Genomic DNA, 115,343 nt, shown 5'->3' with positions numbered 1-115,343 from the left:
GAATTTTACCCGTGAGACCTATGATCGAGCGATCGATTGCATGGATGCCGTCAATTTCGAGATTCAGGGCCTGATTCACAAGGCATGGGGAAGGTCATGATGTTGTTGACTGCCGTCAACACGCCCGAAAAGCGATGGTTGTTCAGTAAGATAGAGATATCGGGAGGCTTGATTCATGGCTCGTAAGAACCCGTTTGAAAACGTCATGAGCGAGGGACCGGCTGAAACCACCAGAAACGTCCTCGATTACGCAATGAGAGGCGCATCGAAATCGATTCTGAGCTCGATAGGCGAGATGGCTGATCGGGCAGATCGTCTGTTGGAAGGTGAGACGGTTGTTGACCTCGATCCGGAACTGATCGAAGTCTCGTTTATCCGAGACCGCCTGGAAGACGACAACGCTGAGTTTGATGAACTCCTGAACGCGATCCGTGATCGTGGCCAGGACAGCCCGATCCTGGTCCGGCCACACCCGAAGACCTCCGGACGCTACATGGTCGTTTTCGGTCATCGCCGTCTCAGGGTCGCCAAGGCGCTAGGCCGCAAGATCCGGGCTGTCGTCAAAGAGGTCAGCGACGTCGATCACGTCGTCGCGCAAGGCCAGGAGAATTCCGCGCGCTCGAACCTCTCCTTCCTGGAGAAGGCGATGTTCGCGAACGAGATCGCCCGCCGTCACTTCGACAACGACTACGCCGTGGTCATGTCAGCGCTTTCGCTGGATAAGGCGACTTTGTCCAAGATGCTTTCCGTCGCCAGCCTTCCGCCCGCGATCATCAATGCCATGGGAGCAGCCAAGGGAATTGGCCGCGATCGCTGGTATGAGCTGAAGACGCTTCTGGAGAAGCCGGCAAAGCTCGATGCTGCGGTCGAATTCGTTCAATCGCAGGCGTTCTCGCAGCTTGCCACCGGTGAGCGATTCAATGTGCTCGTCGGTAATATCAAGGCTGCTGGACGTCCCGAAAAGCAGAGGTCGCTTCACACCAGCAAATGGTCGTCCGACGACAAGCAAGTCGTTGCCGATGCCAAGAGCGACGGCCGCACCTTTACCCTGGCGCTAAAGGCGAAAGATGCCATCGGATTCGGGGAGTTTCTTTCCGAGAGTTTGGCTGATCTCTACAGCGCGTACAGAAACCGAAAGGTCGATCACGGAGAATAACCCGCAAAAGAAAAAGGCCCCCTTAACGTTGCCGTCGCGGAAGCCTTCCTCAGATTTCTAGCAAGATCGAGAATCGCATTTCCACGAATCACAGTCAAGCGTCTTTGGCACCGTTTCGGTGAGCAATTTTCTTTTGCCTCTATGTAGGTGAAGAAAAATGGATAGCGCATACGTAACGACGCCTTTCGGGCGGCGACCGATGACGCTTGGCATGTTGGCAAATCAACATCAGGCCGAGACAAGCGTAGCCGGTGTGACCCGTAATAAATGGAAACTCTTCCGCTCTGTGTGCGAAGCTCGAACGACGCTTGGCGTGACAGATCGCGCCCTGACGGTTCTCGACGCCTTGCTTTCCTTCTATCCCAAGGATGAGCTGTCATCCGGGGCAGGCCTTGTCGTGTTTCCATCAAACAACCAGCTTTCGCTCCGGGCGAGGGGGATGACACCATCCACCCTACGACGCCATCTGGCCATGCTGATCGAGGCCGGTCTGATCCTGCGAAAGGACAGCCCGAACGGAAAGCGCTACGCCCGCCGCGACCGCGAAGGCGAGATCGATCAAGCCTACGGTTTCAGCCTAGCGCCACTGCTTGCAAAAGCCCAGCAGATCGAGGCCACGGCTGCGCATGTTGCACACGAGCGCTACATGTTGCGCGCAAGCAAGGAGAGGCTCACGGTTTGCCGCCGTGACGTCGCGAAGCTGATTACGACGGCTCTCAATGAGAAGCTTCCGGGCGACTGGGAGACTCTGCAAACCCGGTTTGACGCCATTGTCGGCCAAATCCCACGTGTCGCCACGGCCAACCGTCTGGACGCCATTCTCGTCGCGATGACCGATCTGCGGAATGCTGTGGTCAACCAATTGGAAACGCACGTAAATGCACAAGATATGCGCGCCAATGAGTCTCAAAATGAGCGCCACATACAGGATTCATATCCTGAATCCCATTTTGAAATTGAACGTAGCTTAGAGAACATCCGCGAGGTTGAAAGCCACGGTCCGTCCAGCGGATCATCGCCCCAAACGTCTGATCTAACCTCGTTCACTCGATCCCCTGCGAAGACAGCAACGGTAGAACCGCCGCTTTCTGTCAAATCACTTGCCCTGAGCCAGGTTCTGCAGGCTTGCCCACAGATCGCGTCATACGGGCCAGGGGGCATGATCAGGAACTGGAAAGACCTCGTGTCCGCAACCAGCGTTGTTCGTACGATGCTTGGTATCAGTCCTTCTGCCGGGAACGATGCCTGTAACGCCATGGGGCCACAGAACGTTGCCATTGTCGTCGCCTGCCTCCTTGAGAAAGCAGAGACCATAAATTCGCCTGGAGGATATCTCCGTGATCTGACGAAGCGCGCGCAGCTGGGAAAATTCTCGGTTGGGCCGATGCTGATGGCTCTCCTGCGGACAGGCTCGCTGGCCACACACGAGGAGAGGGCAGACCTGTCCCAGCGTGTCTCATGAGAGAGGGTGGATGCGCCCGCTATTAGCAAGGAAACAGACCACGAGCATGAAAAGCGATATGCTACGCCAAGGTATCCTGTTTTCGCCAGTCGTGAGCAATGCCATCGGAGTTCGGGTAACCCGTCGACCTCATCCGAGGTTGAGGAAGTAATATGGAGCTTAGTTTCCGTATGGGAAATTCACCGTTAATTTTCAGTGAATTGGAGATCGGCTATTTTGGGCCGTCGAAGCTGCGAATCAAAGTATGTCAAGGAGTGCAGCTGACTGATTCTTAGCATTTCGGCCGGATTTTCGCCAGATCACGCGATGCAGCTATCCGCATACGGCAGCGTCGATAGCGAAGGAGAGCAGGTTCACCTCGTCGCTGAAGATATCAAGCATCCGAAGCATGTCGCGCCGTGCGTCCTCGATCATGTTGGCATTGCGCGGATGACGACCGAAGCTGCCGAGCGCGCGCAGGAGATTGTTCATTGCGACGCAGAGACCCGGAAGGCACTCGACGACATAAACACATGGCAGAAGTGGATCCAGCGTCTCGGTGACCAGGCCGTACATCGTCCGTGGCAGCGTGCCCGCCGTTTTCACGTCACATGTTTTGATTTGTCCACGAAGATCGGACAGCTTGTGAAGCACAGCGTTCATGGTCGTACTTTCTTAGATGGATGGGGAGGGACGATTGCCCGGCATCGTTGACGGCAACGCCGGGCAATCACCGTTTCCGCGAGGGGGCACGGAAACGGCAGCCACCTTCAGCCACGAAGGACTGGTGGTGAGATAGAGGCGTGTAGTGCGGGCAGCTCGAGCGCATCCACGAACAGTCCTCTGGACGCCGAGCGGTTCTTATCCGGCGAGGCAAGGTTCTGTGCCAACCCGGGCGTAGTCGCGAGGCTGAATGACATCGACACCGCCATCGCCAGCATTCTCGTTCCAAGCATCGAAGCTCCCTTCCGGATGGATGGAATCGGTCTAGGCACGAAGCGTGATCATCCCGTGGCCGCTGTGTTTCAAAAGATTTCTGTCTCGCAAGAAATTGTAATCGTGGCTCCAGGGTCGGGAATTCTCAGTCGCGCGCCAATGCCGCGACCGGATCAAGCCTCGAGGCGTTGCGAGCGGGCAGAAAGCCGAATGTCAGACCGATGAGGCATGAGCAGAGCACAGCGAGAGCAATAGTTGTCGTCGAGTAGACGAGCGAAAAGCCAGAAGCTAAATTGTTGAAGACTACTCCGAAGCCCAGCGCCGTCAGCACACCCGCAATCCCGCCCAGCAGACAAACGAGAACCGCTTCGATCAGGAACTGGCGCAGAATGTCTTGCCTCCTTGCGCCGACCGCCATGCGAACGCCAATCTCCGAGATCCGCTCGGACACCGAGACGAGCATGATGTTCATGACCCCGATCCCTCCGACAACCAATGAAATCACGGCGATCGCCGAAACCAGCAGCGTCAGCGTTCCCGCCGTACTCGTGATCGTCTTGCGGATGTCATCGGTGTTGAGGATAAGGAAGTCCTTCTTGCCGTGGCGCTGCTGGAGGAAATCGGACACGGCCGTTTCGGCGAGCGCGCTCTCAGTGCTGTCGGCAACTCGAACCGTAATGCTGCGCAACGACAGGTCGCCGAGGAAGCGTGTCTGCACGCTAGTGTAGGGCAAAAAGAACGACAGATTGTCGCTTCCGCCGAACCCACCCTGTTGAGCACTGATCACACCTATGATGCGGACAGGAACCGCGTTGACCAGAACCACCTTTCCGACCGCCAGCATGGGGTCATCGAAAAGCGCGTTTGCCGCGTTCGTGTCGATGACCGCATCCTGGGTCATGTTACGCACACTGGCCTCATCGAAGAAACGGCCGGAAATCAGCTTCGAGCCCTTGGCCGAGAAATACTGTGCGCCCACGCCATTGATCAGTGCATTGGCCTCGGTCGCCGCAAACCGGGCCGTGCCTGAGGTCGATACGGTAGGGGTAACGGCAGCGACGTAGGACAATTGGGAAAGCGCTTGGGCATCTGCCACCCGAAGTTTTGACGCGGCCGGATCTCGTGTCGCCGAAACCGCTGCCCGGAAACACCTCAAGCGTGTTGGTCCCCAAGCTGCTGATGTTCTCGAGCACGCGACGTTGTGATCCTTCTCCGAGGGCGACAACGCAGATCACCGAGGCGATGCCGATGATGATGCCGAGCATCGTCAGGAAGGTCCGCAATTGATGGGCGGCCAGCGAGCGAAGTGCCATCGTTGTCGCCTCGAGAAACTGATCGACGACGACGCGTAGCCCGGCCGCATTCGCCAGTTTCTTCGCCGGGGCCTTTTGTGCCTCATGGTCTCGCGTCCGTCGATCGGCAACGATCCGACCGTCGGCAATCTCGATTATCCTGTCGGCGTGGGATGCGACGGACATATCGTGGGTGACGATCACGACCGTACGTCCCTCATCGTGGAGCTCCGCGAGTATGCGCAGCACCTCTTCGCCGCTGTCGCGATCGAGCGCGCCCGTCGGTTCGTCCGCGAGAATGATATCGCCGCCATTGATCAGAGCGCGGGCGATAGAGACGCGCTGCTGCTGGCCGCCGGATAGCTGTCCTGGACGATGGCTAAGGCGCGCGCCCATGCCGAGCCGCTGCAGCAGAGACGCCGCTCGATCACGGCGCGCAGCCGGCGAATGGCCGGCGTAGATCGCCGGCATCTCGACGTTGGCAAGCGCACTGAGATCACCGAGGATTTGGTAGCGCTGGAAGATGAAGCCGAGATGTTCGCGCCGCAGTCTTGACCGTGCGTCGTTGTCGAGAAACGAAACGACTTCGCCGTCAATTGCGTAGCTGCCCGTTGTCGGTCGGTCGAGGAGGCCGAGGATGTTCATCAGCGTCGACTTACCCGAACCCGAAGGGCCGACGATCGCAACCATCTCGCCACGTTCGATCGTCAGGTCGATATCTTTGAGAACGGTGAGGCTTTCGTCTCCGGAGAGATAAATCCGGGTGACGCCACGAAGTTCGATCAATGGCGTCATTTCTTAAAGCCCCATCGGCGGTGGCGGCCCACCGGCACTGCTCGATGCCTTCTCGCCACTGCTCGCCTGGCCGATGACGACGGTACTGCCTTCCGTGAGGCCGGAGACAACCTCCACATTGACGTTATCGCCGAGCCCGACCTCGATTTCGCTTGTCGAGACCTTACCGTCGGACGTGACGGTTTCCACGCTGTGCCCGCCCTTGGAATCTGTCTTGATAGCCGCTGCCGGAATGGTGACGACATCGCGCCTTGAGGCCAGGACGATGTGAACCTCCGCGGACATGTATGTCCGGAAGTGACCATCTGCGTTGGGAACGTCGAAGATTCCGTTGTAGTAGATCGCGGACGAACTCGACGACGATGAAGAAGAACTGCTCGAGCTGCTCGTTGACGAGGTCACGCTGCTGTCGCTGGTGATGCTTTCAGGCGCGGGTTCGATCGCACGCAGCGTTGCGCACACCCGGCTCGCCCATGATCGAGAAATAGACCTGCTGCCCCGGCGCCACCTTCACGATATCGGCTTCTGAGATCTCCGCTCGCACCGTCATCGTGGAAAGCTGGCCGAGAACGATGATGGTCGGTGCCGTCTGCGTCGCGTTTACCGTCTGCCCTTGCTGATTGACGATTGCGAGAACCGTCCCATCAATCGGTGCGGTAATACGGGTGTAGCCGAGATTTGCCTTGGCAGTCTCGACGGCGACCTCGGCTTCGACGATCTGTGCATCGAACGCGGCGATCTGCGCACGCGCCTTGTTGACTGACGTCTCGGCACTATCGAGGTCGGCTTTTGCACCTGCCTGGTTGGCGTAGATGTTCTTTTGTCGAGCCAGCGTTATTTCCGCGTTGGCTAGTTCCGCTTCCGTTTCCTGCCGCTGGGCTTTCACGTTGGCAAGAGACGCTTCGGCAGTCTTCAGCTCGTTCTTCTGCGTCGTCGAATCGATTTCCGCGACCAGCGATCCCTGCGTGATCTCTTCACCAAGCCGGACGGCGAGGTGGGTAATGCGACCGGAAACCTGCGCGCCGACCGCCACAAGCTTGGAAGGCTTGAATGTTCCAGTGGCAAGCACCGTTTGCTCGATGTCTCCACGAGTGGCCACCGCGGTCAGCAGCCCCTGTGTTTGCGCAGGAGCGCGTTGCCACGCGAAGGTTGCTATTGCCAGAGCGGCGCAGGTTGTGAGGACGGCGCCCAACCTCTTTATCTTCAGTTTCATGGTTCTGTCTCTCAGGCACCGTTCGGCTTCGTCGTGTCAAGATGTGGTCCTTCGCGGCGATCGGTTACCGCCGGCGTATCGACATCGACAGCTGCATCCCAACCGCCACCCAACGCCTTGTTCAAGGCGATGTAGTAGGTGGCGACGTCAGATTTGCTCTCGATGAAGTTTTCTTCCGCCGAGTAAAGCGAACGCTCGGAGTCGAGCACGTTGAGGAAGTTCGTGGCGCCGGTCTCGTTCAGGGACCTCGACAGTCTCGCAGCCGTTCGATAGCCCTCGACGGAAACCGAGAGCTTTGTCTTCTTCAGTCGCGATTGGTTGAGGGCGACGATTGCATTCTCGATATCTTCCATCGCCGAGAGGACGGCGGACTGGTAGGCGACGAAATACTGGTCGCGTTCCGCCTTTGCCGCATCCACCGCAGCTTTGAGCTGGCCACCCTGGAATAGGGGAATGTTGACGGTCGGGCCGAATGACCACCCGATCGTCGAGGCCTTTGCCAGGCTCGATAGACTCGTTGCCGAGCTGGAAATGCTGCCCGTCAGACTGATGGAGGGATACCGATTGGCTTCGCTCTGGCCAATCTTGGCGGTGTACTGGGCAAGCCGGCGCTCAGCCAGACGAACATCCGGCCGGTTGATGAGAATGTCGGCCGGTATCCCGACCGCTGCCGGTCCGCGCGGAGAGGGGATCGCGGCTTTCTTGGAAAGACGGGCTTCGACGGCATCCGGCGACTTGCCGAGAAGCACGCCAAGCCGGTGCACCATCTGCGCATACGAGATCCTGTATGCCGGTACATCGGCTTCGGTCGATGCGGCCTGTGCATCGGCCTTTGCTGCATCCATGCCTGTTGCCTCTCCAGCCTCGAACTGTCGACGGGTCAAGGCCGCTGTCTGGCGTTGGGATTTGGCCGAGCGCTCGGCAAGATCAATCAGCGCCTGATACTCTCTCGCCTGAACGTAGTACGACGAGACATCGCCGATCAGCGTGACGAGCGTGTCGCGCAGGTCCTCTCTTGCTGCGTCCTCGCTGTAGCGAGCCGCTTCAAGCGCGCGCCGGTTGCCGCCGAACAAGTCAAGTTCCCAACTCGCGTCGAAACCGGCCGCGTACTGCCAGGACGTTGTCGCGACGTCATTGGATGTTGAGCGACTGCGGGTCGTCGAGGTCGAACCGGACGCTGTCGGCAGAAACGCACCCGCCTGCTCTCTGGTTTCCGCGCGGGCCTGACGCAGCTTTGCCTTTGCTGTTGCAACGTCGAGATTGCTTGCGACAGCTTCCGCAACGAGATCATCCAGCAAGGGATCGTTGAGATTCTTCCACCAGCTGATCAGTTCCGGCGGCCGTTTCTGATCGGCTTTCTTCGTCTTGCTGAAGGAGGAGGGAACGACGAGTTGCGGTCCCTGGTAATCCGGTCCGACCACGCATCCGGTCAGGGCCGACGTCAACACGAGTGCGCCGCAGAGCTGGAGCGTCCGAGACCGAGTGGCACCGCGCAAAGGATCGTTTCGAAACCTGTTCATTATTCATTCCATATTATCGGTAAGCCGGAGAGCCGCGATGCCGTGCATTGCGCAAGATGCTCGGGAGGCGTAGCAGCCGAGGTGGGCGTGTTCATGAGAACCGCTCTAGCCGGGGAGTTTGTCCGGGCTTGCGCCTGAATGTTTCCAAAGGCGTCTGGCGAACGGAAATTTGTAAACGAATGTTGCTGTCGGCCCGACGGCAATGAAATGTTACAAAACTGTTTGGCACGACGTCGACAGGAGCGTTATTCGCAAGGTCGAAGAGGCTAGGACGATGAATACGGCGGAACACATACTGATCGTTGATGATGACCGCGAGATCCGCACCCTGCTGTCCCGTTACCTGGAGGGGCAGGGGTTGCGCGTCTCCGTTGCCGCCGATCGGCGCGAATGCGAGGCGGTGCTGGCAAGCACGAAGCCCGATCTCATCGTGCTCGATGTCATGCTTCCGGATGGATCGGGTCTCGATATCTGCCGCGACCTCCGCGACAGAAGACCGCCGGTCGCCGTCATTCTTCTCACCGCCTTGAAGGAAGATGTCGACCGCATCATAGGGCTGGAGCTTGGCGCTGACGACTATCTCAGCAAGCCATTCAACCCGCGTGAATTGCTGGCGCGCATCAAGGCCGTGTTGAGACGGATGGGATCGCCGGAGCCGCTTAGCCCGCAAGCGAAGATTTACAATTTTGCGGAATTTGAAGTGGACACTGATCTTCGCCGCGTTCTTCGGGACGATGGGCAAGAGGTGGAGTTGACGGGGGCGGAGTTCGATCTGCTGAAAGTGTTTCTCGAGCGCCCCGGACGCCTTCTGTCTCGTGATCAGCTTCTGGACGTAACGCAGGGGCGGAGTAGGGATCCTCTCGACCGGTCGATCGATGTGCTGGTCAGCCGGCTTCGGCGGAAATTGGGCGACAGCATGTCAGGCCCACTATTCAAGACCGTTCGAAATGGCGGATACCAGCTGTCTGTCCCCGTAAGATTGACGACGTCAGATCGATGAAATCACTTCGAAACCGAATTGTTGGTCTCCTCATCCTGGCGATCGTCACCGTTGTGGCTCTTGCGACCTTCGTTGCAAGTCGCGTCCTTCAGCCGCCCAGCGCCGAAATGACGGTCGCCGCGACCGTCGCCCAACTCCGCATTTCTAGAGAACTCGTCAGTTATAGCCGCGACGATGCGGTGCGTGCGGGCGTCGTGTTGAAGAACATTCCCCCGACCGGGATGCGAGACGATCGCTTGTCCGATGCACTAGATCGCGCCCTCGAGAAGGACGGGATCGATGCGGAAGGGCTCGTCACCATGCCGTCAGGAAATGAAGACGGATCGATGGCGGCGATCAAGCTGGCTGATGGCGAATGGTTGTTTGCGGTCCTGCCAAACCACGGCCCGCCGCCGGATGGCTGGTTCGTTCTCGCCGGCTGGATGATCCTCATCGTGCTCGGAAGTACGGCCGTCTCGATCTTTGCGGCCTCGAAGATTATCGGTCCGCTGGAATTGTTGCAAAGTGCGGCCGGCCGAATAGGAACGGACGGCGTCCTGCCACACATACCCGAGACCGGAGCCGGCGAGGTTCGAGCAACGGCGCAAGCACTCAACCGCCTGTCAGCGCGGCTGCGATCTGCGATGGAAAGCCGGATGCGCCTCGTCGCCGCTGCCGGCCACGACCTGAGGACGCCGATGACACGGATGCGGCTTCGTGCGGAATTTGTCGCTGACGATGACGAGCGCGAGAAGTGGCTCTCGGACCTCGAGGAACTGGATGCAATCGCCGACAGCGCGATCCGTCTCGTCCGCGAGGAGGTGGCTTCTCCGGGGGTGACCGAGACAGTTCACTTGCATGAACTGGTCGCGGATATTGTCACGGAGTTGCAGCAACTGGGCTTCAAGGCGAAGCCGACAGGGCTTGAAGAGACGGTTGCACGGGGGGCGCCTCTCGCGCTCAAGAGAGCCGTCCGAAATCTCGTCATCAACGCGGCGACGCACGGCGGTGGGGCTAGCGTCAGCGTTCGGCAAAACGACGGCAAGGCGGTGATCGTCATCTCGGACAACGGTCCGGGAATTCCGCCCGATCGTCTGGGCCAGATTTTTGAGCCATTCTTCCGGGTCGACAGTGCCAGACGGAAGACGCTGCCGGGAGCCGGCCTCGGGTTGGCTATCGCCAAGGAGATCGTCGAACGCTTTGGCGGCACGATCGAGGTCGCAAACCGGAATCCATCGGGTCTTGTTCAGACGGTCAAGCTCGACCTTCACTAAGGATCGCTGCCGCAGAAGGCACGGTTATTTAACGTACTGTTAACCATGGTATTGTCTATTTCAGCCTCGCAATATGATGTTGCGGGGTGATTTGACTTATGAATTCCGTTCGATGCGCGGCTCTGCGCCTTGCGCGCTTTCGCAGGCAATGTCACTCGACGTGAGCTACACCGGCGCTCTCGGCGGATCGGACAGCAGTCAAATGGTCAGAGGAGTGTTGAAAGCGCGCTTCTGAGGTTCGGATCCTGCGGGGATAGCCGGAGGCTTATTCGTCTTCCCCAGGCATCAGGCCATCGAAGACCTCAAGCATAGCCTCGGCAATTGCAACGCCAAGCGCATTTCCCGCCTCGGCGATTGCGCTCTCGTCCATGTCACGGGCGGCGATTGCCAGATTGCCGCCCTGCTCGGCGACGATTGCCTGCGCTCGTTCGATCGCCCACTGGGCGAAGTCGTTGCGGTTCTCAATGGTGACGGTTTCCGTGTCCATATAACTATTCCTTGTTCACGAATTCTTCAGGAGTCGGCGGCAGTATCATTTTCGCGCGGTAAGTTGTGCGTACGCGCTACCTCTCCTACCAAAAGTAGTTAACCTGCAGAGCAGGATCCGACAGGGCACACGCGCTCCGGCAGCGCCGCGAGCGGACCGGTCTCGAATTTCACAAACATAGTCGCTTCGCAAGCATCAAGTGGAAATGTCGCCACCATTTGAATGTGGAGGCTTGCGATGCGGAGAGCGCGTTTGGGCGCTTAGGGTAACTGTCGACCACCTATTTCTTGGTGCTTGTCAGCAAGCTTGCGTGGGTTCTATATGCTGGCATTGCAGCAATGCTGCATTTACCAGCGTAGGGAGGGCGTTGGTTAGATCTCAATCCCCCAGGGTGCCGAGATACGTCGGACCTTCAGCCGACGCGGCGCTCATTCGACCGAATGAAGAGGACCCGCGCCGTGCACATCGCATTGATCTCCAGCGTGTTCAAATTTTCCAGCTGTCTCGGTCAGAAACCAGAACGGAGTTGGAAGCATCCATGACCAATCCAAATCAACCCCTGTCATTTCTTTCGAAGGCCTGGCTAAGCCTCCTCGGCGCAATCCTCATCCTCGCTGGTCTTTTCCTCGCCATCGGCGGCGCCAAGCTCGTCACGCTGGGCGGCAGCCTGTACTTCCTGTTGAGCGGAACCGCGATCGTTGTTTCGGGACTACTGATTGTGATGCGCAGGCCCGCAGGCGCGCTTCTCTTTGGGCTTGTGATCCTGCTGACGGCCGCATGGGCGATATGGGACGCGGGCCTTGAGTTCTGGCCGCTGATCTCGCGGCTGCTTGCGTTCGGTGTCGGTGGCGTGGTCATCGCTATCTCGAACCCGCTTCTTCGCAAGGCGCGCGGTCTTGCCCCGGCTTACCTGTCCTCGTTTGCCATCGCCGCGGTTCTGGCAATTGTCTCCGGCGTCGCCTTCGTCGGCATGTTCATGCCGCATCCAACGGTCGCCCTTTCGAATACGCCGTCACCACTGGTGCCAGTCGACGCGGCAAAGGAGCAGAAGAACTGGGAAGCCTATGGCAACACGCCGGGCGGCAGTCGGTTCGTCGCTCTCGACGAGATAACCCGCGACAATATCAGTGGCCTGAAGGTCGCCTGGACATACCAAACCGGCGATACGCCGCTTAGCCCTGATGGCAACGGCGCGGAAGATCAGGATACACCGCTGCAGGTTGGTGATCGGGTCTTCCTTTGCACCCCGCACAACAATGTCATCGCGATCGATGCCGACACCGGCAAGGAAATCTGGAAGAACGAGATCAACGCGAAGTCTTCCGTATGGATGCGTTGCCGCGGTCTCGCTTATTTCGATGCAACCCGTGCGCTCGAACAGCCGACCCTTCCGGACTCGACACCTGTCACATCCGTGGCCGTGGCACACGGCGCACTGTGCCAGCGCCGCATTCTGATGAACACGATCACCGCAGAGCTGATCGCACTCGACGCGGACACGGGGGCATTTTGCCCTGACTTCGGCAACAATGGCCGCGTCAGCCTCAAGATCGGTCTCGGAGATGCGCTGGACCCGCAATATGTACTGACCTCGGCGCCGACGCTTGCCGGCACGACGGTGGTGGTTGGCGGTCGCATTGCCGACAACGTCCAGGTCGACATGCCTGGTGGCGTCATGCGCGGTTTCGATGTCGTCACCGGCGAGCTGCGCTGGGCTTTCGACCCAGGCAATCCGGACATCACGAAGTTGCCGCCGGAAGGTAAGACCTATACCCGGTCGACTCCGAATGTGTGGGCCTCGATGTCCTATGATGCAGCCTCGAACACAGTCTTTATGCCCGTCGGCAGCCCGTCCGTCGACCTTTACGGTGTGACGCGCACGGCGCTCGACCACAAGTATGGTGCCTCCATGCTTGCTCTCGATGCGACGACCGGCCGGGAGAAGTGGGTCTATCAGACCGTCCACAATGATCTTTGGGACTTCGATGTCCCGATGCAGCCGAGCCTCATCGATTTCTCGAATGAAGATGGGACGACGACGCCCGCTCTGGTTTTTGGCACAAAGGCCGGACAGCTCTACGTTCTCGACCGCGCCACGGGCAAGCCGCTGACAAAGGTCGAAGATGTCGCCGTCAGGCCGGGCAAGGTTGCAAACGAGCCTTATGCACCGACGCAACCGAAATCCGTCGGCATGCCGCAGATCGGTGCGGAAACGCTGACCGAATCCGACATGTGGGGCGCAACGCCCTTCGATCAGCTGCTGTGCCGTATCGCTTTCAAGGGAATGCGCTATGACGGGCTCTATACGGTGCCGGACACCGATTTGTCCCTGAGCTTCCCCGGCTCGCTCGGTGGAATGAACTGGGGTGGCTTGTCCACGGATCCGACGACCGGAACGATCTTCGCCAACGATATGCGGCTCGGTCTGTGGATCCAGATGGTCGAAGCTGCACCGACCGATGCGGTCAGCAGCGGCGGCGAAGCCGTCAACACCGGCATGGGCGTCGTGCCGATGAAGGGCACGCCGTATGCGGTCAACAAGAACCGCTTCCTGTCAGCTCTTGGAATCCCCTGCCAGAAGCCGCCGTTCGGCAGCCTCACGGCAATCGATATGAAGACGCGCCAGATCAAGTGGCAGGTTCCTGTCGGCACGGTGCAGGACACCGGGCCCTTCGGTATCAAGATGGGACTGCCGATCCCGATCGGCATGCCGACGCTCGGCGGTACGCTGGCAACGCAGGGCGGTCTAGTCTTCATCGCCGGCACGCAGGACTATTATCTGCGCGCGTTTGACAGCTCGACCGGCAAGGAGGTCTGGAAAGCAAGGCTCCCGGTCGGCAGCCAGGGCGGCCCGATCTCGTACAAGTCGCCCAAGAAAGGCAAGCAGTATGTCGTGATATCCGCCGGTGGAGCGCGTCAGTCGCCCGACCGCGGCGATTATGTCATCGCCTATGCGCTGCCCTGAATCAAAAGACCGGTCCCATAACGGGGCCGGTCTGCCGCTTTACTGAGCGGGATGAGGCTGACCGACAAGGTAGAAGTAAGCCCACGCCGCAATGAAAAAGGCGATAATTGCCAGCGCCACCAGCAGCTTCGTTGGACGCGGCTTGCGAGGGGGTTTCTGCTTTCGAAATGGAATAATGTTTTCGTTCATGGCGCCTGCTGTGCCCTCGTCACCAGATGATTCTGATTTGAAGATGTTGCACAGACGAAAAAGGCGCTCAACCCTTTCGGGGAGCGCCTTTTCTTTCCCGGACAGCAAACGCCGCAACCTTGAGGGTTACACTGCAGGCCGTCGATACGGGTGGTGAGCGCTAAATGGCACCGTCATCCGTGAAAATCAAGAGCGGCAAGCAAAAAAGCGGTGGGGAGGGATTTGCCTTTCGCTGCCAAGCTCTTCCGGCCTAGTGAGGGCGGTTGTGTCCCCAGTTGCAGATGTCCTCTTCGGTGATCCAGATATCGCCATCGAAGGCGAGCTCACCCCGTTCGAACTTCAGGCTTGCAACCTTCTCGAAAACCGTCATCTGTGCGGCCGGAAATGTTGCCGAGCGCGTGTCCACGCCGTCCATTGCGTCTTCGGTTATATGAACAGCCTTATGAGCGTTGCCAGCGTCCATGACGATAATGGCTTGCCGCCCGATCACTTTGATTTTTCCAGGTATGGCCACGAGTGGCATCTTCGTCTCCTCGGAAACGTCTGCCAGTTCATCATCGCGCGACGTGCTGGCAACCTTCTGATTCTACAACGCCGGCGCGGAATTTCGCAGCGGCGTCTCCTTGGGAAAAAGCGTTATCGAGGCTAGGCCGTCATAGTTAACGGGAAGTTAACACCCCTATCCGAAAGGGTAATTCCTCGACCGACAGGTGTAGGAAATGAAGAGCTGCAAGCTCTCCGCAAAAAGGCCGGTCAATTTGAATGACCGGCCCAAGTAGAGCTGTGGCGGCTGGTGAAGTCTGTGCTCTCAGGCGGCCTTTGCGTTGCCTTTCAGAGGAATTTCGACGTCGATCTCAAGGATCGACATATGTTCGTCGCGATCGATCTTGACGTGAACCCGGTCGTTATCGAGCTCGACGTGCTTTGCGATGACGGCGAGAATTTCCTCGCGCAGTATGGAGACCAGATCGGAGCTGGCCGAGATACGCTCGTGAGCCAGCAGGACTTGCAGGCGCTCTCGCGCTGCCGGCGCCGTTCGCTGTTTGTTGAAAAGCTTGAAGATGCTCATGCTGCTGCCCTCCGACCAAAGATCTTGCCGAAGATGCCGCGCTTTTCGCCCGGTATCGTAACGGGCAGATCTTCGCCTTTGAGCCTGCGAGCAGCCTCGAAATAGGCGAGTGCCGGAGCGCTGCGGGCGTCGGCGAGTGTTACGGGCGCGCCGATGTTGGAAGCGCGCAAGACGTCGGTGCTCTCGGGCACGATGCCGAGCAGCGGAATCGACAGGATCTCGAGGACATCATCCACCTTGAGCATGTCGCCGCGCTCCGCGCGCGTCGTGTCGTATCGCGTGAGAAGCAGGTGCTTCTCCATCCGCTCTCCGCGTTCCGCCTTGACCGTCTTGGAATCGAGCAGACCGATAATGCGGTCGGAATCGCGAACAGAGGAGACTTCAGGATTGGTAACGACCACGGCGACGTCGGCATGGCGCATGGCGAGCGTGGCGCCGCGTTCGATGCCGGCCGGGCTGTCGCAGATGATCCAGTCGAAATGGCGCTTCAGATCGCTGATGACCCGCTCGACACCCTCAGGCGTCAGGTTGTCCTTGTCGCGCGTCTGGGAGGCGGGCAGAAGGAACAGCGTTTCCAATCGCTTGTCGCGGATCAGCGCCTGCGACAGCTTGGCGTCGCCCTGGATCACGTTGACCAGGTCGTAGACCACGCGGCGCTCGGCTCCCATGACGAGGTCGAGGTTCCGGAGGCCGACGTCGAAATCCACGACAACGACCTTCTGGTTCTGCTGAGCCAGAGCTGCCCCGAGCGCGGCGGTGGAGGTTGTCTTGCCCACTCCGCCTTTACCCGAGGTGACGACGATGACTTTCCCCATCTTACTCTCCTGTTTTCCGGCCGGGCCTCGGCTCAGATAAGTTTCTCTGCTCTGATCGCATCGCCCTCGAGCCAAAGCTGAACAGATTGTCCGTGCAGCTCGGGAGCCATGTCTTCGGCTGTTTTGTAGATTCCGTCGATGGCCACCAGCTCGGCCTCGAGTTTGCGGCAAAAGATACGCGCCGATGCATTTCCAAGCGAACCGGCCATGACGCGGCCACGCAGCGTTCCATAGATATGAACCGAACCACCGGCGACGATCTCGGAGCCGGATGCGACCGATCCGATGATCGTCACATCCCCTTCCGGGAAGATGACCGATTGGCCGGATCGTACCGGCTCGCGGATGACGATCGACTGCAAGGTTGGCCGGCTCTCGGCTTGAACGGAGGCGGCTTCGGGTGCTGCCGCGGCCTCTTGCTTCGGCAGATCGAAGTCGGAAACCGGTTTGCCGCCCTTGAGCGCCGGTGGCATGCCAGGGCCGAGGACCGACGGCCTCCCACCCTCGATTCCCATGATCGAGACGTTGCGGGCCGCCAGCTCGGAAATCAGTTCCTTCAACTGTTTCCGATCGATCGGCAGGTCCGTCACATCGAGAACGACGGGTCTTCCGAGGAAGAAGCCGGCGGATCGGGCGGCCAGATCGTCCAGGCGAACCAACCAATCATCGAAGGGAAGGTCGGGCGACAGCATGACCGCCAGGAAAGAGCGGCCCTTGATACGGATCGAGCGAGCGTCTGTTAGCACTTTGGTCATCTAGGTTAAGAAATCGTTGATCCGATTTAGTGCCGATTTGGTTAACAAAAGGTAAACGCCGGTCGCGCGCAGCCTCAAATTTGCAAGATTGTTAACCATTCAGATCGAGCGGGGAGATCGGGGAACAATGCGCAATGCCATGGGTTTTCTCAACGTTACCAAAGCAAAATGAGGAGAAAACGCTATGCGTCGTTACATCCTGTTGGCATCCGCGCTAACCCTTGGTCTTGCCGGTTCGGCCTATGCTCAGTCCAACATGGACGCAGGCCCGACAAACAGCGGCTCAGTGAGCCCCAGCTTTTCGTCAGATTACACGAGCGGCGATAACGGCACACATCCGATCGTTGTTTCGCCGGGTGTGGATCCGACGACCACCCAAAGTATTGTAACCGAGCCTAAGACACTCAATTGTCCGGGCATGCCGCAGCAGGGCATGGGCGTTGATACGCGCGGTGGCGAAAGCGGCGCATCCATTAGCGACGCCTGCAGAGAATACGACAACTGATCTGATTCCATTGACTGGCGCTGCGCCGGTGGCGCCAGTCCTCTAACCGGTCTGTTTCCCGAACATTATAAGCTTAGCTGCTCTGCCTCTGCAGAAGGGTAAACCTCGTATCGATGACCGAGGAAGCTGCCCTGCCGGATTCGTGTATCCGATCGAGAATAAGGCGTGCTGCCTCTGTGCCGATAAGGTCGCCGGGTGGCCTTATCGTCGTCAGGGCGGGATTGCATGCGGCACTGAAGCTGAGGTCGCCGAAACCTATCACCGACAAGCGCTCTGGAATCTGCACGCCGATCCGCTGGCATTCAAAGATGACGCCGAGCGCGATGTGGTCATTCGAGCAGGCGACCGCATCTATGTCAGGATACTTTCTGATCGCCTCCGCGAGCAGCATGGCACCGATCGCGGCATTGGCGGGAGCCGGGTGCTGGACGATCTCGGCGCTGACGCCTTCCGTCTCCCGAGCTGTCTTCAGGAAACCATCGGCGCGCAATGTCGCCCTTCTGTCCTCCTGCAGTCGCGCTCCGAGGAAAAGCAGACGCTTTCTGCCTCGCTGGACAAGATGTGTTGCGGCAGTGCTACCGACCTGTTCATGGTAAAAGCCGACCGCCATATCGATCGGCTCGCGTCCCAGCTCCCATAATTCGAGCACCGGCACATTGCCGTCCTTCAAGAGCCTGCGCGTCGTTGCGCTATGCGATAGGCCGGTCAAGACGACAGCCGCGGGTTTCCATGACAGCGCCATTTTGACGAGGTTCTCCTCCTCGCGCTCGCTATATTCCGAATGTCCCAGCATGACCTGCAGGCGCTCCTTGCCGAGCTCGGCCTGCATGGTCGCGACCGTTTCCGCGAAAAACGCATTGCGAACGGACGGGACGATAACGCTGACAGCGCGAGAGGATGCAGCGGCCAGTCCCCCGGCCATGAGGTTGGGGACATATCTGAGCGCGTCGATCGCCTCCGCGATGGCGCGGCTTGCCGTGGCCGAAACGGCGTCGGGCTTGCGCAGATAGAGCGAAACCGTTGACGGCGATACCTGCGCGCGCTCGGCCACATCCATCATCGTCACGCTCTGCATCTTGCGGCGGTGCCGCTTTGTCGCTTCCATGGCTTGCCTCAATTTCGCAGCGCTGCAAAGTTCGATGATGATAGGCGGTGAACAGCGAAAATGCAAGGCGGGTATTCTCGTCAATTCAACTAAACTATTGAAAATAAGCAATTTGATCCGCTTTCAGGATCGATAAGCGTTCTGCCGATTGCTTCTGAAACAAGCGCAAAACATCGGGTCTTGATCTTCTTAAATCGTAGCGCTATGATAAGCCCACCTTGATACAGCGATGAGCGACAGACTGCATCGCGCTTTGGGAGGAAATCGTGGCCTCGGTAAGTTTGAGAAAGCTCGACAAGAGCTATGGCGCACTGCGCATTGTTAAGGGCATCGATCTGGAGATCCACGACGGCGAGTTCGTCGTGTTCGTCGGTCCGTCCGGCTGTGGAAAGTCCACGACCCTTCGAATGGTCGCAGGATTGGAATCCATCACGGACGGTGAAGTCCGGATCGGCGACCGGGTCGTTAACAAGCTGGCACCGCGCGAACGCGACATCGCGATGGTGTTTCAGGACTACGCGCTCTATCCGCACAAGACCGTCCGCGAGAACATGGGCTTCAGCCTCAAGGTTCGCGGCATGAGCAAGGCCGAAACCGACAAGCGTATCGGCCAGGCGGCGGATATGCTCGGAATTGCCCATCTGCTTGACCGCCGTCCAGGCCAGTTGTCTGGTGGTCAGCGTCAGCGTGTCGCCATGGGGCGCGCGATCGTCCGCCGCCCGCAGGTGTTCCTCTTCGATGAGCCGCTTTCGAACCTCGATGCAAAGCTGCGCGGCCAGGTGCGCACAGAGATCAAGCGGCTGCACCAGACCATTGGCACGACGATCATCTACGTGACCCACGATCAGGTCGAGGCCATGACGCTTGCCGATCGTATCGTCATTCTCAAGGGCGGCGATATCGAGCAGGTTGGCACGCCGGATGAGGTCTACAACCGTCCGGCCAGCGTTTTCGTCGGCGGCTTCGTCGGCTCGCCGGCGATGAATTTCACCAAGGCGAAGGCGCAGGGCTCCAACCTGCATCTGCCGAATGGCGATCTGCTTCCGCTTTCGGCAATAGCGGGCAATGGCCTGTCTGCCGTCGATGGCCGTGAATTCATCGTTGGTATCCGGCCGGAGCATTTCGTTCCGACACAGTCTGGCGGTGCAAGCCTCAACTGTCGTGTGCAGGTCGTTGAGCCGCTGGGCTCCGATACTCTCGTTCACTTTGCCATGGGCGACGCCACCTTGACAGCGCGCATGCCGCCCGAGGTTCGCCCGACGGTTGGCGAGACTCTCACGGTCGGCATCGATCCATCGAAGATTCATCTCTTCGACGCCGCCAGCGAGCGCGCCATCCACTAACGTCCAGGCGCTTGCGCGCCCGACCCTTATGAACTTTCAATGGGAGGAAAGCATGAACCGCAACATTAGAGCCGCCGCGCTCGCCTGTGCCACCATCTTCAGTTTCGCCGCACCGGCGCTCGCCGATACCGAGCTCAAGATCTACATCTCGAGCCAGCACCAGCCGAACGTATGGCGCAAGGCGCTCGATCAGTACGAAGCCAAGACGCCGGGCGTCAAGGTAACGATCGAGACGGGCGGCAACACGTCCGAAGCGCAGGCGCAGTACCTGAACACCGTGATGTCGGCCAAGGATCCGTCCTTGGACGTGCTGATCCTTGATGTCATCCGTCCTGCTCAGTTTGCTGCTGCCGGCTGGACCAGCGATGTCGAAGGCAAGGATCTTTCTTCCTACCTGCCGGCATACGCTGAAGCCAACACCGTGGGTGGCAAGACCGTTGCGCTGCCGGCTTTCGCTGATGCGCAGTTCCTCTACTACCGCAAGGATCTGCTCGACAAGTATGGCATCCAGCCGCCGAAGAGCTGGGACGAGCTGAAGACCGCCGCAAAGACCATCACCGACGGCGAGAAGAATCCCAATCTTCAGGGCTTGTCGTTCCAGGGCAAGGCAATCGAAGGCGCTGTCTGCACCTTCCTGCTGCCGTACTGGAGCCAGGGCAAGGCTCTGACGAACAACGGTCGTCTGTCCTTCGATCATGATGCGGCCGTCAAGTCGCTCGCGCTGTGGAAGAGCTTTGCCGATGACGGCACGGCCAAGAAGAATATTGCCGAAGTGGCAACCGATGACACCCGCAAGGAATTCCAGGCCGGCAACGTCGTCTTCGCAGTGAACTGGTCCTATGCATGGGCACAGTCGCAGGGAGCGGAATCGGCTGTTGCGGGCAAGGTTGGCGTTGCTCGCCTGCCGGCAATGGCGGGCGGTGAATCCGCCACGTGCCTCGGCGGTTGGGAATGGGGCGTTTCGGCCTTCTCCGCTCATCAGGATGAAGCCAAGAAGCTTGTTTCCTACCTATCGAGCTCCGAGGTTTCGAAGTTCATGGCGATCAACGCATCGCTGCTGCCGACCTATGCCGATCTCTACAAGGATGGCGACGTGACGAAGTCCGCTCCCTGGTTTGCCGATGCGCTGCAGGTTGTCGAGACCGCCAAGCCACGCCCGGTTACCCCTCGCTATAACGAGGTGAGCGAAACGATCCGCACCACCGTGAACGCGGTTCTTGCCGGCGTCTCGACGCCGGAAGAGGGCGCAACCCAGATCGAGTCTCGGCTGAAGCGCATCCTTCGCTGATCAATCGTAGAGGGCGGCCTCCGGTCGCCCTTCTAAACCACCCGATGGACCGGAACACTTGCCATGGCGACCACAACCTCCCTCAAGATCAGCGCCGATGACGAGCCGCGCCAGGCTGCATGGGTGCGGTGGCTGGACCTCAGTGATAGATCGCTGGCCATCCTCCTGCTTGCTCCGGCGGCCCTCCTGCTTGCCTTGATCATCGTCTACCCTGTCTGTCGGCTCGCCTATACGAGCTTCTTCAGCCTGTCGCTAACGTCGGGCCTGCCGGCCGAGTTCGTCGGCTTCGAAAACTACCAGCTGATGATCGACGATCCGGTCTTCTGGGAAACCACCTGGAACACCGTGCTCATCACCCTGATTACCGTTCCGGGCGCACTCATTGTCGGGCTTGGGCTAGCGCTGATGGCAAACCTGCCGTTTCGCACCCAGTGGCCTGTTCGCCTGTCGCTTCTGATCCCCTGGGCTCTTCCGCTTTCCTTTGCCGGCCTGATCTTCGCGTGGTTCTTCCATTCCGAGTACGGCGTCGTCAACGATGTCCTGAACCGCCTCGGTCTGCCCGGCGTCATCTGGTTCAATTCGCCGAACTGGGCATTTGCCGCAATCTGCCTGACGATCATCTGGAAGACCTCGTCCTTCATGGCGCTGATCATCCTGGCCGGTCTGCAGACCATCCCGCGTTCGCTCTATGAAGCAGCCGATGTCGACGGTGCCGGTCGTTTCCGCCAGTTCTTCGAGATCACGCTGCCGCTGTTGAAGCCTTCGATCGTCGTTGCCCTGATCTTCCGTACGATCACGTCGCTGCAGACCTTCGATATCCCTTACATGATGACGGGTGGTGGTCCCGGTACGTCCACGGCGACACTTGCCATGTACATCCACCAGAACACCGTCTCCTTCCTCGATCTCGGTTACGGCTCCGCGCTTGCCGTCGTGATGTTCGCGCTCTCCATGTGCGTCACCGCCGTCTACCTGCGCATGATCCGCACCAAGGAGTAACGCAATGACCACCACCACTGCATCGGGGTCTGGCAGCCTTCTTTCCGGCAAGCCGCTTCGCGCGATCGCCGCCATCATCCTGCTCGTCAACGGTATGTTTCCAGCGATGTGGATCCTGTTCACCTCGCTGAAAACGGAAGGCGAGCTGACAGCCAAGCCGATCACCTGGTTTCCGCACGCGCCGACGCTGCAGAATTACATGCAGGCCTTTTCGGACCAGCCGCTTCACCTGTTTCTGTTCAACAGTCTCATGGTGGCGCTCCTCTCGACCGTGCTGACGCTGCTTATCTCGGTGCTCGCAGCCTACGCTCTCGCACGCCTGAACCTGAAGCGTCGCGGGCTCATTCTTGCAGCCATCATCGCTGTCTCGACGTTCCCGCTGGTAACGTTGCTCGTCCCGCTCTTCGAAATCATGCGGACGCTGAACCTCCTCAACAGCTGGACGGCACTGGTCTTGCCATACACTGTGCTCAGCCTGCCGGTATGCACGCTGATGCTGGTGTCGTTCTTCGAGGGAATTCCGCGCGATCTCGAGAACGCCGCGATGATCGATGGCTGCACGCGGCTTGGTGCGCTGTTCAAGGTGGTGGTGCCGCTCTGTGCACCTGGCGTCTTCACCGCCGGCATCCTCGCCTTCGTCAATGCCTGGGACGAATTCCTCCTCGCCCTGTCGTTCAATTCCAATCCGCAGCTTCGCACGCTTCCTGTCGGCATCCAGCTCTATCAAGGCGAGTTTGCCTTCCCGTGGCCGGTGATTTCAGCCGCACTCGTGGTCGGTATCGTGCCGGTCGCCGTCCTGATCGTTATCTTCCAGGAGCGCGTCGTATCCGGTCTGACAGCAGGCGGTATCAAGGGATGACCGGCGTGAAAGCAAAACGTGATCTTGCCGACCTTCGCAGCCAGCGCTGGTTTGCCTCCGACGACATGCGTGGCTTCGCGCATCGCCAGCGTACCCAGCAGATGGGCATGCGCCGCGACGAGTTCGTGGGACGGCCGGTCATCGGCATCATCAACACCTGGAGCGAAATGAGCCCCTGCCACGCCCACCTGCGCGATCGCGCCGAGGCGGTCAAGCGTGGCGTCTGGCAGGCCGGCGGCTACCCGGTCGAGATGCCGGCCCTCTCGGTCGGTGAGGTCATGGTCAAGCCGACCACCATGCTCTATCGCAACTTCCTGGCGATGGAATGCGAGGAACTGCTCAGATCGCATCCGATCGACGGTGCTGTTCTGCTTGGCGGCTGCGACAAATCCACGCCGGCGCTTCTGATGGGCGCGATCTCGATGGACATTCCCGTTATCTTCTGTCCGGCCGGTCCGATGTCGAACGGACAATGGCGCGGTACGAAGACCGGTGCGGGAACCCATACCAAGAAGTACTGGGACGAACTGCGGGCCGGAAATATCACCCAGTCGGATTGGGTTGATCTCGAAAGCCGCATGACCCGCTCGGCCGGCACCTGCAACACCATCGGCACGGCCTCGACAATGACTTCGATCGTCGACGCCATGGGCCTGACGCTGCCGGGCGCCTCCTCGATCCCGGCAGTCGATTCCGGACATCCGCGCATGGCGTCTGCCTGCGGCGTGCGGATCGTCGAGATGGTCTGGGAGGATCTGAAGCCCTCCAACATCCTCAATCGCGCAAGCTTCTTCAATGGACTTGTCGCTTATATGGCGCTTGGTGGCTCGACCAATGCCGCCGTCCACCTCGTCGCCATGGCCAAGCGTGCCGGCGTTTCACTCACGCTCGACGACATGGCGGCGATGGCCGCAAAGGTCCCCGTCGCAGCCAATGTGTTCCCTTCGGGCGAGTTCCTGATGGAGGATTTCTATTTTGCGGGCGGATTGCTGGCACTCCTGAAGAAGTTCTCGCATCGGCTGGAGCTTGACTGCCTGACCGTGAACGGACGCACGCTCGGCGACAACATTTCCGATGCCGAATGCTGGAATGACGACGTCATCCGCGGCGAAGACAATCCCGTAGTGCCGCTGTCGCGCGGCAAGACGCTCGAGGTATTGCGCGGAAACCTCGCTCCGAATGGCGCGGTCATGAAATCGTCGGCCGCCAATCCGAAGTTCCTGAAGCATGTCGGTCCCGCAATTGTCTTCGACAATCCCGCGGTCATGAACAAGACCCTCGATGATCCCGATCTCGACATCACCGAAGATACCGTCATCGTCCTTCGTAATGCCGGTCCCGTCGGGGCGCCCGGAATGCCGGAATGGGGCAATCTGCCGATCCCGAAAAAACTCCTCAAGCAGGGTGTGCGCGACATGGTGCGCATCTGCGACGGACGCATGAGCGGCACGCACTACGGCACCTGCATTCTGCATGTCTCTCCAGAGGCCGCAATCGGCGGCCCGCTTGCTCTGCTAAAGACCGGCGATCTGGTGGAACTCGACGTTGCTGCCGGCTCCATCAACATGAAGGTCGACGAGGCCGAACTCGAACGGCGCCGTCGTGAGTGGAAGCCTACGGCACCCGTCTATCAGCGCTCCTTTGCCGCTCTCTACCAGCAGCATGTCAGCCAGGCGGACCAGGGTTGCGATTTCGATTTCCTGAGCGGAACGGCCGTCGTGCCGGATCCGGTCATTTTCTAAGGACACGAGCATGAGCCTCACCAACAATTTCAAGAGCTGGATTGAAGCTGGCGAACGCACTCCCCTTGGTACGTGGCTGATGGCCGCAGCGCCGTCGACGGCAGAGGCCCTTGGCTACGTAGGTTTCGATTTCCTCGTGGTCGACATGGAGCATGTGCCGATCGAGGTCTCCGACCTCGCCCAGATCCTACGGGCCGTTGGCTGCACGCCGGCTGAACCCGTCGTTCGCCTTGCCTGGAATGATCAGGTGCTGGTCAAGCGCGTCCTCGATGCCGGCGCACGTACAGTCATGCTGCCTTTCGTCCAGACAGCGGAGGAAGCAAAAGCTGCTGCGTCGTATACGCGCTATCCGCCACTCGGTGTTCGCGGTGTCGCTGCCGTTCACCGCGGCTCGAAGTTCGGCACGATCCCCGACTATCTGAAGCGTGCCAATGATCAGATCTGCACGATCGTGCAGCTCGAAACGCCCGAAGCGATCGAGCGACTGCCTGACATCGCCGCTGTCGAGGGTATCGACGGTGTATTCGTCGGCCCGGGTGATCTGTCGGCGGCGATGGGACACATCGGCAATATCGCTCACCCCGAGGTTCAGGCACTGATCGAGAAGGCCGCGAAGGACGCGCGTTCCGCCGGCAAGCCGATCGGCATCGTCGGGCCCAACCCCGAGATGGTTCAGAGGTTTATCGGATACGGCTACAGCTTTGCGGCGATCGCTTCCGACCTTGCGATGATGACCGGCCGCGCCAATGAATGGCTTGGCGTCTTGAATGGCGGCGCGGCCAAGCCGGCATTGCCGGCCGCCGCTTACTGAGGTGGCGACGGTGAGCACCGGCTTCACATCCGTTCTTGAGGCGAACACCCTTCTTGGCGAGTGCCCGCTGTGGTCAGTCACCGAGCAGGTGCTCTATTTCGTCGACATCAAGGCCTGCCGAATCCACCGCTTCGATCCGCTGTCGCAGCAATTGATGGCCCTGAAGCTGCCCGAGGAAGTCGGATGCATCGGGCTTGCAAAGGGTGGTGGGTTCATTGCGGGTCTCCGCTCCGGCCTATGGCTTCTCGACGAAAAAGGCGCGCTCCTGCGCAAGCTTGCCGACAATCCCGAGGACCAGGCGATCAGTCGCTTCAATGACGGCATGGTCGATCCGGCGGGACGCTTTGTCGCGGGTACTGTCGACGAGACGCGGGAACGGGGGATCGCCAGCCTTTACCGGTTCGATCGCGACGGGCTTGCCTCGCTCGCTTCCGGCCTGCTGACCTCGAACGGGGTTGCATTCTCGCCGGATGGAAAGCGGCTTTATCACTCCGATACGCTTCGCTACACGCTCTACACCTTCGATTATGAGCCGACGCGCGGCACGGCCAGCAATCGGCAGGTCTTCGCCAAGTTCGGGAACGATACCGACAAAGGCCGGCCGGACGGCGGCGCAGTCGACGTTGAGGGCTGCTATTGGACGGCGCTTTTCGAAGGCGGACGGGTCCAGCGTTATGATCCGGACGGCAATATGCTGGCGGAATACCAGGTCCCGGCTCTCTGCCCGACCATGGTGACGTTCGGCGGACCAGATATGAAAACGCTCTATTGCACCAGCGCGCGCGTCGGGCGCTCCGACGCCGAGCTTGCCAAATACCCGCTGTCGGGAGCGCTGTTTTCGATGCGCACCGAGGTCGCCGGTCTTCCCAAAACTCTGTTTGATCCCGAAGTGTGAGATCCTCTCATGTCGTCGACTTACGATTCCGTCCGCTACGCCTCGCTCAATGGCCGCAATGTGCTGATCACCGGCGGTGCGTCGGGCATTGGCGAAGAAATGGTGAAAGCCTTTGCCGAGCAAGGCGCAAAGGTGTCGTTCATCGACATTGATGCCGAGGGCGGCGCGCGCACTGCGGCGGCGACGGGGGCCGAATTCCACGCCGGCGACATTACGGATATCGAACGGCTCCGGAGCGCGGTCGGCACCGTCGAAGACAGGCACGGCGCCATCGACGTGCTGATCAATAACGCCGGCAAGGACGATCGCCACGCGATCGGCGACGTCGAGCCGGACTATTGGCGCCGCGCGCTTGCGCTCAATCTCGATCATCAGTTTTTTGTAACCCAGGCAGCCAGCCGCCTCATGGCCGAGCAGGCCCGTGGCTCGGTCATCATGCTCGGGTCGATTTCCTGGATGCGCGGTCGCCCGGGCATGGTCGGCTATACGACGGCGAAGGCCGCTATCAACGGCATGACCAAGACGCTGGCACGCGAGCTTGGGCCATCGGGAATCCGCGTTAACTGCATCGTGCCGGGCGCGATCGTCACAGAGCGCCAGCTGAAGCTCTGGACCTCACCCGAACAAAACCAGCAGTTTATCGATCTGCAGGCACTGAAATTCCGCCTCGACGCAACACACGTCGCTCGCATGGCGCTCTTCCTTGGTTCTGACGAGAGCGCCGGCTGCACGGGCGCGAACTTCGTCGTCGACGCTGGCCTCACACAAAACTGAGCATGACGGACATGAAACTCGAAACAACACCCACCGGCTTTACCATTTCGCTGAACGGCCACGCCGTCCTGCGCCACAGCGCCTCGACGCCTGCATTCTATGTTGGTCACGGCGATGAGCGCATGGACATGTATCGCGGCAACTTCGACATCGAGGACTACGTGATCGAACGCAGCGCGCTGCGTTATGCGGTCGTCGATGGTGACACGGTGACGCTGTGCGAGCGCGAAGGGCAGCCCGCCCGTCTTGTGATCAGGCTTAAGGGCACGGCGTTGGAGTTCGCGGCCGAGGATTCGTCGATCAATCGGTTCTGGATGCGCGTCGTTGCCGATCATGACGAGCATGTCTGGGGCGGTGGCGAGCAGATGTCCTATTTCGACATGCGCGGGCGCCGCTTCCCGCTGTGGACATCCGAACCCGGCGTCGGCCGCGACAAGGCGAGCGAGATAACCTTCAAGTCGAATGTCGAAGGCAAGGCGGGCGGAGACTACTACAACACCAATTACCCGCAGCCGACCTACATCTCGTCCAACCGATATGCCCTGCACGTCGAGACGAGCGCCTATTCGGTGTTCGATTTCAGGCGCATGACATTTCACGAGATCGAGGCTTGGGCGGTGCCCGAGCGTATCGAGCTCTACGGAGCAGCGACGTTCGTCGAACTCGTGGAAATTCTCTCCGCGCGCTTTGGCAGACAGCCGCAGTTGCCTGAGTGGGTCTACAACGGCGCAATCATCGGCCTGAAGGACGGCACGAACTCGTTCACTCGCCTGGAGAAGATGAAGGAGGCCGGGGTCAAGGTTTCCGGCCTCTGGTGTGAGGATTGGGTTGGGCTTCGTCACACATCCTTCGGCGCCCGACTGTTCTGGGACTGGCAGGCGAATGAAGAGCGCTACCCCGGTCTTCGCCAGCGCATTGACAAGCTCCACGAAGAGGGCGTTCGTTTCCTGGGTTACGTCAACCCTTATCTCTGCGTCGACGGGCCGCTGTTCGAGGAAGCCGAGAAGGCCGGCTACTTCGCGAAGGACGAGTTTGGCCGCACCGCCCTCGTGGACTTTGGCGAGTTTGACTGCGGTGTCGTCGACTTCACCAATCCGGCGGCCGCCGATTGGTTTGCCGATTCCGTGATCGGCGGCAAAATGCTCGACTACGGCCTGTCAGGCTGGATGGCGGATTTCGGTGAATATCTGCCGATCGACGTCGAGCTGGCAAATGGCGTCGACGCGAAGATCATGCACAATCAATGGCCGACGCTGTGGGCCGAGGTGAATGCCAAGGCTGTGGCAAGCCGCGGCAAGACTGGCGAGGCATTGTTCTTCATGCGTGCCGGCTTTACTGGCGTGCAGAAGCACTGCCCGCTTCTGTGGGGCGGCGACCAGTCGGTCGATTTCTCTCGCCATGATGGCCTAGTGACTGTCATCTGCGCGGCCCTGTCAGCCGGCCTGCTGGGCAACGCCTATCACCATTCCGATATCGGCGGATATACCAGCCTCTTCGGCAACGTCCGCACCCCCGAGCTTCTGATGCGCTGGGCCGAGATGGCAGCCTTCACGTCCGTCATGCGCAGCCATGAAGGCAATCGGCCCCGCGACAACGTGCAGATCGATCAAGACCCGGAGGTGCTTGCGCACTTTGCCCGGATGACCGGTATCTACGTGCATATGGCGCCGTACCTGAAAACGCTCTCGGCCGAAGCCGCGGCAAAGGGGCTGCCGGTGCAGCGTCCACTGTTCCTGCACTATGAACACGACCGCAACACCTACGGAATCCAGGATAGCTACCTCTATGGCTCCGACGTGCTGGTCGCGCCGATCTGGCAGGCTGCCCAAAGCGAGCGCACCGTGTACCTGCCGGAAGGCTCCAGCTGGACGCACGCCTGGAGCGGCGAGCAATACAGTGGCGGTAAGGAGATAACTGTCGCTTCGCCGCTCGGCGAACCGCCGGTCTTCTATCGCTCGGATTCTCCTTTCGCTGGCCGATTTGCCGAGCTGCGGACGCTCTAGCGATGGATCCGCATGGCCTGGGCATTTTGCTTTTACTTTCAGCGGTCGCTGCGTACCTGCAGACGCTGACAGGATTTGCATTCGGCCTCATCATGATGGGTGGGGTCGGGCTCACCGGCGTTATTGCCGTGCCTGACGCAGCTGTCCTTGTCAGCTGCCTAACGTTCGTCAATGCCGCCCAGGTGCTGGCCAAAGGCTGGCGTGACATTGCCGTGCGCGAGTTCGTGCCGATCATTGTCGCAAGCATTCTCATGCTTTTCGTCGGCTATTGGCTGCTCGGTCTTATGGCGGCCGCTTCGATCGACTGGCTGAAAGTCGTGCTCGGGGCGGTGATCGTCATCTCAAGCATCCAGTTGGCGATGAAGCCGACACCGCTTGCCAGTCTGTCGTCGGCCGGATCCTTCGCATTCTTCGGCGCCGTTGCCGGATTGATGGGAGGGCTCTTCTCCACCGCCGGACCGCCGCTCGTCTATCATCTCTATCGTCAGCCGCTACCGCAGCCGACGATCCGGGAAACGCTTGTCGCGGTGTTTGCGATGAACGCCGTCATTCGCCTTGCCGTGGTGGCATTAGCGGGTGACATGCCGCAAACCGGCTTCTGGTGGGGCTTGCTGGCGATCCCCGTTGTCATTCTCGTAACGTTCGCGGCGAAGCGCTGGCCGCCGCCGATTTCGAACCTGTCGCTGCGCCGCGTGGCCTTTGGCCTTCTTCTCCTGTCGGGCCTGTCGCTCGCCTTACCCGCTCTCTTCAAGATCATCGGAGGTCTGTCATGACTGCATCCACACTTTCGCTCAAAGACCAATCTCTTCTGACCGATAAGGCATTCGTTGCCGGCGAATGGATTTCATCGCCAACCGGCAAGACGTTTGCCGTGACCGACCCTTTCGACGGCTCTGTGATCGCAAACGTACCGGATCTCGATCGCTCCGTTGTCCAGAAGGCAATCGATGCCGCTGAAACTGCACAAAAGCTATGGGCGCGGAAAACGGCGAAGGAACGCGCTCAGGTTCTGAAGCGCTGGTATGACCTCATTGTCGCAAATGCCGACGACCTGGCTCTCATCCTGACGACAGAGCAGGGCAAGCCGCTCGCAGAAGCCAAGGGCGAAGTCGTCTCGAACGCCGCCTATCTCGAATGGTTTGCCGAAGAGGCAAAGCGCATCGATGGCGACATCATTCCGGGTGCCACTCCCGGCCAACGCATCATGGTTCTGAAGCAGCCCGTCGGCGTCTGCGCCGCGATCACGCCATGGAATTTTCCGAACGGCATGATCACCCGCAAAGCTGGGCCTGCACTTGCCGCCGGCTGCAGCATGATCCTGAAGCCGGCGTCACAGACGCCGCTGTCGGCATTGGCGCTTGCCGTGCTGGCAGAGCGCGCAGGCGTGCCAAAGGGCGTCTTCTCGGTTGTCACAGGTGAAGCGAAGCCGATCGGCCTTGAGTTTTGCCACAATCCGAAAGTTGCCAAGATCACGTTTACGGGCTCGACCGGCGTTGGCCGCTGGCTGATGAAGGAAGCCGCCGACGGCATCAAGCGCTTGTCTCTCGAACTCGGCGGCAATGCGCCGTTCATCGTCTTCGATGATGCAGATATCGATGCGGCAGTCGCCGGCGCGATGATTTCCAAGTTCCGCAACGCCGGTCAGACGTGCGTTTGCGCCAACCGCATCTATGTGCAGGAGAGCGTCGTCGAGGCCTTCACGGAAAAGCTGCTCGCAAAGGTTTCCGAGCTGAGGCTTGGCCGCGGCACCGAGGACGGTGTCAGCCAGGGGCCTCTGATCGACGAGCGTGCGGTGGCCAAAATGGAAGAGCATGTTGCCGACGCACTTGCCAATGGCGGCAGGCTTCTTACCGGCGGCAGCAGGAGCGACCTTGGCGGCAACTTCTATCAGCCGACCGTGATCGCAGGCGTGACGCAGGCGATGAAGGTTGCCAAGGAAGAGACGTTTGCGCCACTCGCTCCTATTATCTCCTTCAAGAACGAGGAGGACGTCATCGCGATGGCTAACGACAGCGAGTTCGGGCTTGCATCCTATTTCTACGCCCGCGACATGGCGCGTGTCTGGCGGGTTTCGGAAGCGCTTGAGGCGGGAATGGTCGGCGTCAACACCGGCATGATCGCCAACGAGATGGCGCCGTTCGGCGGGATCAAGCAGTCGGGGATGGGCCGCGAAGGCTCGAAGTACGGCATCGAAGGCTTCCTCGAGCTGAAGTACGTCTGCGTCGCGGGCATCTGATCCGCCATCCACCTTACTCAAGTGACAAAAGGCAGCCGGCAAATGTCGGCTGCCTAGAAGACGATGCTGGTAAGGCGCTGGCCGCCGGGGGCTCAAGCTTTGCGTCGTCTCTTTAACGCCCGAACGGAATTGGAAAATGAAGAACGGCTTTATCCTGGCAGTTGACCAAGGCACGACGTCCACGCGGTCCATCGTGTTCTCCTCCGATTTCAGTGCGAAAGGTATCGATCAACAGGAATTTCCGCAGCAGTTTCCGCGGTCCGGTTGGGTGGAGCACAATCCGGAAGACTTGTGGCGCACAACCGTCGAGACGGCGCGCGGCGCAATTGCCAATGCCGGCCTGACGGCAGCCGAGATTGCCGCACTTGGCATTACCAACCAGCGCGAAACAACGGTTGTATGGGATCGGCGAACAGGCAAGGCGATCCACAATGCCATCGTATGGCAGGACCGTCGAACGGCTGAAGCCTGCGATCGTCTTCGTCGCGAAGGGGCGGCTGAGCTCATTAGCACACGCTCCGGTCTTCTTATCGATGCCTATTTCTCGGCCAGCAAGATCGCATGGATCCTCGACAATGTCGCGGGTGCCCGCGCTGCTGCCGATGCCGGCCACCTCGCTTTCGGAACAGTCGACAGCTGGCTCGTCTATCGCCTGACGGGAGGACGAAAGCATGTCACGGATATCACCAATGCTTGTAGGACGATGCTATGCGACATCGCAACCGGCCAGTGGGACGAGGATCTGTTGCAGTGCTTCAACATCCCTCGGTCCCTTCTGCCTGAGATTCTCGACAACGTTGACACCTTCGGGGTTACCGAGCGCAGCATCCTCGGTGCCGAGATTCCCATCCGGGGTGTTGCCGGCGACCAGCATGCATCGCTGATCGGGCAGGCGTGCTTCGAGCCTGGAATGATGAAGGCAACCTACGGCACGGGTTGCTTTGCGCTGCTGAATACCGGCACCGAGCGGATCACATCCAAGAACCGACTTTTGACGACGATTGGCTACAAGATCGGACCGGAGATCACCTATGCGCTGGAGGGCTCGATCTTCGTCGCCGGTGCGGCCATCCAGTGGCTGCGCGATGGTCTCGGCATTATTTCCGACGCCGGCCAGAGCGCCGATCTAGCTGCAAAGGCAGACGCTCAGCAACAGATCTATCTCGTTCCGGCCTTCACCGGTCTCGGAGCGCCCTGGTGGGATCCGTCGGCACGCGCTTCGCTGTTCGGCATGACACGAAATTCCGGTCCGGCCGAACTGGCGCGCGCGGCCCTCGACTCCATTTGCCTGCAAACCTACGACCTGATGCACGCGATGAAGGGCGACTGGCCGGAGGCGTCCTTGTCCCTATTGCGGGTCGATGGTGGCGTATCGAAGAATGATTGGGCAATGCAGCGGCTTGCCAATATCGTCGGCGTTGGTGTGCAGCGGGCGCAGTCGGCGGAAAGCACCGCACTCGGAGCGGCATGGTTGGCCGGCTATGGGGCGGGTTGCTGGCCCGAACCGAGTCGCTTTGCCGCGGAATGGGTGGCGGGCGAAAGCTTTTCGCCATCCACCGATACGGAATGGAACCGTGCGCTGGTCAAGGGATGGGAAGCTGCCGTGCGTGCGACGATTCAATTTGCCGCGCACGCATAACGATGTCCGGGCGCTGCCCGGACTCGTTCGCAACGATGGCCGGCTTTCGGCTCAGGCGAAAGGTTCGGCCGGGCTCGTCGCCGGCTGGGTGAACCACTTGGCACCTTCGGACGTCATGTGGATATGATCCTCCAGTCGAATGCCAAACAATTCAGGCAGAACGATCATAGGCTCGTTGGAGAAGCACATGCCTTCTTCGAGAGGCGTGGTGTTGCCGCGAACGATGTAGGGCTCCTCGTGGATCTCAAGCCCGAGGCCATGCCCGGCGCGATGAGGCAGACCCGGAAGGCGGTAATCGGGGCCGAGCCCGTGCCGGACGAGAACGGCACGCGCCGCGTCATCAAGAGTGTGGCAGGGGGCACCGATATAGGCGGCGTCGAAAACGGCTTGCTGCGCTTCACGTTCGATCGACCAGATCCGGGCGAACTCCGCGTCGGGTTCGTCGATCATGTAGGTGCGCGTCAGGTCGGAATGATAGCCGTCGATGCGCGTTCCGGTATCCACGAGGATCGCCTGGCCGGACTCCAGAACCTGGTCGCCATCGGCGCCATGCGGCAACGCGCTGGCCGCGCCGAAGGAGACGATGCAGAATGTCGAGCCAATCGTCGCGCCGAGGGCTCGATGCTGCTCGTCGATGTATCGCACTACGTCGGATGCGCGGACGCCGGGCCGCATGATCGAATGCGCGCGCTTGTGAACCTCGAGCGTCAGGTTCATGGCGTATTGGATCAAGGCGATCTCGGAGGCCGACTTCCGCGCGCGTTGATCGCGAATGATGCGTGTGCCATCCACGAGGCGTTCGGCGCCGAGGCTCGCTGCCAGTGCGTGATAGATAAATAGCGGCAGACTATCGTCAAGCGCCACCTTTCCCTTTGAACCGGCCAACGAGGCAACCAGATCGGCCGGACTCTGCTCCTCTTCCCAGGTGGCGAGATCGCCCGGAAGATGCGGCAGCATCTCAACGCGGCTGAGTTCAAAGCCGGGAACGACGTATGTCAGGGCGTTTGACGTGATAAGGGCGCCAAGCAGCCGTTCGCTCTGATGCCAGACAAGACCGGTGAAATAGCGCAGGCTTTCTGATGAGCCCAGCAACACTGCCGATACGCCGGCTGCGCTCATGGTCTCGCGCAGCCGCTGCAGTCGCGCCAGCCGTTCGGTGTAGTCGATAAACGGCGGAAGCGCGGGCAAAGACATGTCGACTCCTTGATAGAAAAACGGGATCACCATTGGGCGATGTCGGTCTTTTTATATTTTACACGTACACAACTTGTCGACAAGAAAACATCTGCGGCGGAAGCACGCTTCCGGAAGATACTCTTTGGCGGCTCTTCCGAACAATGAGGCCCCCCGGTTCGGCTGCAAAAGTCGACAACCGCAGGTGTGTTTGGCGAGTGGTGGGCATGCAACTCCGGACAGGTGACGGTTTAAGGGGCATCGTTGTTGCCTCGGACCACGCCGGAACGGTGTAATTTGCGATGAGCCTCCGGCCAGCCTTCCACGGGACCGGCCGCCCAATTTACGATAAAATGCTGAGCGCAACGATGGTCACCATGTCGTGCGAGGCGACTTGCGTTTGTTGTTTGCCGTTTTCCGGGATGTGCGGGGTGGTATAAAAGGCAGCGATGGTTAGAAGAAGAGATCGTGCGAATTTGCAGGAGTCGTTCCTTGCGTATCCATCCTCTTTTCTTCCTGGCTTTTCTTATGCTGCCGATGAGCAATTCCGCCTTGGCGGCGAACTTCGTGACCGTCGAGCAGTTCCAGGCTCTGTGCAAGAGCGACCAGCAAGGCGCAACAAACTATATGGCCGGCTTGCTGGACAGCCGGGCATATCTCGAACGCAGGTTCTATGAGAGCATCCGTTCGCAGCCGACCCGCGCGGCGTCATGGGAACGCCTGAGAGAACGGCTTCTACCGGAATACTGCATACCGACATCGAGTGCCGCGCAGGTTGCCCAAGAGCTGTGCCATTGGCTCGATACCCACGAGTTGAAGGGCACGACCTCGATGAGTTCGGCCGTCAATCGGGCATTCCCGAAGAAATTTCCCTGCCCTGAAGAATAGGAGGATCGCTCGATCCTTGTCACTAGGAGCTCAGCCAAGCTTTGCGAGCGAACGCAAATGTTCCGCTGTCGTCGTCGGAAAGCCGAAGAATTCGAGATAGGCGGGAATTTGCTCAAACAGCATGTCTGTTCCAACCTGATAATCGCATCCAAGCGCCTTGGCAGCCTGCAGAAGCGGCGTCATCTGCTCCTTCATCACGACCTCGCCGACGAAGGTCGAGGAAGAAAGGCGGGCGACGTCGAAGGGTAGCGGGTCATTCTTCTGCATGCCAAGCGGCGTCGCGTTGACGACAATGTCGAAGCCATCGGGGTTGTTTGAGCCAGTCGTGACGTGAACGTTGGGGTAATGCGTTCGAAGCCGCTCGCCCAAGCTCATCATCGATGCATCCTCAGGATCAAAAAGCGCGATCCTGCCGACACCGGCATTTGCGAGCGAGGCCGCGATCGCGGAGCCGACGCCGCCGGCGCCGGCAATAAGGACGCTGGCCCCAGTGACCTGCCGGCCCTTTCGCAGAAGTCCGCGTACGAAGCCTTCGCCATCGAACATGTCGCCGATCAGTTCTCCCTCCGGTCCGAGGCGAACCGCGTTGCAAGCCCCCGCAACCTTGGCATTGGTAGACGTCCGATCGAGCAGCCGCATCGTCGTGACCTTGTGCGGCATGGTAATCAGCGCACCGTGAATATTGGAAAGGCGGAAAACAAGCTTCAGAAACGAAGGGTAGTCGGCTGGCTTGCATCCCATCGGCACGACGACGGCATCGATACCTGCCTGTTGGAAATAGGGATTGTATATCAGCGGGGCTTTGAACGCCTCCGTGGGGTAGCCAAGGTGCGCGATGAGTTTCGTTGTGCCGGTAATCATGTCATTGAACTCTTGGATGGACCCGATCGTCTGGGCCGGGCCGACGCGGCAATGGGTTCGATCTAGTTGCGCAGGATCTCTCCGAGGAACTTGCGCGTCCGCTCGTGTCTGGGGTTGGTGAAGAATTCGGCTGGTGGCGCCTCCTCCACGACGGCGCCGCTCGCCATGAAGATCACCCTGTCGGCCACCTGGCGAGCAAAGCCCATCTCATGAGTGACGCAGATCATCGTCATGCCCTCATCGGCGAGGCTGATCATGGTGTCGAGCACTTCCTTGACCATCTCCGGATCGAGCGCGGACGTCGGCTCGTCGAACAGCATTATCTTCGGCCGCATGCAGAGGGCTCGAGCTATGGCCACGCGCTGTTGCTGGCCGCCGGAAAGCTGCAACGGATACTTGTTGGCCTGTTCGAGGATTTTGACCCGACCGAGCAGCGAGCGTGCGCGCTCTTCAGCCTCCGCCTTGCCAAGGCCAAGCGCCCGCATCGGCGCCAGCATGCAATTCTGAAGCACAGTCAGGTGCGGGAAGAGATTGAACTGCTGGAAAACCATGCCCACCTCGCGGCGAATGGCGTCGATTGCCTTCGACTGGTTGCCCAACAGAATGCCGCCGACCCGGATTTCCCCCTTCTGGTAGGTTTCGAGATGGTTGATGCAGCGAATGAGCGTGGATTTTCCACTGCCGGAAGGCCCGCACAAAACAATCTTCTCGCCCTTGTGGACGGACATGTTGATGTCGTGGAGCGCATGAAACGCGCCATACCACTTCTCCACGTTGTTCATCGTGATCATCGTATGACCTGTCGAAGCCAGATCGGACGTATTCATCGTTCAAGTCTCCAAAAATCGCCGGGACGGCCGTGATCCGATCAGCGCGCCGAGGCTGCGAATTTGCGTTCCAGTCGCGCGCCGAAGATCGTCAGCGGGCAGCACATCAGGAAGTACAGCGCACCGACGACGCCGAAGACCGTCAGCGGCTGAAAGATCTGGTTGGAAATGATGTTCCCTGCCCGCGTCAGTTCGGTAAAGCCGACGATCGAGGCGAGGGAAGTGCCCTTGATGAGCTGGACGAGAAATCCGATCGTTGCGGGCAGCGAGATGCGCAGCGCCTGCGGCAGTACGATGTCCTTCATGCGCGAGACGTATTTGAGACTGAGAGCCTTGGCGGCCTCCGTCTGTCCTCGCGGAACCGCATCGATCGCGCCTCTCCAGATTTCGCCGAGATACGCGCTTGCATGAAGCGTCAAGCCGATGGCCACGGCGACCCACGCGTCAAGCTTCATGCCGATGAGGGCCAGACCGTAGTAGACGACGAAGAGCTGCATGAGCAGCGGTGTGCCTTGGAAGATCGCGATGTAGCCCGCGGTCACGCGCTCCAACAGCGGGATCTGGCATGTGCGCGCCAGGGCCACGCCCAGCCCCGCAATGCATCCGCAGACAAAGCCGACGGCGGACAACAGCACCGTCCATTTGAGACCGATCAGCAGGAAAACGAACTCTTCGCGACCCATGGCTGTCGCTCCTCTACTTGACCGGATAGGTGAAATAACGCGCCGAGAAGAAGGCAAACAGGCGCATCATGACCCAGGAAATCACGAGGTAGAACAGCGTGACGGTGAAATAGACCTCGAAGCTCCGAAAGCTCTCGGACTCGATCCGTTGTGAAACCGAGGTCAGTTCGTAAGCCGAGATCGCCGAGGCGATGCTTGTCGAAAGGGTCAGCAAAACAAACTGGCTGGTCAACGATGGATAGATCGCGCGCAGCGCCGGTTTGAGAATGATCAGTCGGAACACCTGTGCCTTGTGAAGGCCAAGGGCAAGGCCTGCCTCCATCTGTCCTTTCGGGATCGACTGGACGCCGCCGCGGATAATCTCGATCGCATAGGCTCCGCCGTTGATGCCGAGCGCGATGATGGCCGTTGGCGTCGGATCAAGCCGAATGCCGGCGAGCGGCAGGGCGAAATAGAGAAAGAATATCTGGACCAGGAACGGCGTGTTGCGGATCAGTTCCACGAAGGCGATCACCAGCCAGCGCACCGGTTTCAAGGCGCTGTCGCGCAACGCCACGCCGCCGACGCCGATGACGATTGCCAGGATCATGCCGCAGATGGCGAGGAAGAATGTGCCGAGACAGCCAAGAAGGAGAGTTGGGAGCCCGTCGATGACAGGCGAGAAGTCGAGCGTGTAGTTCATCGCAGTCCCTCAGCCCCGTCGAACCATTCCGGCCATGGCCTGCACGGCCAGCTCATAACCATCCGCTCCGAACCCGATCAGGATCGCCGTCGCGATCCGGGAGATCAGCGATTTGTGGTAAATCTCTTCCCGCGCGTGGACATTGGAAATATGCAGCTCGATCTTCGGTGGTTCGAACGTCTTCAGGGCATCGAGTAGTGCGATTGACGTGAATGTATAGGCCGCGGGGTTGATGATGATGCCGCAGGCTTGGTTGCGTGCCTGATGAACGCTTTCAACGAGTTCGCCTTCAAAATTGGTCTGGCGGAAATCGATCGCGAAACCAAGGGTTTCCGCCTTGCTGATGCATTTCGCCTTGATGTCGTCGAGTGTTGTCGTTCCATAGATCGCAGGCTCGCGCTGGCCGAGCAGGTTCAAATTCGGTCCATTGAGAACGAAAATCGTTCTGGTCATGATCTCGCTCCATGGCGCAAGGCAGTCTGGCGGTGTGAGGTGCAAGCCGGTTGGGCATCAAAGCCAATGCCCAACCGCATCGTTCTCTTGCTGAGGTGCGAAAGCGTCAGTTCGCGGTGAACGGAATGCCTTCGAGCGTCGCCGGGAACTCCGGAACGGGAACCTTCATCCACTTGTCGTAGACGGCCTTCAACTCACCGTTACCCTTGATCTTGTCGATAAAGGTGTTGAGAGCGGCGTTGATTTCCTTCTCGCCGAGGCGTGTGCATGCGCCGTTGTAGAGTTTCTGGAACTCAAGCTTGTTCTCGAACTCGCCGGGGCGAGCCTTCTCGACGCGGTCCATGTAGAAAATGTTGCCACCGAGAGCCTGCACCTGTCCGGACGCAAGTGCCTGAACGCTGGCGGCATCGCCGTCGAAGCGCCGGATCGTCGCGGTTTGCGGCGCGTTTTTCGTGACCTGCGTATCCTGAGCCGCGCCCTTGGCGACGCCGATTGTCAGGCGCGCCATGTCCTCGTTGCTTTTGATCGACATCGACTTCGGTCCGATCAGCACGATTGCGTTGGCGACATAGGGTTTACTGAACTGCACGGCCTTGGCGCGATCAGGCAGCATCGCCATCGTCGCAAACAGCAAGTCGACCCGTCCGGTGGTCAGGGCGGGAATGCGGTTGTTGACCTCAAGCGGAACGAATTCGACCGGAACCCCGAGTTCCTTGCCGAACAGGGTTGCTATGTCAGCATCAAGGCCGTCCTGCTTGCCAGCGCTGGTGACAAAACCCCATGGTGGGTTGTCTCCCTGGATTCCGACGATCAGCTTGCCTCGCGCCTTGATTTCATCCGGCGTGATTGCTGCTGCCGGTCGGGAAAGTCCGACCGCTGTCATGAGAGCTACGGCGCCCAGCATTGCGTTGCGGCGCGTCAGCATCGATTTGAACATTGTTTCCTCCTCCGTTTGACGGTCGCGTGGCTTGGCGGGCCTGCGCTCCTCTGACCGTAGGCTCGTATTGTTGTCAGAGGAGGCGGCCGAAGGCAACATAGTTTTTATAAATCGTATGAGATTTTCTATTTAACCAACTGAATTGAAATCCTCACGATATTCGACATAATGTCTTCAGGCGGTGGCAGCGGATCTCTGCTCTTGGCCGCCCACACAAATTTCCGGCGAGAAAGGCTTGGCTATGAAGACCTCAATTGCGACGGTAACGCTCAGTGGAGAGCTTCCCGAGAAGCTGGAAGCGATCGCCCGAGCCGGCTTTGACGGTGTCGAGATATTCGAGAACGACTTCCTTGCGTTCGACGGCAGTCCCGCCGACGTCGGCAGGATGGTGCGCGATCTCGGAATGCAGATCACGCTGTTCCAGCCCTTCCGCGATTTTGAAGCCATGCCGGAGCCGCTGCGCTCGCGAACCTTCGATCGCGCCGAGCGCAAGTTTGATGTCATGCAAGAGCTTGGGACGGACCTCGTCCTAGTCTGCTCGAATGTCTCGCCAGCAGCACTCGGTGGTATCGAGCGCGCGGCCGCGGACTTCCACGAGTTGGGTGAACGTGCGGCAAAGCGGGGGTTGAGGGTGGGCTACGAAGCCTTGGCGTGGGGACGCTACATCAACGACCACCGCGATGCCTGGGAAATCGTTCGTCGCGCCAACCATCCGAATGTCGGGCTCATTCTCGACAGCTTTCATTCGCTGTCTCGCAAGATCGACGTCGATTCCATCCGCTCCATACCGAAGGACAAGATCTTCATCGTCCAGCTGGCGGATGCACCGCTGATCGACATGGATCTGCTCTACTGGAGCCGCCATTTCCGCAATATGCCCGGCGAGGGCGATCTACCCGTTACCGCCTTCACCGAGGCGGTCGCGTCCACCGGATACGACGGCTACTTCTCTCTCGAGATATTCAACGATCAGTTTCGAGGCGGCTCCACGCGCGCGGTCGCCGCCGACGGCCATCGCTCGCTGATCTATCTCGCCGACCAGGTGCGGGCGAAGACGCATACGCAGATCGGAGCGGCAATGCCCAAACGCGCGGTCGTCACCAGCGTCGGCTTCGTGGAATTCGCGACGGATGAGGATGAAGCAGGTGATCTGATCGCTCTGCTCAAAACGCTCGGCTTCCGGCTTGCCGGCAGACACCGTTCCAAGAAGGTCAGCCTATTCCAGCAAGGAGACATCAAGATCCTCGTCAACGTCGAGCCGACGGGCTTTGCAAATGCCGCCTATGCCGTCCACGGCACATTCGCCTACGCTCTGGCGCTTGTCGTCGAAGATGCAGCCGCCGCCTATCAGCGTGCGCTTGCGCTCGATGCAGAGCCGTTTTCTCAGCCGGTTGCCGAGGGTGAGCTTGAGTTGCCTGCAATCCGCGGCGTGGGCGGCGGCGTGATCTACCTCATCGACGACAAGAGCGCGCTCGGGCGCTTTTCCGAGATCGATTTTGCGCCGGTTACGGATAGCGATAACGCTGGCGAGGCTGGCCTGCTACACGTCGACCACGTAGCCCAGACGGTCGCGTTCGACGAGATGCTGACCTGGCTTTTGTTTTACACTTCTATCTTCGAAGCGGCGAAGACGCCGATGGTCGATATCATCGATCCGGGTGGCGTCGTGCGCAGTCAGGTCGTGGAGAGCGACAGCGGCGCCCTGCGCATCACCATGAACGGTGCCGAAAATCGGCGCACACTTGCGGGCCATTTTATCGCCGAGAAATTCGGTTCCGGGATTCAGCACCTTGCTTTCGCGACGGACGATATTTTCGCGACCGCCCGGTCGCTGCGCGCCCAGGGCTTCAAGTCTCTGCACATATCGCCGAACTACTTCGACGACATCGAGGCGCGGTTTGGCTTGGATCCGGATCTGACGGAACGGCTCAGAGCGGAGAACATTCTCTATGACCGGGATGACGGCGGCGAGTATTTTCAGCTCTACAGCGGAACCTACGGCGAAGGCTTCTTCTTCGAAGTTGTCGAGCGTCGTGGCTACCGCGGCTACGGAGCTCCGAACGCGATTTTCCGTATTGCCGCCTTGAAAAAACAGATGCGTCCGGATGGCGTGCCGAAGGATGCTGGATAGCCAGGAGTTTAGGGCGTGGCAGGGCCCAATGGGCTGGTGCTGCACGAGCCTACGAAAAGCCTCCGGCAGATGAAGTCGAGCGGCTCTTCGCGGCGATACGGCCACTGAAAGAATGAGGCGTGGCGATCTCTTGACATCGCGTGTTATCGATACACGGTCAGGTGAAATAGACTTGTCGAGATATGGAAAGGCGGGAATGTGTCGCTGGAATTATTCGATCTGACCGCTCGACGCGCCCTCATCACGGGATCGTCTCAGGGCATTGGTTTGGCACTCGCGCAGGGACTGGCGCGGGCAGGGGCGAACGTCGTTCTGAATGGGCGAGATAGGGAAAAGCTGGAAGCGGCAGCCGCGACGATCGCCGGTGCATACACATTGCAGTTCGATGTTACGAACCACGCGGCTGCTCGGCAAGCGATCGATGAGTTCGAGGAGAAGAGCGGTCCCATCGACATTCTCGTGAACAATGCAGGCATGCAGCACCGGGCGCCGCTTGAGGACTTTCCCGCTGATGCTTTCGAGCGGTTGCTGCAGACGAATATCTCGTCGGTCTTCAACGTCGGGCAGGCGGTTGCTCGCCACATGATCGCCCGGGGCGCAGGCAAGATCATTAATATCGCGAGCGTGCAGACCGCGCTGGCGCGCCCAGGCATTGCTCCATACACCGCCACGAAGGGCGCCGTCGGAAACCTGACCAAGGGGATGGCGACCGACTGGGCAAAGTACGGGCTGCAATGCAATGCCATCGCACCCGGCTATTTCGATACTCCGCTGAACGCCGCGCTTGTTGCCGACGGGGCCTTCTCTGCCTGGCTTGAGAAACGGACGCCGGCTGGCCGCTGGGGACAGGTCGATGAACTTGTCGGCGCCTGCGTCTTCCTCGCTTCGGCAGCGTCCTCATTCGTGAACGGGCACATTCTCTATGTCGATGGTGGCATCACGGCTTCGCTCTAAACGCGTCTCGCGCATCGTTCTGATGGGTATTTTCGGTGCGGGAGAACGACCGTCGGGGTCGCCCCCGGCGCACGGCTCGGAATGACGTATCTCGATAGAGACGATTTCCATCCGCCTGAAACAATAGTGAAGATGAGCAGTCCCGAACCCCTCGATGACTAGGATCGCTGGCCGTGGCTCGCACGGGTCGGCGATGTTCTCGGCCCCTGCAATGGGAGAGCAATCGTTGGATGCTCGGCGCTGAAGCATGTCTATCGCGAACGGATAAGGCGTGAGGTTGGAGCGCCTGTTACATTCGTCCACCTTGCCGCGTCTCGCGACCTCATCGGCCGGCGGAAACGTCGGGCCGCGAGACGACGCGATAGCGCGCACGGCGTTGTCGCCAAGTGTCGTTTTATCCCCGCCAGACAACCTACCCTGTCGGCATTTTATCGAACGTCGGCAGAGCCGGGTCGATGTGATCCCAGGGATGTCCGGCGGCTGTCCAGGATACCAGCTGCGGCTTGTAGCGCGCGGGGTCGTCAAGGCTTGCCGGCGTGACGATGAATACATCGGGCATCGCCGGAAATGTCAGGTAGACGGACGAGCCGCAGACCGGGCAGAAGGCGCGCTGCTTCACGGTTCCTCCGTCACCCACGGTCTGCCAATGCGTTGCCTCGCCTTCGACCTTGACCTCGGCCGCGACGAATGTCAGGTGGGATTGATGGCCGGTTCCGCTGTCGCGTTGACACTGCCGGCACTGGCAATCAAGCATGATGGCCGGATCGCCTGAGATTTCGTATCGGATCGCGCCACAAGCGCAACCACCAGCATAAGACGTGCTCATGTCGTTCTCCCGTCGTTCAATGCAATGTTGTCGATGACGCCTCTTCGGCGATCACCGTGTCGAGCTTCTTGACGACCTTTTTCCAGCCCTCGCTCATGTTCTGATAGGCGGTGTCGTTCGTCGGACGGTGGAAACCGGAGTGGATAAGACGCAGACGCGTCCCTGCCTCCAGGCTGGAAAGAATGAAGGTGACCACCGTTTCCAGCTTTGAACCGTACCCCTGATTTCCCGCGTGGCCGCCCCTCCATGCGTATGAAAGTCGCTCGTTTTCCACCACCTCGAGCACCTCGCAATGAATTGTGCCGTCCCATTCGCCCGCGGGTCTGGTTTGAAACGTGAATTGGCTGCCAACCACGGGCTTAAAGCCGTTTGGTGCCATCAACCAACGACCGATCAGATCGCCGTTTGTCAGGGCCTTCCAGACGACGGCAGGAGAATGCGGAAAGACCTCATCGACGACAATTGCTTGTGTGTCCTGTCTTGAGGTGTCGTTCATGGATCGATTTCCTTCAGCAGGTTTCTCAGGTCGGCGAAACGATCACGCCAGAAGACCTCATACTGCGACATCCAGTCAGCCAACGGTGCGAGCCCACCTGGTTGAGCGCGATAGTAGACATTGCGACCTTCAGGGCGTTCGCTGACGAGCCCCGCCTTTTTCAGAGACTTCAGGTGCTGCGAAATGGCGCCCTGGGTCACGTTGCTGCCGCGGGTCAATTCAACGACGGTAATTTCGTCGGCATTGGCGATGCGCTCGAATACAGCCCGCCGGGTCGGATCGGCGAGGGCGCGCATGACAGTCGTTAGGTCTTCAGGTCCAATCATGCAGAAACGATAGTCGTCACTAATCAATTAGTCAATGCTATTTGATTTTTGCTGCGCGCGTGTTGAGCCGCGCCGAACTTCGGTGGAGCAAACGCTGCCGTCATTGTGACAATGTGAAGCTCGCGTGATCGGCAATAGGCATCACCTGCGACCTTGCGACGGGGAGGCAATTTCGTTTACTGCCTTAGCACCATCACCGGACAAGCAGCGACGTCGAGGGCCCCATGTCAAAACGGAAGACAACGATTGCCATCAACGGTTTTGGCCGGATTGGCCGATCCATTCTGCGAATCCTGCTGAGCGGTCAACGCGACCTCGACCTGGTGCTGATCAATGACGTCGCGCCGTTGGAGAGCTGCGCCTACCTTTTTCAGTATGACAGCGTGTTCGGCGCTTGGCCGGATGACGTTGTGGCGGACAATGGCGCCTTGCAGGTCGGGTCGCATCGCATTCCATTTCACGGTGCACGCGATATTCGCGATCTGAACCTTGAAGGCGTCGACGTGTTTCTCGAGTGCACCGGTCAGCCGTACACACGCGAATTCGTGTCGCGGGCGATCGAGGCTGGGGCGAAGCGGGTTCTGATCTCCGGACCCGCGGAAGCCGCCGATGTAACGGTCGTATTGGGCGCGAACGAGGGTGTTCTCGATGCGCAGACGATCATCTCGAATGCCTCATGCACGACCAACGCGCTGGCACCAATCCTCAAGGTGATCGATGAAGCCTATGGCGTTGTCGGTGGACAGATGACCACCGTTCACTGTTACACGGGAAGCCAGCCCACCGTCGATCAACCGCGCGATGATTTCGCGAGAAGCCGCGCTGCCGCGCTGTCGATGGTTCCGACCAGTACCAGCGCGCACAAGCTGCTTGGCAAGGTGCTACCCGGCCTTGCCGGCAAGATCGAGGCGCGCGCGATCCGCGTTCCGACGGCGAGCGTATCCGCCATCGACCTGACCGTGTCGCTCGATCGTGCTCCGACACTGAGTGAAGCGCGAGAACACCTGCGCGATGCTGCAAAGCAATCGACAGTGCTCGGATGGATTGAGAAGCCGCTGGTCTCCGTCGACCTGCGTGCTCGGTCCGAATCCCTCGTTATCTCCGGGCCTGAGGTTTCGGTATCTCCCGGCGGGCTTCTGCGCGTATTCGGATGGTACGACAACGAGTGGGGCTTTGCGAACAGGATGCTTGATATGGCTATGCTTTTGGGCGCGAAGATTCCGCCGCGCTAGCCTCCGAGCGCCACCGCGATTGCGACCAACACCAATCCGAGGCAGGTCATCGTGATGCCTGCGTGAAACGGCCGACCGCCAGAGGAGTTCGCCCACGCATAGCCGGTGATGAACAGCAGGATTATCAGAAAGAGGTTGCTGACCCTCAATGCCAGATCCGAATTGCCGATGAAAAGGAAAGGGATCACCGCCGGCACGGCAGTGGCGGTGACCAGACAGAAGATAATCAGCGCGGCCAGCAGATCCGCTTTTGACAGCGGGACGGCCGAAGGGTCGGCTCGCTTCGCCAGCATGAGAAGCGATCGATAGAGCGCATCGGTATCGCCGGCCTTCGGAGACAGCGGCATTTCATCGACTGGAAACTCGTTTGCGATCACGGCTAGAGCCGCGGTTTCGTTTTTCGCGGCCTTGATCTGCCGAAAGAGGCGAACGCGCCGGCTTCTGTAGAAGGTGGTGCCGAGAATGAAGAGTATGGCATCGATGATGCCCCAGGCGAGGTTGCAGCCGATCGTTGCGATGACCAGTTCGTGAACATTCAAGCCTTCCTGTTTAAAAACGAGCCTGGAGCCGACGGTCCAGGTCAGCGCCATGATCAATCCAAAGAGAACCTCGCCAAGCGCGTCTCCGGGATCGATGATTTCGGAAATGCGATCGAGCAACGTTGGTTTCATCTAAAAATCCCAAAGCCGATACCAGGTTCGAAACAACTCGGCTCGATCGTGCGCCAACTCCGCGGATTGGTCATTGATCCTACGCGGGGAGTGCACCCGCCCTGATTGCCAGAACGGTCGGCGGCAGAGCACACAGATTTCTATCCGGAAGGTCCCATGATATAGTTCGGATAATGGCGATGTCCGCCGTTGGGTTATGTGCACAGGGGCTTGTCTGATGAGCGAAGTGGACGTGCTTTTCGCCACCCTGCGCCAGGCGGCAGACCCGCATACGGTTGACTGTATCGAGAGCGTGGTCACGTCCGGCGCGGATCGCGATCTCAACCGCATCAATGCGCTCGCCTTCGCGGATGCGCACCAGCTCGATCAGGAAAAAACCATTGCAGCGCTTCTGCATGCGGCGCGCATAGGGGCCTTCGAGATGACCTGGAACGTTCTATGTCCGGGATGCGGTGGCGTCCTCGACACCGGGACGACCCTCAAGGGCGTTGATCGCGAGACCTACCATTGCGCGCTTTGCGCGGCCGGATACGAGCCCACTCTGGACGAGATGGTCGAGGTCACGTTCACGGTCAGCCCGAGAGTGCGCAGGATCGAGGCTCACGACCCCGATCGCCTTTCCCCGATCGAATACTATCGCCAGATCTTCTTCAGCTCCGGAGTCGATCTGCCGGAAGATTTCGAAGCGAAATTTTCGCGAAGCCTTCTGGAGTTGATCGAACTGGCTCCGGGAGAAAAGGCGTTCCTTTCGCTGCAGCTGCCGGAGCAGTTTGTCATTATCTTCGACGCAGTGACGCACTCGGCGCGGTTCCTCGATGTGAAGGGGGAGGCTACGAGCGAGCGCCAGAACCTTTCGATGGTCATCAGTCAGGGGCATGCACTGAATGAGACGCTTGTGTTGCGTCCAGGCCAGTTACGGCTGACGCTCGAGAACCACACCGACCGCAGGGTAGTGCCAAACGTCTGCGTCGCGGGAGATGACCTGCATGACATACTGGGCTCCAGGAGACCCTTCCTGACAGCCAAACGCCTGCTCACCAATCAGAGCTTCCGCGATATCTATCGTACCGACACGCTCGACGTCGATCAGCGGCTCAAGATCACGAGCCTGACTTTCCTTTTCACCGACCTGAGGGGCTCGACCGCTCTTTATGAGCGCGTGGGAGATCTCGCTGCATTTGATCTCGTACGAGCGCATTTCAGGGTTATTCATGAGATTGTCGCCGCCGAGGCGGGAGCGGTCGTCAAGACTATAGGCGACGCCGTGATGGCGACCTTCCCAACGCCGGATCGCGCGGGGGCGGCCGCGCTCAGAATGCGCGAAGCGATGCTTCGGCTGAATACCGAACACGGCAGCGACGATCTCCTTCTGAAGATCGGCATTCACGAGGGACCCTGCCTCGCGGTCAATCTGAACGATCGACAGGATTATTTCGGGCAGACGGTCAACATCGCTTCCCGCGTGCAAGGCCTTGCCGATCCCAATGTGATCATGACCACGGAGGCGATCGTCGGAGACGCCCACGTTTCAGAGATCCTGCGGGAGAGCGGCATCGCGTCGGTATCCCGCATGGAGGAGCTTCAGGGCATAGCGCGGGAAGTCAGAATCTTCGCCCTGTCGTGAAGCGGCCTGCCGGGGCATCTCTGCAGGCGACCTCTCAGTTCAAAGAGGCATGCCTTTTCGCGCAGATCCAGACGGCGGGATCATTCCTTCACTGACATTTTGGCGTCATCTGCGAAGCGGTATCGGTTCCGGTTGTCGTGGAACTTGACCCTGGCGTTACCGCCGTCGTCGACTGCGTGCTGTTGCTTGTCATGCCGTTGCAATCGGGCGTTCCTCTGCCCATGCCATTGCCGGTACCGGACAGGCCCCGCGTGGCGGGATTGGTGGCCTTGGGGTCGAAGGGAGTGCTCGCCCCGCTATTCGTCCCGTTGGGCGATAGCGTGTTACCAGTGCCGGCATCTGTTCCGGTTCCAACGCCACCGGACGCTCCGGCGCCCATCGTGCCGCCTCCAGAACTACCGGCACCAACGCCGCCGCCGCCCGCTCCGCTGGATGATTGTGCCATTGCAGCCGTGGCGAGGCCGATGGATAGGATAGATGTCGCGATGAGTTTCAAGAGCATGGGAATCTCCATAATGCTTTGTTAGTCATCGAGCACAACCTGAGCATTTCGACCAAGTTCCCCTCATCGCAGATATGTGATCACCGACGCCCTCATTCCCCTGCACTTTCCGCAGCGTTCTGAGCACTCCGGAGCGGCTCAAATCTCAAGGTGCAGGTCGCCGCCGTCAGCGGGCACCGCGCTACAGATCAGCACCTCACCATCTTCCACTGGATAGCTTGGCTCCGAAGGGTAGCTGACGCTTCCTTTGGTAATGGCTACGCGGCAGTCACCGCAATTTCCGGCGCGGCAGCCGTATGATGGTGAAAGTCCGCGTGCCTCTGCAAGCTCCAGCAGCGAGCCACCACCCGGCTTCCAGCTCGCCTCCTTAGCTGACTGGGTAAAGATGACCCGCGTCGGCGCGGACGCCGCAGGCTTTGCTCCGTCACGCGGTGTCGTCGCCACCTGGCCATCTCTTTTGAAGGTCGATGGGCCGAATGCCTCGGCGTGAATGCGCTCCTCCGAGACATCAAGCCCTCTCAGCCCATCATGGATTCCCTGCATGAACAATGATGGTCCGCACAGGTAGAAGTCATAGTCGCCGAAGGGCAAATATTGCTTCAGCAGTTCCACGTCGATGCGCCCGGCGACATCGTAGCTTCCTTCGTCGCCCGCGGCCGGTGCACTAAGCACGCGTATATCGTGCACGGTGCTCTGGCTCCGTTCGACCAGTTCCCCGATCTCGCGGTCGAACGGCCGCTCGGCCGCGCTGCGCGACGACCTGAATAGCCAGATCGGGCGACGATGGCGGGTCCTGTCGCCCTCGTGCACGACATGGCGAAGCATCGACAGCAGCGGTGTTATGCCAATGCCGGCGGCAAGCAGGACGGCGGGCCGCTTCCGCTCCATTGCTTCGATCGTGAAGTTGCCGGCTGGCGCAAGTACTTCGATTTCGTCGCCCGGCCGCAGGCTGTGCAGCAGCTGCGAGCCTCTTCCCTCCCTCTTGATGCTCAGCCGATATTGGTGATCGGCCGGCGCGCTGGAAATGGTGTAACTACGCCTAATGTGGCCTGCGCCATCGACCATCCTGATAGGAAGATGCTGCCCCGCTCGATGCGGAACGAGGGCTTCTCCATCCGTTGGCGCGAGATGAAGAGAACGGACTGTCGCGCTTTCGTCGACGATCCGCTCGACACGAAAACGCCTCCAGGTCTTGGCCGTCGTAATTGCCTTCAGGCGGCGCTGGGCTTCTTCCCAGCTACCGGTCATTAGGCTGCTCGGTGAAAATCCGTTCTCCGCGAACGTCCACCGCAGCGGCAGTGCATCCGGTCTCAGGACAACCCTGTCAGGCATTACCCGCCACAGACGCTCGGCGCCTTCGAAGGCCGCGATCTCGGGGGAATCGAAGATAAGCTCCACCCGACCGGTTAACTGAAGTATGTCCCCCGTTTCATCATCGATGAACAGCAGCCCTGCGCGCGGATTGACCGCGAAGTTGCCAAGCGTGCTGAAGAACAGATTGCCGTTGAAGTCCGGTATGGTCAGCCCGCCGTCGGCGTCGACACGAACGAAGCCCGGCTTGCCGCCACGGTGCGATACATCGACCTGCCGTCCGTCGTCATCGCGGTCTGCATAGGATGCAACAAAGAACGTATCCGACGCCGCGATGATCCGGCGTGCATCATCCGTCAAACGGTCCGTTAGCACGGGTGTCGAGGTCGGCTGTCCTGCCGGATCGCGCACAAAGGCAAAGTGGCGGTTCTGGATGTAGCGCGGGCAGTTGCCGAAGCTCTGGCTGACAACGACGCTGAAGCTATTGTCGCTATCGCGCCTGATTGTGCCATTCAGCCGATTGCGTCGGCGGGTGACAAGGTCGACGCCAACGAGGCCGATCGGATCGCGATCTTCCATCCCCCGATCAGCCGGATCGGCCGGATCGCGGCCAGCTTCGATGACCAATGTCTGGGGATCAGGCGAATGAAGGAAGCCCGGCTGGCCGGCCCGTATCGTTGCCCAGGGTGCACCATCGGGATCAACAGCTCCGATGATGATGAAGGGCAACAGGGGATAGAATTCGCGATGCTGGTCGAGCAGGAAATTGCGCAACACCTTGCGCCCGACAGGATCCATCTGGTCGGCCACGCCAAGTCGCCGCTGCAGCTCCAGTTCACCTTCATGCCACGGTGAAGAGGTGGATTTGACGCCATCAAGCATTAACGCCTCCTGTGGAAAAGCAAGGCGGCCGGAAGCACCGGCCGCATCAACGTCGTTAGGCTGTGAGCCCGGCAGGCGTGCTGGTAAACGCGACGAAGCCGGGCAAAGCTTCGATACGCGCCAGCCAATGGCGCACCTCGGGATAAGGCTTCAGATCCACATTCCCTTCGGGCGCATTGGCGATGTAGCTGTAGAGCGCGACGTCGGCGATGGTCGGCCGGTTGCCAACGATGAAGCCGTGCTCTGTGAGCTCGCTTTCGATCAGTTTGAGAATGCGGTGAGCGCGTGCGATCACCTCGTCTGCGCGAAAATCGGCACCGAAAACGGTAATGAGGCGCGCGGCGCAGGGGCCGTAGGCAATCTCACCGGCGGCGACCGAAAGCCACTTTTGAACCTTTGCGATGCTCGGCAGATCATCGGGCAGCCAGTCCTTGCGATTGAGTTTCGTGGCCACGTAAACCAGGATCGCATTGGAATCATTCACCACCACACCCTCGTCGTCGAGGACCGGAACCTGGCCGAATGGATTGAGTTTCAGGTAGTCGGGCGCCTTGTGACCGCCGTTTGGAATATCGACCTCCACGAGGTCTGCTTTCACGCCAAGCAGCGACAGGAAGAGGACGGCACGGTGCGCGTGGCCCGATAGCGGATAGTGATAGAGTTTCATCGCGGATTCCCTTTTGCGGCGATTGAGACCATCGGCCCGGAGACCTGCTCGCAAAGTAGTGATTTCCAGTTTTCTGTAGTAGACTGCTATTTCGGTAGGCTTCCTCTCAATTTATGGAATGAATACATGGATCGTCTCGACGCTATGAGCGTCTTTCTGGCGGTGGTGGACAACGGCAGCCTGTCTGCCGCCGCGCGGACATTGCGGTCACCGCTTCCGACGGTGAGCCGCAAGATTGCCGAGCTCGAGGCCCACATCGGCGTCCGATTGATAACGCGGACCAGCCGAAGGATTCTGCTGACGGAAGCGGGGGAAGGTTATGTCGGCGCTGCACGCGAGATATTGGGCCGCGTTGAGGAGGCGGAGCGCCGCGCTTCGGGCGAGTATCTGGCGCCGAAGGGCGACCTGACGATGACGGCGCCGATCGTCTTCGGCCGCCTGCACGTCCTGCCGGTGATCACCGAATTCCTGAAGGCCTTTCCTGAGATCAACATGCGGCTCACCATGAGTGACCGGTCAGTCAGCCTTGCAGACGAGCATATCGATGTCGCACTCCGCATCAGCGATCTCTCGGAAAACAACCTGATCGCCACTAGGCTCGGCTCCATTCGGCGTATTGTCTATGCCAGCCCCGATTATCTGAAACGCCATCCGCGACCGCTTCATCCGCATGATCTTGCAAGCCACGACTGCGTGGCTTTCGAGGGCATATTGTCGGCTCAGTACTGGACCTTCAGGGAAGAGAAAAAGGACGTTTCCGTGTCTGTGCGCCCTCGGTTGTCGGTGAATACGGCCGAGGCGGCCGTCGACGCCGCCGTCGCGGGATTGGGCGTTACCAGGGTGATGTCGTATCAAGCCAAGCGCGCGGTGGAAGATGGCCTCCTCGTTCCCCTGCTGGAGGAATTCGAACAGTCCCCGTCGCCAGTCCATCTTGTGCATATTTCGAAAGGAGTTCTGCCGCTGAAACTCAGAGCCTTCCTCGATTTTGCAGCCCCTCGTCTGCGCACTGTTCTACGATAAAAGGTCGACCGGTCACTTCAGATTTCCTCCCTACGACACCATTTGAGCGTCGTTACTAAGGAAGCCGCCCGCTTCCAAGCACGTGCTCGACGCCGCTCTGGACGTGCCTGTGGACGACCGCTCGCGCTCCGTCGATATCGCGCTTGAGCGCAAGTTCGAACAGCAGCTTGTGATCGTCGACGACGGCTTGTCCGCGAAAGCTGCGGGCGAGCATGTGGTAGCGAAGGAAGCGGTCGAAGACCGACGAGAGGGTCGCCATCAAGGTCGCGGAATTGCAGGCTGAGACGATTGCCTGGTGAAATTCCCAGTCGTATCGAACCCAATCCATGGTGCGAGACGCATCACCCGCCAGCAGGTTTCTCTCCGCGGCAGTGAGCTTGTGGTAGGCGGCGACGATCCGGCCCTCCCATTCGAGATTGCCGGCGACGAAGGACAGGCCGATCGCGTGAGACTCAAGGACTGTTCTCAGATCGGCCAGTTCCGCAAGCTCCTGTCGTGACGCCGGACTCACCTCGAAGCCGCGTTGTCCTTCGGCAACGACCAAGTTCTCGGTCGTCAGCCGGCTCAGTATCTCCCGCAATGATGAGATGCCGATCGAATAGCGCTCTTTTGCCTGTTCGAGCTTGATCTTGGCGCCGGGGGCGAGGACCCCTGCGATGATATCCTGCCTGATCTGTCGGAAACCGACATCACTCACAGTCTCGGCAGGTGCGCTCAACGGCTTCAGCATGACATTTCCCGATCCCTGTAAAGGTGAAGCACCATTCTCCTCAGGGGAGCGGTCCCTTGGCCAGTGCGTGCTCCACTCCGCCCTGGATATGCGCGACCAATGTCTTCTTCGCGGTCTCTCCATCGCGCTTTAGCGCCGCGTCGAGCAGATGCTGGTGTTCCTGTGCGGCGACTGCGCCACGATAGGAGAGTGCGACCATCTGGTAGCGCAGGTATTTGTCGAAAACGGCAGCGTGTGCCTCCATCAGCAGCTTTGAGCCGCAGGCCGAAATCAACGCCTGATGAAATTCCCAGTCATACCGCTTCCATTCTTCCGCGTGGCTGATGTCACCCGACGCCATCGCTTGCTCCATGCGTGCCAGCTTGTAGTGCGCGGACACCAGCCGTGCCTCCCACTCCATCTCGCCGCGGCCAAACGACTGCTCGAGCGCATGAATCTCCAGAAGCAGGCGCAGCTCGGCTATCTCCTTCAGATCCGCGACGGACATGGGGGAGACCTCGAAACCGCGCTGGCCTTCGGCGACGACAAGGCCTTCCGATGACAGCCGGTTGAGGATCTCCCGCAGAGTGCTGATACTCGTGTCGTATGCCGTCTTCAGGTTATCGAGTTTCAGTTTCTGGCCTGGCGGCAGGCGGCCAAAAAGGATGTCCGCCCGAATTCTGCGATAGCTGCTTTCCGCGATGGTTTCGGTCGATGTTTCCTGGGGCAACGAGATTCTCTTTGAGATTTGGCTTTTTATCATATGCTGCCATTGATCTTCGCACGCAAGCCTTGATCTATAGTCGGTGGCGCCAGCGGCTTGTTGTCGGCTGTTGGCTGTCGGGAGAAGGCGAGAGATGGACTGGAAAGATAGGCGGGTTCTCGTTACCGGGGCGGGCAAGGGCATTGGCAGGGCAACAGTCCCGCTATTGGCGGAACACGGCGCAACCGTCGTCGCGCTCAGCCGTGATCAGCGGGACCTCGATCTCCTTGCCAGTGAGGTCTGCTGCGAGACAATCTGCACCGATCTTGCCGATCTCGATGTCATCGAGACGTCGGTCGCCGGCGCCCTTCCCATCGATCTGCTGGTCAACTGTGCCGGCACGACCACGCTCCAATCATTCGTTTCGACTGAGATTGCCGAATTCAATCGGGTGATGAACGTCAATGCGGTCGCGCCGATGATCCTCTCCCAAATCGTCGCGCGTGACTGGCTCCGTCGCGGTGTGGCCGGAGCGATTGTCAATGTCTCCAGCGACGCTGCCCGTCGTGGCGTGGAAAACCACACGGCCTATTGCGCCTCGAAGGCCGCTCTCGACGCGATGACCCGCGTGATGGCTGCCGAGCTGGGCCCGGGTGGCATCCGCGTCAACAGCGTCAACCCGACAGTCACGCTCACGCCGATGGGAAAGCTTGCCTGGAGCGATCCCGAAAAGGCCGATCCTGTGAAGGCGCGCATTCCGCTCGGCCGGTTCCTGGAGCCGAAAGAGGTCGCCGAGGCGATCCTGTTTCTGTTGAGCGACGAAGCCGCCATGGTCAACGGCGTCTGCCTGCCTGTCGACGGCGGTTTATCCATTACCTGACTTCCCGGCGCCTGTTGAGGCGCTAGGACGCGGATCGAGCGGTGAGGCGAGCCTGCAAGATCACGACGACAAGCAGGAAGGCGCCGCGGATCACCGACTGCCAGTAGGCAGACAGCGAAATCCATCCAAGCCCGTTCTCGAAATTCAGAACGTTGAAGACCATCCCGAGAAGGAGTGCGCCGGCGAGCGTCGCGCCGACCGAACCCGATCCTCCGGTCAGGAGCGTGCCGCCGACAACCACCGAAGCGATCGCGAACAGTTCCCAACCGATGCCTTCGGTCGGCTGACCTGCACCGAACTGCGCGGCAAGGAGCACACCAGCGAGACCGGCTAGGAGGCCGGACATGGCGTAGACCGCGAGCAGCGTTCGCTCGACCTTCAGGCCCATCAACGAGGCCGTGTGTTCTCCGTCGCCGATTGCCAGCACATGGCGGCCAAAAGGCCGGCGGTCGAGGATGACCCAGCCTGCGACATAGGCGCCAATGGCGATCCATCTCGGGATCGGGAAGCCCAGCCAATCCTCCTGTCCGATCGACACAAAGGCCGTATCGTAGGATACGGACACCGATTGATTGTCCGCCAGCAACAGCGCGCTTCCATAGGCGGCCAGCATGGCAGCCAGGGTGGCAATGAATGGCTGGATGCGTAGCTTGGTGATGACGATCCCGTTGAAGAGGCCGGCAACAAGGCCCGTCAGGATACCCGCCGCAAGCCCCGGCAGCCAGCCATACGGCGATGCCAACGCCGAAACGACACTGGCAAGTGCCGCGACGCCGCCAACCGACAGGTCGATACCGCCGCTCATGATGACAAAGGCCATGCCGAGTGCGATCAAGGCGAACATCGAGTTGTAGCGAAGGAACGTCAGGATGTTGAACGGCGACAGGAAGTTGTCGTAACGCAGGGCGCCGAAGGCGATAAGCGCCAACAAGGCAATCAGAACGCCGAGCCGCGCAAGATCGCCGGAAGATTTCGGTGCAAAGGATTTCATGGTGGTGAGAAACATCTCAGCTCCTGTCGGCGCGCTGCTGGATGAAGACTGCGACAATGATGAGCCCGGCCTTGACGACAAGCGCGGCGGCATCCGGCACGCCATTCGCAAGCAGGGTGTAGCGCACAAGCTGGATGACGAAGGCTCCGAGCAGCGTGCCAAAGATGTTCGCTCTTCCGCCTGTCAGCAATGAACCGCCGACGGCAACCGCTGCGATGGCATCAAGCTCCATCCCCATACCGACGAGGTTCGCGTCGCTGGCCGAGTTGCGGGCGACGACGACAAGCCCGGGGATGCCGGACAACGCTCCGCTGATCACGTAGACCAGCGTCTTTATGCGCCTCACGGGAATGCCGGTTAGTCGTGCCGCTTTCTCGTTTCCGCCGACCGCAATGATCTGCCGGCCGATCGTGGTGAAACGTATCAGGCAGTAGGCCAGTATCGTTATCGCTATCATCAGCACGACCTGAGCCGGTATCCCGGCGATATGCCCCATTGCGATGAACTGAAAGGCGGGATTCTTGAAGACCTGCAGATTGCCGTTGGTCATCACCTGTGCAATGCCGCGTCCGGCAATGAAGAGAACGAGCGTGGCGACGATCGGCTGGATCGCAAAACGCGTCACGAGGATCCCGTTGAACCAGCCGAACAGCATCGCGACGATGACCGGGATCAGAAACGCAAGCCCTACCGCCAGAGCGGTGTTGTCTATCGGAATGATCGTGCCGAGGAAGATCATCGGCGCAATCGCACCGGCGATTGCCATCAGCGAGCCGACGGAAAGATCGATGCCGCCGGTGGCGATCACCAACGTCATGCCGGTCGCGACGATGACGATGGTGGCGACCTGGGTCAGATTGACGTTGAGTGTCTGCCAGGAAAGGAAATTCGGGGTGATCGCGATGTTGACGACGATCAGCAGCAGAAGGGCAACAGCCGTACCGTAGCGGCTCGCAAGCTGCAGAACGGACGTCCTCGGAGGGACGGATGGTTTTGTCGATGTGTCTGTAATCGTCATTTTCAATCGACCTGATGCGCCATGGCGGCAAGCAATGTCTGTTCGGAAAGCTTCTGCCGCGCAACCACGGCGACGGAGGAGCCGTCACTGAGCACCGTCACGTGATCGGCGGCGGCAAGCAGTTCCTCGAGTTCGGAGGAAATCATCAGGACGCTTAATCCCTCATCGGCCAGCTTCCTCAGCAGACGGAGGATCTCGGTCTTTGCGCCGATATCGATGCCGCGTGTCGGCTCGTCGACGATGAGAACCTGGGGCTCGGTGCAGAGCCAGCGCGCCAGCAACACCTTTTGCTGATTGCCGCCGGAGAGCTCCTTGATCGGTTGGTCCGGTGAGGCGCATTTGACGCCGAGCGCCTTGATGAAGCGTTCCACGATCTCGCTCTGGCGCGCGCGATCGACGATCCCTGCCCTGCTGAGCTTTGGAAGCAGCCAGGGTCATGTTCTCCCGGATGCTCATGTCGGGCACGATGCCGTCGACCTTTCGATCTTCGGACACCAGACCGATGCCGTCTGCAATCGCCGCGGCCGGTTCGGAGTAGCTGCGGAGCTTTCCGTCAAAACGCATTGTGCCGCGTTCCAGCCTGTCGAGGCCAAAGATGATGCGGGCGGTTTCCGTTCGGCCGGAACCAAGGAGGCCGGCGAGGCCGGAGATTTCGCCTTCACGAATGGACAGGTCGACGTTGCGCACGCGAAGGCCCGAACCTGCGCCTTCAAGCGCGAGGCGGATCGGTCGCTCGGCATTGGCATCCGTATCTCTGCTCAAGGCCTCGAAGGCAGCGAGTTCGCGCCCAAGCATATGGCGCACCAGCTCCATCTTCGGCGTGTCCCGCATGGCGCCGACCGCGACGGTCTGGCCGTCGCGCATGATCGTCACGCGGTCACAAATGGCGTAGAGCTCGTCGAGGCGATGGCCGATGAAGACGACAGCCACGCCGTTCTGTTTCAACGTTCGGATAGTTTCGAAGAGAACCGCAACTTCGCGCTCGTCGAGAGAAGATGTCGGCTCATCCATGATCAGGAGCCGGGCATTCTGGGTGACCGCGCGGGCGATCGATACCATCTGCCGCGTCGCGGCATTGAAATGCGCGACCGGCAAATCGACGTCGATCTCGAGCTTGAAGGTTTTCAGCACCGCCTTTGCGCCCTCGCGCATGGCTCGCCGGTCTAGGAAACCGTAGCGTCGCGGCTCGCGTGACAGGTAAATGTTCTCCGCAACCGAACGTTGGGGCGCGAGATTGATTTCCTGATAGATCGTGGCGATCCCGACGGCCTGGCTCTCCGAGGGCGAGGCGAAGTCGATGTCACGTCCATCGAAGTGGATCGCTCCTTCATCGCGTTGATAGACCCCGGTCAGGATCTTGATCAGTGTCGATTTCCCGGCGCCATTCTGGCCGACCAGCGCCATGACTTCGCCTGCGGCTATCTCCAGTGAAGCCGTGCGCAGCGCAGGAACGCCGCCGAAGGACTTCGAAATTCCCTGCATGGATAGCAACATGCCGATCCACCCCATCTTGTCTCAATGAATATCCGGCCGGCACGGCAAGCCGCACCGACCGGTTCAGGTCCGCCCAGGAGGTTAGTAGGCGTCAGCGATTTCCGCCTTGGCGTTGGTGCCGTCGTAGAACTTGTCGTTGTTGATGACCCACGGCTCGATCTTCTCGCCCTTGGCGTAGCGCGCCATGGTCTCGAAAGCCTTTGGTCCAAAGCGTGGGTTGCACTCGACGACGGCGCCGATCTTTCCGTCAACGACCGCCCGCACGGCTTCCTTGCGCCTGGAACTTTGCCGGCGGCTTCAATCGCCGAGATTGCGCCTATCGCCATTTCATCGTTGTGCGCATAGATGATGTCGGCGTCCGGATGAGCCTGGAGCAGAGCTTCGGCAACCTGGCGGCCCTTGTCGCGGGCAAAATCGCCCGACTGCGACGCGACGATCTCGAACCCGCCAGCGGCCTTGATTGCGTCATCGAAGCCTTCTTGCGATCATTCGCCGGCGACGAGCCCGTGGTTCCCTCGAGTTCGATGATCTTCTTCTTGCCGTTGGCGTTCTTAGCGAGCCATTCGGCAACGCGCTGGCCTTCCTTGATGAAGTCCGAGCCGATGAACGTCAGATAGTCGGTACCCGCCTTGGCAAGCTTCGGGTCGACGCTGCGATCAAGCAGGATGACCGGAATGCCGGCCTTCTTGGCAGCCATGACGGCCGGGATCAGCGGCTTCTCTTCACGAGGCGCCAGGAAAATGACGTCAACGCCCTGCGCGATCATCGAGTTGACGTCGGCGACCTGCTTTGCAGCGGAGCCGGCTGCGTCGGTGTAGACGAGCTGATATCCGAGTTTGGCGGCTTCGGCCTTCATGCTTTCCGTCTGCGCGATGCGCCACGGGTTGTTGGATTCCGTCTGCGCGAACCCGACCTTGTACTTGTCTTTCTGCTTGAGCGCGGGGACTTCCGCAATTGCGGCAGTGCCGGCAACGGCGATCGCGCCGAGCGCGGTAGCCGCGAACAAGAATGTACGACGTTAGAATGTAGACATCTCAGGTTTCTCCTCCCAGATTTTCCGGTATCCTCTTACCGGCAGTGAGCAATAATCGCTTCACATGCGATGATATTGTCGCTAATAATATTAGCAGTCAAGTGTCATTTTATTAGCATTTGCAATAATCGCTTTGCATCGCAGCATGCCGGCGGAGGAGATTTTAATGGCAAGGAATAATGGTCGCGACGACGAGGTCGGGCGTCGTGGGGGCAGCACGCGGCCAACAATGACGGATATTGCCAGAATTGCCGGTGTTTCGCAATCGAGCGTCTCGCTTGTTCTCAATGAGATGTCCGGCTCGCGCATCTCCGCGGAAACGCAGATGAAGGTGCGGGAGGCTGCTCATAAAATTGGTTATAAATTACCTGGTGTCCGTCATGATCGCCCGGAAGAGGCCGCAGTCGAAAAGGACACGATCGCTTTCATCGTCGATGAAATCTCAACCAGCCCGCATCCGGTCGTCAGCCTTGACGGTGCGCGCGACCATGCCTTCGAACAGGGCTTCCTGGTTTCAGCGCATGCGACACGCTCGAATCCCGATCTCGAGGATGCTGTGCTGCGCTCCGTTCTGCGGGATCCGTCGATCATCGGCGTGATCTACGCAACGATCTTTACGCGAAAGGTGCAGGTTCCCGACGCGCTCCGGGATATCCCGACCGTATTGTTGAACTGCTATGCGGAGCCGCGCCAGCATATGGCCATCGTGCCCGGCGAAGTGGCGGGCGGGTTTGCCGCCACGGCGCATCTGACCTCGCTTGGGCATCGGCGCATCGGGTTCATCAACGGTGAACCCTGGATGGACGCGGCGATCGATCGCCTGAAGGGTTACAAGCAGGCGCTCGCCACGGTGGATGTCGCATTCGATCCGCAGCTTGTGCGGGATGGCGATTGGCTGCCGTTGCGAGGCTATGAAGAAGGCTTGGAACTGTTGTCGATGGCCAATCGGCCGACGGCGATTTTCTGCGGCAACGACCTCATGGCGATCGGTGTCATGGAGGCAGCCGCCGAGAAGGGCCTGCGGGTGCCCGAGGATGTTTCCGTCATGGGATATGACGACCAGGAACTGGCGCGCTATACGCACCCGCCGCTTTCGACGCTCGTGCTTCCCAATTATGAAATGGGACAGAAAGCGGCCGAAGCGCTGATCGACATGGCGGTGCATCGCAAGAAGCTGCGGCCAATGACCATCAAGGTCGACGGGCCGTTGGTCGTGAGGACATCGACATCGGCTCCGTTGAAGAACGGCTAGGCTGTCTCTAGCTGATCGGTTGTTTTCGTGCGCGCTTCTTGCTGACCTCGAAGACAGCATCGACGAAGCTCTTGCTCATTTCAAAATGCAACTTTATCGCCGGAAGACTTTCCCGCTGCGGCAGAGCCTCTTCCGCTGTCGGGTGCTGGAGATCGCCGGACGGCCGTGCGCCACGATCAAGGTCGCCCCAGCTGTGTCGATGTGCGGTCATATGCTCCCCTTCAAGTCTCATCGAAGCGTCGCAGAATCTAAGCGACATTCGAAATAAAGTACCATGCGGTACGATTATTTAGAATACCTTAGATCTAGTAGGGAACTTGTCGGTCAGAGGCAATGAATCCGCCGCGGCTTCGCGATCAACCGCGTGCGGCCCAGGAAAGTCCGCGTTGCAGGATGCGCCGCATGTGGGGGTGCTCGAACTCGGCGGCGACATGCCCGAGTGCCGAGTAGAACACGCGACCGGTGCCAAACTGACGTTTGAACGCGACCGGCATCGTCACGTTGCGGCACGCGGGGTCATGCTCTCCGCTGAAGAGCGTCGTCGCCAGGATGTCGATCGAAGGATCAAAGTGAAGGTAATATTGCTCGGACCGGTAATCGAAATCCGGGATATCAGCCATCACAGGGTCGTGGGGCTTGGTCACGTTGACGCGGAAATCAATGATGTTGCCGGGATGGGAAACCCAAGTGACGCCGCAGAGGTAGCGAAACGGTGCGCTTTCCTTGAAGGACGTGGCGAGTGAGCCGTGGTGGCCACCCAATCCCAGCCCGTTTCGCACGGACTCGACAAGTGCGTCCGCATGGGGCTTTTCAAGCTTCTCCCCCGTGATGATAGGGACGAGAAGATCTGCTTCGCTGACAAACTGCGAGCCAAAGATCGCGAGATCATCCGTCACCTGGACTTCGAAATCCTCCTCGCGCAGCAACGCGGAAACTGCGCGCGCGCATTCCTCGGGCTCATGGCCCTGCCATCCGCCCCAAATGATGATCGCTTTTCGCAAAACTGCCTCCCGCTATTCCTCGGTCATGTCCTATACAATAGGGCAGCAAAGCTCCAGATCGGCATTCCTGCTGCGACGGCTGCACCGGAAATATGGGCGGTCACTCAGATGACCGCCCGATAGTTCGCGCTTCAGGGCCGGGCGTGGATGGGTTCCGCGCGGTGCCAGTTTTCGAGGGTCCGACCATCCGTGTGGCTCTGCTTGGCCCAGCGGATACCGTTCGAGATGACCTTGTGCACGGTTGCGTCGTGGTAGATCGGATAGGTCTCGTGGCCGGGGCTGAAGAAGAAGATGCGACCGCGACCGCGCTGCCATGTGCAGCCGCTGCGAAACACCTCGCCGCCCGAATACCACGAGATGAAAACGAGCTCGTCGGGCTGCGGAATGTCGAAGGGCTCGCCGTACATTTCCGAGGCGTTCACTTCGAAAAATGGTGGCAATCCCTCGGCGATCGGGTGCGCCGGGTTGACCACCCACACGCGCTCAAGATCGCCCTGCGGCGTTTCGCGCCAGGAGAGATTGGCATTCGTGCCCATCAGTCGCCGAAACAGCTTGGAGTGATGCCCGGAATGCAGAACGATAAGGCCCATACCCTTGAGCACGCGCTGCTGTATCCGATCGATAAGCCCGTCGCTTACTTCTTCATGGGCCATGTGCCCCCACCACAGCAGGACATCGGTATCATTGAGCAGGGAGTCGGGAAGCCCCTCGTGCGGATCGTCGAGCGTGCCTCGGCGGACTTCGAAGTCGGGGTTGGCGATACCGGCTGCGATCGCACCGTCTATGCGATCGGGATAGATCTCCTGGACTTCCTTGTGCAGCTGCTCGTGACGGCCTTCGTTCCAGATGGTGACCTTGATTGTCATGGTATCCTCGATGTTATGAAGCTTGAGCCGAGCGGATGACCCGCCCCGCGGAATCGAACAGGTGGCAAGCGGATGTATCCGCCGTCAGCGAAACGCGGTCGCCGGGCCTGATCGCAATGTCGCCTTCGGCACGAACGACGATCGGCTGTTCCTGCGAGCCGACGGTCATGTAGGTCTCGACCCCGAGACGCTCGACGATCATGACCTCTGCCGACAGATCACCCTGGCCTTCCGATGTAATTTTCAGGTGCTCAGGGCGGATGCCGAGCGTGGCCTGGCCCTGCGGAACGATCCCGCCGGCGTCAGGCAGCTCAAGGTTCAAGCCAAGCAGGCTTTGCGCGTGGAGCCTGCCAGCGGCCGGTTTGGTGATCGACACCGGAATGGTGTTCATCTTCGGAGAACCGATGAAGGTGGCGACGAATTCGTTATCCGGCTGATGATAAAGCGCCATCGGCGCCCCCTGCTGTGCAACCACTCCCTTGTTGAGGACGACGATGCGGTCAGCCATGGTCATGGCCTCGACCTGGTCATGCGTGACGTAGACGACCGTTGCCTTCAGTTCGCGGTGCAGGCGCTGCAATTCGGCGCGCATCTGCACGCGAAGGGCGGAATCGAGATTGGAGAGCGGTTCGTCGAAAAGGATGAGCGACGGCTTTTTGATGATCGCGCGACCGATGGCGACGCGCTGCCGCTGCCCGCCTGATAAGGCGGCGGGGCGACGGTCGAGATAATCGGTCAGTTGCAGGGTCTCGGCAACCGCTTCCACCTGCCGGCGGATTTCCCCTTCGGGTAACTTCTTCAGGCTGAGCGAGAAGCCGATATTCTCAGCGACCGTCATATGCGGATAGAGCGCATAAGATTGGAACACCATGGCGATACCGCGCTTGTCGGGCGGGACGTCGTTGATCCGTTTTCCGTTGAGAATGAGATCGCCGTCGTCGATGCCCTCAAGCCCTGCGATCATCCGCAGCAGCGTGGACTTTCCGCAGCCGGACGGCCCGACAAACACCGCGAACTCGCCGTCTTCCACAGTGATGTCGACGCCCTTGATGACCTCCAATGCACCGTAGAATTTGCGAACGTTCCTGAGATTGATCATCGTGAAACTCTTTCTGGTGTCAGCCTTTGACGCCGCCGGCAAATGTCTGCACGAGGAAGCGACGCGCAAAGCCGAAGGCGACGACTGCCGGCAGGAGATAGATAAAGGCGAGGGCGGCAAGCAGGCCGTAGTCGATCTCGTTGATGCGAAGGAATGCGCGGAACAGGCCAAGCGGCAGGGTCTGCAGTTCCGGCGAGGAGAGGAAGATCAGCGGCAGCAGGAAGTCGCCCCAGGCGGACATGAAGGCGAACAGGCCTGCAGCCGCGAGGCCCGGCAGGGCAAGCGGAATGAGAACGCGACGGATGCGTTGCATCAGCGTTGCGCCATCCATGAGTGCGGCTTCTTCATAGTCGCGCGGCAGTCCATCGAAGAAGGTCTTCATGATCCAAAGCGCCAAAGGCAACTGCATCGTCGCGAGCACGAGGATCAGGCCGAGACAGCCATCGATGAAGCCGGTCCAGCGCATGATCGGCCGGGCATATTCTCCGAAAATCGGCCGCAGGATGGCGCCTTCGGCATTGTTCAACGTCAGTAGAAACTTGTAGAGCGGCACCACCAGCGCTGTCGGCGGCAGGACGCGGATCAAGAGGATCGCGTAAAGGAACGGCAGTTTCCACCAGGCCCGGGTCCGCGATAGTGCATAGCCGCCAAGACCGGCCAGGACCATAACCAGAACAGTAGCGCCACCCACGACGAAGAGCGAGTTGAACAGCCATTTCGCGCCATCTTCCTTTGTAAAGACACGGAGATAGTTGGCGAACGTCCATTGCTCGGGCCAGCGAAGGAACAGTTGTGCGTTTCCATCGAGGGAGGCGAGAAGCACCCAGAAGAAGGGAACCGCGCAAAAGATCGAGATCAGCGACAGCGTTGCATAGGCAAGCAGGTCCGATCGCGCCTTGTTGGCGTTTTCGCTCGGAGAGATCGCCGTCATCTCAGACCTCCACTTTCATGGCGCGGACATAGCCGATCCCGAGCACAAGCGAGATCAACAGCGCGACCACCGCCACCGCGGCGCCGTAGCCAAGCTGGAAAGCGGTAAAGGATTGATTGTAAATGTAGATGCTCACGAGTTCCGTCGCGCCGCCCGGTCCGCCGCGGGTGAGGGCATAGACGAGGCCGAAGACCGCGATGGTCGAGACCGCCGAGATCAGCATGTAGAGCAGGATGGTTGGCATCATCAGCGGCAGGGTGATCCGGCGAAACATCTGCGACGGCGTTGCGCCATCCATACGGGCGGCCTCATAGATTTCGGTGGGAATGGTGCTGAGCCCCGCGGTCAACAGGATCATGGCCGTCGCGATACCCCGCCACGTGTTGACGATGATGATCATCGACAGCGGAAACACCTGCAGCCAGTCGGCGGGTGTCACGCCAAAGAAGCTGACGATCCGGCTGAGCGTCGCCTGCTCTCCCCCGGCCAGCATCGAAATCCACATGAAGCCTGCAACCACCTCGGGTGCGGCGTTGGGAAGAAGGATGATCGAGGAGAAGAGGCGCCGAAAATGAATCCGGCGGCGAAGCGCCATCGCCGAGACGAGGCCGAGCGCAAACTGCCCGATGACAGCCGATCCGACGACAAACAGAAATGTGACGAGCAGAGCGTTCCAGAATTTCGCGTCGTTCAGGAGCCGCACATAGTTGCGAATTCCGACGAAGCGCGGCCGCAACGCGGCAGCCCCCGTCAGCGCCTCGTTGGTGAAGCTCAGATAGACCGAGTAAAGCGCGGGATAGATCACGAAGGCCAGAAGTAGCGCAAGTGAGGGCAACAGGATCAAAAGAAGCTGTCGCTCAACGCGCCTTTCGTGGACGTTTAGGGCCATGGAAAGCTCTGTGACTCTTTCGAACGGGAATTCGGAGACGCGGACAGAGCCGCGTCTCTCTGGCGGTGGGTCGGAGGACGTTTATTTCACGACGTCGTCGCCGAGGGTTTCCTTGACGTAGTCGACAAGGATCTTCTGTGCGCCTGCAGCGTCGGTTTCCTTGCGCAGCAGCGCTTCGGTGGCGCGGGCGACACCTTCAGCAACGGTGCCGAAACCGGACGCCTGCTTGAGGAATGTGCCGTTCCCGGCCGCAGCATGGATCGGAACAAGTTCCGTCAGCTTCTGGAAGTCGGCGTTCTTTGCCGCATCCTTGCTCGCCGGGATATTGCCGATGCGGGCTGCATAGGAAACCTGCGTTTCGACGGAACCGATCTCCATCAAGGCCTTCTTGGCGAGCTCGACGTTGGTCGACTTGGCGTTGACCGCCCACGGGGCTGCAAGGTTGGCAAGAACGTACTGGCCGCCGTCTTGGCCAGGAACGGTCCAGGTGCCGACAACCTTCGTCACTTCAGGAATTGGGTTCTTGCTCTCGCGGCCCCAGTCGAAGATGTAGCACCACGATCCGCAGGTGGTCGCGGCGAGCTTGCCTGAAGGGAACATCTGATACTTCGGCACGACCCATGGCTCCGGCCCGAGCAGCGGCTGTGTCGGCATCAGGTCATTGTCGATCAGTTGCTTGTAGACGTCGAAGACATCCTTCACGCCCTCGCCATTGAGGTCGAGCTTGCCGTCGGCATCGACGAGCTGCGGTGTCTTGGAGCCGACGATCAGGTGCTGGAAGCCTTCGTCGAAAGCGCCGCTACCCCAGGAAACGCCGGCCGGGAAAAGCAGGCCATAGGCGCCGGTCTTCTTCTTGATTTCAGCCGCGCGCTCGAGAAGTTCCTTCCAGCTCTTCGGCTGTTCCGTCGAGATGCCGGCCTTGTCGAGAACATCCTTGCGGTAGTAGATTTCCTGGATGCCGAGCATGAACGGCATCACATAGGTTTCGCCGTCGGGGCTGACCGCCAGCTGCTTGGCGACGTCATAGAAATTGGCATAGCCGTCCCAGGCCTTGATTTCCTTGGTGACAGGCGTGAGGTAGCCGGCCTCGACCATATCGGCGACCGCCGCGGTCGTGGGAATTGAGAAGAGATCCGGCGCATTGCCGGCGCCAAGTTCGGTCAAAAGTTTCGTCAGATAATCTTTGTCCGGCGCGGGATATTCGATGACCTCGACGGTCACGCCGTATTTCTTCTCGATCTGCTCGACTGTCGCCTTCATGGCGTCGATGCCGGCCTGACCGTGATTGGCAATTCGGATTGTTTCAGCATGCGCCAGCGTCGAAACGGCGCTGAGCAGAATGGCGCACAGGCCACCAATGACCGTCTTCTTCAACGGAAGTCCTCCCTTTTGGTTTCCGGCGCCCTCCAGCACCACAACAAAAATGTACACGTATTCTAATTACAGACAAGTCTGTTTTCAAAGTGGATTACGTACGAAGCTAATACATTGATTTTATGAAATTTAATAAATCTTGTCTTCGCCATCAGGTTTGTGTAACCGTTTGCACACTGCATTTCGGGAGGATTCTTTATGGCAGGGAAATTGCGGCTTGGCGTCATCGGCGCGGGCTTGAAGGCGGCTGAGTATGCGGCAAGCTGGGCGCTCATGCCTGAGATCGAATTTGTCGCGCTCGCCGACACGATCCCTTCCTCTCGCCAGCGCCTTATCGATGTGTGCGTGGCGGCCGGAGCGTCGGCACCGCGGAGCTTCGATGATTACCGGGAGATGCTGGCGACCTGCCGTGATGATCTGGACATCGTCTATGTCTCCACCCCGCATGCCTTTCACGGCGAGCAGGCGACTGCGGTGGCGGAAGCTGGCCTCGACCTCTTCCTTGAAAAGCCCATGGTGACGACGGTTGCCGAGGCGGAGCGGCTGATTGAAGCGCAGAAGAAGAGCGGCGTGACTGTCGTAACCGCATTCCAGGGCGGTCTTTCCCCCCTGGTGATCGATACCCGCAAACGTGCACTTGCCGGCGAGTTCGGCGACCTGATCGCGATCTCGGGGATGATCTGGGAAAGCTGGTCCAGTAGTTATGACGGTCACTGGAAGCAGCTGCCGGAGATTTCGGGCGGCGGGTTCATGTTCGACACCGGCGCGCACATGATGAACACCGTCTGCCTGCTCGCAAACTCGGATTTCGAGAGCGTATCCGCCTACATGAACAATCTTGGCAAGAAGGTCGACATCGCGACCGCCGTTTCCGCCCGCCTCAAGAACGGCGCGCTGGCGACGCTGACGGCTGCCGGTGAAGGTCCTCCCGGCTGCGCTTCCTACATCACCTTTTTCTATTCCAGGGCAATCGTCCGCATCGATGCCTGGGGCGGTTGGCGGGAAATCAGCGTCGGCGGCAACGCTGAACCGCGCGAAGAGGCGGAAATTCTCGGAAATCCGATGAAAAACTTCCTCGCCATTCGCGCCGGGGCGATGGAAAACACCGGCTCCGTTGAAATGGGCCTGCGATTCGCTAGGCTCTGGGACGCGATCAAGGAATCGGCTGCGGCAGACGGCGTACCCGTCAGGATAGCCGCGCCATAAGCGTGGAATGCGGGAAATGAACAAGCGACGGATCACCTCGAAGGAACTGGCAAAGCTCGCCGGGGTGTCGTCGGCTACGATCTCGCGGGCTTTCTCGCCCGACTCGAGGATCGGAAGCGCGACGCGGGACCGCATCCTGGCCGTTGCTCGCGAGTATGGCTACCAGCCGAACGCAATCGCGCGCTCGCTGAACAATCAGCGCTCGCGGCTTGTGGCGCTCGTCGTCAACGCAATCGGCAATCCGTGCGAAGCGGAGGAGCAGCAGCTTCTGGTTCACCGGCTGCAGGAAAGGCAGCTTTTGCCGATCATTCTGTGCTGCGCCGATCACGATGATCGGCTGCAGTTGATGCGGCTTGCTTCGACCTACCAGGTCGATCATGTCGTCGTGTTCTCCGACATGGTGTCGATGCAGGACGCCGTCGACATCTTTCATACGACGAAGCCGATCATCGTTTCCTTCGAACCGCTCGACAACGAAAAGGTCTCCAGCATCCGAATAGATGGGTCAGCGGCGGCCGACGAGATCATCGACAAGATCGTCGGCGACGGAAAGAAGCGCTTCGCTTACCTGTCGGGGACCAAGTCGAGCTGGATCGACAAGCTCAGGCGCAAGTGGTTTGTCGATGCTCTCGCAAAGCGCGACCTAGCCCTGCAGGCGGAAGCTTTCGGCGACTACGGCTACGATTCAGGTTTCAAGGAGGCGGTGTTGCTGCTCCATCGCGCGAAGGTGGATGCCATCATCTGCGGCAACGACGTTATGGCGATCGGTGCGCGGGATGCAGCCCGGCGCGTGCTTGGCAAGAATACGCCTGATGATATCGCCATCGTCGGCCAGGATGGGATTGCCATGGCGGCATGGGACTGCAACGACCTGACGACGCTCAGCCTCGACCACGTCGCTTTCATCGATGCGGTCGTGGAACTGATCGAGCGCCATGATGCCGAGCTCGAAGGTCCCCACAACATCACGCTGACCTGCACGGCGCGATGGGGTTCCACGGCGTAGAAGCTCCCTTCCTATTTCCGCAGCGAAGCGAGCCGGGTCGATTCGGGCGCAGGCATTGCGGCGAGATCCGATATCCCGCCGCGGTGGCCGTGCTAGTTCGGTCGCGCGCCAAGTGCGTGAAGGATGCCGCGAAGCTCCGCCAAGCCGCGGAGGCGGCCGATCGCCGGATAGCCCGGCGTGACGGTCTTGCTGAGATCATCGAGCATCCGATGGCCGTGATCGGAGCGGAACACGATGGTCTGGTCCGCCGTACGCCGGCTATCTTCGGCGACGAGTTCCTTCAGAACGGCGACCATATCGACGTCGCCCTCGAGGTGCGCGCTTTCATGGAAACTACGTCCATCACCCTCGCGCTTGGTGGCCCGCAAATGCGCGAAATGAATACGCGATGCGAAGCGGCGGGCGATCGCCGGGAGGTCGTTGTCGGCGCGAACTCCAAGGCTGCCGGTGCAATAGCACATGCCGTTTGCTTCGGAGGGGACGGCCTCGAAGAGTGCCGCATAGTCATCGGCGGTCGATGCGATGCGCGGAAGACCGAAGAGCGAGCGCGGCGGATCGTCCGGATGCAGCGTCAGCTTCACGCCCCGAGCTTCCGCGACAGGTGTCACGGCCTGCAGGAACTCGATGAGATGTTGTCGCAGTTTCGCGGCGTCGATGCCCTCGTAAGCCGCGAGCTTTTCGCGGAACTGCGGGATCGTCAGCGGCTCGGTCGTCGAACCGGGCAGGGCGGAGGTGATGTTTCGGGTGATGTCGGCGATCTCGTCCTCGCCCATCGCCTTGAATACCTCGGCGGCACGCAGCCGGTCTGCCTCGGAGTACTGTTGTTCGGCCCCTGCGCGCTGGAGCACGAAAAGATCGAAGGCGGCGAATTTCTCGTGATCGAAACGCATGGCGGTCGAGCCGGTGTCGATGATGTAGTCGAGCTCCGTGCGCGTCCAGTCGACGACGGGCATGAAGTTGTAGCAGACGATCGGGATCCCGCAGGTGGCAACAGCTTCGAGGCTGGCGATCCAGCTCTCGATTTCCGCCTTCGCGCGTCCGCCATTGCGCTTCACCGCGTCGGGAATGGGGATGCTCTCGACAACCGACCAGGTCAGGCTTGAGCGGCCGGGTGGCGTCGTTTCGATCAGTGCCTGGCGTTCGCGGACTTCGGCCTCCGTCCAGGCTCGCCCGATCGGCACCTGGTGCAGCGACGAAACGATGTTGGTCGCTCCAGTCTGGCGCACCTCGTCAAGCGTGACGGGCGCTTGCGGCCCGAACCATCTCCAACCTTGGCGCATCTGTTCCTCCTTGGTGTCTTGTCGTTGCTGCCGATAGTTCAGCAGAAATAGTCTGGATACTGGGTGCGAAGCTCCGCGACATCCGGGATGACGGCGCTGAGGTGGTGCATCATCGCCTTGCGGGCAGCGTCGGTATTGTGAGCTGCGATCGCGTCGCGAATGAGCCCGTGCTCGTGCACCACATTGTCCATGCGGCCGAGAACCGGCAACGTCAGGCGCCGCGCTCTGTCGATCTGTACCTTTACCGTCCGGAGGATCGTCCAGATGCCAGGATATCCGGCAATGCCCGATATCGCTTCGTGGAAGGCCTCGTCCTCTTCGTGAAATGCCGAGGTGTCGCCCAGGGCGGCAAGCGATCGCTGCCGTGAAATGATCGCATCCAGACGCTCGATGTCGGCTAGTGTGGCAACCGCGGCAGCGCGCTCGACGGTGGTGCCCTCCAGCGACTTGCGAACTACCACAGCCTCCGGGATCGCGGAGACCGGCACGCGCGACACCACCGTTCCTGATTGTGGGTAGATATCGACAAGCCCGCCTTCGGACAGGCGCAGCAGCGCTTCGCGGACGGGCGTGCGGCTGACATTGAACTCTTCGGCGATCCGCTTTTCCTGGAGCGGCATGCCGGGCGGCATCCGCAGCGCCAGGATATCCGCGTAGAGCCGATCGAAAATGGCATCTGCCGTTGTCACGCGGCGCAGCTTCGCCGGCCTTTCGGCTTCGGAAGCCATGGCGACCGGAACGGAAACAACTGCTGCCTGCATAGTGGGCCCTGACGTTGACTTGATCGTGCATACTAGTATATCAATTTATTGCGACTGCCAAGACGCACCGAAGAGGAGCGGTGTTTTTGGCAATCATTTCAGGAGGTTTCACACATTTAAGGCGAGGTTCCGGTCCCGCCATGACCGGCCCGGGAAGCCCGGATTTCTGTATCTGGAGCGTCCGGCAACAAGAGGAGGAGAAACAGAATGAAAGTCACTCGCAGAACATTTGTTGGCACCGCAGCCGGCGCGGCCGTTGCTACCATGCTGCCGCTCAAGGTCTTCGCGCAGGCCAAGAAGCCCGCAAGCCCAGTTACCATCACGATCGCCGATGTCGCCGGCAACCTGGCGCTGACGCAGGGCATGTTCGAAGCCTATGCCGCGGAAAAGGCGGATTGGGTTTCGAGCTTCGCGTTCACGAAGGCGCCGGCACCGGAACTGCCCGGCAAGATCAAGGCGCAGCAGGCGGCCGGCAAGGTCGACATCGATCTCGTTCTGACAGGCACGGATGCTCTTTCCGCTGGTCTCGATCAGGGCTTGTGGATCGATCTGGCTGCACACAAGTCAGAGCTCCCGAACCTCGAGCAGGTGCTGCAGCCGCAGGCCTTCAAGATGCAGGCACTGGCGAAGGACCAAGGCGTTGTCATCACCTATTACCCTTCCGGGCCCCTCATCGAATACATGCCCGACAAGGTGCCGACGCCGCCGAAATCCGCTCAGGAATTGCTGGAATGGGCTAAGGCGAACAAGAACCGCTTCATCTATGCCCGGCCGGCGAATTCCGGCCCTGGCCGCACCTTCCTCATGGGTCTTCCTTACCTCCTCGGAGACAGCGATCCGCGCGATCCTGCCAAGGGCTGGGCAAAGACCTGGGACTACCTCGCGGCGCTTGGCGAACATGTCGAATATTACCCGACCGGCACCGGCCAGGTGATGAAGGAACTCGGCGAAGGCACACGCGATATCGTTGTCTCTACGACGGGCTGGGATATCAACCCGCGTGCTCTCGGCATCGTTCCGGCAGAAGCGAAGGTGCAGAAGCTCGACGGCTTCCATTGGGTGACCGACGCTCATTATGCGGTGATTCCGAAGGGCGTCTCGGATGAGAAGATCGGCGTGCTGATCGACGTTCTGAACTACAGCCTGCAGCCCAAGCAGCAGGCGATCGCCTACGACGCGGGCTATTTCTATCCGGGGCCGGCGGTCAAGGACGTTACCCTCGAGATGGCGCCGCAGGAAAGCCAGGACACGATCAAGGAATTCGGCCGGCCGGAATATGCCGACTGGATCGCCAACAATCCTCTGGAGGTGCCGTTGGAGCCGAAGCAGTTGGTCGAAGCCTTCCGCATCTGGGACGAGAAGATCGGCGCCAAGAAGGGCTGATCGAAAGAAGCAAGCCGTCCCGGGATGTCGTCCCGGGTCGGCCCCCTCATGCTGCAGATGGAGATTGGTTTGACCTCGGTTTCGAATGCCACCGCACCGATGCGCAAGAGCGCGCGCCTCGAACTCGACGGGATGCGTCGCGCGTTCGGCGCGTTCAACGCCCTGAACGGTATCGATCTGGCGATCGAGCCGGGAGAGTTCGTGGCGCTGCTTGGTCCGTCGGGCTGCGGCAAGTCCACCGCGCTGAACTGCATCGCTGGTTTGCTGGGGCTGACGGGTGGCGAAATTCGCCTCGGCGGAACGCGCATCGATCAGCTTGAGCCGGAGCGTCGTGGATTCGGCATGGTCTTCCAGAGCTATGCGCTGTTTCCGCATATGAGCGTTCGCAAGAATGTTGGTTTCGGCCTTGCCATGCAGGGCATCAAGGGTTCGGAGGCCGATCAGCGCATCCGGGACGCCTTGGCGCTGGTGCGTCTGGAAAGCCAGGCGGACAAGCTGCCCGGTCAGCTCTCCGGCGGCCAGCAACAACGCGTGGCGATCGCGCGCGCCATCGTCATCAAGCCTCCGATCGTGTTGATGGACGAACCGCTCTCCAACCTCGACGCCAAATTGCGACTTGAGATGCGCGCCGAAATTCGCGGCATCCACGACCAGATCGGCTCCACCACCATTTACGTCACCCATGACCAGGATGAGGCGCTGTCGCTTGCCGATCGTATCGTGGTGATGAGCCAGGGACACATCGAGCAGATTGGTTCACCGCAGGATCTCTACCAGCGTCCTGTCAACGTCGAGGTCGCCGACTTCATGGGATTCAGAACCCGTGTTAAGGGCCGCATTACGCGTGTTGATAACGACGAGGCTGAAATCGAGGTTGCCGGCGCAAGGCTGGTCGGCACGATGCGGTCGCCCCTGAAGGTTGGCGATGCGGCGGTCTTGTCTGTCCGTCCGGAAGATCTCGTCGCATCGAGCAGCGAGGGCATTGCCGCGACGGTCGGCAGCATGGAATACCGCGGCCGCGCTTTCTTTGGCATGGCACGGGCAGCTGACGGTTCCGAACTCTACTTCCGCGCCGACGAACCGCTGCCTCGCGGTGCATCGACCAGGCTGCAACCGGTCGCCGGCCGCGCGCTGGTCTTTGCGGGAGCCGTGGGATGAGCGGGCCGTCGCTGCAAACACGGCTTGCCGCCCGAGGTCTAGACGGCACCACGCTCCTTCTTTTGCCCGGGCTGATCTTCATGCTCGCGCTGTTCGTCTACCCCTTCCTTTATGGGGTTGCCGACTCCTTGCTGCCGAAAGAGGGGGCGTGGTACGCGAACTATGCAAAGTTCTTCAGCGATCCGTTCCAGTACCGGACCATCGCCGCGACCATGTGGCTCGCCTTGCCGGTGACCATCATCAATCTCGCTTTCGCCGTGCCGGTTGCGCTACGCGTGCGCCTGATGCGCAGGCAGCGATTGCTGACCACGATTCTCGTCCTGCCGATCACCCTCGGCACGGTCTTCGTCGCCGACGGGCTTCTAACGTTCCTCGGGCCGCGCGGCTGGTTCAACCACACGCTGCTGATGCTCGGGATTCTCGATAACCCGGTGAAGCTGACCAATAACTACTGGGGCGTCTTCGCCTCGCTGTTGATCACCGGCTTTCCCTTCGCCTTCCTGCTGACGCTGTCCTACGTAACTGGCATCGATCCCGCGATCGAGCAGGCGGCGGCGACCTTGGGGGCAGGGCCACGCCAGAGGTTCTTCCGCGTTTTCCTGCCACTGCTGGTTCCGGGCCTCGCCGTTACCTTCTGTCTTGCCTTCGTGCAGGCCTTCGCCGTGTTTCCCTCCGCCGTCCTGCTCGGGGCGCCGGCCGGACCGACGCGCGTCATCTCGATTGCGGCCTATCAAGCTGCCTTCGAACAGTATGACCATTCGCTGGGCTCGGCGATCGCGCTGATCATGGGCGGCGTGGAACTCGTCGTCGTGCTGGCGGTCCTCGGCATGCGTTCCCTCTTTTACCGCGGCCCGGCCGGCGGCACGAAAGGCTAGTCATGATCCGCGATCAGGGTCTCACCTCGAAGATCTGGCGCTTCGCGATCTGGGCGCTCGTCATTCTCTTTGTCCTCAATCTGCTGGCAGTCATCGCCGCAGTCATCGTCAACTCGTTCGCAACACGCTGGCTCGGAACCTGGCTGCCGGCCGGCTGGACGACACGCTGGTATTTCAGCGCCTGGAAGGAATTCCAGCTCTCCAGCGTCGTTCTCGTTACCTTCGAGATCGTCTTTACGGTCGTCATCATCTCGGGGATTCTCGGCGTCACGACCGCCTATGCGCTCGCACGACGCGATTTCCCCGGAAAGCGATTGGTTGTCCTGTTGTTCCTGCTGCCTTTGCTCATTCCGCCGCTGACCTATGGCATTCCGCTGGCGACAGTGCTCTACCAGCTGGGGCTCGGCGGGACGTTCTGGGGCGTCGTGTTGATCAACATCGTGCCGTCTTTGCCGTTTGTGGTGCTCGTCATGATCCCCTTCATCGAACAGATCGATCCGCGCATCGAAGCAGCGGCACGGGTGTTCGGCGCGGGAACGACAAGCCTTTTCGTGCGCATCCTGCTGCCGCTGCTCCTGCCCGGCATGCTGGCCGCATTGCTGCTCGTGCTCGTACGCACCATCGCAATGTTCGAGCTGACCTTCCTCATAGCTGGACCGACCACGCAAACGCTGGTCGTGTCGCTCTACTATGCCGTCTTCGCATCAGGGGTCCGTGCAGGCCAGTCGATCGACGCGATGGCCGTGGTCTACATGGTTACGACATTGTTCTGGCTGGTGCTCGCCCTGCAGTTCGTAAATCCGACCCAGATCGTCGCGCGGGCAAAGCAGCAAAGCGCTCATTGAGGAAATCAGGGGCAGTTTCGACACGCTGCCACCAAGTCGATAAATGTGCTATCTGCGCCGTCGATACTTGGAAGGAGAGTCTTCTTGGGCGCGGCAGTGACTGACGCGGATCGCCGAATTGGCGACCTGATCCAGAGAATTACGCTTGAGTCGCCGCTGCGGGCCGCAGGATTTATCGTCACCATTTATGGGGACGTGGTCGAGCCACGGGGCGGCGTTGCCTGGGTGGGCAATCTCATCGAGACCTGCGCGACGGTCGGGATCAGCGAAACCCTGGTGCGAACGGCAGTGTCCCGCTTGGTCGCTGCTGGTCAGCTTGTCGGCGAGCGCGAGGGACGGCGCAGCTATTATGGGCTTTCGCAAGCCGCGCGTACCGAGTTCGCGGTAGCCGCAACCACTCTTTTCGGCGGCACGGATGATCACGGCTGGCAGTTTGCGCACGCCTTGGGAGATGCGCCTGAAGAGACCATGGCGGCTCTGGAACGAATGGGCTACAGCCGCCTCAATGCTCGGCTTGCCTTCGGGCCCATAAGGCACCTCGACAGCAGCCATCGTGTGCTGCTGTTCAAGGTCGGAACAATCTCGAGCGAACCGGGATTGCGGGAGTTTGTTGCTGAGAATTGGGACCTCCTAAGGTACAAGGCTGCCTATCAGGCGTTCCTCGAGCAATTCTCGCCCCTTGCAGATGGTGTTGTCGAAAGTGATCTGACGCCAGCCATGACGCTGACCGCGCGACTTCTGCTCATTCATCGCTTCCGGAGTGTCCTGCTTCACGATCCGCGTCTGCCCGACGACGCGTTGCCGACCGGCTGGCCGGGTCGCGAGGCGCGTGTTCTGTTTGCGCGTCTTTATATCGCCTTGTCTTCCGCAGCCGATCGCTACATCGCGGAGAACTTTATCAGTCCCGCCGGCAGTCTGATGGCCAGAAGCTCGGCGACCGACCAGCGTCTGGCCTCGCTTCAACGAAGCGCTTAGGCGTCTCTGTGCCGTGGCGGGTCAAGCAATGTTGGCTACCATTTCCATCTGGCCCAGATGCGGGACAGGGGCAACCTCCAGAACCGAGACGTTCGCTTCCGCTGCCGCCCTCAGCAGTGCGCTTCGCACGCGCTCGAGCGTGGTCTGGCCGTAAATGGCATCCAGGCAGGCGATAATGGCGTCGGCGAAGTCTTCTCCGTCGTCGACAGGCCAATGCTGAAGCAGCGTCGTCGCCGCCGAATGAACGGAGTTAACGACCCTGTATTCGCCAATGCACGGCATGGCCAACCCGAGGGGACGGAACATCAAGGTGTGCTGTTTCATGACACTGCGCCTCCGATACAGCTTTAACGAAAGTTGCATCGCAATCTTCGTGCCAGAACGCGAGCTCCGATCACATTAACTCTCCCCCGAAAATGGCAGTTGCGCATCTACGCTGTCAGGTGCGATTGTTTCGTCTCGTTTACCGAGGAGGCATCGGATATGGACACGCGGTGGCGGAATGTCGTTTTGATCGCGTGCAAGAGGACCGCCTCGATGCAGGCGATCGCGACTACCCAGCAGGCCTTGCATTGTCTGTTGACCCATTGGCCGATTGCCGAAGGCGCGGCCTACATGCGGGCTTTGCAGATTTGCGAAGGCGTTGAGGCCAAGCGCGCGCTGGCCGATGAGGCAGAGGCTGCATTTCGCGATGCCTGCGACGAGGCGCATATCACATATGATGTCGTCATGCCGTCCGGTGTCGTCGGAGCCTAGCGTTAAGGTTCTCCTGAGCCTGCTTACGCTGCGTTCGGCAGACGAATTTCCGCGCTCAGGCCGCCGGATGGCCGATTGAAGACGACGAGGCTGCCGCCGTGGGCCACGATTATGTTACGGGCGATGGATAAGCCGAGCCCGATGCCGCCTGTTTCGGTGCTTCTGGAGGCTTCGAGCCGCACGAAGGGTTTGAACGCGTCCTCGATCTGATCCTCCGGAATGCCAGGGCCGTCATCTTCAACCGAAAGAAGGATACCATCGCTGGATCGTTCGAGCCGCAGCCGAGCGCTCGATCCATAGCGCGTGGCGTTCTCGACCAGGTTTCGGACCGCACGCTTCAGCGCGACAGGCCGGCAGGGATAACCGGTCGACGGCAGCGGCTCTGCCGATACGTTGCTTCCCGCCATGCGAAATTCGCTGACGATATCGTAGACAAGTTCATCCAGAGCGACGAGCTTGGTTTCTTCACCAACCGCTTCCGCCCGCGTGAAAGCCAGTGTCGCCTCGCAGATCAATGTCAGCTCTTCAATTGTCTTGACGAGATCCTCCCGCACCACGTCGTCCTCAATGAATTCCGCCTTGAGGCGCAACGTGGTGAGGGGCGTACGGAGATCATGGCTGATACTGGCGAGAAGCCGCAGCCGATCGCGAAAGAACTGGCTAAGGCGCTCCTGCATGGTGTTGAAAGCCTGTCTCGTGGCGGCAACCTCGGCAGGTCCATTCACCGCGAGCGGCGGAATGACTTCTCCCCGTCCGAGACGCTCCGATGCAATCGCGAGTTCACTGAGAGAACTTGTCTGTGAGCGGATCACGACGACGACGACTGCAGCGACGGCAAGCGAGGAAAACAGGAACGACAGGATCGCGGCACGATTCCAGAAACCGGGAACGTCGATTGCGGTACGCACGGTGAGCCATCTGCCATCCTTCAGCGGGACATGCATGGCAAGCGCGACGACGCGGAATGGTTTGCCTGAAGACGTGTCGTTTCCGGCAAGTTTGCTTGCCGCAACATCCTGGTCACAGGGATGCGCCGAACGCGCCAGCGGTTCGATGGTGATCTGAAGCTGGCGCGCCTCGACCTGATGCAGACGTTCCGCCAGCAAATGAGCGAGGCGAGATTCCGATGCATTCATCTTGTGGTCTGCCGGAGGTGCTGCGCTGACATAGGCGCATGATTGCCTCGTACCGAATGCGTCGGCCAGGCGCTGGCTTTCCGCTGGGGGGGATGTGTCGACGAGCCGCGCAAGCGTTACTGTCAGGTTCAGCGCCTGGCCATGAACGACGCCGTCGACGACAACGTCCTGCTGCCCACGCAGCGTTATGAAGAGGGCGACCTGGGCAACGGCGAGGGCGACCATCAACGGCACGATCAGGCGCGTGGCGAGGCTGCGGGGCCAAATTCGGCGATTGCCAGTCACGCAAGTTTCTCCACGGCGGTTGCGAAAGTGTATCCGTCTCCCCAGACCGTCTTTATCAGGCTGGGCTGCTGCGGATCGGGTTCGATCCGCCTCCGCAAGCGGCTGACCAGATTGTCGATGCTTCTGTCGAAGACCTGTGCCGAGCGGCCTGCGGTAATATCGAGCAACTGATCGCGGGTCAGGACGACGCCGGGGCGGGTGACAAAAGCCAGAAGAAGGCGGAATTCGGCGCTGCCGAGCGCTATGTCCTGGCCCGTATCGTCGATGAGCGCGCGACGAGAGGCATCGAGGGTCCAGTTCTGGAAACGGTAGCGATGAGCGTCGACGTCGCTCGGCGCCTGCGCGGCGGTAAATGCGCTGCGGCGCAGGAGCGCGCGGATACGCGCCAGCAGTTCGCGTGGGTTGAACGGTTTCGTGACGTAATCGTCGGCGCCGATCTCCAGTCCGATAATCCGGTCGGTCTCGTCCGAAATCGCGGTCAGCAGGACGATCGGGACGGAACTGTTCTGCCGCAGGTATCGGCAAAGCGACAAACCGTCTTCACCGGGCATCATGATGTCGAGCACCACGAGATCGACGCTGGACGTCCGCATATGCTGGCGCATCTCCGCGCCGCCATTCGCGGCCGTTACACGCAACCCGTTCTTTGCGAGGTATCTGGCGAGAAGGTCTCGAATTTCCTGATGGTCGTCCACGACCAGAATATGAGGTGTTCGCTCCATGTGAGCTCCGCTCGTCTGCGCCGTTTCACGGCCGGATCACTCTTGTGTGACGTCGTGTTGCTGGCGCACGCAAGGCCTAAATTGTAACCAAATGTAGCAGTGGCCGGGTGCGGGGAAATCTCGTTACCGTTTTCGTCCGCCGTGACAAACTCTCATGACAAAGCCCGGCCAATGTCCGGCCAACTCAAAGAAGAGCATTGTCGATATATTTTGGAGTTTCAAATGTCCCTGGTGACCATTCGGCCACTGCCTACCCTCGTGAAGTTGCTCGCCGTGTGCTGCTTGCTGTCAGCGTGCAACGAGAAGGGTGGGGCTCAGCAGAGCAATGCCGCCGGCGTGAAACCTGAAGTCAGCGCCGTTACGCTCCATGTCCAGTCGGTCGCGCTGACGGCGGAAGTGCCCGGTAGAACCGCGGCTTCGTTGATTGCGGAGGTGCGCCCCCAGGTTGGCGGCATCATCCGTGCGCGGAACTTCAAGGAAGGCAGTGAGGTCAAGGCTGGCGATATTCTCTATGAGATCGACCCCAGCGCCTATCAGGCTTCCTATGACAGCGCCGCGGCCGCATTGCAGAAGGCGCAGGGCGCCGTCCCCAGCGCGCAGGCGAAGGTCGATCGCTATAAGGGCCTGACGTCGCAGGCCGTCGTCAGCAAGCAGGATCTCGATGACGCCCTCTCGACGTTGACACAGGCGCAGGCAGACGTGGCAGCCGCGAAGGCGGCGCTGGAAACGGCACGGATCAATCTCGACTACACGAAGATCAGGGCTCCGATTTCCGGCCGCATCGATGCCTCCGCGGTTACCGTGGGGGCGCTGGTCACTGCGGAGCAGACGACTGCGCTTGCAACCATCAACCAACTCGATCCGATCAACGTCGATGTTACCCAATCCAATACGAACCTCTTGGCCTTGCGACGCGCTGTTGCCGAAGGCAGGCTAAAGACTGTCGGGTCGAATGTGTCCGTGAAGCTACGCCTCGAGGATGGCACTGCCTATCCGCTGCCGGGCGCGTTCGAATTCTCGGTGGCCTCCGTTTCCGAGACGCTCGGTACCGTCACCGCTCGCGCAAGCTTTCCGAATCCAGATCGCCTGCTCCTTCCCGGCATGTATGTTCGCGCCACGATCGAGGAGGGTATCGCGCCCAACAGTTTCCTCGTTCCGCAACGCGCGGTCACCCGCAACACCAAGGGCGAGCCTATTGCCATGTTCGTCGACGCCGACGGCAAGGTTCATCAGCGCGTGCTGGTGACCCAGCGTAGCATCGGCAACAGCTGGCTTGTCGGCGAGGGCATCAAGGATGGCGAACGCGTGGTCATCGAGGGAATACAGCGCATCCGCGATGGGCAGGACGTTAAAGTCGACGACGTCATGATCGACGACGGCACCGGCGAATTGAAACAATCGGCCTCCGCAGCCGCATCGAAACAGGCCGCTGACGCGGCCGTAGTCGAGTGAGGTGATCGGTGTCTCGTTTCTTCATTGACCGGCCCATTTTTGCATGGGTGATCGCAATCTGCGTCATGCTTGGCGGATTGCTGTCCATAACCACGCTGTCGATCTCGCAGTACCCGCAGATCGCGCCCACCACCGTCAGAATTTCTGCCAACTACCCCGGCGCCGATGCCGAGACCGTCGAAAACTCGGTGACCAAGGTCGTCGAGCAGGGAATGACGGGTATCGACAATCTCGACTACATGACCTCGACGTCGCAATCGACGGGTGCGGCGTCGATCTCGCTCACCTTCACCAACAAGGCCGATCCGGATGTCGCGCAGATGCAGGTGCAGAACAAGCTGCAGCTTGTCGAGGCGCAGTTGCCGCAGAGCGTCCAGAACACCGGCCTGACCGTTACGAAATCGACCTCGAACTTCCTGATGGTCATCGGCTTCGTTTCCACGGACGGAAAACTGAACTCGACCGACCTTGCCGACTACGTCAACAGCACCCTGAACGATACGCTCAAGCGTGTTCCAGGTGTCGGCGATACCCAGCTGTTCGGCTCGGGCTACGCGATGCGTATCTGGGTCGATCCCGACAAGCTCGCCAAGTATTCGCTGATGGTCGGCAATGTGACGGCGGCTATCGAAGCGCAGAATACGCAGGTCGCCGCCGGACAGCTCGGCTCGCTCCCGCAGCGCAAGGGCCAACAGCTCAACGCCACCGTCACGGCCAAGAGCCGGCTACAGACGCCTGAGCAGTTCGAGAATATCATCCTGAAGAGCAACGCCGACGGTTCTCTCGTGCGGTTGAACGACGTCGCAACGGTCGAGCTTGGCGCTGAGAGCTACTCGAGTTCGAGCACATATAACGGCAAGCCCTCGGCGGGCCTGGCCATCATGCTCGCGTCGGGCGCCAACGCCATCGACACGGCGGAATCCGTTCGCTCGACGATCGAGACGCTCAAACAGACTCTCCCTGCCAATGTCGAGGTCGTTTATCCCTACGACACGACGCCGTTCGTGAAGCTGTCGATCGAAGAAGTCGTCAGGACGTTGCTGGAAGCGATCGCGCTCGTCTTCATCGTCATGTTCGTGTTTCTGCAGAACTTCCGGGCGACGCTCATTCCGACGCTTGCCGTCCCCGTCGTGTTGCTCGGAACCTTCGGCATCCTTTCCTTCTTCGGCTACTCGATCAACACGCTGACCATGTTCGGCATGGTGCTGGCGATCGGCCTGCTTGTAGACGACGCAATCGTTGTCGTCGAAAACGTCGAGCGCGTGATGGAAGAAGAGGATCTCTCGCCCACGCAGGCGACGATAAAGTCGATGGGCGAAATCACGGGCGCGCTGATCGGTATTGCGACCGTGCTATCCGCCGTGTTCGTGCCAATGGCTTTCTTCTCGGGATCTGTCGGCGTCATCTATCGCCAGTTCTCCGTCACCATCGTCTCGGCGATGCTGCTGTCGGTCCTGGTCGCGTTGATCCTGACGCCGGCCCTCTGCGCCACGATCCTCAAGCGTCCCAATCATGGAGCCAAGAGGAAGGGTGTCTTCGGCATCTTCAACCGGGCTTTCGAGCGTGGGACCAACGGATACCAGAGCGGCGTCGGCGGCATCCTGAAGCGGCGCGCGCTGTTCCTCGTCGCCTTCGTGCTGATCGCGGTCGGCGTCGGCTTCATGTTCAACCGCCTCGCCAGCTCGTTCCTCCCGGACGAGGACCAGGGTATCCTGATCACCAGCGTGCAGCTGCCCGTTGGAGCAACGGCCGACCGCACGGCCAAGGCGCTGCAGCAGGTCACCGATCACTATCTGAACGACGAGAAGGACTACGTCACGGGCGTGATGGGTGTCGTCGGGTTCGGCTTCGGCGGCCAGGGGCAGAACGTCGGTATTGCCTTCGTGAAGCTCAAGGACTTCGAAGAGCGCAAGACGCCTCAGTCGAAGGCGCAGGCGATTGCCGGCCGAGCGATGAAGGCTTTCCAGGGAATCAAGGACGCGAACGTGTTCGCCTTGTCGCCGCCTGCTATTCCCGGTTTCGGCAACAACAGCGGCTTTGACTTCTATCTGAAGGATACGAACGGCGCTGGTCACCAGAAGCTGATCGAGGCGCGCAACCAGTTGCTGGCTGCGGCTGGAAAGAGCAGCAAGCTCGTCGGCACGCGTCCGAATGGCCAGGAGGATACGCCGCAATATTCCGTCGACATCGATGAAGAGCGCGCGAGTGCACTCAACCTCGACCTGTCTGACATCGACACGACCTTGTCGACGGCGTGGGGCGGAAACTACGTCAACGATTTCATCGATCGCGGACGTGTGAAGAAGGTCTATGTTCAGGCCGACAAGGATTTCCGCATGCAACCGGAAGACTTTGATCGCTGGTACGTGAAGAATTCCGACGGCAACATGGTTCCGTTCTCGGCTTTCGCAAGCGGCCACTGGAAGTTCGGATCTCCTCGTCTGGAGCGCTATAACGGCTCATCTGCCGTCGAAATCCAGGGTTCCGCTGCAACCGGGGTTTCCTCAGGGGATGCAATGAACGAGATCGATGCGATCGTAAGCCAGCTTCCACAAGGGTTCACGCACGAGTGGACGGGCCTGTCGGCGCAGGAGCGCCTGTCAGGCAGCCAGGCGACGCAACTCTACGCGATCTCGATCCTTGTGGTCTTTCTGGCGTTGGCCGCCCTCTACGAGAGCTGGTCGATCCCGTTCGCTGTCATGCTTTCGGTGCCGATCGGCGTCTTCGGTGCTCTGCTTGCCGCGCTCGTCTTCGGCCAGACCAATGACGTCTATTTCAAGGTTGGTCTGCTCACGACAATCGGCCTGGCGGCGAAGAATGCGATCCTTATCGTCGAATTCGCGATAGAGCAGCAGAAGCAGGGCAAGGATCTCGTTGCGGCGACGCTCGAGGCCTCAAGGCAGCGTCTGCGTCCAATCCTGATGACGTCTCTGGCCTTCATTCTGGGTGTCTTGCCTCTTGCCATCGCGAATGGCGCCGGTTCCGGAAGCCAGAACTCGATCGGTATCGGCGTCATGGGCGGCATGATTGCAGCAACGGTACTCGGGATTTTCCTTATTCCGCTGCTCTTCGTCGCGGTTCGCGGCATCTTCAAGGGCAAATTGCCACAAGAAGAGCACCAGGCCGGTGACGCGCCCGCGCAGGATAGTGGGCACGCTGATCCGGCATAAGGGAAAAGGCAGTCACGCGGGAAGCGGAGAGGTGAGCTCTCGAACAATTGGGGTGGTTTCCCACGTGACCATCGCCACATTATCGCGACTCTTCGGAAAATTGAAGTACCATATGGTACATAATATTGATGAGGCGGCGCGCTAGGCACCGGGGCCGACCGGCCTGTCGTCGTCGGGGTGGTCAGCCCGGCGTTTCTGGTTTAGGCAAAGGCCTACCCGGCAATGAGCTCGCAACTCCAATGGACGTCGACGAAACAGAAACAGCGCCCACTGCGCGCATGCTTCAATGGGCTCGAAACTCGACGATCTATCGTGTGCAACGAAAGATGATGTCGGAGCATGAGCTGAAGCAGGCGATCCTTCGCAAGGCGCGGGAGAAGTTCGAAGGCATTTCGGCCGCGCAATTGCAGTCTCTCGCAGAGGAGGCCGTCGCTTACGCCTATCGTCTCAACGCGCTTGATGACGTCAATTATGCTGAATTGAAGGTTCGCTCGGCGGTTCGAAGCGGCAAATCCAAGAAGGCGATCTCGCAGAAGCTGGCCGTCAAAGGCGTCGATCGCGAGATCGTCGGGAATGCGCTTGAGGAAGCCGACGATTTTCTGGCAGCATTGAATTTCGCTCGCAAGCGTGGTTTCGGTCCATATCGCCGCCTGGATGCTGATGACGCACGGCGAAACAAGGAGCTCTCGGCTTTTGCCAGAGGTGGGTTCAGCCTCTCCATCGGTCGCAGAATATTCGAAATGACCCGCGACGAGGCGGAGGAGCTTCTTCTGCAAAGCCAGTCGCTCTGACTTCCAGTAGAATGAACCCACGGACAATCGGCACTGACCGTAGGCCGGGCTTTCCGCCCAACTGGGCGCATGCTTAGCGCGTGCTGTTTTGGATCGCTGCATCACATGTCACAACTTTTGAAGAAAATCGGATTGTCTTGTGATGTAATGAGTGCTAAATAAGTGACCGATCGGTCGGTTAATCCATCTACGATTTGATCGACCTCGCGGGAGTAGGAGGAATTCGCGCATGTCGGAAGCATTCATCTGTGATGCCGTTCGCACACCCATCGGCCGCTATGGTGGCGCGCTGGCGACGGTTCGCGCCGACGATCTCGCGGCTCTTCCGCTGGCAGCTCTGATGCAGCGCAATTCCCAGGTCGACTGGAGCAAGGCCGACGATCTGATCTACGGCTGCGCCAATCAGGCGGGCGAAGACAATCGCAATGTCGGCCGCATGGCGGTGCTGTTGTCGGGCATGCCGATCACCATCCCCGCAACCACTGTCAACCGCCTGTGCGGCTCCGGCATGGATGCCGTCGGCATGGCGGCAAGAGCGATCCGCGCCGGCGACTGTGACCTCGTGATTGCCGGCGGCGTCGAAAGCATGAGCCGCGCACCCTTCGTCATGCCGAAAGCAGACAGCGCCTTTTCCCGCTCCAACGCCATCTATGACACGACGATCGGTTGGCGCTTCATCAATCCGAAGATGAAGGCCGAATTCGGCGTCGATTCAATGCCGCAGACAGCCGATAATGTGGCCGCCGATTTTGGTGTCAGCCGCGCCGACCAGGATGCTTTCGCAACCCGCAGCCAGGTTCGATGGGCCGCCGCGCAGGAAGCGGGCCTGTTCGCTGACGAGCTCGTCGCCGTGAAGGTCGCGCAGAAGAAGGGCGATCCTGTTGTCGTCGATCGCGACGAGCACCCGCGCCCAGGCACGACAGCCGAGCAGCTTTCGAGATTGAAGGGCGTCAATGGCCCTGATCTCAGCGTTACGGCGGGCAATGCATCGGGTGTGAATGATGGCGCTGCCGCTATGGTCGTCGCAAGCGAAGCGGCCGCACGGGCGCAAGGTCTGACGCCGAAAGCACGCATCGTCGCAATGGCGGCAGCCGGCGTCGAGCCGCGGGTCATGGGTATCGGTCCGGCGCCTGCCGCGCGGCGGGTGCTGGAGCGTGCCGGTCTTTCGATCGGCCAGATGGACGTGATCGAACTCAACGAGGCATTTGCCGCCCAGGCGCTCGCCGTGTTGCGCGATCTGGACGTCCCGGATGATGCGCCCCATGTCAATCCGAATGGCGGCGCCATCGCGATGGGCCACCCGCTCGGCATGAGCGGCGCCCGGCTGGTCACGACGGCAACCTACCAATTGCATCGCCAGGGCGGTCGCTACGCGCTTTGCACAATGTGCATCGGCGTCGGCCAGGGCATCGCAATCATTCTCGAGCGCGTCTGACGCGCGACGGCAAAGGAGACGAACCATGTACGCACAGATGGTCAAGACCGACAGCGCCCGCGTTAAGACGCTCGATGAAATGGATCCGGTCGAACGTGCTTTCCAGGAGCGCATTGACGCCGGCCAGAAGATCGAGCCGAAGGAATGGATGCCGGAAGGCTATCGCAAGACGTTGATGCGCCAGATCAGTCAGCACGCGCATTCCGAAATCGTCGGTCAGCTGCCGGAAGGAAACTGGATCACCCGCGCGCCGACGCTCGAGCGCAAGGCGATCCTCCTGGCCAAGGTTCAGGACGAAGCCGGACACGGGCTCTACCTCTATTGCGCAGCGGAGACGCTCGGCATCAGCCGTGACGAAATGTACGAGCAGCTGCACAGCGGCAAGGCGAAGTACTCCTCGATCTTCAACTATCCGACGTTGAGCTGGGCCGACATCGGCGCCGTCGGCTGGCTGGTGGATGGTGCCGCGATCATGAACCAGGTGCCGCTACAGCGCTGTTCCTACGGGCCCTACGCCCGCGCCATGGTCCGTATCTGCAAGGAAGAGAGCTTCCACCAGCGTCAGGGCTTCGACATCCTGATGAAGATGGTCAAGGGCACGCCGGCCCAGAAGGAAATGGTCCAGGACGCGCTGAACCGCTGGTGGTGGCCATCATTGATGATGTTCGGCCCATCAGATGACGCTTCGGTTCATTCCGCGCAATCCATGTCCTGGAAGATCAAGCAGAATTCCAATGACGAACTGCGCCAGAAGTTCGTCGACCAGACGGTGCCGCAGGCACAATACCTCGGCCTCACGGTTCCCGACCCGGACCTGAAATGGAACGAGGAAAAGGGCGGCTATGATTTCGGCGAACCTGACTGGACCGAGTTCTTCGCGGTCATCGCCGGCAACGGCCCTTGCAATGCCGAACGCCTTGGCGCCCGGCAGAAGGCATGGAACGACGGCGCCTGGTTCCGTGATGGCCTCGTTGCCCACGCCGACAAGATGAAGTCGCGTCGCGCTGCTGCGCGGATCGCAGCCGAGTAAGCCGGATGCCTCGGCGCCCGTTCCAAGCAGTCGCAGTTCAAACAATACGCGATTTCCGGGCAGTGGCCCGTGAGAAGCGCAAGACGGGAGAAATATCCATGTCCAGTGAATGGCCTCTTTGGGAAGTCTTCATCCGCGGTCAGCACGGCCTCAACCACCGGCATGTCGGTAGCCTGCACGCGCCCGATGCCGAAATGGCCGTCAACAACGCCCGCGACGTCTACACCCGCCGGAACGAAGGCGTAAGCATCTGGGTGGTGCGCTCAAGCGACATCACCGCCAGCGCGCCTTCGGAAAAGGGCCCCCTCTTCGACCCTTCGAACTCGAAGGTCTATCGCCATCCGACGTTCTTCGACGTTCCCGACGAAGTGGGGCATATGTGATGAGCGCCCCCTCCAACACGGCCGTCAGCGAGACCGCACTTTTCGAGTTTCTGGCGCGCATGGGCGACAATACGCTCATCCTTGGGCATCGCGTCTCCGAATGGTGCGGGCATTCGCCGGCGCTCGAAGAAGACATCGCGCTCTCCAACACCGCGCTCGATCTGATCGGTCAGACACAGCTCTGGCTTGGCCTCGCCGGCGACGTCGAAGGACGGGGCCGCGGCGCTGACAATCTTGCTTATCTTCGGGATGCCCGCGATTTTCGCAACGTTCTGCTGGTCGAGCGTCCGAACGGCGATTTCGGCAAGACGCTGATGCGTCAATTTCTCTTCGACGCCTGGCATTTCCTGATGTTGAAGGCGCTTTACGGCTCGACCGACAAACGCATTGCCGAAATTGCCGAGAAGGCCGTGAAGGAAGTTGCCTATCACCTCGACCGCAGCCGCGATCTGATCATCCGCCTTGGCGACGGTACTGCCGAAAGCCATCGGCGCATGCAGGAGGCGCTGGACGATCTATGGGCCTATACCGGTGAACTCTTCATCGGCGAAGCATTCGACGCTGAGCTTTCAGTCGCCGGTATTGCACCGGAGCCGGAGAGCCTGAAGGCCGCCTGGGATGACCTGGTTGGCGAGGCGCTTTTAGAGGCAACCCTCAAAAAGCCAGCCGATGGTTTCATGCACAAGGGCGGCAAGCGCGGTCTCCATACTGAACATATGGGCTTCATCCTGGCCGACCTGCAATTCCTCCAGCGCGCCTATCCCGGCGCAACCTGGTAACGGAAGGAGGCGGTTATGATGGCCGTAACTTTACCTTCGACAACCGATGTCTGGCAGTGGCTTGCCGAGGTTCCGGATCCCGAGATTCCGGTCATCTCGCTTGTGGACCTTGGTATCATCCGCGATGTCGCCGTCGATGACGATACGCTGGTTGTGACGGTAACGCCGACCTATTCCGGCTGTCCGGCAACCGCCATCATCAATCTCGATATCGAGCAGGCGTTGCATCAGAAAGGCGTCGAAAAGCTGCGGCTGGAACGCCAGCTGTCGCCAGCCTGGACAACGGACTGGATCAGCTCCGAAGGCCGCGAAAAGCTCAAGGCCTACGGTATTGCCCCGCCTGTCGATGGAACCGCGATAGACGGCCTCCTGCGCCAGCGCGTCGACCGGCTCTCCGGCCGATCCAACCTGACGATCGCCTGTCCGCGCTGCGGATCGACCGACACCGAAAAGATCAGCCAGTTCGGCTCGACGCCCTGCAAGGCGAGCTATCGCTGCACCGACTGTCTGGAACCATTCGACTATTTCAAGTGCATCTGACGTTTTGCCCAGTGAGGTCCGCAATATGGCACGTTTCCACTCTCTTCAGGTTACCGACGTCAAGCGCGAGACGCGCGATGCCGTGGTCGTCACGCTCGCTCCGCTGGACGAGGACCGCAACGCGTTCGATTTCACGCAGGGCCAGTACCTGACGTTCCGCCGCAAGTTCGATGGCGAGGAGCTGCGCCGCTCCTACTCGATCTGCGCCGGGCGTGACGAAGGTGTGTTGAGGGTCGGAATCAAGCGGGTCGACGGCGGCTGCTTCTCGACCTGGGCCAACGAAGAGCTGCGGATTGGCGATACGCTGGAGGCGATGCCGCCGATGGGCGCGTTCTTTACGGCGATCGAACCCGAGATCTCCAAGAGCTACCTCGGGTTTGCGGCCGGCAGCGGCATTACGCCAGTGCTGTCAATCATCAAGACCACGCTTTCGCGTGAGCCCCATTCTCGCTTCACGCTGGTCTATGCAAACCGGCAGATCAGCTCGATCATGTTCCGCGAAGAGCTGGACGATCTGAAGAACACCTATCTCGGCCGCCTTTCCATTCTGCATGTACTGGAAAGCGAAGCCCAGGATATCGATCTTTTCACCGGCCGCATCGACACCGACAAGTGCGCGGCACTGTTCAAGCATTGGATCGACCTGAAATCCGTCGACACCGCCTTCATCTGCGGTCCGGAACCGATGATGCTGGCAACCGCGGCCGCTCTTCGCGATCACGGGATGCGCGAGGAGCAGATCAAGTTCGAGCTTTTCGCCTCGTCGCAGCCGGGCCGGGCCCGCCGGAAGACGGAAGGCGCTGCCTCGGCAGATCGAGGCGCGGCGTGTGAGGCAACGGTCACTCTTGATGGCGCAACCCGCGTCTTCAAGATGCCGAAGCAGGGGCAGACCCTGCTGGAAGCGGCTATCGAGAACAACATGGACGCGCCTTACGCCTGCAAGGCGGGCGTCTGTTCCACATGCCGGGCGAAGGTGATCGAGGGTGAGACCGAGATGGAGGTCAACCATGCCCTCGAGGATTACGAAGTGCGCCAGGGCTACGTGCTGACCTGCCAGTGCTATCCGCTGAGCGACCGCGTCGTGGTGAGCTACGACCAGTAAGGCGCGAAAGCGAGGGAGGAATTGCCGATGTCCGATACGATGCCGATCGAAGAGTATCTGTTGAAGGGTGGCGTGCTGACGTCGCCTGACAACGTGACCCCGCGCTATCGCGGCGAACTCCTGCGCCTGATGGCGAGTTTTGTCGACAGCGAACTTGCGGGTGCGGCTGGCTTTGCCGACGCGATCAATGATGCGCCGGGGATCAAGGAGCGCATCGCGTCTGCCAAGATCGTGCTCGAAAAGACCGACCACGCCGGCCGCGTGCTCGAGATCATGGGCAGCTTCGGCGCCGACACCGGCCGCTATGCCGTCCATCATCCCTGGGACGCCCGGCTGACGCGCGATGCTGATATCGGCGCGGCACGTCAAGGCGGCGATATGCGCCTGTCGGTCTTCCATTATCCCCTGCACGGCTGGGTCGATGCCGTCGTTATGAACGTGCTGATGGGCGCCGCAAGTACCATCCAGCTCCGCGAGCTTACCCACGCCTCCTACCAACCGCTTGCCGAAGTGTTTCGCGCCATTCTACCGCGCGAAGCGCATCATACCGAGCTTGGCATCGAGGGCTTGAGGCGGATTGCCGAGACGGAAGGCGGAGTATCGCAGGCGCGGGAAGCGATCGCCTATTGGCGCCTGCGTGTCGCCGCGAGCTTCGGACACTCCGGTTCGGCCCGCTACGAAACGTTGGCGCGCTTCGGCCTCCGCCATACTCCCAATGAGGCGCTGCTGACCGAATGGCAGGCAGCTGTCGATGCGCAGCTTGCTGCGCTTAATCTGAACTGACCCGGAAGGATAAGACAATGAACGTTCTGGTAAACCCGCCGCGGCGGCTTGAAAGCTACGTCTATGGCCGCTGGGTTCCCGGTACGAAGGATGGTGCGCTGTTGCTCGATGCGTCGACGGGAGCCCCCGTGGCGACAATCGATTCCACCGGCCTCGACTTTGCCGCGTCCCTCGCATATGGCCGCGAGAAGGCAGGCCCGGCCTTGCGCCGCATGTCCTTCCATGAGCGCGCGGCGATGCTGAAAGCTCTCGGCCAGGCACTCATGGATCGCAAGGAAGAGTTCTATGCCCTTTCCTCGGCAACCGGTGCTACGAAAACCGACAGCTGGATCGATATCGATGGCGGCATCGGCACGTTGCTATCCTATGCCTCGAAGGGCAGGCGTGAGCTGCCGAACACGCGCGTACTTGTCGACGGCGACGTGGAACCCCTGTCGCGCGACGGCACTTTCGCTGCCCGGCACATTCTGTCACCGCTGCAAGGTGTCGCAATCCACATCAATGCCTTCAATTTCCCGGTCTGGGGGATGTTGGAAAAGCTTGCGCCGACCCTGCTCGCCGGCATGCCTGCCATCGTCAAGCCGGCCAGCCAGACGGCCTATCTGACCGAACTGGTCGTGCGTCGCATGGTCGAGACGGGTCTGCTTCCCGAGGGCGCCGTGCAACTGATTTGCGGCTCCGTGGGCGATCTGCTGGACCATGTCGACGGACAGGACGCCGTGACCTTCACCGGCTCGGCTTGGACCGGCCGTAAGTTGAAGACTCATCCGGCGGTCATCGAGAATTCGGTGCGCTTCACGATGGAGGCGGACAGCCTCAACGCTTCTGTCCTCGGTCTTGACGCGGCGCCAGGGACCGAGGAGTTCGATCTTTTCGTCAAGGAAGTATCCCGCGAAATGACGGCGAAGGCCGGCCAGAAGTGCACGGCCATCCGCCGCGTCATCGCGCCCCGCGCCCATTGCGACGCTCTGGTAGCCGCGCTCGGTGAGCGCCTTGGCAAGACCGCACTTGGCAATCCCGCAGATGAGAATGTCCGCATGGGTCCGCTTGCAAGCCTTGCCCAGCGCGATGAGGTCCGCTCCCGCATCCGCGATCTTCTAGCCGATGCCGAGATCGTTGCTGGTGATCCGGACAACCCCCGTGTTGTCTCGGGCGACACTGAGGCCGGTGCATTTCTCAATCCGGTTCTCCTTTATTGCGACAAGCCGTGGGAGGCGCGGGCCGTTCACGACGTCGAGGCTTTCGGTCCGGTCAGCACCGTGATGCCCTACGACAGCGCCGAGGAGGCCGTCGATCTTGCACGCCGCGGCAAGGGAAGCCTTGTTTCCTCAGTCTTCACCAACGATCCGGCCTTCGCCGAAGAGGTCGTCCTTGGCTTGGCTCCGTTCCACGGTCGCGTGCTGATCGGCAACCGTGTCAGCGCCAAGACCTCCACCGGCCATGGTTCGCCGCTGCCGGGTCTGGTGCACGGCGGTCCGGGTCGTGCCGGCGGCGGCGAGGAACTCGGTGGGCTTCGCGGCGTCAAGCACTACATGCAGCGAACCGCCGTGCAGGGATCACCAACGCTTCTCTCGGCTGTGACCGGCCGCTGGGTTTCCGATGCTGATGTCCGTAAGGACGGTGAACATCCCTTCCGCAAGTCGCTCGCTGAACTCAGGATCGGCGACCAACTTGTCACCGGCACACGCACCGTCACGCTTGAGGACATCGAGCACTTCGCCAACTTCACCGGCGATACCTTCTATGCCCACATGGACGAGGAGGCAGCCAAGGCCAATCCGTTCTTCGATGGACGTGTTGCCCATGGCTACCTGATCGTCTCCTTTGCCGCCGGTCTTTTCGTCGATCCGTCGCCCGGCCCGGTTCTTGCCAATTACGGCGTCGACAACCTGCGCTTCCTTACTCCCGTCAACCCCGGCGATACGCTGCAGGTGCAATTGACCTGCAAGGAGATCAATCCGCGGATCGGCGCCGAGCATGGTGAGGTGCGTTGGGATTGCCGGGTGACCAACCAGAATGGTGCGACTGTCGCGCAATACGACGTGTTGACGATGGTCGCCAAGACGAGGGATTGATCGAGATGGCGCAGGTCTATTCCTATGACGGCGTCGTGCCCGTCATCCATCCGGCGGCCTTCGTCCATCCCGCCGCGGTGGTGATCGGCGACGTCATCATCGGACCGGCCTGCTATGTCGGCCCCTGCGCCGTGCTGCGAGGCGATTTCGGGCGCATTGTGCTGGAGCGCGGCTCCAACGTTCAGGAGACCTGCGTCGTTCACAGCTTCCCCAACGTCGAAGTCGTGATCGGCGAAGAAGGCCATATCGGCCACGGCGCCGTGCTGCACGGCTGCCGGATTGGCCGGAACGCCATGGTGGGAATGAACGCGGTTGTCATGGACGAGGCGGTGATCGGAGAAAACTCGATCATTGCCGCCATGGCCTTCGTGAAGGCCGGAGCCGAAATCCCACCGAACAGCCTCGCCGTCGGCGCGCCGGCGCGGGTCATTCGCGAACTGAGCGAGAAGGAAATCGCCTGGAAGCGACAGGGCACGGGCGTCTACCAGCGCCTGGCTCTCGAAGCAAAAGACAAGCTGCAGGCTGTCGAACCGCTCACCGAGCAGGAGACAGACCGCCGGCGCATCGTGGCACCGGAATATGATCCGCTGATCCTGGAACGATTGAAGTTTGATGAATGATGCCGTTCAGCGAACGGCCTTGACGCCTTCGAGGATCAACGTCGTCGCGATATCGGCATATTCGTCGCGGCTGATCGGGCCGCCGGGACGGAACCACATGTAGACCCAGTTCATCATGCCGAAGAGCGACATCGTCACCGGCATAAGCAGCGGCTTGTCAGTGTTGAGATCCGGGTTGATCTCTATGATGGTGTTGGAAAAACGCTTGACGATCCGGCGTTCGATGGCGCGAAGTTCGTCGCGCTGTTCGGGAGATAGCGCGTCGGTGCCGTTGAGCTGCACCTTGTGCTCATTGTCGGCGCCACGATAGCTCTCAAGAACCTGCCGAACCAGCAGCCGAAGTCGCTCCTGTGGAGCGAGCTCCGGGTTGTCGGCCGAGGCAACAGCGCCTTCGAGATCTTCCAGATGATTGCGAATGATGTCGAAGATCAGCGCATCCTTGCTCGGATAATAGTGGTAGAGCAGGGCCTTGGAGACGTTGCTGCGTGAAGCGATGTGGGCCATGGAGGCTTTCTCCATTCCCATCTCCGCAAAGACGGCAGCGGCGCTGCTCAACAGGCTGCGTTGTTTCTCTTCAAAGTCGATCGCGCGCGTTCGTGCCATATTATCCCTGTGTTCCTATTTCGTCCGACGCGCCCTCCACGCGATGGGTTCGAAACCCTTGATCAGAGCTTCCCGGAGTGATCGTCATCCCGGGAAGCGCCGCATTCATTCCTTTGGTCGGTTGTCGACCACCCGCTTTGCCTTGCCCTCGGAGCGTGCGACTCCGCCCGGGTCGCGAATCTCGATCTTGGTGGTAACACCAACGACGCTCTTGATGTAGTGGGCGAGGGATTTTGCCGAGGTGGCACGCGCGATTTCGTCGGCCGCGTCAGGCGTGCACTCGACGTGAACAGTCATCTGGTCCATGCGCCCGGCGCGGCTGAGCTCTATCTGGAAATGCGGTGCCAGACCGTGACACTTCAGGATCTGCTCCTCGATCTGCGTCGGGAAGACGTTGACGCCGCGAAGGATCATCATGTCGTCGGAGCGGCCGGTGATCTTTTCGATGCGGCGCATGGAGCGTGCCGTACCGGGCAGCAGCCGCGTCAGGTCTCGGGTGCGATAGCGGATGATCGGCAGGCCTTCCTTGGTCAATGTCGTGAAGACAAGCTCGCCCATTTCGCCATCCGGAAGAACCTCGCCGGTCGCCGGGTCGATAATCTCGGGATAGAAGTGGTCTTCCCATATATGCAGCCCGTCCTTGGTCTCGACGCATTCGCTGGCAACGCCCGGGCCCATGACCTCCGAGAGGCCATAGATGTCGACCGCGTGCATGTCGAACGACTGCTCGATCTCATGGCGCATCGCGTTGGTCCAGGGTTCGGCACCGAAGATGCCGACGGCCAGCGAGCTTTCGCGGGGATCAATACCCTGCCTGCGGAACTCGTCTAGAATCGAGAGCATGTAGGAGGGCGTTACCATGATGATGCGTGGCTTGAAATCCTGCATCAGCGTGACCTGCCGCTCCGTCATGCCACCCGACATCGGAACGACAGTACAGCCGAGGCGTTCGGCGCCATAATGCGCACCAAGACCACCGGTAAACAGCCCGTAGCCGTAGGCAACATGGACCATATCGCCAGGCCGGCCGCCGGCGGCGCGGATGGAGCGGGCCACCATGTCCGCCCAGATATCGATGTCCTTCTGGGTGTAGCCGACGACGGTCGGCTTGCCTGTGGTCCCCGAAGACCCATGGATGCGCACCAGTTTCTCCCGTGGCACGGCAAACATGCCGAAGGGATAGGTGTCGCGAAGATCCTTCTTGGTCGTGAACGGGAACTTCGCCAGATCGGCCAGCGACTTCAGATCGGAGGGATGGACGCCCGCCTCGTCAAATCGTGCACGATAGAAAGGTGAGTTCTCGTAGGCGTGTGCGAGAGACCATTTCATTCGTTCGAGCTGGAGTGCGATAATCTCGTCGCGCGAGGCGGTCTCGAGCGCGTCTAGATCGCTGGGACGGGGTGATAGATCTTCCATATGTGTCTCCTCCGAAAATAAGTGGCCGGCGGCTCTACGCCTCTCCCGGCAAAAGAGTGCCCTTGACGGTGCGCGAGTGGCCGCGGAACTCGGCAACGTGCTCGCCGTTCTGATTGGTCACGTTGATATCGTAGATGCCGCCCCGGCCGCGCCGCGAAACCTCGCGCGCGGAGGCGATCAACCGGTCACCCGTAAATGCCGGCGCGATGTAGGTGACAGAGCAGTGCTGCCCGACGGTGCGCTGGTTGTAGGTATTGCAGGCAAAGGCGAAGGCGGAATCGGCCAGTGCGAAGATGTATCCACCGTGGCAAGTTCCATGGCCATTGGTCATCTCAGGCTTGACGATCATGGAGATCACAGCCGTTCCGGGCGCCACGCGCTCCATTACCATGCCGAGGTGGCGGGTGGCATTGTCCTCACGCCACATCGCATCCGCACAGGCTTCCGCAAGTTCCTGCGCAGTCAGGAGGAGCCTATCCGTCATTGTCCCTTGAACTCCGGCTTCCGCTTTGCCAGGAACGCGGCCACGCCCTCGGCATAGTCTGCACTGCGCCCTGCCTCGCGCTGGAGATCGCGTTCGAGTTCCAGTTGCTCGTCCAGCGAGTTGGTCGCTGCCGCCTGGATGGCGCGCTTGGTCATGCCGAGGCCCTTTGTCGGTCCGGTTGCCAGTTTGGCCGCCAGAGCCTTTGCTTCATCGAGAAGCGCGATGTCATCCACCGCTTTCCAGATAAGGCCCCAATTTGCCGCCGTTTCTGCGTCGAGTGGTTCGGCTGTCAGCGCCAAAGCCTTAGCCCGCGCTTCACCGAGGAGCCGAGGTAGGCTCCAGGTGCCGCCGGAATCGGGCACGAGGCCAATCTTGGCGAAGGCTTGAATGAAGCGCGCGGAGCGCGCCGCCAGCGTGATATCGCAGGCAAGTGCGATATTGGCGCCTGCGCCTGCGGCAACGCCGTTGACCGCGCAGATGACAGGTTTCTCGAGTGTCCTGATCAGGCGGATCAACGGGTTATAGAAAAGCTCGATCGTCCGTCCGAGGTCCGGAGCCGCCCCGCCCTTGCGCGGATCGCGGTCGCCGAGATCCTGTCCGGCGCAGAAGCCACGACCGGCGCCTGTCAGCAACACCGAACGCACGGATGCATCCTGGTGCGCGCGCTCGAAGCCGGCTCGCAGTGCCAGATGCATCTCTTCGTTGAAGGCGTTGAGTTTGTCTGGCCGGTTGAGCGTCAGCGTGAGAACGCCATCGGCAAAGGCCGATAGGACGGTGTCGGATTCGGACATGTTTCCTCCAGTACCGCCAGGATCGGGCGGTTCATGGAAAAAACTCTTGCATAAACCGACCGGCCGGTCAATTATAAATCCACAGCATGAGAGGAACATGTGATGGATGCCGTTTTTGACCGCCACCAGCCGACGCTTGCTGCTGCCTTGAAGGCGGCGCGGGAGCGCGGCTATTGGTCGGCCTATCCTGAAATCCCAAGCGGAAAGATTTATGGCGAAACCGCCAAGGGCGATGGTCTGGCATCTTATAATGCCCGCCTTGGCAAGCCTTTTGCTCTGTCCGGCCATCCGGGGACAGTTGAGGTCGGTGCCGAAGTTTCGCCGTTTGGCGGAGCGCTCGGCATCATCTATCCGGCTGCCGATGTCGATACGTTGATCGCGGCCTCGCAGGCTGCGGCGCCCGCTTGGGCGGGGGCGTCGGTGGAAACGCGCGTCGGCCTCTGCATCGAGGTTCTCACCCGCCTCAATCGCATGAGTTTCGAAATCGCCAATGCTGTCATGCATACGACCGGACAGGCGTTTGCAATGGCATTTCAGGCGGGCGGACCACATACGCAGGACCGTGGCCTTGAGGCCGTCGCCTATGCCTACGCGGAAATGACCCGCACGCCGGGACAGGCTATCTGGACCAAGCCGCAAGGCAAGGGCGATCCTATCGTCCTGGAGAAGCACTGGCGGATCGTGCCGCGCGGTATTTCGCTGGTCATCGGCTGCCAGACTTTCCCGACCTGGAACAGCTATCCCGGCCTGTTCGCCAGCCTGGCGACCGGCAACCCCATTATTGTCAAGCCGCACCCGGGTGCCATCCTGCCGTTGGCGATCACCGTTTCTGTCATTCGCGAAGTGCTCGCCGAACAGGGGTTTGATCCCAATATCGTGCTTCTGGCAGCAGACGCGTCGGGAGCCGAAATCACCCGCGACCTCGTAAAGAATGAGGCGGTATCGATTGTCGACTACACCGGCTCGAACAGTTTCGGCGAGTGGGTGCGCCGGAATGCCGGCGAGGCACAGGTCTATACCGAGGAAGCGGGCGTGAACTCGATTGTCGTCGCGGCGACGGACGACTTCGCCGGCATGTGCGCCAACATCGCTTTTTCGCTTTCGCTCTACAGCGGCCAGATGTGCACCGCGCCGCAGAACATTTTCATTCCGAGGAGCGGCATCGAAACGGATCAGGGCCACAAGAGCTTTGATGAAGTGGCGAGGGGAATTGCCGCAGCAATCGATGAACTCCTTGCAGATCCCGCACGCTCTGTCGGTGTTTGTGGCGCGATCGCCAATCCCGCGACCCTGGCCCGGATCGATGAAGCCCGCAGCCTCGGAAGGATCGTTCGTGACTCTGCTCCGGTCACGACCGGCGATGCGCGCACGGCAACGCCGCTTGTGCTTGCCGTCGATACCGACAAGACGGATGCCCATGAGGAAGAACGCTTTGGTCCGATCGCCTTCATGGTCGCCGTCGCCGATGCAGCGACGGGCATCGAAAAGGCTGCAAGCCTCGCCCGCCGCAAGGGGGCGATCACTGCTGCGCTTTACGACAACGACGAGCGTCGGATCGACGCTGCTATCGCCGCGTTTACCAAAGCCGGCGTCAACCTTTCGATCAATCTGACCGGCGGCATTTTTGTCAACCAGAGTGCTGCGTTCAGCGATTTCCATGTCACGGGTGCCAATCCGGCCGGCAATGCCAGCCTGACCGACGCCGCTTTCGTTTCCAACCGCTTCCGAATTGTCATGTGGCGTCGCCCGAAGGCGGCCTGAACGAGAACCAGCGTTACCTATTCTCTCGGGGGAGATGATGATGAATCTTGCTATCAAAAAAAGCGACGGAATCGCCGTCGTGACCGTCGACAATCCCCCGGTGAATGCGCTGTCGCAAGCACTGCGTCAGGATCTCTTTGCCGCTGTAGAAACGCTCGATCACGACGATGATGTTCAAGCTGTGGTTTTGATTTGCGCCGGGCGGACTTTCATTGCCGGAGCCGATGTCAACGAGTTCGGAAAGCCGCCGGTCCCTCCGCATCTGCCTGACGTGGTTGCGCGGATAGAGGCGTCCAGAAAGCCATGGGTGGCGGCACTTCATGGCAGCGCGCTCGGCGGCGGCCTTGAAGTTGCCCTTGGTTGCCGTTTCCGCGTCGCCGTTGCTTCCGCCACCCTCGGGCTGCCGGAGGTCCGGCTTGGTATCGTGCCGGGAGCGGGCGGCACGGTCCGGCTGCCGCGTCTCGTCGGCCCGGCGCTCGCCGCGGATCTCGTGACGACAGGAAAGGCAATCAGCGCAACCGAAGCCCGTTCGCAAGGTCTGGTGGATGCCCTCATCGAGCATGATCTCGAGGATGGCGCTGTCGCTTTCGCGGGGGCAGCCTTGCCGCACACCTTGCCGCTGCCCCTCCGAAACCGTGCAGTTGCCGCCGTCGATGACGGCTTCTGGGAGACAACGACGAAGGCAGTCGCGGCTCGTGCCAAGCGCGAGGAAGCGCCGCTACGAGCACTCGCCTGCATCAGGAAGGCTGCAGAGACCGACTTCGATGCGGCAATGGCCTTTGAGCGGGAAACGTTTCTTGCCCTGCGCGGTTCTGCCCAGGCTGCTGCGCTGAGGCATGTCTTCTTCGCCGAGCGTGGCGCCGCTCGCCCTCCGGAACTTGTAGGTGTTCGGGCGCGGGACATACGGTCGGCCGCCGTCGTTGGCGGGGGAACGATGGGGGCCGGGATTGCCGCGACACTGCGTGACGCGGGCCTGCCGGTCATACTGGTGGAAAAAGATGAAAGTGCAGTCGCACGCGGCCTGTCCAATCTGAAATCGATCTACGAGGGCGCGGCCAAGAAGGGCCGGATAAGCGCGAGCGCTGCCGCCGAAAAGATCGGTGGCGTGACGGGGACAACCGACTACGGGGCACTCGCCGACACCGATCTTGTGATCGAGGCTGTTTTCGAGGATCTCGACATCAAGCGGCAGGTTTTTGCACTGCTGGCCGAAAATTGCCGCGAGGACGCAATTCTCGCAACCAATACCTCCTATCTCAATCCTCAGGAGATTGCCGCGCAGATCAGCGGCCAGGATCGCTTCCTCGGGCTGCATTTCTTCAGTCCCGCGCATGTCATGAAACTGCTCGAGATCGTGCCGACGCGAGACACGGCGCCGGAGGTTGTGGCGACGGCTTTTTCGCTGGCGCGAGTCCTCGGGAAGATTCCCGTACGGGCTGGGATTTGCGATGGCTTCATCGGCAATCGTATCCTCAAGGTGACACGCGCGCAGGCGGAGAGGCTGCTGCTTTCGGGTGCGACGCCAGCGGCGGTCGATGCTGCGATGCGGGCTTTCGGATTGCCAATGGGGCCGCTCGAAGCGCAGGATCTCGGCGGGCTCGACATTGCCGGTTTTCAACGTCGGGCCGCGCGTGCCCGCGGCGAGACACCGTTTGCGCCGATCGCAGACCGGCTCTGCGAGATGGAAAGGTTTGGCCAGAAGACCGGCGGCGGATGGTACGACTACGCGAAGGGAGATCGAACCCCGCGGCCTTCGCCTGTGGTGGCGTCGGTGATCGCCGAAGCCGCGTTGGGAGTGGCCCAGCGGGAATGGAACGATGAGGCGATCGCGGATTGCATCATATTGCCTGTGGTCAACGAGGCCGCAGCGATACTCGAGGAGGGTATCGCCCTTAGAGCCTCGGACATCGACCTCGTTAAAATCCATGGCTACGGCTTCCCGCGATGGAGAGGTGGGCCGATGCACTATGCCGAATATCTCGGCCTGAACGATGTCGTCGATCGCCTGGAGCAGTTGTCCCGGGACGGCTTGGCGACGCCGCCATGCGAGCTGTTGCGACGCGCTGCGAAAGCGGGCGGGTGGACGAAGATTAATCAGGGGTAAAGTGCTAGATTAGAGCAATCTGCAGAGACCAGGGAGGGGATGATGCAGTCATTGGTCACACCGGTTCATACACCGATGGCGGTGGAGGATCTTGAAGCCAGGATACGCAAGGCCTGCGGCGTGTTCGATTTGGAGCCGATGGCGCCAACCGGCGTCGTGGCGGGCGACGTTTCCACGCGGCGGATAGGGTTTTTCGACACCGTCGTGGTTGCCCTTGATGCGCGCCATGTCGCGCGCGGTGCGCGGGCTATCCGCCAGGATCCGGGAGAACATCTCTTCCTGCTGATCCAGGATGAGGGTCACTGCCGGATCGATCAGGGCGAGCGTTCCACGCGCCTGTCGCCGGGCGACATGTTTCTCGTAGACTCCGTCCAGCCGTCGTCCTTTGTCTACGACGGTGCGCGCTCAAGCCAGCTTTCCATTCATATGCCGCGAGCCGAAATGGTGCACCGCTTCGGCGCCATGTGTACGGGCGGCGTTGGCTTTAGCCAGAGCGACCCACTCTGGCTGGCGATGCGCGCGGTAATAACCAAATTGTTGGAAGAGCCTTTCGCCACGCAGCAGTTGAGCGAGGCACTGCTGAGCCTGATGGGCGCATATCTTCAGGGCATGGAGAAAGGGGAGCAGGCGCGATCCAGCCAAACGCTTCTCTCCCGAGCCCTGGCGATGATCGACCTCAATTGCGCGGATCCGACGTTCGGTGCCAGCGAATTGGCGCGGCGCATGAATGTGTCCGAACGCATGCTGCAGCGGCATTTCGAGGCGCTCGGCGAAACACCGCGCCATCGCCTCCTCGCTCGCCGGCTGGAGCTTGCCAGAACGCGCCTGGCAACCACCAACTCCAAGAACGGCATCGCTGGCATTGCCTATGATTGCGGGTTCAACGACCTTTCCTATTTCTATCGCGAGTTTCGCAAGAAATATGGCCTGACGCCGGGCAGCGCGGTCCGCTGCCATTGACGGAATTGTCCAACGACGCCGACGGTTGCGTCCAAGTCGCTGAACATCTCTTTGCATAGTCTCCCCTGTCGAATGACTGGCTTGCCGCCGGTCTCTGGAGGAGGAAGAACATGACGGTTCATACGGCGACGATCAACGGAAAGCCGATCACCGGCGAGCGCAGCTTCAGTGTGCTGAATCCGGCCACGGGGGCCGAGGTCGCTCGCGCGCCGAACATGGGTGCGGAAGAGCTGAATGCAGCCGTAGCCGCTGCCAAGGCGGCATTTCCGGCATGGTCGGCGAAGAGCGATCAGGAACTGCAGGCCGCATGCGCAGCTGTCACCGCGCGTATCGAGGCCCACGCCGAGGAACTCGCGCGCCTCATTACCCTCGAACAGGGCAAGCCGCTGAACGGTCTCGGCTCGCGCTGGGAGCTGGGAGGAACCGTTGCTTGGGCGGGATACACGACAGCCCTTTCGCTGCCGCCGAAAATCCTGCAGGACAATAGCGAAGGTCATATCGAACTTCACCGCAAGCCGCTTGGCGTCGTCGGCTCGATCACGCCCTGGAACTTCCCGGTGATGATTGCGATCTGGCATGTCATGCCGGCCCTTCGCACCGGCAATACGGTCGTCATCAAGCCTTCGCCGCTGACGCCGCTCGCGACCCTCCGGCTTGTCGAAATCATGAACGAGGTTCTGCCGCCGGGCGTCCTGAATGTCGTGACCGGCGATGACGGCGCCTTCAACATCGGCGCAGCCATGTCCGCCCACCCTGATATCAGCAAGATCGTCTTCACCGGCTCCTGCGCGACAGGCCAGAAAGTCATGCGCTCCGCCGCCGAAACCATGAAGCGCCTGACGCTCGAACTTGGTGGTAACGACGCTGGCATCGTTCTGCCCGATGCCGATCCGCAGGCAATTGCCGAGGGCCTGTTCTGGGGCGCCTTCATCAACAACGGACAAACCTGCGCGGCCATGAAGCGCCTTTATGTCCATGAGTCGATCCACGATGCCGTCTGTGACGCCGTCGTTGCCTATGCACGCAATATTCCGGTCGGCAACGGCTTGGAGGAAGGCAGCGTCCTCGGCCCGGTACAGAACCGCATGCAGTTCGAAAAGCTTTCGCGTCTCGTCCGCGATGCCAAGGAGCGCGGCGCGGTGTTGCTTGGCGGGGAGCCCGGCGAAGGCCTGTTTTTCCCGCCGACCATTATTGCCGGCCTCAAGAATGGCGACCCGCTCGTCGACGAGGAGCAGTTCGGGCCGGCGCTTCCGGTCATCAAATACACGAGTGTCGACGAGGCCGTCGCGTTTGCAAACGACAGCGCCAATGGCCTCGGCGGCTCGGTCTGGTCGTCCGACATTGCAGCGGCAAAGGCGGTTGCCGCGCGCATGCAATGCGGTTCGGTCTGGATCAACAAGCATGGCGCCATTCAGCCGAACGCTCCGTTCGGCGGCGTGAAAGCCTCGGGCTTCGGCGTCGAGTTCGCCGAAGAGGGGCTGCAGGAATACACGAATATCCAGGTGGTATTCGCTTGATCATTGACGGCATACGATAGGGAGGATGCGATGAACATAAGGCGATATCTGGCTTCGGCCGGCTTGCTCGTGGCGCTAGGCGCGCCGGCTGCAATGGCTCATCCGCTGGATGGGCTGACAGCGGAGGAATATCAAAAGATCAACAAGATCCTGCGCGATCAGAAGGTTGTCGACGACAACACGCTCTACCCGCTGATCGAACTCAAGGAGCCGACCAAGGAAAAGGTTCTTTCCTGGAAAGAGGGCGACCAGCTCGACCGGGAGGCGAAGGTCCAGCTGACGAGCCCGCAGGGCTTCAAGGAAGCGGTCGTCAACATCACCAAGGGCACCGTTGAAAGCACGACGGCGATCAAGGGCCAGCCAATGGTACTCTTCACGGAGTTCATGGATGCCCTCCAGGGTGCGCTTGCCAATCCCGATATGATCGCCGGCCTCAAGAAGCGTGGTCTGACGCCCGAACAAGCTTTCTGTTTGCCGCTGACGGCTGGCAACTTCTTCACCGACGAATACGAAAACTCGCGCCTGATGAAGGTGCCCTGCTACCAGGTGCCGGAGGGATCGAACTACTACGCAAAGCCGATCGAGGGACTGTTCGCGGTCTACGACATCGGCAAGAAGAAGGTGCTGCGCGTCATCGATACCGGCGTCATCGAGGGGCCGAAGGACAATTGGGGCTATACCGAAAAGGAAGTCGCCGAGCGCGAGCCGGTGCGGCCGGAAATGAACCCCGCGAAGCTTTCCCAGCCCGGCGGGCCGAACTACAAGATCTCAGGCAGCCATCTCGAATGGGATATCTGGCGCATGAACTTCCGCGTCGACAAGCGCCCCGGTCTTGTCGTCTCCAATCTCGATGTCAAGGACGCCGACAAGTGGCGTTCGGTGATCTACCAGTCGCACCTGTCGGAAGTGTTCGTCCCCTACATGGATCCGACCGAGGGCTGGTACTGGCGAACCTATATGGACAGCGGAGAGTACGGCTTTGGCCTGTTCCTCAGCCCGTTGCGCGCCGGCATCGACTGCCCCGACTATGCAACCTTCATGCCCGCGACGATCGCTGACGACAAGGGCAATCCATTGACCATTCCGAACGCAATCTGCGTCTTCGAGCGCAGCATCGGTGATCCGGCCTGGCGCCACTTCGAAGTCTTCGCGCAAACGCCGGAGAAGCCAATTCCGGCGGAAGGCAGACCGGCGACGGAGCTTGTCGTGCGGACTGCCTCGGAAGTGGGCAACTACGATTACCTGATGGACTACCGCCTGCAGCAGGATGGTCAGATCCGCATCATGATCGGCGCCACCGGCCTGGATGCCGTGAAGGGCGTTGCATCGACGTCGATGAACGATCCGACGGCTACGGAAGACACGGCCCATGGCACGCTGATCGCACCAAACCTGGTGGCTGCGAACCATGACCACTACTTCAACTTCCGCATCGACTTCGATGTCGACCAGCCGGCAAATCATTTCGGAACGATGGACATCGTGCCTGCGAAGGTCGATGCCAAGAACCCGCGGCGATCGATGTGGGCTGTCCAGCACACCATGCCAAAGACGGAAATGGAGGCGCGCTATCAGCTATCGGCAATGAAGCCGCGGTACTTCATGATCTCCGATCCGTCTCGTGAAGGCTACCTCGGGCAGGAACCCGGCTGGATGATCCATCACGGCGATGTTGCCTACGGCCCGTTCGACTTCGCCAAGGATCCGCCGATGAAGCGCAATGCCTACATCGAGTATTCGGTCTGGAACACCGTCTACAACATCGATCAGCAGTATGCGGGCGGCAAGTATGCGATGCAGAGCGACGGTTCCGACACGCTGCCGGAATGGGTAAAGGCCAACAAGCCGCTGATGGGCAAGGATATCGTGACGTGGTTCACGGCCGGCTTCCATCACATTCCGCGCATGGAGGATTGGCCCGTCATGTCGACCGAATGGAAGACGATCCACATCGAGCCCCATAACTTCTTCGCGCACAATCCCGCTCTGACGATCCGCGAACTGAAGCAGTAAGAAAAAGCGCGGCCGCCGATTGCGGCGGCCGCGCTCGTCTAGATGTGCAGTGCGTGCCCGAGCGCTTTCAATGCCGCCTCGTGAAATGCCTCGCTGCGCGTCGGATGCGCGTGAATGGTTCCGGCAATGTCTTCCAGCCTTGCGCCCATCTCGATCGCCAGCGAGAAGGCTGCCGAAAGCTCCGAAACGCCTTGCCCGACAGCGTGCAGGCCAAGGATCAGATTGGTGTCCCTGCGGGCGACGACGCGCACAAACCCCTCCTCCGATTGCATCGTCAGGGCGCGTCCGTTCGCACTGAATGGAAACTGGCCAATTTCGATATCGTAGCCCTGGCTGCGCGCTTCGGCGGGCGTGAGGCCCGCGGAAATGATCTCCGGATCGGTAAAGCAGATCGCCGGAATGCAGCGCTTGTCCCAGGCGCGCTTGCGACCTGCGACAATCTCCGCCACCATTTCCCCCTGTGCCATCGCTTTGTGGGCCAGCATCGGTTCGCCGGTTACGTCGCCGATCGCGTAGACGCCGCGCATCGAGGTCCGGCAGTGATCATCGATGCGGATGAACGGACCGGCACGATCAAGGTCCAGTTCTTCCAAGCCGGCTGCGGTTACCCGCGGCTTTCGACCGACCGCAACGAGAATGCGGTCGGCATCCAGTTGCTCTTCCCGGCCTTCGGCGGTGCTAACGATCAGCGCGCCGTTCGAAACACGCGTAGCCTTTGTCGACGTCATAACGCGAATGCCAAGGTCGGCGAGCCTGCGGGCGATAGGCCGTACGAGTTCAGCGTCGTATTGCGGAAGCAATTGCCTCGTTGCTTCAACGATGCTGACCTCAGAACCGAGTTTGGCAAAGGCGGTCCCCAGCTCCAGGCCGATGTAGCCGCCACCGATGACCACCAGCTTCTGCGGCACCTCGCGCAACGCGAGCGCTTCGCTCGAGGAAATAACGGGACCTCCAAAAGAGATATCGGCAAGCTCCACGGGTTCCGATCCTGTCGCGATCACGATCGTCTCGGCCCGGACCAGCTGCAGGCCGACCTCGGTGTCAATCTCGACAGTCTTGCCGTCACGAAACGTCGCGGTGCCGTGAACGATCTTGACGTTTGATTTCTGGAGAAGCGTCGTGACGCCGGCAGACAGCTTTCCGACAATCCCGTCCTTCCAGCTCACGGCCTTGCCGAAGTCGATCGCTGGTTGCTGGACCGTGATACCGGAGGTGTTGTTGCCGGCGGCCATCCGTTTTGCGTCGAAGAACTGCTCGCTGACGTGGATGAGCGCTTTCGATGGTATGCATCCGACCGTCAGGCAGGTGCCGCCGGGCTTGGCGGCCTCGACGATGACCGTGTCGATGCCGAGCTGGCCGGCCCGGATCGCGCAGACATAGCCGCCGGGGCCGGACCCTATGATCAGAAGTTTGCAGGTGATCTCCTTCATCGATCAGCCTTCCATGAAAATGAGGGCCGGCGTCTCCAGCAACACCCGGATACGCTGGATGAATGTTGCTGCATCCCACCCGTCGACAATACGGTGATCGAAGCTCGAAGAGAGGTTCATCATTTTCCTCGGTATGAATTGCGAGCCATCCCAGATCGGTCTGATGGCGATCTTGTTGATGCCTATGATCGCGACTTCGGGGTGGTTGATGACAGGCGTCGAGGCGATGCCTCCAAGGGCGCCGAGCGAACTGACCGTGATGGTGGAGCCGCTCAACTCGTCGCGGGTGGCGGTGCCACCCCGCGCCGCGTCCGCGAGCCTGCTCATCTCTGCCGCGCAGTCCCATATGCCCCGCGCCTCGACATGCTTGACGACCGCGACAACGAGGCCCGCCGGGGTTTGCGTCGCCATCCCGATGTTGACAGCGCCGTGGCGCGTCAGAACGCCGGCTTCATCGTCGAACGTTGCGTTGAGTGTCGGCTGCTCGGCAACCGCCTTGACGATCGCCCGCATGATGAAGGGCAACACAGTCAGCTTGGGCTGCTCTTCCTTGCGGTCGCGGTTCATCGTTGCCCTCAGCTCTTCGAGAGCCGTCATGTCGACTTCCTCGACATAGGTGATGTGCGGAATTCGCGATGTCGAAAGCGACATCTTCTCTGCGATTCGCCGCCGCAGTCCCGTAAGCTTGATCTCTTCGGTCGCCGTCTTCTGGGCATTGCCTGATGGGACCGAAGGAGACTGTGGCCCGCGAGCAAGCCACCGCTCTACGTCTTCGCGCAACACTCGATTTGCCGGACCGCTCCCCTTCACCTGGCGAAGGTCAACGCCGCGTTCACGGGCGAACAGCCGAACCGCCGGCGATGCGACCGGCCGCTCCGCCGGTTCCTGACTGGGCGTGGAAGGGGTTGTGGCCGCAGGCGTCTCGGCGATCTTTTTCGGCGCCGGTGCGGGAGGTGTCTTCGGTTCAGGGGGAGGTGAGGGCTTGTCGGCTGCTGCGGGCGCGGAAGGTGTCGCACCGGCAGAGGTTTCGATCCGCATGAGAGGCGCTCTGACAGCGATCTTCTCGCCGACCTCGGCGGCCAGCCAGACGACAGTGCCGGCCACGGGCGAGGGGATTTCCACCGTCGCCTTGTCGGTCATCACGGCAGCGATCACCATGTCTTCGCGAACCGGATCTCCGGCCTTTACATGCCATTCGACAAGCTCTGCTTCAGCGACGCCTTCCCCGACATCCGGCATCTTGATCACGAATTCGCTCATGCTCAAGCCTCCATCACTTCGGCCAGTGCACGCCCGACGCGGAGCGGTCCGGGAAAATAATCCCACTCCTGGGCGTGCGGATAGGGCGTGTCCCAGCCAGCGACCCGCACAACAGGTGTTTCAAGGTGGTAGAAGCAATGCTCCTGAACCAGCGCCACGATCTCAGCACCGAAGCCCGATGTAAGTGTCGCCTCGTGGACAACGACGCAGCGTCCGGTCTTCGTCACCGACTGGACGATCGTGTCGAGATCCAGGGGTAGGAGACTTCTCAGATCGATGACCTCGGCGTCGATCCCTGTTTCCTCGACTGCGGCCAATGCCACATGGACCATGGTCCCATAGGCGATCACGCTGACGGCGAATCCGGTGCGGCGGATCTCGGCTTTGCCGATCGGGATCGTGTAGTGGCCTTCGGGGACCTCGCCGAGGTCGTGTTTCGACCAGGGGGTCACCGGTCGCTCATGGTGTCCATCGAACGGCCCGTTATAGAGCCGCTTGGGTTCCAGAAACATGACGGGGTCGGGATCCTCGATGGCCGAGATCAGCAGGCCCTTTGCGTCATAGGGATTGGACGGAACGACAACCTTCAGTCCGCACACATGCGTGAATAGTGCTTCCGGGCTCTGACTGTGTGTCTGCCCCCCGAAGATGCCGCCACCGGTCGGCATACGGATCACGATCGGGCAGGTGAAGTCACCGTTCGACCTGTACCTGATGCGTGCGGCTTCCTGGGTGATCTGGTCGTAAGCCGGATACATGTAATCGGCGAACTGGATTTCCACGCATGGTCTGAGGCCATAGCCTGCCATACCGATTGCTGTCCCGACGATGCCGGATTCGCTGATGGGAGCGTCGAAGCAGCGTGTCCTGCCGTATTTCGCCTGCAGGCCCTGCGTGCAGCGAAACACGCCGCCGAAATAGCCGACGTCCTCCCCGTAAACCACGACATTCTCGTCTCGCTCCATGGATATGTCCATCGCGCTGCGGACTGCCTCGATCATTGTCATCCGGGCCATATCAATATCCCGCCTTCTGGCGCTGCCGACGAATATGCGGCGGCATTTCAGCATAGACACCCTCGAAGATGTCCCTCACCGACGGTCGTCCGCCAGCATGCAGAGTTCCGTGTTCTTCCGCCTCCTTTTGCGCTTCGATCACTTCGTCCATGATCTCGGCTTCAGCCTGGGTATGGCGCTCTTCCGACCAGACGCCCTTTACGATCAGATGGTTCTTCAGCCGCAGCACGGGGTCCCCAAGCGGCCAGGATTCAGACTCGGTCTTCGGTCGGTAGACGCTTGGATCATCCGATGTCGAGTGCGCGCCGACGCGATAGGTCACGTACTCGATCAAGGTCGGGCCGAGATTGCGCCTCGCCCGCTCGATGGCCCAGCGAGCAACGGCATAGACGGCGAGATAGTCGTTGCCGTCGACGCGCAGCGCCGGCAGGCCGAACCCCAGCCCACGGGCTGCGAATGTTCCCGAACCGCCGCGCGCGATGCCCTGAAATGTCGAGATCGCCCACTGATTGTTGACGATGTTCAAGATGACCGGTGCCTTGTAGGTCGACGCGAAGACCAGCGCGGAATGAAAATCGGATTCCGCCGTCGATCCGTCGCCGATCCAGGCTGCAGCGACGCGCGTATCGCCCTTGATCGCCGAAGCCATCGCCCAGCCGACGGCCTGGATGTACTGCGTCGCGAGATTGCCCGAAACGGTGAAAAAGCCGTGCTCCTTGGAGGAGTGCAGGACGGGCATCTGTCGCCCGTGCAGAGGGTCTGCCTCGTTGGAAAAGATCTGGTTCATCATCGTCACGAGCGGATAGTCGTCGGCGATCAGCAATCCGGCCTGTCGGTAGGTCGGAAAGTTCATGTCGCCTTTCTCCAGCGCCTTGCGAAAGGCGCAACTGACGGCCTCTTCACCGAGATGCTGCATGTAGAATGACGTCTTGCCCTGTCGCTGGGCCATCAGCATTCGCGTGTCGAAGGCGCGCAGTTTCATCATGTTGCGCAGGCCGACCAGCAGCTCTTCGTCGGACAATTGTCCTGCCCAGGGACCAACCGCCTGCCCCTCGCGATTGAGAACGCGGATGATCGAGTAGGCGAGGTCGCGAATATCCTCGGGCGCAACATCGATTTCGGGACGCGCCACCGCGCCGGCGCGTGCGATCTTCACGTTCGAAAAATCAGGCTGCCCGCCGGGGCGAACAGCCGGCTCCGGGACATGCAGGCTCAACGGGGCATTGTCCGTCATGAATGTCATTTCCTCCCTTTAGTGACCCGTTATCTCCTCCAGACAACGGCGCGCGTGGTGCGCATCTAGAGATTGCGTGCAATCACCATCCGCTGCACATCGCTTGTTCCTTCGTAAATCTGGCAAATTCGAACATCGCGGTAGATGCGCTCAACCGGATAGTCGACGATGTAACCGTAGCCACCATGAATCTGGATGGCGTCCGAGCACACACGCTCGGCCATTTCGGATGCAAAGAGCTTCGCCATCGAAGCCTCTGACAGGCAGGGCTGTCCCGCCTCCCGCAAGGCGGCGGCGTGATAAACCAGTTGTCGTGCCGCCTCGATCTGGGTGGCCATGTCGGCAAGACGAAACGCCACTGCCTGATGCTGGATGATCGGTTTCCCAAACGCGATGCGCTCGCTGGCATAGCTGCGCGCCGCATCGAAGGCAGCCCGCGCCATGCCGACAGCCTGTGCCGCTATGCCGATCCGGCCGCCCTCCAGATTGGCAAGCGCGATGCGATAACCCTGTCCCTCCTCGCCAAGCCGTAGGCTTGCGGGGATGATCATGCCGTCAAAGGCGATCTGGCAGGTGTCCGACGAATGCAGGCCAAGCTTGTCCTCGACATGGATCACCTGATAGCCGGGCGTATCCGTGGGCACGATGAAGGCAGTTATTCCCTTCTTTCCCACATCCGGATCGGTGACCGCAAAGACGATGATCACCTGTCCGTTTTTGCCTGAGGTGATGAACTGCTTGGAGCCGTCAAGGATATAGTGGTCTTTCTCGCGCCGCGCCCGCGTTTTCAGGTTGGACGCTTCAGAACCGGCCTGTGGCTCCGTCAGGGCAAATCCGCCAATCCATTCTGCCGTCGCAAGCTTCGGCAGGAAGCGTTCCTTTTGCTCTTCGGATCCGAATGTCAGGATCGGAACGCAGGCGACGGAACTATGGACGCTCATGATCGTCGAGCAGGCGCCATCACCGGCGGCGATTTCCTCGAGCGCGGCGGCGTAGGCGAGCGTGCCCGTCTCCGAGCCGCCATAGGCTTCGGGCAACAACATACCAAGCAAGCCGAGTTCGCCCATCTGCTTGAGTTCTTCACGCGGGAAACGATGCTCGCGGTCGCGTGCGGCCGCGCCGGGCGCCAGACGCTCGACGGCGAAGTCATGGGCTAGATCGCGAATCTGTTGCTGGAGTTCGGACAGGATCACCAGGCTCTCCTATGGTCGCTCGATAGCGATCGCCGTGGCCTCGCCGCCGCCGATACAGACGGCAGCCATGCCACGTTTCAGATCGTAGCGCTCAAGCGCTGCGAGAAGCGTCACGATCACCCGTGCGCCGGATGCACCAATCGGATGGCCGAGGGCGCAGGCTCCGCCGTGGACATTGACCTTGTCGGCGGGCAGGTCGAGTTCCCTCATCGCCGCCATCGGCACAACCGCAAAGGCTTCGTTGATCTCGAACAGATCGACGTCCCTGAGGGACCAGCCGATCTTCTCCGACAGTCTCGTCAACGCTCCGACGGGCGCGGTGGCAAACAGGTTGGGCGCCTGGGAGTGCGTGGCGTGTCCGACAATTCTGCCAAGCGGCCGGATGTCGTCTCTTTCCGCCTGCGAGGCGCGCATCATGACGATCGCCGCTGCACCGTCCGAAATGGAGCTCGAATTGGCGGCCGTTACCGTTCCGCCGTCTCGGAATGCGGGCTTCAGTTGCGGTATCTTTTCGAGGTTAGCCTTGCCGGGCTGTTCATCCCGATCGACAGTTCGGGTTTCCTTGCCTGCCTTGGCCGAAACCGGGACGATTTCCGCCTCGAAGCTGCCGTCGGCAATGGCCTTCTGCGCCCTCGCAAGCGAGGCTATTGCATAGGCGTCCTGCATCTCCCGCGTGAACTGGTAGGCTTCGGCGCAATCTTCGGCAAAACTTCCCATCAGCCGACCCTTGTCGTAAGCGTCCTCCAGCCCGTCGAGAAACATGTGGTCGATCACGCGGTCATGGCCGAGCCGGTAGCCGCCGCGCGCCCTATCGAGGAGATAGGGCGCGTTCGTCATGCTTTCCATGCCGCCGGCCACAACCAGCGATGCGCTCTCGGCGGCGATGAGATCATGGGCGATCATGGCCGCCTTCATGCCGGAACCGCACATCTTGTTGATCGTCGTGGCTCCGGTCGCAAATGGCAGATCCGCCTTGATCGCGGCTTGGCGCGCCGGGGCCTGTCCCTGTCCGGCCGAGAGGACGCATCCAAATACCAACTCGTCGATGCTTTCAGGCGGAAGGCCGCTCCGCTCAAGTGCTGCGCGGATAGCGACGGCGCCAAGATCCGGTGCCTTGAGATCGCGGAAATTGCCCTGGAAGCTGCCGATGGGCGTTCGGGCCGAGCCGACGATGACGGTGGGGTCAATTCTCAAAGCTTGTCCTCCTGTCACGCTCAGCGCGGCCCCATTCTCAGCGCGCCGTCCAGGCGGATGGTCTCGCCGTTCAGCATGCTGTTCTCGATGATGTGAGTGACGAGCGCGGCGAATTCCGCGGGCCTGCCGAGACGAGGCGGGAACGGCACGTTCCTGCCAAGTGCCTCCCGGACCTCGGTCGGCATGCCGGCCATCATGGGTGTCTCGAAAATCCCCGGTGCGATGGTCACCACGCGAATGCCGTAGCGAGCGAGTTCTCGCGCCAGCGGAAGCGTCATCGCCGCCACGCCACCTTTGGAGGCGGCATAGGCTGCCTGGCCGACCTGGCCCTCGAATGCGGCGATGGAAGCTGTATTGATGATAATGCCACGTTCGCCACTTGCGTCGGCTGGGCGCTTCTCGATCGCAAAGGCGGCGAGCCGGATCATGTTGAAGGTGCCGATGAGGTTGATCGAGACGGCGCGGCGGAAACTATCCAACGCATGCGGGCCGTCGCGCCCGACGATCTTTTCGGCCGGAGCGATGCCGGCGCAATTGACGAGGCCACGAAGATCGCCAAACCACTCAAGCGCTGCGTCGACCGCGCGCTCAGCGTCCGTCTCGCTCGTCACGTCGGTTTGAAGGTAGCGAATGGCCCCGCCGTCGTCGGCCGTTTCCACAGCCGGTTGAACGTCACAAACAACGACGTTGGCTCCCTGTCGTGCGAGAGACCGCACGCACTCGGCGCCCAGCCCGGAAGCGCCTCCCGTGACGATGAATGTTCCTCCACGTATCTGCACGGCTCACTCCCATTCGCCCTCGCAGTCAGATAGTACGCCGCGCGATTGTTGCAATCGATGACAAAAATGCTTCGATATTCCGGCCAGTTTTGCCATAGGAGCGCCGACTTGAACGATCTAGACCGAAGAATGATCGCGCCGGCTTTTGTCGAGGAGGCACTCGACAGCTTGCGGCGATTGGGCAGGCCGGTCGGGCCCGCTCTGCAGCGGGCGGGATTGCCGTCCGCGGTAACGCAACCTGTTTCCGCCGAGAGCTATGGCGCACTGTGGCTGGCGATTGCAGCCGAGCTTGACGATGAATTCTTTGGCATGGGCGGGCGTCCGATGCGCAGCGGCAGCTTCACCCTGTTGTGCCATTGCGTCCTGCATGCCGAGACACTGGGGCAGGCACTGCGTCGGGCCTTGCGGTTCATGGATGTGGTCCTGGACGATCCGCGCGGCGCGCTGGTCGTGCGCGATGGCCTTGCGTTGATCGAGTTGAGCGATTCCGGCCCGGCGCGGTCGGCATTCGCCTATCGCACCTACTGGATCATTCTTCACGGCATCGCGTGCTGGCTGGTTGGCCGCCGTCTGCCGATCAGGCTCGTCGATTTCCGATGCGCTGAACCCGAGCAGGGAGCGGACTATCGCCTGTTCTTCGGAGCGCCTGTCCGCTTCTCGCAAACCTGCAGCCGCCTGGGGTTTGATCGTGCCCTCCTCGATCTACCGATTTCCCGCAGCGAGGATGCGTTGAAACAGTTCTTGCAGGCGGCGCCGGCGAACATCCTTGTTCGCTATCGCTACGATGCCGGCACAGCAGCTGTCGTCCGCCGCAAGCTGGGGCAAATGCCGCCGACGGTATGGCCGAACTTTGCGACGCTGGCCGGAGACATGCGGAGTTCTCCGTCGACACTGCGCCACCGACTGCACGCCGAAGGACAGAGCTACGCCGCGATCAAGGACGACATCAGGCGGGATCTGGCCATGAGCAAGCTTGCCGATACATCGGCTGCGATCGCCGACATCGCGGCCCAGCTTGGCTACTCCGAGCCGAGCGCGTTCTATCGCGCCTTCAGGAAGTGGACGTCACGGACACCCGATGCCTTCCGCAGGGAGCAGATCGCCATCGCCCCTCATGGCTGATCGGTCATATCCGAGAAATTGAACTGGGGCTTGAGCAAGACCTGCCTGTCGGCGCTGTCATCGCCCGCGATCCGCGCCAGAAGCACCCGCCCCATCTGTTCGCCGGCCTCCCTCAGGTCTTCGTAGATTGTCTCGACCTTTGGCTGGATCTGGCTGAGCAGCTTCGATGTGCGCTTCGCGACGACATCGTATTCCCCGCCAAGCGTCAGCCCGTGATCGCTCATTCCGGTGATGGTGGCGAGTGCCGAAACCTCGCCGCCGCAGGCGAAACCATCGGGCGCATTCGGCTGTCCGGCACGTGCGCTCATGTAGCTTCTGATCTGTTCGACGGGACAATCGAGATCGATTTCCTCGGGAATTTCGTAGGCGACCCCAGCCTCCCGAACGGCGGTCATGAAGCCGTGCAGCAGATGCTGCGAGAATGTCAGGCGCTTCGGCGGCAAGATGATCAGCGGCTTGCGTCGACCGCGCTTGATGAGCCACTTCGTCGCCTCGTAGGCGAAGCTGAAATTGTCATAATCGACGTAGCAATGTTCGGTCGAAAACTCGGTCCGCCCGTGGCAGACGAAGGGGAATTCGCTTTCAAGCAATAGCCGCACTCTTGGGTCGAACGGCTCAGTGCGCGAGAAGATGATGCCGTCGGCCATGCCGTTGCGAACAATGTGGCGCACGGCGTCGACATTACTGTCGTTGACGAAATTCGGCGTGATGATCAGGTGATAGGGCGTGTCTCTCAATGCGGTGGCAAGGCCATGCATGATTGAGATGCCGTAGCCCAGAATTTCCTCATGCGGGTCGAGCAGAACGCTGATCACATTGGTCCGTCCGGTCTTCAAACGCTGCGCCGCGCGGTCGGGTAAGTAGCCGATGTTGGCTGCGACCTCGTGGACTCGCTTGCGGGTTTCGATGGAAATCTGCGGTGCGTTGCTCAAAGCGCGCGATACGGTCGTCACCGCAAAGCCCGTGATCTGCGAGATTGTTCGCAATGTCGGCTTGCCGCGTTTGAGGACGGGTGGCGAGGCGAAATCCTTGGGCGTGTCGGTCACGGGGTTCCTCTCGTGATCTGGAGCAAGTCTATGTAACCCCAGACGAACCTATAGGCAATCCGTCACCGAAAACGTTTATTGCCGCTGATTGCATCGTGATCCATCAAAATCAAAGGGTCGATGATGCAATATTTCCGGCAATAAATCAGCTGGTTAGACGTTGCACGACCGGAAATTTCTGAGCGCTTGACTTGCTGCGACTTATATCGTTTTAAATAGCGAAGCGGCTAGGAGGCCGCATGCCGTCAGCGTACTTCGGACGCGACGGTCTCGATGGCGGAGGAGGGAGCCTCCGTCACGATCACTTGCACGATGGGAGGAATGGCATGGTCAAGTTGATGAGTTCGACGGCGCTTGCGGGATTGCTTTTGCTTGGGGCGAGCGTTTCGCATGCGGCTGAC

General features: G+C 60.5%; 106 protein-coding genes and 3 pseudogenes (1 of these 109 running past the window's edge). 53 read left to right on the top strand and 56 right to left on the bottom strand.

The annotated features are described in order from the left end of the window. From repA to repC, 3 genes are all read left to right on the top strand, one after another. On the top strand, positions 1-100 hold the end of the coding sequence (gene repA, locus ASE04_RS06740; protein ID WP_056813987.1) for a plasmid partitioning protein RepA. Its footprint begins 1,097 nt before the window's first position; the window shows 100 of its 1,197 coding nt (coding positions 1,098-1,197); its start codon lies beyond the left edge, outside the window; its stop codon occupies positions 98-100. Between the two features lie 75 nt (positions 101-175). Then, positions 176-1,156: a plasmid partitioning protein RepB gene (gene repB / locus ASE04_RS06735; RefSeq protein WP_056813985.1), complete on the top strand. Its 981-nt coding sequence runs from the start codon at positions 176-178 to the stop codon at positions 1,154-1,156. A 157-nt stretch (positions 1,157-1,313) separates the two neighbouring features. Continuing rightward, positions 1,314-2,618: a plasmid replication protein RepC gene (gene repC / locus ASE04_RS06730; protein WP_056813981.1), complete on the top strand. Its 1,305-nt coding sequence runs from the start codon at positions 1,314-1,316 to the stop codon at positions 2,616-2,618. A 312-nt stretch (positions 2,619-2,930) separates the two neighbouring features. Here the strand turns inward: repC and ASE04_RS06725 are convergent, their stop codons facing one another. From ASE04_RS06725 to ASE04_RS06710, 5 genes and pseudogenes are all read right to left on the bottom strand, one after another. Further along, positions 2,931-3,260: a hypothetical protein gene (locus ASE04_RS06725; protein ID WP_056813978.1), complete on the bottom strand. Its 330-nt coding sequence runs from the start codon at positions 3,258-3,260 to the stop codon at positions 2,931-2,933. A gap of 418 nt (positions 3,261-3,678) precedes the next feature. Then, positions 3,679-5,620: pseudogene (locus tag ASE04_RS06720) on the bottom strand (MacB family efflux pump subunit). 3 nt (positions 5,621-5,623) lie between these two features. After that, positions 5,624-6,082, bottom strand: a complete 459-nt coding sequence (locus ASE04_RS32150) for a hypothetical protein (RefSeq protein ID WP_443216848.1) — start codon at positions 6,080-6,082, stop codon at positions 5,624-5,626. Then, positions 6,045-6,833, bottom strand: a complete 789-nt coding sequence (locus ASE04_RS06715; protein ID WP_443216847.1) for an efflux RND transporter periplasmic adaptor subunit — start codon at positions 6,831-6,833, stop codon at positions 6,045-6,047. Before ASE04_RS06715 ends, ASE04_RS32150 begins: the two co-directional genes overlap by 38 nt. Positions 6,834-6,844: 11 nt before the next feature. Then, a complete protein-coding gene (locus ASE04_RS06710) occupies positions 6,845-8,353 on the bottom strand; it encodes an efflux transporter outer membrane subunit (RefSeq protein WP_056813975.1) in 1,509 nt (502 codons plus the stop codon). 274 nt (positions 8,354-8,627) lie between these two features. Here ASE04_RS06710 and ASE04_RS06705 point away from each other — a divergent pair, with 274 nt between their 5' ends. After that, positions 8,628-9,353: a response regulator gene (locus ASE04_RS06705; protein WP_056814101.1), complete on the top strand. Its 726-nt coding sequence runs from the start codon at positions 8,628-8,630 to the stop codon at positions 9,351-9,353. Beyond that, positions 9,350-10,606: an ATP-binding protein gene (locus ASE04_RS06700; RefSeq protein ID WP_056813972.1), complete on the top strand. Its 1,257-nt coding sequence runs from the start codon at positions 9,350-9,352 to the stop codon at positions 10,604-10,606. Before ASE04_RS06705 ends, ASE04_RS06700 begins: the two co-directional genes overlap by 4 nt. Before the next feature lie 265 nt (positions 10,607-10,871). On the opposite strand, the gene ASE04_RS06695 is transcribed toward ASE04_RS06700, so the two are convergent. Next, entirely contained in the window at positions 10,872-11,093 is a 222-nt protein-coding gene (locus ASE04_RS06695) for a hypothetical protein (protein WP_056813969.1), read from the bottom strand. A 538-nt stretch (positions 11,094-11,631) separates the two neighbouring features. On the opposite strand from ASE04_RS06695, the gene ASE04_RS06690 reads away from it, so the two are divergent. Beyond that, a complete protein-coding gene (locus tag ASE04_RS06690; RefSeq protein ID WP_056813965.1) occupies positions 11,632-14,058 on the top strand; it encodes a glucose/quinate/shikimate family membrane-bound PQQ-dependent dehydrogenase in 2,427 nt (808 codons plus the stop codon). Between the two features lie 39 nt (positions 14,059-14,097). On the opposite strand, the gene ASE04_RS31145 is transcribed toward ASE04_RS06690, so the two are convergent. From ASE04_RS31145 to minC, 5 genes are all read right to left on the bottom strand, one after another. Then, positions 14,098-14,247: a hypothetical protein gene (locus ASE04_RS31145; RefSeq protein ID WP_200960690.1), complete on the bottom strand. Its 150-nt coding sequence runs from the start codon at positions 14,245-14,247 to the stop codon at positions 14,098-14,100. 250 nt (positions 14,248-14,497) lie between these two features. Then, entirely contained in the window at positions 14,498-14,770 is a 273-nt protein-coding gene (locus ASE04_RS06680; RefSeq protein WP_056813959.1) for a hypothetical protein, read from the bottom strand. A 285-nt stretch (positions 14,771-15,055) separates the two neighbouring features. Further along, entirely contained in the window at positions 15,056-15,316 is a 261-nt protein-coding gene (gene minE / locus ASE04_RS06675) for a cell division topological specificity factor MinE (RefSeq protein ID WP_056813956.1), read from the bottom strand. Further along, positions 15,313-16,131, bottom strand: coding sequence for a septum site-determining protein MinD (gene minD, locus ASE04_RS06670; RefSeq protein WP_056813953.1), 819 nt, complete (start codon positions 16,129-16,131; stop codon positions 15,313-15,315). The genes minE and minD overlap by 4 nt, the downstream gene beginning before the upstream one ends. A 32-nt stretch (positions 16,132-16,163) precedes the next feature. Next, positions 16,164-16,886, bottom strand: a complete 723-nt coding sequence (gene minC, locus ASE04_RS06665; protein ID WP_056813950.1) for a septum site-determining protein MinC — start codon at positions 16,884-16,886, stop codon at positions 16,164-16,166. A 184-nt stretch (positions 16,887-17,070) separates the two neighbouring features. Between minC and ASE04_RS06660 the strand changes: the two genes are divergently transcribed. Beyond that, positions 17,071-17,391: a hypothetical protein gene (locus ASE04_RS06660; protein WP_056813946.1), complete on the top strand. Its 321-nt coding sequence runs from the start codon at positions 17,071-17,073 to the stop codon at positions 17,389-17,391. Between the two features lie 73 nt (positions 17,392-17,464). Here ASE04_RS06660 and ASE04_RS06655 read toward each other — a convergent pair whose 3' ends face one another. Continuing rightward, positions 17,465-18,496 (bottom strand): LacI family DNA-binding transcriptional regulator, encoded by a 1,032-nt coding sequence (locus ASE04_RS06655; RefSeq protein ID WP_056813943.1) that lies wholly within the window; start codon positions 18,494-18,496, stop codon positions 17,465-17,467. Positions 18,497-18,762: 266 nt separating this feature from the next. On the opposite strand from ASE04_RS06655, the gene ASE04_RS06650 reads away from it, so the two are divergent. The 12 genes from ASE04_RS06650 to glpK all read left to right on the top strand — a co-directional run bounded on the left by ASE04_RS06650 (position 18,763) and on the right by glpK (position 33,085). Next, positions 18,763-19,839 carry an ABC transporter ATP-binding protein gene (locus tag ASE04_RS06650; RefSeq protein WP_056813940.1) on the top strand — a complete coding sequence of 359 codons (1,077 nt, stop codon included), beginning with the start codon at positions 18,763-18,765 and terminating at the stop codon, positions 19,837-19,839. 52 nt (positions 19,840-19,891) lie between these two features. Continuing rightward, positions 19,892-21,127 (top strand): ABC transporter substrate-binding protein, encoded by a 1,236-nt coding sequence (locus ASE04_RS06645; RefSeq protein WP_056813936.1) that lies wholly within the window; start codon positions 19,892-19,894, stop codon positions 21,125-21,127. A 63-nt stretch (positions 21,128-21,190) separates the two neighbouring features. Beyond that, entirely contained in the window at positions 21,191-22,126 is a 936-nt protein-coding gene (locus ASE04_RS06640) for a carbohydrate ABC transporter permease (protein ID WP_056813933.1), read from the top strand. Between the two features lie 4 nt (positions 22,127-22,130). Then, a complete protein-coding gene (locus tag ASE04_RS06635) occupies positions 22,131-22,985 on the top strand; it encodes a carbohydrate ABC transporter permease (RefSeq protein WP_056813929.1) in 855 nt (284 codons plus the stop codon). Continuing rightward, positions 22,982-24,727, top strand: a complete 1,746-nt coding sequence (araD, locus tag ASE04_RS06630; RefSeq protein ID WP_056813925.1) for an L-arabinonate dehydratase — start codon at positions 22,982-22,984, stop codon at positions 24,725-24,727. Before ASE04_RS06635 ends, araD begins: the two co-directional genes overlap by 4 nt. 10 nt (positions 24,728-24,737) lie before the next feature. After that, positions 24,738-25,538, top strand: a complete 801-nt coding sequence (locus ASE04_RS06625) for an HpcH/HpaI aldolase family protein (protein WP_056813922.1) — start codon at positions 24,738-24,740, stop codon at positions 25,536-25,538. 10 nt (positions 25,539-25,548) lie between these two features. After that, the gene (locus tag ASE04_RS06620) at positions 25,549-26,433 is read left to right on the top strand and encodes an SMP-30/gluconolactonase/LRE family protein (protein ID WP_056813919.1); all 885 of its coding nucleotides are present in this window, start codon (positions 25,549-25,551) and stop codon (positions 26,431-26,433) included. A gap of 9 nt (positions 26,434-26,442) precedes the next feature. Next, positions 26,443-27,207: an SDR family NAD(P)-dependent oxidoreductase gene (locus ASE04_RS06615; RefSeq protein WP_056813916.1), complete on the top strand. Its 765-nt coding sequence runs from the start codon at positions 26,443-26,445 to the stop codon at positions 27,205-27,207. A gap of 11 nt (positions 27,208-27,218) precedes the next feature. After that, entirely contained in the window at positions 27,219-29,210 is a 1,992-nt protein-coding gene (locus tag ASE04_RS06610) for an alpha-glucosidase (RefSeq protein ID WP_056814098.1), read from the top strand. Between the two features lie 2 nt (positions 29,211-29,212). After that, a complete protein-coding gene (locus ASE04_RS06605; RefSeq protein ID WP_056813913.1) occupies positions 29,213-29,983 on the top strand; it encodes a sulfite exporter TauE/SafE family protein in 771 nt (256 codons plus the stop codon). After that, on the top strand, positions 29,980-31,446 hold the full coding sequence (locus tag ASE04_RS06600; protein ID WP_056813910.1) for an NAD-dependent succinate-semialdehyde dehydrogenase: 1,467 nt from the start codon (positions 29,980-29,982) through the stop codon (positions 31,444-31,446). Before ASE04_RS06605 ends, ASE04_RS06600 begins: the two co-directional genes overlap by 4 nt. 136 nt (positions 31,447-31,582) lie before the next feature. After that, the gene (gene glpK, locus ASE04_RS06595) at positions 31,583-33,085 is read left to right on the top strand and encodes a glycerol kinase GlpK (protein WP_056813906.1); all 1,503 of its coding nucleotides are present in this window, start codon (positions 31,583-31,585) and stop codon (positions 33,083-33,085) included. Positions 33,086-33,136: 51 nt separating this feature from the next. On the opposite strand, the gene ASE04_RS06590 is transcribed toward glpK, so the two are convergent. Continuing rightward, positions 33,137-34,279 carry a M24 family metallopeptidase gene (locus ASE04_RS06590; protein WP_056814097.1) on the bottom strand — a complete coding sequence of 381 codons (1,143 nt, stop codon included), beginning with the start codon at positions 34,277-34,279 and terminating at the stop codon, positions 33,137-33,139. A gap of 471 nt (positions 34,280-34,750) precedes the next feature. Between ASE04_RS06590 and ASE04_RS06585 the strand changes: the two genes are divergently transcribed. Then, positions 34,751-35,146: a Rap1a/Tai family immunity protein gene (locus ASE04_RS06585; RefSeq protein WP_056813904.1), complete on the top strand. Its 396-nt coding sequence runs from the start codon at positions 34,751-34,753 to the stop codon at positions 35,144-35,146. A 30-nt stretch (positions 35,147-35,176) separates the two neighbouring features. Here the strand turns inward: ASE04_RS06585 and ASE04_RS06580 are convergent, their stop codons facing one another. From ASE04_RS06580 to ASE04_RS06555, 6 genes are all read right to left on the bottom strand, one after another. Beyond that, on the bottom strand, positions 35,177-36,007 hold the full coding sequence (locus tag ASE04_RS06580) for a shikimate dehydrogenase family protein (RefSeq protein ID WP_056813901.1): 831 nt from the start codon (positions 36,005-36,007) through the stop codon (positions 35,177-35,179). 62 nt (positions 36,008-36,069) lie between these two features. Further along, on the bottom strand, positions 36,070-36,798 hold the full coding sequence (locus ASE04_RS06575; protein ID WP_156408720.1) for an amino acid ABC transporter ATP-binding protein: 729 nt from the start codon (positions 36,796-36,798) through the stop codon (positions 36,070-36,072). Positions 36,799-36,875: 77 nt separating this feature from the next. Beyond that, positions 36,876-37,517: an amino acid ABC transporter permease gene (locus ASE04_RS06570; protein WP_056813895.1), complete on the bottom strand. Its 642-nt coding sequence runs from the start codon at positions 37,515-37,517 to the stop codon at positions 36,876-36,878. Between the two features lie 13 nt (positions 37,518-37,530). Then, the gene (locus ASE04_RS06565) at positions 37,531-38,199 is read right to left on the bottom strand and encodes an amino acid ABC transporter permease (RefSeq protein WP_056813891.1); all 669 of its coding nucleotides are present in this window, start codon (positions 38,197-38,199) and stop codon (positions 37,531-37,533) included. Positions 38,200-38,208: 9 nt separating this feature from the next. Then, positions 38,209-38,652 (bottom strand): type II 3-dehydroquinate dehydratase, encoded by a 444-nt coding sequence (aroQ, locus tag ASE04_RS06560; protein ID WP_056813887.1) that lies wholly within the window; start codon positions 38,650-38,652, stop codon positions 38,209-38,211. 106 nt (positions 38,653-38,758) lie between these two features. Next, positions 38,759-39,589: a transporter substrate-binding domain-containing protein gene (locus ASE04_RS06555; protein ID WP_056813885.1), complete on the bottom strand. Its 831-nt coding sequence runs from the start codon at positions 39,587-39,589 to the stop codon at positions 38,759-38,761. Between the two features lie 241 nt (positions 39,590-39,830). Here ASE04_RS06555 and ASE04_RS06550 point away from each other — a divergent pair, with 241 nt between their 5' ends. Next, complete coding sequence (locus ASE04_RS06550; RefSeq protein ID WP_056813880.1) at positions 39,831-41,720, top strand: bifunctional sugar phosphate isomerase/epimerase/4-hydroxyphenylpyruvate dioxygenase family protein; 1,890 nt, start codon at positions 39,831-39,833, stop codon at positions 41,718-41,720. A 198-nt stretch (positions 41,721-41,918) separates the two neighbouring features. Further along, positions 41,919-42,674, top strand: a complete 756-nt coding sequence (locus ASE04_RS06545; protein WP_056813877.1) for an SDR family oxidoreductase — start codon at positions 41,919-41,921, stop codon at positions 42,672-42,674. Positions 42,675-43,086: 412 nt separating this feature from the next. Here the strand turns inward: ASE04_RS06545 and ASE04_RS06540 are convergent, their stop codons facing one another. Genes ASE04_RS06540 through ASE04_RS06530 form a run of 3 tightly spaced genes read right to left on the bottom strand, consistent with a single transcriptional unit; the run spans position 43,087 to position 44,322 of the window. Then, the gene (locus tag ASE04_RS06540) at positions 43,087-43,500 is read right to left on the bottom strand and encodes a GFA family protein (protein ID WP_056813874.1); all 414 of its coding nucleotides are present in this window, start codon (positions 43,498-43,500) and stop codon (positions 43,087-43,089) included. Between the two features lie 16 nt (positions 43,501-43,516). Next, positions 43,517-43,996, bottom strand: a complete 480-nt coding sequence (locus ASE04_RS06535; RefSeq protein ID WP_056813873.1) for an SRPBCC family protein — start codon at positions 43,994-43,996, stop codon at positions 43,517-43,519. After that, the gene (locus tag ASE04_RS06530) at positions 43,993-44,322 is read right to left on the bottom strand and encodes an ArsR/SmtB family transcription factor (protein WP_056813870.1); all 330 of its coding nucleotides are present in this window, start codon (positions 44,320-44,322) and stop codon (positions 43,993-43,995) included. The genes ASE04_RS06535 and ASE04_RS06530 overlap by 4 nt, the downstream gene beginning before the upstream one ends. 224 nt (positions 44,323-44,546) lie before the next feature. Between ASE04_RS06530 and ASE04_RS06525 the strand changes: the two genes are divergently transcribed. After that, positions 44,547-45,554, top strand: a complete 1,008-nt coding sequence (locus tag ASE04_RS06525; protein ID WP_056813867.1) for a type I glyceraldehyde-3-phosphate dehydrogenase — start codon at positions 44,547-44,549, stop codon at positions 45,552-45,554. Here ASE04_RS06525 and ASE04_RS06520 read toward each other — a convergent pair. Continuing rightward, positions 45,551-46,225 carry a VIT1/CCC1 transporter family protein gene (locus tag ASE04_RS06520; RefSeq protein ID WP_056813864.1) on the bottom strand — a complete coding sequence of 225 codons (675 nt, stop codon included), beginning with the start codon at positions 46,223-46,225 and terminating at the stop codon, positions 45,551-45,553. The genes ASE04_RS06525 and ASE04_RS06520 overlap by 4 nt on opposite strands. 217 nt (positions 46,226-46,442) lie before the next feature. Here ASE04_RS06520 and ASE04_RS06515 point away from each other — a divergent pair, with 217 nt between their 5' ends. Beyond that, a complete protein-coding gene (locus tag ASE04_RS06515; protein ID WP_056813860.1) occupies positions 46,443-47,849 on the top strand; it encodes an adenylate/guanylate cyclase domain-containing protein in 1,407 nt (468 codons plus the stop codon). An 88-nt stretch (positions 47,850-47,937) separates the two neighbouring features. Here the strand turns inward: ASE04_RS06515 and ASE04_RS06510 are convergent, their stop codons facing one another. From ASE04_RS06510 to ASE04_RS06500, 3 genes are all read right to left on the bottom strand, one after another. Continuing rightward, the gene (locus ASE04_RS06510) at positions 47,938-48,351 is read right to left on the bottom strand and encodes a hypothetical protein (protein ID WP_056813854.1); all 414 of its coding nucleotides are present in this window, start codon (positions 48,349-48,351) and stop codon (positions 47,938-47,940) included. Positions 48,352-48,489: 138 nt separating this feature from the next. Continuing rightward, complete coding sequence (locus tag ASE04_RS06505) at positions 48,490-50,544, bottom strand: 2Fe-2S iron-sulfur cluster-binding protein (protein ID WP_056813850.1); 2,055 nt, start codon at positions 50,542-50,544, stop codon at positions 48,490-48,492. Positions 50,545-50,599: 55 nt separating this feature from the next. Next, positions 50,600-51,211 (bottom strand): glutathione S-transferase family protein, encoded by a 612-nt coding sequence (locus ASE04_RS06500; protein ID WP_056814095.1) that lies wholly within the window; start codon positions 51,209-51,211, stop codon positions 50,600-50,602. Between the two features lie 126 nt (positions 51,212-51,337). On the opposite strand from ASE04_RS06500, the gene ASE04_RS06495 reads away from it, so the two are divergent. Further along, positions 51,338-52,231, top strand: coding sequence for a LysR family transcriptional regulator (locus ASE04_RS06495; RefSeq protein ID WP_056813847.1), 894 nt, complete (start codon positions 51,338-51,340; stop codon positions 52,229-52,231). A 55-nt stretch (positions 52,232-52,286) separates the two neighbouring features. Here the strand turns inward: ASE04_RS06495 and ASE04_RS06490 are convergent, their stop codons facing one another. Next, positions 52,287-52,961, bottom strand: coding sequence for a GntR family transcriptional regulator (locus tag ASE04_RS06490; RefSeq protein WP_056813843.1), 675 nt, complete (start codon positions 52,959-52,961; stop codon positions 52,287-52,289). A 40-nt stretch (positions 52,962-53,001) separates the two neighbouring features. Continuing rightward, positions 53,002-53,670: a GntR family transcriptional regulator gene (locus ASE04_RS06485; protein WP_443216846.1), complete on the bottom strand. Its 669-nt coding sequence runs from the start codon at positions 53,668-53,670 to the stop codon at positions 53,002-53,004. A 127-nt stretch (positions 53,671-53,797) separates the two neighbouring features. Here ASE04_RS06485 and ASE04_RS06480 point away from each other — a divergent pair, with 127 nt between their 5' ends. Next, entirely contained in the window at positions 53,798-54,523 is a 726-nt protein-coding gene (locus tag ASE04_RS06480) for an SDR family oxidoreductase (RefSeq protein WP_056813837.1), read from the top strand. A gap of 22 nt (positions 54,524-54,545) precedes the next feature. Here the strand turns inward: ASE04_RS06480 and ASE04_RS06475 are convergent, their stop codons facing one another. The 4 genes and pseudogenes from ASE04_RS06475 to ASE04_RS06460 all read right to left on the bottom strand — a co-directional run bounded on the left by ASE04_RS06475 (position 54,546) and on the right by ASE04_RS06460 (position 59,032). Beyond that, positions 54,546-55,529, bottom strand: a complete 984-nt coding sequence (locus tag ASE04_RS06475; RefSeq protein ID WP_056813834.1) for an ABC transporter permease — start codon at positions 55,527-55,529, stop codon at positions 54,546-54,548. 1 nt (position 55,530) lies between these two features. Beyond that, complete coding sequence (locus tag ASE04_RS06470) at positions 55,531-56,532, bottom strand: ABC transporter permease (RefSeq protein WP_056813830.1); 1,002 nt, start codon at positions 56,530-56,532, stop codon at positions 55,531-55,533. A gap of 2 nt (positions 56,533-56,534) precedes the next feature. Beyond that, a pseudogene (locus ASE04_RS06465) lies at positions 56,535-58,026 on the bottom strand (sugar ABC transporter ATP-binding protein). A gap of 81 nt (positions 58,027-58,107) precedes the next feature. Further along, positions 58,108-59,032, bottom strand: a pseudogene (locus ASE04_RS06460) (ABC transporter substrate-binding protein). Between the two features lie 193 nt (positions 59,033-59,225). Here ASE04_RS06460 and ASE04_RS06455 point away from each other — a divergent pair. After that, on the top strand, positions 59,226-60,311 hold the full coding sequence (locus tag ASE04_RS06455; protein WP_056813828.1) for a LacI family DNA-binding transcriptional regulator: 1,086 nt from the start codon (positions 59,226-59,228) through the stop codon (positions 60,309-60,311). Positions 60,312-60,318: 7 nt separating this feature from the next. Here ASE04_RS06455 and ASE04_RS06450 read toward each other — a convergent pair whose 3' ends face one another. From ASE04_RS06450 to ASE04_RS06420, 7 genes are all read right to left on the bottom strand, one after another. Next, positions 60,319-60,522, bottom strand: a complete 204-nt coding sequence (locus ASE04_RS06450) for a hypothetical protein (RefSeq protein WP_056813822.1) — start codon at positions 60,520-60,522, stop codon at positions 60,319-60,321. A gap of 145 nt (positions 60,523-60,667) precedes the next feature. After that, positions 60,668-61,312, bottom strand: a complete 645-nt coding sequence (locus tag ASE04_RS06445) for a ThuA domain-containing protein (protein WP_056813820.1) — start codon at positions 61,310-61,312, stop codon at positions 60,668-60,670. 131 nt (positions 61,313-61,443) lie between these two features. After that, positions 61,444-62,178 carry a ThuA domain-containing protein gene (locus ASE04_RS06440; RefSeq protein WP_056813817.1) on the bottom strand — a complete coding sequence of 245 codons (735 nt, stop codon included), beginning with the start codon at positions 62,176-62,178 and terminating at the stop codon, positions 61,444-61,446. Positions 62,179-62,191: 13 nt separating this feature from the next. After that, positions 62,192-63,277, bottom strand: a complete 1,086-nt coding sequence (locus ASE04_RS06435; protein ID WP_056814092.1) for an ABC transporter ATP-binding protein — start codon at positions 63,275-63,277, stop codon at positions 62,192-62,194. Positions 63,278-63,296: 19 nt separating this feature from the next. Beyond that, positions 63,297-64,208 (bottom strand): carbohydrate ABC transporter permease, encoded by a 912-nt coding sequence (locus tag ASE04_RS06430; protein ID WP_056813815.1) that lies wholly within the window; start codon positions 64,206-64,208, stop codon positions 63,297-63,299. Between the two features lies 1 nt (position 64,209). Next, on the bottom strand, positions 64,210-65,097 hold the full coding sequence (locus ASE04_RS06425) for a carbohydrate ABC transporter permease (RefSeq protein ID WP_056813813.1): 888 nt from the start codon (positions 65,095-65,097) through the stop codon (positions 64,210-64,212). An 81-nt stretch (positions 65,098-65,178) separates the two neighbouring features. Next, positions 65,179-66,471 (bottom strand): ABC transporter substrate-binding protein, encoded by a 1,293-nt coding sequence (locus tag ASE04_RS06420; RefSeq protein WP_056813811.1) that lies wholly within the window; start codon positions 66,469-66,471, stop codon positions 65,179-65,181. A 198-nt stretch (positions 66,472-66,669) separates the two neighbouring features. Between ASE04_RS06420 and ASE04_RS06415 the strand changes: the two genes are divergently transcribed. Next, complete coding sequence (locus ASE04_RS06415; RefSeq protein ID WP_056813808.1) at positions 66,670-67,677, top strand: Gfo/Idh/MocA family protein; 1,008 nt, start codon at positions 66,670-66,672, stop codon at positions 67,675-67,677. Between the two features lie 7 nt (positions 67,678-67,684). Further along, positions 67,685-68,683: a LacI family DNA-binding transcriptional regulator gene (locus tag ASE04_RS06410; protein ID WP_056813792.1), complete on the top strand. Its 999-nt coding sequence runs from the start codon at positions 67,685-67,687 to the stop codon at positions 68,681-68,683. A 92-nt stretch (positions 68,684-68,775) separates the two neighbouring features. Here ASE04_RS06410 and uxuA read toward each other — a convergent pair whose 3' ends face one another. Further along, on the bottom strand, positions 68,776-69,963 hold the full coding sequence (gene uxuA, locus ASE04_RS06405) for a mannonate dehydratase (protein ID WP_056813789.1): 1,188 nt from the start codon (positions 69,961-69,963) through the stop codon (positions 68,776-68,778). Positions 69,964-70,001: 38 nt separating this feature from the next. Next, positions 70,002-70,724: a GntR family transcriptional regulator gene (locus tag ASE04_RS06400; protein WP_056813785.1), complete on the bottom strand. Its 723-nt coding sequence runs from the start codon at positions 70,722-70,724 to the stop codon at positions 70,002-70,004. A 207-nt stretch (positions 70,725-70,931) separates the two neighbouring features. On the opposite strand from ASE04_RS06400, the gene ASE04_RS06395 reads away from it, so the two are divergent. The 5 genes from ASE04_RS06395 to ASE04_RS06375 all read left to right on the top strand — a co-directional run bounded on the left by ASE04_RS06395 (position 70,932) and on the right by ASE04_RS06375 (position 75,960). Then, a complete protein-coding gene (locus tag ASE04_RS06395; protein ID WP_056813782.1) occupies positions 70,932-72,107 on the top strand; it encodes an extracellular solute-binding protein in 1,176 nt (391 codons plus the stop codon). A gap of 57 nt (positions 72,108-72,164) precedes the next feature. Next, positions 72,165-73,265 (top strand): ABC transporter ATP-binding protein, encoded by a 1,101-nt coding sequence (locus ASE04_RS06390; protein WP_056814089.1) that lies wholly within the window; start codon positions 72,165-72,167, stop codon positions 73,263-73,265. Next, on the top strand, positions 73,262-74,140 hold the full coding sequence (locus tag ASE04_RS06385; protein ID WP_056813780.1) for an ABC transporter permease: 879 nt from the start codon (positions 73,262-73,264) through the stop codon (positions 74,138-74,140). The genes ASE04_RS06390 and ASE04_RS06385 overlap by 4 nt, the downstream gene beginning before the upstream one ends. Before the next feature lie 2 nt (positions 74,141-74,142). Further along, positions 74,143-74,985, top strand: a complete 843-nt coding sequence (locus ASE04_RS06380; RefSeq protein ID WP_056813777.1) for an ABC transporter permease — start codon at positions 74,143-74,145, stop codon at positions 74,983-74,985. A gap of 84 nt (positions 74,986-75,069) precedes the next feature. Next, positions 75,070-75,960 (top strand): PaaX family transcriptional regulator C-terminal domain-containing protein, encoded by an 891-nt coding sequence (locus tag ASE04_RS06375; RefSeq protein WP_056813774.1) that lies wholly within the window; start codon positions 75,070-75,072, stop codon positions 75,958-75,960. 21 nt (positions 75,961-75,981) lie between these two features. Here the strand turns inward: ASE04_RS06375 and ASE04_RS06370 are convergent, their stop codons facing one another. Next, complete coding sequence (locus tag ASE04_RS06370; RefSeq protein ID WP_056814087.1) at positions 75,982-76,284, bottom strand: DUF982 domain-containing protein; 303 nt, start codon at positions 76,282-76,284, stop codon at positions 75,982-75,984. A gap of 159 nt (positions 76,285-76,443) precedes the next feature. Here ASE04_RS06370 and ASE04_RS06365 point away from each other — a divergent pair, with 159 nt between their 5' ends. Continuing rightward, entirely contained in the window at positions 76,444-76,716 is a 273-nt protein-coding gene (locus ASE04_RS06365; RefSeq protein WP_156408715.1) for a DUF982 domain-containing protein, read from the top strand. Positions 76,717-76,739: 23 nt separating this feature from the next. On the opposite strand, the gene ASE04_RS06360 is transcribed toward ASE04_RS06365, so the two are convergent. Then, entirely contained in the window at positions 76,740-78,137 is a 1,398-nt protein-coding gene (locus tag ASE04_RS06360; RefSeq protein WP_244490356.1) for an ATP-binding protein, read from the bottom strand. Further along, entirely contained in the window at positions 78,134-78,859 is a 726-nt protein-coding gene (locus ASE04_RS06355; RefSeq protein ID WP_056813769.1) for a response regulator, read from the bottom strand. Before ASE04_RS06355 ends, ASE04_RS06360 begins: the two co-directional genes overlap by 4 nt. Positions 78,860-79,081: 222 nt before the next feature. Here ASE04_RS06355 and ASE04_RS06350 point away from each other — a divergent pair, with 222 nt between their 5' ends. The 12 genes from ASE04_RS06350 (at position 79,082) to ASE04_RS06295 (ending at position 93,019) form a co-directional block, all read left to right on the top strand. Then, a complete protein-coding gene (locus tag ASE04_RS06350) occupies positions 79,082-80,311 on the top strand; it encodes an efflux RND transporter periplasmic adaptor subunit (RefSeq protein ID WP_056813767.1) in 1,230 nt (409 codons plus the stop codon). An 8-nt stretch (positions 80,312-80,319) separates the two neighbouring features. After that, positions 80,320-83,481 carry an efflux RND transporter permease subunit gene (locus ASE04_RS06345; protein WP_056813765.1) on the top strand — a complete coding sequence of 1,054 codons (3,162 nt, stop codon included), beginning with the start codon at positions 80,320-80,322 and terminating at the stop codon, positions 83,479-83,481. Positions 83,482-83,720: 239 nt separating this feature from the next. Next, positions 83,721-84,272 carry a recombination regulator RecX gene (gene recX / locus ASE04_RS06340; RefSeq protein WP_056813762.1) on the top strand — a complete coding sequence of 184 codons (552 nt, stop codon included), beginning with the start codon at positions 83,721-83,723 and terminating at the stop codon, positions 84,270-84,272. A 229-nt stretch (positions 84,273-84,501) separates the two neighbouring features. Beyond that, entirely contained in the window at positions 84,502-85,707 is a 1,206-nt protein-coding gene (pcaF, locus tag ASE04_RS06335; protein WP_056813759.1) for a 3-oxoadipyl-CoA thiolase, read from the top strand. Between the two features lie 25 nt (positions 85,708-85,732). Continuing rightward, positions 85,733-86,737, top strand: coding sequence for a 1,2-phenylacetyl-CoA epoxidase subunit PaaA (gene paaA / locus ASE04_RS06330; protein WP_056813755.1), 1,005 nt, complete (start codon positions 85,733-85,735; stop codon positions 86,735-86,737). Between the two features lie 98 nt (positions 86,738-86,835). After that, a complete protein-coding gene (paaB, locus tag ASE04_RS06325) occupies positions 86,836-87,120 on the top strand; it encodes a 1,2-phenylacetyl-CoA epoxidase subunit PaaB (RefSeq protein WP_056813753.1) in 285 nt (94 codons plus the stop codon). Next, positions 87,120-87,899 (top strand): 1,2-phenylacetyl-CoA epoxidase subunit PaaC, encoded by a 780-nt coding sequence (gene paaC, locus ASE04_RS06320; RefSeq protein WP_056813750.1) that lies wholly within the window; start codon positions 87,120-87,122, stop codon positions 87,897-87,899. The genes paaB and paaC overlap by 1 nt, the downstream gene beginning before the upstream one ends. Positions 87,900-87,914: 15 nt before the next feature. Beyond that, positions 87,915-88,439 carry a 1,2-phenylacetyl-CoA epoxidase subunit PaaD gene (gene paaD / locus ASE04_RS06315; protein WP_056813747.1) on the top strand — a complete coding sequence of 175 codons (525 nt, stop codon included), beginning with the start codon at positions 87,915-87,917 and terminating at the stop codon, positions 88,437-88,439. 25 nt (positions 88,440-88,464) lie between these two features. Then, entirely contained in the window at positions 88,465-89,541 is a 1,077-nt protein-coding gene (paaE, locus tag ASE04_RS06310) for a 1,2-phenylacetyl-CoA epoxidase subunit PaaE (RefSeq protein WP_056813744.1), read from the top strand. Between the two features lie 27 nt (positions 89,542-89,568). Further along, a complete protein-coding gene (locus ASE04_RS06305) occupies positions 89,569-90,324 on the top strand; it encodes a Phenylacetic acid catabolic protein (protein WP_056813743.1) in 756 nt (251 codons plus the stop codon). A 17-nt stretch (positions 90,325-90,341) separates the two neighbouring features. After that, a complete protein-coding gene (paaZ, locus tag ASE04_RS06300; protein ID WP_056813739.1) occupies positions 90,342-92,399 on the top strand; it encodes a phenylacetic acid degradation bifunctional protein PaaZ in 2,058 nt (685 codons plus the stop codon). A 5-nt stretch (positions 92,400-92,404) separates the two neighbouring features. Continuing rightward, positions 92,405-93,019 (top strand): transferase hexapeptide repeat family protein, encoded by a 615-nt coding sequence (locus ASE04_RS06295; protein ID WP_056814081.1) that lies wholly within the window; start codon positions 92,405-92,407, stop codon positions 93,017-93,019. 6 nt (positions 93,020-93,025) lie between these two features. On the opposite strand, the gene ASE04_RS06290 is transcribed toward ASE04_RS06295, so the two are convergent. The 4 genes from ASE04_RS06290 to paaG form a co-directional block, all read right to left on the bottom strand. Then, the gene (locus tag ASE04_RS06290; RefSeq protein WP_056813737.1) at positions 93,026-93,622 is read right to left on the bottom strand and encodes a TetR/AcrR family transcriptional regulator; all 597 of its coding nucleotides are present in this window, start codon (positions 93,620-93,622) and stop codon (positions 93,026-93,028) included. A gap of 105 nt (positions 93,623-93,727) precedes the next feature. Further along, complete coding sequence (paaK, locus tag ASE04_RS06285) at positions 93,728-95,038, bottom strand: phenylacetate--CoA ligase PaaK (protein ID WP_056813734.1); 1,311 nt, start codon at positions 95,036-95,038, stop codon at positions 93,728-93,730. 34 nt (positions 95,039-95,072) lie between these two features. Next, positions 95,073-95,522 (bottom strand): hydroxyphenylacetyl-CoA thioesterase PaaI, encoded by a 450-nt coding sequence (gene paaI, locus ASE04_RS06280; RefSeq protein ID WP_056813729.1) that lies wholly within the window; start codon positions 95,520-95,522, stop codon positions 95,073-95,075. Next, complete coding sequence (gene paaG, locus ASE04_RS06275; protein ID WP_056813726.1) at positions 95,519-96,313, bottom strand: 2-(1,2-epoxy-1,2-dihydrophenyl)acetyl-CoA isomerase PaaG; 795 nt, start codon at positions 96,311-96,313, stop codon at positions 95,519-95,521. The genes paaI and paaG overlap by 4 nt, the downstream gene beginning before the upstream one ends. Positions 96,314-96,415: 102 nt before the next feature. On the opposite strand from paaG, the gene paaN reads away from it, so the two are divergent. The 5 genes from paaN to ASE04_RS06250 all read left to right on the top strand — a co-directional run bounded on the left by paaN (position 96,416) and on the right by ASE04_RS06250 (position 104,668). Then, entirely contained in the window at positions 96,416-98,074 is a 1,659-nt protein-coding gene (gene paaN, locus ASE04_RS06270) for a phenylacetic acid degradation protein PaaN (protein ID WP_056813725.1), read from the top strand. Positions 98,075-98,114: 40 nt separating this feature from the next. Beyond that, complete coding sequence (locus tag ASE04_RS06265) at positions 98,115-100,178, top strand: 3-hydroxyacyl-CoA dehydrogenase NAD-binding domain-containing protein (protein ID WP_056814078.1); 2,064 nt, start codon at positions 98,115-98,117, stop codon at positions 100,176-100,178. Between the two features lie 42 nt (positions 100,179-100,220). Continuing rightward, the gene (locus tag ASE04_RS06260; protein WP_056813722.1) at positions 100,221-101,138 is read left to right on the top strand and encodes a helix-turn-helix domain-containing protein; all 918 of its coding nucleotides are present in this window, start codon (positions 100,221-100,223) and stop codon (positions 101,136-101,138) included. 110 nt (positions 101,139-101,248) lie between these two features. Beyond that, positions 101,249-102,655, top strand: coding sequence for an aldehyde dehydrogenase family protein (locus ASE04_RS06255; protein ID WP_056813719.1), 1,407 nt, complete (start codon positions 101,249-101,251; stop codon positions 102,653-102,655). Between the two features lie 30 nt (positions 102,656-102,685). After that, complete coding sequence (locus ASE04_RS06250; RefSeq protein WP_200960689.1) at positions 102,686-104,668, top strand: copper amine oxidase; 1,983 nt, start codon at positions 102,686-102,688, stop codon at positions 104,666-104,668. A 38-nt stretch (positions 104,669-104,706) separates the two neighbouring features. On the opposite strand, the gene lpdA is transcribed toward ASE04_RS06250, so the two are convergent. From lpdA to ASE04_RS06215, 7 genes are all read right to left on the bottom strand, one after another. Beyond that, positions 104,707-106,098, bottom strand: coding sequence for a dihydrolipoyl dehydrogenase (gene lpdA / locus ASE04_RS06245; RefSeq protein ID WP_056813715.1), 1,392 nt, complete (start codon positions 106,096-106,098; stop codon positions 104,707-104,709). 3 nt (positions 106,099-106,101) lie between these two features. Next, positions 106,102-107,358, bottom strand: coding sequence for a dihydrolipoamide acetyltransferase family protein (locus ASE04_RS06240; protein ID WP_056813713.1), 1,257 nt, complete (start codon positions 107,356-107,358; stop codon positions 106,102-106,104). Between the two features lie 2 nt (positions 107,359-107,360). Further along, positions 107,361-108,374: an alpha-ketoacid dehydrogenase subunit beta gene (locus tag ASE04_RS06235; RefSeq protein ID WP_056813710.1), complete on the bottom strand. Its 1,014-nt coding sequence runs from the start codon at positions 108,372-108,374 to the stop codon at positions 107,361-107,363. Position 108,375: 1 nt separating this feature from the next. Beyond that, positions 108,376-109,608, bottom strand: a complete 1,233-nt coding sequence (locus ASE04_RS06230) for a 3-methyl-2-oxobutanoate dehydrogenase (2-methylpropanoyl-transferring) subunit alpha (protein ID WP_056814073.1) — start codon at positions 109,606-109,608, stop codon at positions 108,376-108,378. Between the two features lie 65 nt (positions 109,609-109,673). Next, positions 109,674-110,801, bottom strand: coding sequence for an acyl-CoA dehydrogenase family protein (locus ASE04_RS06225; protein WP_056813706.1), 1,128 nt, complete (start codon positions 110,799-110,801; stop codon positions 109,674-109,676). A 9-nt stretch (positions 110,802-110,810) separates the two neighbouring features. Beyond that, positions 110,811-111,995 carry an acetyl-CoA C-acyltransferase gene (locus ASE04_RS06220; RefSeq protein ID WP_056813703.1) on the bottom strand — a complete coding sequence of 395 codons (1,185 nt, stop codon included), beginning with the start codon at positions 111,993-111,995 and terminating at the stop codon, positions 110,811-110,813. Positions 111,996-112,015: 20 nt separating this feature from the next. Next, positions 112,016-112,774: a 3-hydroxyacyl-CoA dehydrogenase gene (locus ASE04_RS06215; protein WP_056813701.1), complete on the bottom strand. Its 759-nt coding sequence runs from the start codon at positions 112,772-112,774 to the stop codon at positions 112,016-112,018. Between the two features lie 57 nt (positions 112,775-112,831). Between ASE04_RS06215 and ASE04_RS06210 the strand changes: the two genes are divergently transcribed. Then, positions 112,832-113,896 carry an AraC family transcriptional regulator gene (locus tag ASE04_RS06210; protein ID WP_056813698.1) on the top strand — a complete coding sequence of 355 codons (1,065 nt, stop codon included), beginning with the start codon at positions 112,832-112,834 and terminating at the stop codon, positions 113,894-113,896. Here the strand turns inward: ASE04_RS06210 and ASE04_RS06205 are convergent. Next, positions 113,887-114,942 carry a LacI family transcriptional regulator gene (locus ASE04_RS06205; RefSeq protein ID WP_056813691.1) on the bottom strand — a complete coding sequence of 352 codons (1,056 nt, stop codon included), beginning with the start codon at positions 114,940-114,942 and terminating at the stop codon, positions 113,887-113,889. The genes ASE04_RS06210 and ASE04_RS06205 overlap by 10 nt on opposite strands. Positions 114,943-115,343: the final 401 nt, after the last annotated feature.

It is taken from the genome of Rhizobium sp. Root708, assembly GCF_001429725.1.
Classification (GTDB): domain Bacteria; phylum Pseudomonadota; class Alphaproteobacteria; order Rhizobiales; family Rhizobiaceae; genus Rhizobium.
Note: the sequence above shows the minus strand (reverse complement) of the source record. Positions and strands in the feature narration are given on the sequence as shown.

Coding starts and splice junctions, on each gene's coding strand:
- repB (WP_056813985.1), top strand. CDS start 176: ATGGCTCGTAAGAACCCGTTTGAAAACGTCATGAGCGAGGGACCGGCT.
- repC (WP_056813981.1), top strand. CDS start 1,314: ATGGATAGCGCATACGTAACGACGCCTTTCGGGCGGCGACCGATGACG.
- ASE04_RS06725 (WP_056813978.1), bottom strand. CDS start 3,260: ATGAACGCTGTGCTTCACAAGCTGTCCGATCTTCGTGGACAAATCAAA.
- ASE04_RS06715 (WP_443216847.1), bottom strand. CDS start 6,833: ATGAAACTGAAGATAAAGAGGTTGGGCGCCGTCCTCACAACCTGCGCC.
- ASE04_RS06710 (WP_056813975.1), bottom strand. CDS start 8,353: ATGAACAGGTTTCGAAACGATCCTTTGCGCGGTGCCACTCGGTCTCGG.
- ASE04_RS06705 (WP_056814101.1), top strand. CDS start 8,628: ATGAATACGGCGGAACACATACTGATCGTTGATGATGACCGCGAGATC.
- ASE04_RS06700 (WP_056813972.1), top strand. CDS start 9,350: ATGAAATCACTTCGAAACCGAATTGTTGGTCTCCTCATCCTGGCGATC.
- ASE04_RS06695 (WP_056813969.1), bottom strand. CDS start 11,093: ATGGACACGGAAACCGTCACCATTGAGAACCGCAACGACTTCGCCCAG.
- ASE04_RS06690 (WP_056813965.1), top strand. CDS start 11,632: ATGACCAATCCAAATCAACCCCTGTCATTTCTTTCGAAGGCCTGGCTA.
- ASE04_RS31145 (WP_200960690.1), bottom strand. CDS start 14,247: ATGAACGAAAACATTATTCCATTTCGAAAGCAGAAACCCCCTCGCAAG.
- ASE04_RS06680 (WP_056813959.1), bottom strand. CDS start 14,770: ATGCCACTCGTGGCCATACCTGGAAAAATCAAAGTGATCGGGCGGCAA.
- minE (WP_056813956.1), bottom strand. CDS start 15,316: ATGAGCATCTTCAAGCTTTTCAACAAACAGCGAACGGCGCCGGCAGCG.
- minD (WP_056813953.1), bottom strand. CDS start 16,131: ATGGGGAAAGTCATCGTCGTCACCTCGGGTAAAGGCGGAGTGGGCAAG.
- minC (WP_056813950.1), bottom strand. CDS start 16,886: ATGACCAAAGTGCTAACAGACGCTCGCTCGATCCGTATCAAGGGCCGC.
- ASE04_RS06660 (WP_056813946.1), top strand. CDS start 17,071: ATGCGTCGTTACATCCTGTTGGCATCCGCGCTAACCCTTGGTCTTGCC.
- ASE04_RS06655 (WP_056813943.1), bottom strand. CDS start 18,496: ATGGAAGCGACAAAGCGGCACCGCCGCAAGATGCAGAGCGTGACGATG.
- ASE04_RS06645 (WP_056813936.1), top strand. CDS start 19,892: ATGAACCGCAACATTAGAGCCGCCGCGCTCGCCTGTGCCACCATCTTC.
- ASE04_RS06640 (WP_056813933.1), top strand. CDS start 21,191: ATGGCGACCACAACCTCCCTCAAGATCAGCGCCGATGACGAGCCGCGC.
- ASE04_RS06635 (WP_056813929.1), top strand. CDS start 22,131: ATGACCACCACCACTGCATCGGGGTCTGGCAGCCTTCTTTCCGGCAAG.
- araD (WP_056813925.1), top strand. CDS start 22,982: ATGACCGGCGTGAAAGCAAAACGTGATCTTGCCGACCTTCGCAGCCAG.
- ASE04_RS06625 (WP_056813922.1), top strand. CDS start 24,738: ATGAGCCTCACCAACAATTTCAAGAGCTGGATTGAAGCTGGCGAACGC.
- ASE04_RS06615 (WP_056813916.1), top strand. CDS start 26,443: ATGTCGTCGACTTACGATTCCGTCCGCTACGCCTCGCTCAATGGCCGC.
- ASE04_RS06610 (WP_056814098.1), top strand. CDS start 27,219: ATGAAACTCGAAACAACACCCACCGGCTTTACCATTTCGCTGAACGGC.
- ASE04_RS06605 (WP_056813913.1), top strand. CDS start 29,213: ATGGATCCGCATGGCCTGGGCATTTTGCTTTTACTTTCAGCGGTCGCT.
- ASE04_RS06600 (WP_056813910.1), top strand. CDS start 29,980: ATGACTGCATCCACACTTTCGCTCAAAGACCAATCTCTTCTGACCGAT.
- glpK (WP_056813906.1), top strand. CDS start 31,583: ATGAAGAACGGCTTTATCCTGGCAGTTGACCAAGGCACGACGTCCACG.
- ASE04_RS06590 (WP_056814097.1), bottom strand. CDS start 34,279: ATGTCTTTGCCCGCGCTTCCGCCGTTTATCGACTACACCGAACGGCTG.
- ASE04_RS06580 (WP_056813901.1), bottom strand. CDS start 36,007: ATGATTACCGGCACAACGAAACTCATCGCGCACCTTGGCTACCCCACG.
- ASE04_RS06575 (WP_156408720.1), bottom strand. CDS start 36,798: ATGATCACGATGAACAACGTGGAGAAGTGGTATGGCGCGTTTCATGCG.
- ASE04_RS06570 (WP_056813895.1), bottom strand. CDS start 37,517: ATGGGTCGCGAAGAGTTCGTTTTCCTGCTGATCGGTCTCAAATGGACG.
- ASE04_RS06565 (WP_056813891.1), bottom strand. CDS start 38,199: ATGAACTACACGCTCGACTTCTCGCCTGTCATCGACGGGCTCCCAACT.
- aroQ (WP_056813887.1), bottom strand. CDS start 38,652: ATGACCAGAACGATTTTCGTTCTCAATGGACCGAATTTGAACCTGCTC.
- ASE04_RS06555 (WP_056813885.1), bottom strand. CDS start 39,589: ATGTTCAAATCGATGCTGACGCGCCGCAACGCAATGCTGGGCGCCGTA.
- ASE04_RS06550 (WP_056813880.1), top strand. CDS start 39,831: ATGAAGACCTCAATTGCGACGGTAACGCTCAGTGGAGAGCTTCCCGAG.
- ASE04_RS06540 (WP_056813874.1), bottom strand. CDS start 43,500: ATGAGCACGTCTTATGCTGGTGGTTGCGCTTGTGGCGCGATCCGATAC.
- ASE04_RS06535 (WP_056813873.1), bottom strand. CDS start 43,996: ATGAACGACACCTCAAGACAGGACACACAAGCAATTGTCGTCGATGAG.
- ASE04_RS06530 (WP_056813870.1), bottom strand. CDS start 44,322: ATGATTGGACCTGAAGACCTAACGACTGTCATGCGCGCCCTCGCCGAT.
- ASE04_RS06525 (WP_056813867.1), top strand. CDS start 44,547: ATGTCAAAACGGAAGACAACGATTGCCATCAACGGTTTTGGCCGGATT.
- ASE04_RS06520 (WP_056813864.1), bottom strand. CDS start 46,225: ATGAAACCAACGTTGCTCGATCGCATTTCCGAAATCATCGATCCCGGA.
- ASE04_RS06515 (WP_056813860.1), top strand. CDS start 46,443: ATGAGCGAAGTGGACGTGCTTTTCGCCACCCTGCGCCAGGCGGCAGAC.
- ASE04_RS06510 (WP_056813854.1), bottom strand. CDS start 48,351: ATGCTCTTGAAACTCATCGCGACATCTATCCTATCCATCGGCCTCGCC.
- ASE04_RS06505 (WP_056813850.1), bottom strand. CDS start 50,544: ATGCTTGATGGCGTCAAATCCACCTCTTCACCGTGGCATGAAGGTGAA.
- ASE04_RS06500 (WP_056814095.1), bottom strand. CDS start 51,211: ATGAAACTCTATCACTATCCGCTATCGGGCCACGCGCACCGTGCCGTC.
- ASE04_RS06495 (WP_056813847.1), top strand. CDS start 51,338: ATGGATCGTCTCGACGCTATGAGCGTCTTTCTGGCGGTGGTGGACAAC.
- ASE04_RS06490 (WP_056813843.1), bottom strand. CDS start 52,961: ATGCTGAAGCCGTTGAGCGCACCTGCCGAGACTGTGAGTGATGTCGGT.
- ASE04_RS06480 (WP_056813837.1), top strand. CDS start 53,798: ATGGACTGGAAAGATAGGCGGGTTCTCGTTACCGGGGCGGGCAAGGGC.
- ASE04_RS06475 (WP_056813834.1), bottom strand. CDS start 55,529: ATGTTTCTCACCACCATGAAATCCTTTGCACCGAAATCTTCCGGCGAT.
- ASE04_RS06470 (WP_056813830.1), bottom strand. CDS start 56,532: ATGACGATTACAGACACATCGACAAAACCATCCGTCCCTCCGAGGACG.
- ASE04_RS06455 (WP_056813828.1), top strand. CDS start 59,226: ATGGCAAGGAATAATGGTCGCGACGACGAGGTCGGGCGTCGTGGGGGC.
- ASE04_RS06450 (WP_056813822.1), bottom strand. CDS start 60,522: ATGACCGCACATCGACACAGCTGGGGCGACCTTGATCGTGGCGCACGG.
- ASE04_RS06440 (WP_056813817.1), bottom strand. CDS start 62,178: ATGACAATCAAGGTCACCATCTGGAACGAAGGCCGTCACGAGCAGCTG.
- ASE04_RS06435 (WP_056814092.1), bottom strand. CDS start 63,277: ATGATCAATCTCAGGAACGTTCGCAAATTCTACGGTGCATTGGAGGTC.
- ASE04_RS06430 (WP_056813815.1), bottom strand. CDS start 64,208: ATGACGGCGATCTCTCCGAGCGAAAACGCCAACAAGGCGCGATCGGAC.
- ASE04_RS06425 (WP_056813813.1), bottom strand. CDS start 65,097: ATGGCCCTAAACGTCCACGAAAGGCGCGTTGAGCGACAGCTTCTTTTG.
- ASE04_RS06415 (WP_056813808.1), top strand. CDS start 66,670: ATGGCAGGGAAATTGCGGCTTGGCGTCATCGGCGCGGGCTTGAAGGCG.
- ASE04_RS06410 (WP_056813792.1), top strand. CDS start 67,685: ATGCGGGAAATGAACAAGCGACGGATCACCTCGAAGGAACTGGCAAAG.
- uxuA (WP_056813789.1), bottom strand. CDS start 69,963: ATGCGCCAAGGTTGGAGATGGTTCGGGCCGCAAGCGCCCGTCACGCTT.
- ASE04_RS06400 (WP_056813785.1), bottom strand. CDS start 70,724: ATGCAGGCAGCAGTTGTTTCCGTTCCGGTCGCCATGGCTTCCGAAGCC.
- ASE04_RS06395 (WP_056813782.1), top strand. CDS start 70,932: ATGAAAGTCACTCGCAGAACATTTGTTGGCACCGCAGCCGGCGCGGCC.
- ASE04_RS06390 (WP_056814089.1), top strand. CDS start 72,165: ATGGAGATTGGTTTGACCTCGGTTTCGAATGCCACCGCACCGATGCGC.
- ASE04_RS06385 (WP_056813780.1), top strand. CDS start 73,262: ATGAGCGGGCCGTCGCTGCAAACACGGCTTGCCGCCCGAGGTCTAGAC.
- ASE04_RS06380 (WP_056813777.1), top strand. CDS start 74,143: ATGATCCGCGATCAGGGTCTCACCTCGAAGATCTGGCGCTTCGCGATC.
- ASE04_RS06370 (WP_056814087.1), bottom strand. CDS start 76,284: ATGAAACAGCACACCTTGATGTTCCGTCCCCTCGGGTTGGCCATGCCG.
- ASE04_RS06365 (WP_156408715.1), top strand. CDS start 76,444: ATGGACACGCGGTGGCGGAATGTCGTTTTGATCGCGTGCAAGAGGACC.
- ASE04_RS06355 (WP_056813769.1), bottom strand. CDS start 78,859: ATGGAGCGAACACCTCATATTCTGGTCGTGGACGACCATCAGGAAATT.
- ASE04_RS06350 (WP_056813767.1), top strand. CDS start 79,082: ATGTCCCTGGTGACCATTCGGCCACTGCCTACCCTCGTGAAGTTGCTC.
- recX (WP_056813762.1), top strand. CDS start 83,721: ATGGACGTCGACGAAACAGAAACAGCGCCCACTGCGCGCATGCTTCAA.
- pcaF (WP_056813759.1), top strand. CDS start 84,502: ATGTCGGAAGCATTCATCTGTGATGCCGTTCGCACACCCATCGGCCGC.
- paaA (WP_056813755.1), top strand. CDS start 85,733: ATGTACGCACAGATGGTCAAGACCGACAGCGCCCGCGTTAAGACGCTC.
- paaB (WP_056813753.1), top strand. CDS start 86,836: ATGTCCAGTGAATGGCCTCTTTGGGAAGTCTTCATCCGCGGTCAGCAC.
- paaC (WP_056813750.1), top strand. CDS start 87,120: ATGAGCGCCCCCTCCAACACGGCCGTCAGCGAGACCGCACTTTTCGAG.
- paaD (WP_056813747.1), top strand. CDS start 87,915: ATGATGGCCGTAACTTTACCTTCGACAACCGATGTCTGGCAGTGGCTT.
- paaE (WP_056813744.1), top strand. CDS start 88,465: ATGGCACGTTTCCACTCTCTTCAGGTTACCGACGTCAAGCGCGAGACG.
- ASE04_RS06305 (WP_056813743.1), top strand. CDS start 89,569: ATGTCCGATACGATGCCGATCGAAGAGTATCTGTTGAAGGGTGGCGTG.
- paaZ (WP_056813739.1), top strand. CDS start 90,342: ATGAACGTTCTGGTAAACCCGCCGCGGCGGCTTGAAAGCTACGTCTAT.
- ASE04_RS06295 (WP_056814081.1), top strand. CDS start 92,405: ATGGCGCAGGTCTATTCCTATGACGGCGTCGTGCCCGTCATCCATCCG.
- ASE04_RS06290 (WP_056813737.1), bottom strand. CDS start 93,622: ATGGCACGAACGCGCGCGATCGACTTTGAAGAGAAACAACGCAGCCTG.
- paaK (WP_056813734.1), bottom strand. CDS start 95,038: ATGGAAGATCTATCACCCCGTCCCAGCGATCTAGACGCGCTCGAGACC.
- paaI (WP_056813729.1), bottom strand. CDS start 95,522: ATGACGGATAGGCTCCTCCTGACTGCGCAGGAACTTGCGGAAGCCTGT.
- paaG (WP_056813726.1), bottom strand. CDS start 96,313: ATGTCCGAATCCGACACCGTCCTATCGGCCTTTGCCGATGGCGTTCTC.
- paaN (WP_056813725.1), top strand. CDS start 96,416: ATGGATGCCGTTTTTGACCGCCACCAGCCGACGCTTGCTGCTGCCTTG.
- ASE04_RS06265 (WP_056814078.1), top strand. CDS start 98,115: ATGAATCTTGCTATCAAAAAAAGCGACGGAATCGCCGTCGTGACCGTC.
- ASE04_RS06260 (WP_056813722.1), top strand. CDS start 100,221: ATGCAGTCATTGGTCACACCGGTTCATACACCGATGGCGGTGGAGGAT.
- ASE04_RS06255 (WP_056813719.1), top strand. CDS start 101,249: ATGACGGTTCATACGGCGACGATCAACGGAAAGCCGATCACCGGCGAG.
- ASE04_RS06250 (WP_200960689.1), top strand. CDS start 102,686: ATGAACATAAGGCGATATCTGGCTTCGGCCGGCTTGCTCGTGGCGCTA.
- lpdA (WP_056813715.1), bottom strand. CDS start 106,098: ATGAAGGAGATCACCTGCAAACTTCTGATCATAGGGTCCGGCCCCGGC.
- ASE04_RS06240 (WP_056813713.1), bottom strand. CDS start 107,358: ATGAGCGAATTCGTGATCAAGATGCCGGATGTCGGGGAAGGCGTCGCT.
- ASE04_RS06235 (WP_056813710.1), bottom strand. CDS start 108,374: ATGGCCCGGATGACAATGATCGAGGCAGTCCGCAGCGCGATGGACATA.
- ASE04_RS06230 (WP_056814073.1), bottom strand. CDS start 109,608: ATGACGGACAATGCCCCGTTGAGCCTGCATGTCCCGGAGCCGGCTGTT.
- ASE04_RS06210 (WP_056813698.1), top strand. CDS start 112,832: ATGACAAAAATGCTTCGATATTCCGGCCAGTTTTGCCATAGGAGCGCC.